Below are 115343 nucleotides of genomic sequence, written 5' to 3'. Positions count from 1 at the left end.
AGTGTAAGAAGTTCATAAGAGAACTGCATAGGTAGTAGCGAACTTATGTGAACGACAACCTCAAAAATGATAAAAGTTAGGACTTACGGTTCTTAAATATGTTATTTAAAAATAAATATAAAACCTTCCAAATAATTGTTTTAAATAATTACGTTTGTTAATATTATAATGGGTGATGAAAAATAGAAGTTACTCGGATATGTATATTAATAATCATAAAAAACAATTAAAGTGAGGTGATAGTAGTGGAAAAAGCTTATAAGTTTAGAATGTATCCAAATAAAAAACAGCAAGAGTTAATTAACAAAACTTTTGGATGTTGTAGATTTGTATATAATAAATATCTTTCTAAAAAAATAGAAGTTTATGAAAACAATAAAGAAACTTTTACTTATAAACAGTGTAGTTCTGATTTGACCAATTTAAAAAAAGAATTAGAGTGGCTTAAAGAACCTGACAAATTTTCACTACAAAATACCTTAAAAGATTTAGAAAACGCATATAAAAAATTCTTTAAAGAAAATGCAGGATTTCCTAAATTTAAATCAAAGAAAACTAATAGATTTTCATATAGAACTAACTTTACAAATGGAAATATTATGTACTGTAGTCAATATATAAAATTACCTAAAATTGGTATGGTTAAAGTAAGAGATAAACAAGTACCTCAAGGGAGAATACTTAATGCTACTATATCCAAAGAACCAAGTGGTAAATATTATGTATCATTATGTTGTACTGATATAGAGATTGAAGCACTTGAAAATACTAATAATAAGATAGGTTTAGATTTAGGAATTAAAGAATTTTGTATCTCAAGTTGTGGACAATTTATAGAAAATCCTAAGTATCTTCAAAAGTCATTAAACAAACTTTCTAAATTACAAAGAAAACTATCGAGAAAAACAATTGGTAGTTTAAATAGAAATAAAGCAAGATTAAAAGTTGCAAGACTTCAAGAACATATAGCTAATCAAAGGAAGGATTTTCTACAAAAACTATCTACTAAATTAATACGAGAGAATGATATTATTTGCATAGAAGATTTACAAGTAAAGAATATGACTAGAAATCGTAAACTATCTCTTTCTATTTCTGATGTGTCATGGTCAGAATTTATTCGTCAATTAGAATACAAGGCTAATTGGTATGGTAGACAAATTGTAAAGGTAGGTAAATTCTTTGCAAGTTCACAAATATGTAATAAATGTGGGTACAAAAACGAGGAAATGAAGAATTTAAATATAAGAGAATGGATTTGTCCTTGTTGTAATGAAACTCATGATAGAGATATAAATGCAAGTATAAATATATTAAAAGAAGGACTAAGACTAATAACAGTTTAAAATAGATAACGTATGTAAGAACCGTAGGAACTACGGGGATAGCCTGTGGAGAGTTTGTAAGACATATTTTAGTATGCAAAATTCTATGAAGCAGGAACCCTGTGACTTTAGTCATGGGAGGTTCAGGTTATTTCAATATTATTAGATTTATAAGTGAAAAATAAGTTTATCGTTTAAAGTCTGACTGATAGTAATCGGTCAGGCTTTTTAATTTGCATAAATTTGGGTAAATATTAATATAGAAGTCTAGCATTTTGTATAAAGTTTGTTAAAGCAAAAAAATAGTTTAACAGGATAAGTTGTCTAAACAAAGAACTTATTATATTAGAGTAGTTTTATATGCAGTTTAGAATCAATAAAATATTAATGAAATGAATTAAGATATACTTTAATAACAATTATTCAATTTGATTTTATGATAAGTTCTATGTAGTTACAAAAAAGTGACCAATTGTGATATGTATATAAAACTGATATATTAATTACATAACACTTAAAATAATTTGTCTTAGGTATACATATAATAAAAATTTTAATTAAGTAAAGTTAGAAGTATACATAATATCTATAAACATACTGCTATAACAATTTACTTAATAATTAAAGAAAAGAGGAGAGTAAAATGTACAATATAGATGACATGATATATGATTGTCCAGTAGAAGCTTTATCAAGTATATTAGGTAAAAAATGGGTAGCTATAATAATATGGGAGATACAAAAGGATAAAAAACGATTTGGAGAGTTACAAAGAGCTATACCAGAATGTAGTAAGAAAATGCTAACTCAACAATTAGATTTTTTAATTGAACAAGAAATTATAGTTAAGAAAAAAAGGCTAGTTAATAACATTGTAGAGTCAACCTATTTTTTAAGTAAGTCAGGATTACTATTACTTCCTGTTATGGAAAAAATGATAATGTGGAGTAATAAAAACTTAAACTGTGATAAATAAATCTTAAAATTTTGTATGAGATTTAGAATGATTCATTTAAATTATGAGTAAAAAGGTATTAAAATTGAATGTTTTTAATCTAATTTTAGCATAGTGATAAAATTTTAATATTGGAAATAAAATAAGGAGGAATTTTAGATTGCAAAATGTAAATTTATTTTTAGTATTTATAGAAGGTATAGTGTCGTTCTTTTCACCATGTATATTGCCAATTTTGCCTATTTATTTGAGTATATTATCAAATAGTAGTGTAGAGAGTTTAAAAGAAGGAAAGACAAATTTTATAAGAAGTTCTCTATTTAAAAATACTATATTCTTTGCTCTTGGAATCTCGACAACATTTTTTATATTAGGTTCATCAGTAAGAGTATTGAGTATGTTCTTTAATGAGAATAAAGACTTAATAATGTTCATTGGTGGGATTATAATTATTATCATGGGCTTATTTTACATGGGAATAATTAAATCTTCAATATTGAATAGAGAAAAAAGATTTAATGTAAAGTTTAAAGAAATGAAAGCAATAACAGCTTTTATATTAGGTTTTACGTTTAGTTTTGGATGGACACCTTGTATTGGTCCAATACTAGCATCTGTATTAGTAATGGTTTCAAGTTCAAGCAATCATCTTAGTGCAAATCTTTTAATAGCAGTATACACTATTGGATTTATTTTGCCATTCATAATTACATCTATGTTTTATAGTAAATTATTTAAAACCATAGACAAGATAAAATCTAACATGGAGATTATTAAAAAAATAGGTGGGCTTATACTTATAGTATCAGGAATATTAATGATGGTAAATGGATTTGGAAGTATAAGCAAACATTTTAATATCCCACAAAATAGTAAAATTGAAAGTAATCAGGAAGATAATAAACAATCAAATTCTAAGGATAAAGAAGACAGTTCTAGTAGTAATGATGGTCAAAAAGACCCTAATGATGGAAATAATGAATCAGGGTCTAAAGATGAAGAGAGAATAAAGTCTATTGATTTTACTCTAACAGACCAATATGGTAAGACACATAAATTAAGTGATTATGAAGGTAAAGTTGTATTTTTGAATTTCTGGGCTACATGGTGTCCTCCATGTAAAGAAGAAATGCCTCACATAGAACAACTATATAAAGACTATAAGAAAAATAATGAAGATGTAGTGATTTTGGGAGTAGCTTCACCTAATTTGGGTAGAGAAGGTTCAAGAGAACATGTGGTTAAATTCTTAAAAGAAGAAGGGTATACCTTCCCAGTTGCACTTGATGAAGATGGAGCATTAGCATATCAATATGGAATTAATGCTTTTCCAACTACATTTATAATTGATAAGGAAGGATATGTAACTCAGTATATTCCAGGAGCTATGGATAAAGAGACTATGGCATCTTTTATTGAGAATCAAAGAAATAAATAGATTAAAATATTTAAATATAAGGACTCAAACAAATTTAAGGTTACAAAAAAGTGCCTAATTGTACTACCTAGATAATCTTGTTATAGTAAAAGTATAAATAACACAAGAAGGGGTTGAAAATTATATGAAAAAAACATTTGATGCAATAATAATAGGATTTGGAAAAGGTGGAAAAACACTAGCAGGAGATTTGGCAAATAAAGGATTAAAAGTAGCTTTAATAGAAAAATCAAATAAGATGTATGGTGGAACATGTATAAATGTGGCATGTATACCAACTAAAAGCTTAGAGAATTCAGCAAACAGTATAAAAACAAAACATATAAGTTCTTGGGATGAAGCTCAAGTTGAATATGAGAAAGCTATAGATAAAAAAGAAACTTTAATTACAAAACTTAGAGAAGCTAACTATAATAAATTAAATTCAAATGAGAATGTAACTATATTCACAGGAATGGGAACTTTTATTGATGAAAATATAGTTCAAGTTAAAACTGAAAACGAAGTTTATGAGTTAGTAGCAGATAAGATATTTATTAATACTGGTTCAAGACCATTTATACCTAATATTAAAGGCGTGGAAAATAAGAATGTAGTATATGATAGTGAGTCTCTTATGAATCTAAGAACTCTACCTAAAAAAATGACAATCATAGGAGCTGGCTTTATAGGTCTAGAGTTTGCTGGTATTTACAGTTCATTTGGAGCAGAAGTTACAATATTAAATTCAAATAATGGTATTTTACCTAATGAAGATGTTGAAGATTCAGAAGAAATAATAAAACTACTTGAAAAGAGAAATGTAAAAATTATAAATAATGCAAAGATAAAAGAGATTAAAGAAGTTTCTAACTTAGCTATAGTAGAGTATGAAATAGAAGGTAAATTACAGGAATTAACAAGCGATATGATACTTGTAGCCACAGGAAGAAAGGCAAATACTGAAGGATTAGGACTAGAAAATGCAGGTATAGAATTAAATGAAAGAGGATTTATTAAAGTATCAGATACTCTTAAGACTAACAAAGATCATATATGGGCTATAGGAGATATAAATGGAGGTCCACAATTTACTTACATTTCACTAGATGACTATCGTATAATTATTAATCAATTATTTGGAGATAAGACTAGAACCAATAGTGATAGAAAAAATATACCAAACTCTATATTTATAAGTCCAGCATTTTCAAGAGTTGGTCTTAATGTTAAACAAGCTAAGGAAAAAGGATATGAAGTATTAGTAGCAAAGATGCCAGTTGAAGCAATTCCAAGAGCTAAGCAAATCGGTAAGACAGATGGGTTTATAAAGATTGTAATAGATAAAAAATCAAATAAGATACTTGGAACTACTATGATATGTGAAGATTCAAGTGAGATTATCCACTTAATTCAATTAGCTATAGATTTAGAAGTAGAGTACTCATATTTAAGAGACCGTGTTTATGCACATCCAACTATGACAGAAGCTCTTAATGATATTTTATCTCCTAATATGATAAAGGAAGTATAACATAAATTTAATATATAAAGCCTAAAATTATCATTATAAATAGATTTTATAAAAGGGATACTATAATAAATTACTAATAGTATCCTTTTTGTATTGTAAAGTTACAAATATACTATAGAATTTATTATTTTGCATTATAAACTGGAATTAAACGGTATAATTTAAGTATTGGATAACTTAAATGGATAATGTAATAGTATCAAAAATATTTTAAAAGAGTAAGTTTATCATACTTAAGATATTAAGGCAATGTTTAAAATAGGGAGGTGAAATCATATGAATAAAGTATCTAAAAGAGGGTTTGATGAGAATGATAAGAGATGGTTTTCAAGTAATGAATTAATAAGACTTACAAAAGCGAAGGAAGAAATAGAATGGTTAATAAATAGGGATTATAAAATAGACCCAGTTGTTACTTTTGTTGGAGATAGGTATCAGTTTTCCATAAGACAAAGAGATGCACTAAAAAGGGCAGTATGCACTGAAGAAAAAAATATAACAAGACAGTCAAAAAAACTTTCTCTAGATAAAATCAAAGAAGGGCTTATAAATATAGATGGTTTTAATTTGATAATAGCTATAGAAGTTGCATTATCTGGTGGAACTTTAGTAATAGGTAGTGATGGTAATATGAGAGACTTAGCAGGGCTTAGGGGGACATATAAGATTATAGATAAAACAGAAGAAGCCTTAAAGTTGATAGGAGACTTTTTTAATAAATACAATGCACAAAAAATTAGATTTTACCTAGATTCTCCAGTTTCTAATTCAGGAAATTTAAAGTATAAGATACTGGAATATGCTAAAATATGGGGAATTGAAGCTGAGGTGGAGCTAGTAAAAAATGCAGATGTCGTATTAGAAAAATTAGATAGAGTAGTTAGTAGTGATGCAGTCATAGTTGATAAATGCATAAGCTATTTTAATGTCACTAGAGGTATAATTGAAGGATATATTAAGGATTGTAATATTGTAAATTTAAATAAATAGATAAATATAAATGAGAAAAGATAAGTTTGTATAGAGCAATATTATCAGTAATACAAGTAAAGTTTGAAAATAGGAGAACGAATACATATCGAATTTCATAAAATGTTGTAAAAAGACATATGAGAGGATGGTATGTGTGAAGTTAACTAAAATAAATATTAAAAAATATAGAGCACCTGTATATAAATATGCTTTAGTAAATGTAAATTTGAGGTCTGCTAAATCTACAAATTCAAGTATTATAACTGTAATACCTCAAGGAGCAAAAATGGAGGTATTAGATGAAGAAGATGAATGGATTAAAGTAGTGTATAATTCTCAAGAAGGGTATGTATATAAGGACTTAGTATCAGTAAGCGAATATACTTGGAGTAACTTAAATTTAAGGGAAGACAAATCTACGACTTCAAATATAATTACAGTAATTCCCGAAAAGTCTAGGGTCGAAGTTTTAGAAGTAGATGGGGATTGGAGTAAAGTTATATATGATGATAAAATAGGATATGTTTTTAATTATTTCTTATCAACTGATGGAAATAAACCTAATGAGTTAGATTATAAATATTTTTATACTGATATGACAAAGTTTGTTAATGAAAATAATATTAAAAGTACGAGTGATTATCTAATTGTGACAGACCTTAGAAATAAATATACTTATATTTTTAAGAAAGATAATGGAAGTTGGGGTCAACTTTACAAGTGGCAATGTACTATAGGGAAGCCTGAAACTCCGACTATAACGGGTATATTTTATATAAGTGGAAGAAAACCTTCTTTTGGAACAGATGAGTATTCAGTTAAGTACGCTACTAGAATTAAAGGTGGATATTATTATCATTCTGTATTATATGATTCAACAGGCAGTTATATAATAGATGGTAGACTTGGTGAAGCTCTTAGTCATGGTTGCATAAGACTAAATACAGAAAATGCAAAATGGATATACGATAATATACCTGATACAACAACTGTTATAATTCATTAATAAAATATTTGGTTTGTTAATTAAGAGCTAGTATTCTTAATTAATAATATTATATGTTAGTATTTGACAAGAATTACGATTTGAACGATGTAATAAGAGAGTGCCAATAATAAAATAAAGGTATTTTGAGGCACTCCCTTATAAATATACATAATTAATTTATGGGGTAGGTTGTTATAATTAAGATATTTTCATAAATAATTCTATAAGCTTATCTTTATCAAAGAAAACAGGATTGGCTCCAGCACATGCATCTTTCATAGAGTTTTCTGCAAGTAACTCAAAATTAGGATTATCAACACCTACATCTTTTAAAGATTTTGGGATTCCTACTTCTTCAGAAAGAGTTTTTATTTTATTTATTACAAAGTCAACACACTCTTTATCTGATTTATTATGTACATCCATTCCAATAGTTTCAGCTATTAAACGGAATTTAGAAGGAGCAGATTTGGCATTTTCTTCTTCAACTATTGGAAGTAGCATAGCGTTACATACTCCATGAGGTAAATCATATAAACCTCCTAATTGATGTGCCATGGCATGTACATTTCCAAGTCCTGCATTACTAAATGCAATTCCATTCAAGAAACAAGCGTAACACATTTGTTCTCTAGCCTCTATGTCATTACCATTCTTAACAGCTCTTGGAAGATATTTAAATATCTGTTTTATAGAATATAAGGCAGTCGAATCTGTAACATCATAAGCTCCATTAGCTACTACAGCTTCTATAGCATGAGTTAACGCATCCATACCAGTTGCTGCTGTTAAATTAGATGGTTTACTAATCATTAATTCAGGGTCGTTTACTGTCATTGTAGCTAATGAATTAGTATCAACCATTATCATTTTTACATGTCTGTCTTCATCAGTTATAACATAGTTTATTGTAACCTCAGCAGATGTACCAGCAGTAGTAGTTATAGCTACAATAGGAAGACATTTTTTAGAAGTTTTGTTGACACCTTCATAATCTCTAATATCTCCTCCATTAGTAGCTAATATAGAAATAGCTTTACCACAGTCTTGTGGAGAACCCCCTCCTATTGTAATAACAAAATCACAATTTTTTGACTTTAATATTTCAAGTCCTTTGTTTACATTAGTTACAGTTGGATTTTGTTTAACTTCATCATAAATAGCAAAATCTACACCTATCTGAGATAGAATATCTGTTACTTTTTTTACAGTACCATTTGAAACTAGAAATTTATCACTAACAACAAATGCTTTTTTAGTTCCCAGTGATTTAATTGAATCTTTAGCTTCATTAAGACATCCTTTTCCAAGTAAATTTATTGGTGGTACATAATAAATGCTCATAACTAAAATCTCCTTTTATTTTAAATTGATTTTTATATAAGAAATATATATCTAATAATCTTTCTTTAGCTTGTTTATCATATAATTATGGCTTAGATTAATACAGATATGTGAGTTCTTATATAAGAACTTAATTCGTAAATACGATTATGATTAGAATTTAACATAGTATTTTTATCATGTCAATAAAAAAATAAAAATTATCATAAAAAAACAAAGCTACTGTAGTTAAATCAGTAGCTTTGTTTTTTATTGTATAAATCAAATAAATATGCCAGTTTAAAATAGAATTTTTAATTATTACAATTTTCAATATGTCGTATCTGTTAAATATTAACTTAATTTATTATAATATCTTCATTGCGTTCTTCCATCATAGATTGAATATTTTTCTGAGCATTTAAAAGTAATTCTTTTATCAGTTCTATTTTTTCTTCATTAGCTCTAAACAGTGGTAATGTTACACTAACAGCAGCTCTTATACATCCATTTTTTCTTATTGGCACAGCAAGACATTTTAGATGTTGCATTGATTCTTCACATTCTGAAGCTATTTGTGTTTTTTTAACTTCAAGAAGTTGCTCATATAAAACATCAAAGTCTGTAATTGATTTTTCTGTAAAGCCTTTTAAACCATCTGGATATAAACTTATTAGTGTTTCCTTATCAAAATCACATAAAAGAGCTTTTCCAAGGCCTGTACAATTAGCAGGTATTTTTTTACCAACATAAGAAATAAGTCTAATTGGTTCTGGAGAATCTACTTTACCAACATAAAGAACTTCATTGTTGTCAAGGATACCAAGCTGGCAAGTTTCAGAACAAGAATTAACTATATTAGTCATTTCTTCAATTACATAATTGAAAATAGTTCTCTTTTCAAAAAATGAAGACCCCAATGTGTAAGAACGTATCCCTATAGAGTATTTGGATGTATTCTTATCAATAGTAATATATTTTCTAGCATTAAGTGTATGAACTATAGGAAAGATGCTACTTTTTGGAGCATTAATAGCATCTGCTATTTCTGTGAGAGTATATCCGTTTTCGGACTCAGCTAATGCTTCTAAAATATCTAATATCCTAGCTGTTGGGCGATGATTATCTGAAGTCATAAATTTCCCCCCTATTTTTATTAATTTAAAGTATTAGAATATGTTGATTTTAGCACACTATGTGATATTTTACAATGTGGAAAATAAATATGTAGATCTGTACATAAATAAGCTCTTGACTCAAAGACTGGTAGATATTTTTTAGAAGGTTCTACATCAATAATTACATTAATTTCCAAAATATACCTAAAGAAAGTTGGTGATATTTAGTTATATAATTTAAGAGAATCTATTTAATAGTTGTATTTTATATAGATATATCAAAATATTGTGAATTATATCTTATAATTTGTCTATTATTCGAATTGTATAAAAAATTTTATAGTTTTGAGCACTATATATTTTTGAGTGCTTTGTATTTTTGCATATAATGAAGCTATTTGATAATACATAGTATATTATCAGATAATTTGAAAAAATTTTGACAAAAATTTATTTTTCTTATTGACTCATAAATAGGAAAATGCTATCATTAATTCAAAGATTCGTAAATAAAAACTTAGTTCTTAAATACGAACTGAAACGGCCGTTAGAATTAAAGCTAAAAACTTAATAAGAGTAATTAAATATCATGTTTTAGGAGGAGTAACTTTATGATAATGGATTTTATTAAAAAAATTCCTGCAGGTATGATGATAGTTCCAATGTTTATAGCAGCTTTCATTAATACATTTTGCCCAGATATTGTGCAAATAGGTTCATTTACAACAGCAGTATTTTCAAGTGTTGGGTCTGCAACTATAATTGGAGTTCAACTGGTGTGCTTAGGAACTCAACTTCAATTTAGAGAAATGCCAAAAGTTTTAAAAAGAGGTGGAATACTTCTGGGTTCCAAATTTGCTATAGGTGCTTTAATAGGTATCCTTATAGGTAAACTATTTGGAATGGATGGAGTACTTGGTCTTACAACATTGGCTGTTATAAGTGCAGTTACAAATAGTAATGGTAGTATATATCTTTCATTGATGACTTCATATGGAGATGAAACAGATTGTGCAACTATGAGTTTACTTACTTTAAATGATGGACCATTTTTTACATTAATAGCTCTTGGGACTTCAGGTCTTGCAAATGTTCCTTTTTTGTCTTTATTGGCTGCAATAGTACCAATACTTGTTGGTATGATAATAGGTAATTTTGATAAAAAAATGAAAGAATTTTTAGAGCCAGGATGTAATTTGCTTGTACCTTTTGTAGGATTTGCACTAGGTAGTAGTATAAACCTTGCAAGCATACTAAAAGGAGGATTATCAGGAGTAATACTTGGATTAATATCTGTGTTTGTAGGAGGTATATTTATAGTATTCTGTGATAAATTTATAGGAAAACGTCCAGGATATGCAGGATGGGCTGTAGCTACAACTGCTGGAAATGCAATTGCTGTACCCGCTGCTGTTGCATTAGTTGACCCATCATGGCAACCATATGTTGCAACAGCAACAACTCAAGTAGCAGCCGCAGTAGTTGTCACTGCAATATTAGTTCCTCTTATAACTAGTTGGTGGGCTAAGAAGTATGGATGTCCTAAGTTTCCAAAACAAAATGAGGATGGGACAATAACAGCTTAATATTACATGAGTTACTATTGAAATAGCAAATTCTTTAATTAGATTTTAGGATATTAATAAAATTATATTATTTACAAAGGAGAGTAAGAATAATGATAAATGCGGTGATAATTGATGAAAAAGATAACGTTGCAGTAGCTATTGAAGCAATAACTAAGAATAGCGAAATTAGTTTTAAATTAAAAGATAAAACAATAAAGACAATTAAAGCATTAGATGATATAACTATTTATCATAAATTGGCTATAAAAGATATGGCTGAAGGTGACAAAGTTACTAAATATGGAGAGCATATAGGAGAAGCAAATCAGGAAATAAAGATTGGTCAACATGTACATATTCATAATGTTAGAAGTGTTAGAGAGGATTTGGACAAACAAGCTATGGGCAATGTATAAAATAATACTTATTTATAAATTTATAGAAGTTAAATTCATTGTCTTTTAGTATTTAATTATTATCAAATAAGATTTTATCTATTTGATTAGTGAGTGTAACAAAAAGTTATAATATATGAAAATTACAGAAGGTATATAGACTATTTTAGGAGGAAATCAGTATGAAATTTTATGGATATAAAAGACCAGATGGAAGAGTTGGTATAAGAAACCACATATTAGTATTACCTACTAGTGTTTGTGCATCAGATACAACTAGAATAATAGCGTCTCAAGTTCAAGGAGCAGTTACTTTTAATAATCAAAATGGATGTTCACAAGTAAATTCAGACCAACAATTGACTATGGATGTTATGGCTGGATATGCAGCAAATCCAAATGTATATGGGGTAATAGTGGTATCTTTAGGATGTGAGAATTGTCAAAATGATTTGGTAGTAGATGCAATAAAAGAGAGAACAAACAAGCCAATAAAAACCCTTGTAATACAGGAAGAACATGGGACTTTGAAAACTATAGAAAAGGCTGTTCGTTATGCTAGAGAAATGGCTCAAGAGGCATCTTTACTTAGAAAAGAAGAATTCCCAATATCTGAGATTATACTAGGAACTGAGTGTGGAGGGTCTGACCCAACAAGTGGATTAGCAGCAAATCCACTAATAGGTGAATTAAGTGATAGACTTGTTGATTTAGGAGCAACATCAATTTTAAGTGAAACTACTGAATTTATAGGAGCAGAGCATATATTAGCTAGAAGAGCAGTAAATGAAGAAGTAAAAGAAAAAATATTACATATAGTGCATAGATATGAAAATTCGTTAAAATTAGTTGGAGAAGAGGTAAGAGAAGGAAATCCATCTCCTGGAAATATAGCTGGTGGCTTGACAAGCTTGGAAGAAAAATCACTAGGTTGTATACATAAAGGTGGTCATAGACCAATAAGTGAAGTGTATGATTATGCTAAACAGATTGATAAAAAAGGTCTTGTTATAATGGATACACCTGGAAATGATGCTTCATCTGTCGCTGGTATGGTTGCAGGAGGAGCTCAAATAGTAGTATTTAGTACAGGTAGAGGAACTCCATCAGGAAATCCAATAGCTCCTGTAATAAAGATAACTGGAAACAAAATAACTTTTGCAAATATGGAAGACAATATGGATTTTGATGCTAGCCCAGTTATATATGGTCCACAAACAATGGAAGAATTAACAGATGATTTATTAAATATGATTGTAGATGTAGCAAATGGAAAACAATCAAAGGCTGAGTCTCTTGGATATACTGAAATGGCAATAGCTAGAGTATGTAACTATGTATAAGATTTAATTAAAAAACGAATACATAGAATTTTAATAAAGGGTGAGATTATGAAGTTTGTCAGTTTTACTGAAGGAAAAAATGAATGTAAAAGAATAGGAGTTTTTTCTAAAGATGAATTATTTATTATAGATATTAATTCCTTAAATCTTAGCAAATCTTTTAAGAACTTAAATGATTTAATTCAAAATATATCTCAAGACGATATCATTAGACTGAAAAGTACTATAAAGGAAGATATATTCCATAATTATGATGTTTTTAAAAGAGAAGAATGTATTATACATGTTCCTATAGAAAAACCTATACACGATATTTTATGTGTGGGAGTGAACTATAAAGACCATCTTGAAGAAACTCAAACTCACTTTGATGATAGTTTTGAAAAACCACAAAAAACAGTCTATTTTACAAAACGTGTTACAAAAGCTATAGGCCCAGAAGATAAGATAGATGGTCATTTTGATATAAATAGTCAATTAGACTATGAAGTTGAACTTGGAGTAGTAATAGGTAAAACAGGTGTTAATATTAAAAAAGAAGAGGTCGAAGATTATATCTTTGGATACACTGTTATAAATGATATTTCTGCTAGAAAGTTACAAAAAGAGCATGTTCAATGGTTTAGAGGAAAGGGATTAGATACATTTACATCTTTAGGGCCATGTATCGTACATAAAAGTGCAATTTCTTTTCCTGTAAAACTTAAGGTATGCAGTAGAGTAAATGGTGAAGAAAGACAAAATTCTAATACAAGGTTATTCATATCAGACATTTCAGACATAGTTTCAGAACTTTCAAAAGGTATGACTTTAGAGGCTGGAGATATTATAGCTACTGGTACACCTTCTGGAGTTGGTATGGGTTTTTCACCTCCTCGATATATGAGTAGTGGAGATGTAATTGAATGTGAGGTTGAAAGTATTGGAATTTTAAGAAATTACATTAAGTAAATGTTTTAATATAGGTAATGTTAAGGCAGAACCTGAATGTATTAAATGAACATATTAAAATAAATTTTAGGAGTTTAAATTATGAAAGCAGAATTTTTGACACCAGTGGTTACAATATTTGATGAAGAAGGAAATTTAGATAAAGAAGGAAATAAGAAAGTCTATGACCATCTTATAGATGGAGGAGTAGATGGCCTAGTTGTAATGGGAAGTACTGGAGAGTTCTTTAATATGTCTATGGATATGCAAAAAGAACTTATAGATTTAGTAATTAATCATGTTAATAAGAGAGTAAAAGTGTTTATAGGTACAAGCCGTATGAGTATAAAAGAGTCTATAGAGCTTTCAAATTATGCACATAATAGTGGAGCAGATGGAGTTATGATAATAAGCCCTTATTATTTCTCTCTTGATGATGACAGTATTGAGTTGTTTTATAGCGAAATAGCTAAAAATACAGAAGCTGAAATATATCTATATAATTATCCAGATAGAACTGGTTATGATTTGAGTCCAGAACTTACATTAAGACTTGTAAGAAAGCATAAAAATATAGTTGGTTATAAGGATACAGTAACTTTGATGGGACACACTAGAGATTTAATAAATACTATGAAAGCAGAGTTTCCAGATTTTAAGATATATAGTGGTTATGATGAAAACTTTATACATAATCTAATGTCTGGAGGAGCAGGTTGTATAGGAGGTCTATCAAATTTAATTCCAGAAGTTTGTTCAAAATGGGCAGAAGCTTATAATAATAGAGATATGGATAAGGTTATAGAAATTCAAAAATATATAAATAAAGCTATGGATTTTTATTTAATAACAAACCCATTTATACCAGCAATGAAAAAAGCAATGAATATTAGAGGCTTACAAGTGAGTGATTACATGACTGCACCTTTTATAAAGCCAAATGAAAATCAAGTATATGAGATTAAAAAATTAATGAATGAATTAAATATATGTTAACTGGTTAATTAGATATATAGTAAAAAACGAAGAGTGTTTTAAACTGATTTTTATAGTCATTTTAAGCACTCTTTTTTTTATATGTTAAATCAACCTTGCAAAGTGGTCAACAATAAACTACAATTATGTTAATAAAAATTAAATAAAATGATACTAGGGTACTTATTAGTTTAATAGGGAAAGTGATGTAAATTCACTACAGCCCCCGCTACTGTATACGGATACGAAATCAAAATCCACTGAGATGTGTAATAGATTTTGGGAAGGATGATAGAGGAAAAGCCGTGAGTCAGGAGACCTGCCCAGTATTACATAGGTTCAGTTTAGGGTGGAAATTGTAATTTATAATAAAATGAAATATCAATTCATTTTTTGTAAAATTGATATATAAACTTCTCCTTTCTAAATTAGGAGAAGTTTTTTATTTTATTAAAAGGTTATAATTATTAAAGATGACTTTAATATAGTTCTAATGAGATATATTTTAAAAGTATATGTTATTAGAATTTTTAACCACTTATAAAAAATAAAATATTGGAGTGAAAGAGATGAAATTTAAAGTAAATGTTTTAAAGCAATTTTTTCTAAGTATTATGATAGTTCTTTTAGTAGGAGGTCTTATAGGATGTAGTAAAAATGATAAAGAGAATGCACAAGTTAGTAGTGGTAAGAAGTTAGAATTAAAATATGCAAGTGGGTTTAGTGTTGAAGACTTAGAGGATGGAATTAAAAAAGTAACTGATGGAGATAAAAGAGAACTAATTTTAATTCCTAAAAAAATTGAAGTTCCTGAAAAGTATAAAAATGCTAATATAGTTAGAACACCTGTAGATAATGTCTTAATAGCATCTACAACACAAGCCTGTTCTCTAAGAACAATAGGTGAGCTAGATAGCATAAAAGCAGTAACAACAGAGGAACAGTATTGGACTATCAAAGAAATTAAAGATTTGATGAAGGACGGAAAGATACATTATGTTGGTTCAAACTTAGCACCAGATTATGAAAAAATAGTAGACTTAAACCCTGATTTAACTATAGTTAGTAGTGGTTTATCAGAAGCTGATACAAAATTTATTGATAAACTAAAAGAATTAGGACTTAACTATGTTGTAGATAATGAATATAAAGAGCAAAATCCATTTGGAAGAATGGAATGGACAAGCTTAATAGCTGCATTTTATGATAAAGAAGATATAGCCACTAGTGAATTAAATAAGACAGTACAAAAGATAGAAGAAGTAAGTAAAAAAATAAAAAACAAAGACAAGCCTAAGGTAGTATGGGCATCTGTATATGAAGGAAATGCTTATGTAGCACCTAAAGATTCATATGTAGATAATATGATAAGAATGGCTGGTGGAATAAATGCATGTGCTTCAATGGATTCAAATGAAGGAAGAGTGAGTATTGAACAACTACATGAAGTTGCAAAGGATGCAGATATATTTGTATACTCATCAAGCTCAGATTATGCACCAAACTTAGAGTCTATAAAATCTAGTGCACCTGTATTGGCTGATTTGAATGTTGTAAAAAATGGTAACTTGTGGGTATTTGCTCCAGATTATTATCAATCAGTAGATAAGACTGATGAATTAATAGTAGATTTAGTTGAGATGTTTCATCCAGGTACTACAGGTGAAAAAATTAAACATTATATAAATTATGATAAATAATATATAATACGACACTAAAAGATGAGTTTTATGGATTTTAGTTAATATAGATTTGTTAAGAGGGGTATATAAATGGATTTTATCAATAAAATGAGAATAAAGAATACTACAATATTTATAGGACTAATTATAGGCATGATACTTACTTTTTTAGTGTGTGTAGCATTTGGCTCTGTAAAAATTGAGTTTAAAGAAATAATAGATGTTGTATTAAGAGGTATGGATAATACAGAACACTATAAAATAATATACAACATAAGGATTCCAAGAGTACTTGCAACTATGGTGGGTGGAGCTTGTTTAGCAGTATCAGGAATTTTACTACAGATATTTTTTAAGAATCCAATAGTTGAACCATATATATTAGGTGTATCTTCAGGTTCTACTTTATCAGTAGCACTTATGATTTTGGGTGGATATACATTAGGATTTGAAAATATAACTTCAATGAGTATATTTGTGGCAGCATTTATAGGAGCTTTGATTGTAATGTCTGTAGTCATTTTATTTGCAAGTAAGGTAAAGAATATAACGACTCTTTTAATAATAGGAATTATGACTGGATATGTATGTAGTGGTATAACTAATGTACTACAATCATTTGCAAATAGTGAAAAATTAAAGGAATTCACTGTTTGGTCTATGGGAAGTTTTTCTGGATTTACCTGGGAAAAAGTAGAGATACTTATATTGATTGGTGTTCTAGGTCTTTTAATGAGTATCTTTATAATAAAACCTCTAAATGCTTTTTTATTAGGAGAAGAATATGCTAAAAGTATTGGTATAAATATAAAATTTTTTAGATTTTTGGTAGTATTTATATCTAGTATACTAGCAGCAATAGTATCAGCATTTGCAGGACCTATAGGATTTATTGGACTTGCAGTACCACAAGTTTCAAAATTGATATTTAAGACATCAGATAATAGAGTGCTAATACCAGTGGTAATTTTTTTAGGAAGTATAGTTACAGCTCTTTGTGATTTAATATCAAGAGTAATTCTGTCGCCAATAGAATTACCAATAAGCACAATAACATCTTTATTAGGAGCACCAATTGTAGTAATGCTATTGATGAAAAGGAAGGACAGGGCTTAGATATGTTGAAAACTAATAATTTAAGTGTAGGATATAATAAAAAAGTAGTTGTGAGTGATATAAATATAGAGGTGAAAAATGGAGAGATATTATGTCTTTTAGGAAGTAATGGAGCTGGAAAAACTACTATATTAAGGTCTTTATCTAAACTTATAACGCCAATAAAAGGGGAGATATATCTAAATGACATAGATGTAAATCATATATCAAGAAAGTCACTATCGAAAAAAATGGCTTTAGTGCTTACAAATAGATTATTAGGTGATTTAATGACTGTACAAGATATAGTTAATATAGGAAGGTATCCATATACAGGATTTTTTGGTAACCTATCCAAAAAAGATTTAATACTGGTAGATGAAGCATTAGAATCTGTAGATGCATTACATTTAAAGAAAAGATATTTTGACGAACTAAGTGATGGAGAAAAACAAAAAGTATTAGTTGCAAGAGCTTTAGTTCAAGAGCCAGAAATAATTATATTGGATGAACCAACAACTCACTTAGATATAAAGCATAGGTTAGAGCTTATAAATATACTAAAAAAATTAAGTAAGGAAAAATCAATTTCAGTAATACTTTCATTGCATGAAATTGATATAGCATTAAAAAGTTGTGATAAAGTTGCTCTTATAAAGAATAATAAAGTCATAGCTTATGGTCAACCTGAAGATGTAGTGGATGAAGATATTATAAATTCACTTTATGAATTGGATGATAAAAATTTTAATAGTCTTTTAGGTTCAGTAGAGATTAGTAATAAATCTAAAAATGAAGTTTTTATAATTGGTGGTGGTGGTAAAGCTACACCAATTTATAGAGCTTTTACTAAAAAAGGTATAGGTCTATATTCTGGAATAATACATGAAAATGATATTGATTATGAAATTGGCAGAACTATGGGCATAAAGATGTTTACAGAAAAGCCATTTGAGCCAATAACTAATGAGAGTTTTGATTTAGCTATTAGAAATTTAAATGATTCTAAGATTATAATAGACACAGGATTTAGCGTAGGAGAAACGAATAAAAAAAATATAGACATTATAAAAGAGGCTTTAAAGTTGGATAAAAAAGTTTATTCATTTAGGAATAGGAATGAGAGCAATAAGTATTATAGTAGTCTTGGTAATGATATAGAATATATAGATAAGGTTTCACAAATTATGGATAGTATCAAGATAGATAATTTACTATAGATTGTAAAATAAAATGTAATTGCAGACTACAAAAAATATAAAAGAGTATCTTAATAGTTTTTAAACATTATTATAGATACTCTTTTTTTATTGTTTATTTATTTTGTGTATGGTGTTATAAAAAAGTATTCCTTTATAAATAACCTATAGCTTCCTCTCTAGTTAGAAAAAAGTGAATTCCTGCAGTTGATTCTTTCCATCTATTTTCATTAAATTCTTCAGCTATAATCGTTTCTCCTACTCTATATATAAAATTTTCATCAGCATATGCACGAGCACTTTTAAAAGATTCTTTGCCATCTATACTTGTAATTGACAGTACTTTTGCTTTATCACATCTACAAGCATTTGATGTAGCAGAAACCCTTTTTGCATCACTTGGAATTAATAATTGTACCATTCTAAAATTAAAACACTTTTTATAGCCTATAAATGCTCCTGTTTCAGGACAGTATAACTTGAAAAAGCGAGTATTTTCATCTGATACTACTCCATCTAAAGTAGCATATTCTAAGTTGGAGTTTTCTAAATTAGCTCCTCTAATATCTGACCTAGATAAATCACAAAATCTAAAATTAGCTCCACTTAGGTCTGCATTTTTTAATATGGAATTTTTTAATGAACAATTTGAAAAATAAGAGTTACTAAAGCTAGAGTTTTCTAAATCTGCTTCTTCTAAGTTTAAATCAATAAGGTCAGACCATGAAAAATCAATATTACTTAAACAGTATCCCTTTAAATTCATATTTTCTAATTTTATTTCTCTTAAATCAGCTCTTTCTCCATCATTGTTGTTTTTAAGCCATAAATAATGTTTTTTAAGTATCTTTTCAAGTTCATATTTAGAAATATCTCTCATAAAAATCACCTTCATGAATTTATTTTTATATATGTAGTAGCAAAATAGTCATATATTTAATTATATAACAATAAATAAAAAACTTCTAAATAATATATAAAATATCATATATAAAATATTTTGTTTTAAATATATTATTAGGCTATTTAGGGATAATTTGCACTTTTAAACATGACATAATAAGTTTGTATTGTTTTATATTTGAGTTGATAAAAATTTATTTAAACAAAAATAATATCAGTGATAATAAAAGTTTAGATATAAAAAAATTTGTGTATATACTATATGTAGTATATAATAGATAAAGCACTGACTATATGTAGTGCTTTTGTTTTTGAAAAATACTTATTATATTCCAATAGTTATAGGTTATTTTGGGGATTTCAACTAATAAATACTAAAAGAAATAATAAGAAAATTGAAAGAAATTATAGCACAAGATTATGTTAAAAGGACGGTAAATAATGAATTGGATAGAGCTTAACAATCAAGTGATAATTAAAAATGAACAAGGTAAGTATCAATTGGAAAAAGACAAGGAAGCCTTAAGTAGTTACATAGAAGAATTTATAAAACCAAAGTTGAAAAAATTTAAAGATTTAGAAGAAAGATTAAAGTACTTAATAGATGAAGGTTATTATTCAGAAGAAGTAATAAATAAGTATAGTATGGATTTTATTAAAAAGGTATATAAGTTTATTGAGAAATATCAGTTTGAATTTCAATCATATATGAGTGCAAACAAGTTTTATCAAAATTACGCATTAAAAAGCAATGATGGAAAAGAAATATTAGAAACATATAATGAGAAAGTATTAATTGTAGCTTTGACATTAGGAAATGGTGATGAAGGTTTGGCTCTAAGCCTTACAGATAAAATAGTAAAACAAGAATTTCAACCAGCTACTCCAACGTTTTTAAATGCTGGAAGAAAAAGAGCTGGAGAGATGGTATCATGCTTTTTATTATCTGTAGAAGATAGTACAGAAGGTATATCATATGCTATATCTTCATCAAATCATTTATCAAAGATTGGTGGAGGCGTTGCACTAAATTTATCCAAACTTAGAGCATCAGGTGAATCAATCAAAGATATAGAAGGGGCAGCTGGAGGAGTTGTTGGTGTAGCAAAAATGTTGGAGCAATCCTTTAGTTATTTCAATCAAATGGGAGCTAGACAAGGTTCTGGAGCAGTTTACCTTACTGTATTCCATCCTGATTTTGAATTATTGATGGATACGAAAAAGATAAATGCTGATGAGAAAATAAGACTTGCTACATTATCACTAGGAGCTATAATACCTGATAAGTTTATGGAATTAGCAGAAAAAAATGAAACTGCATATGCATTTTATCCTCATACTGTGTATAAGAAGTATGGAGTTTATCTTGATGAGATAGAAATGAATGAGTGGTACGAAAAATTGGTTGATGATAAGGATATAAGAAAAAAAGAAATAAATCCTAGACAGATGCTGACTAAAATAGCACAGATGCAACAAGAAAGTGGATATCCATATGTAGTATACATAGACACAGCAAATAAGGAACATACATTAAGAGATGTTGGAATGGTCAAGATGTCTAACTTATGTTGTGAGATATTCCAATATCAGACACCTTCACAAATAGAAGGTTATGGAGGTAAAAATGAGTGGGGACAAGATATAAGTTGTAACCTTGGTTCTTTAAATATAGCTAATGTTATGGACAATAAAACTATAGAAAGTACGGTTGAGACAGCAATAAGAGCATTGTCATTTGTAGCAGATAGCATAGATATAAAACCAGTACCAACAGTTAGTAAGAGTAATAGTAAGTCTCACTCTATAGGATTAGGAGCTATGAATTTACATGGATATTTAGTAAGGGAAAATATCTTATATACTTCAGAGGATGCCATAGATTTTTCTAATGTATTTTTTGCAATGGTTAGATATTACTCAATTAAAGCATCAATGAAAATAGCTATAGAAAAAAATCAAACTTTTGAGGGCTTTAATAAATCAGAATATGCTAAAGGTATAGAAAGTAAAGTACTATCAAAATACTATGAGCAATCTTATTTACCAAAGTCAGATAAGGTAAAGGCATTATTTGAAGGTATCCATATACCAACTAAAGAAGATTGGGCAAGTTTATTAGATGAAGTAAAAGAAAAAGGCATATACAATGCTTATTTGATGGCAATAGCACCAACTCAAAGTATTAGTTATGTGCAAAATGCTACATCAAGTATAATGCCAATTACTGAACCAGTAGAAGTAAGAACATATGGAGATTCTACTACAATATATCCAATGCCATTTTTAACAAATGATAATATGTTATATTATCAATCAGCATACAGGATGGATATGAGAAAAGTAATAGATTTAGTAGCGACAGTTCAAAACCATGTTGACCAAGGTATATCAACAACTCTATTTGTCACAGATGAAAAGACAACTAGAGACATAGCTAGACATTACATATATGCATATAAAAAAGGTCTGAAGAGTTTATATTACACAAGAACAAAGATGACAAGAGACACTCATGAGTGTTTAGTATGTTCAGTATAGGGAGAGAAATATATGACGTTTAATTTACATAAAATACATAATGCAGTTAACTGGAATAGAGAAGAAGATGGATTTACACAGGCTTTTTGGGAACAAAATGTAAAACAATTTTGGCTTCCTGAAGAAATATCTGTTTCTAAGGACATCAAGGTATGGAATGAACTGAGTGATAATGAAAAGGAATTGTATAAAAAAGTATTGGGTGGTTTAACATTATTGGATACAAAACAGGGGAATAATGGAATACCATCTATGATGAGTTTAACAGAAAATCTACAAAGAAAGGCTGTCTTGTCTTTTATGGGGACTATGGAAGAAATACATGCAAAAAGTTATTCTTCTATATTTATGACTTTACTTTCTAATTCAGAAATAGATGAGTTATTTGAATGGATAGAAACAGAACCAACTTTACAAAACAAGGCTGACTTAGTTTTAGCTCAGTATGAAAACACTACAAATCAAAAGGATTTGTACTTATCTATGGTTACAAGTGTATTTTTAGAGAGTTTCCTGTTTTATTCAGGATTCTTTTATCCATTGTATCTATCTGGTCAAGGAAAGATGGTGGCCAGTGGAGAAATAATATCACTTATTCTTAGAGATGAGTCTTTACATGGTAAGTATATAGGATTGCTTGCACAAGAAATATACGATGAATTTGATGAAATTGATAAGAAAAAACTAGAAGAGAAGATGTATTCTATACTTGATAACCTTATGGAGAATGAGATAGAATACACAAATGCTATATATAAAGAAAGTGGGCTTGAAAAAGAGGTAGTAAACTTTTTGAAATATAATGCAAATAGAGCTTTAGAAAATCTAGGCTTTGAGAAGTTATATATTGTAGATGCTATCAATCCAATTGTATTAAATGGTCTTAGTACGGAAACTAAAACACATGATTTCTTTTCAACTAAAGGCAATGGATACCAAAAAGGAGTATATGAGGAATTAGAAGATGAAGATTTTATAATATAAATTTATAAATTGTGACATACTGTTGTCACTTTTATCATGATAATATCAATGTATAAAATATATATGGAGGTATTCTCATGAAATATGAATGGAGAAAAAAAGATAAGGAGTTATATTTACCTAAGAAGAATCCAGTAATAGTTGAAGTACCAGAGCAGAAATTTATTATGTTAAAAGGGAATGGAGACCCAAATGACAAAGAATTTACTGAAGCAATAGGAGTACTTTATTCTTTGGCATATGCAATAAAAACCATGCCTAAGAAGGGAATTGTGCCAGAAGGGTATTTTGATTATACTGTTTTTCCTTTAGAAGCTATATGGGATAAAGGAGAAAAAAGCAAATACTCAGATATACTTATTAAAGAAGACTTGATTTATACTATGATGATACGTCAGCCAGATTTTGTTACACAAGACTTGTTAGATAAAGCTATCGACATAGTAAAAAAGAAGAAACCACATAACCTTCTTGAAAAAGTTAAATTTGGGTTTATTAATGAAGGATTGTGTGTCCAAATGCTTCATGTAGGTTCATATGATAATGAACCAGAAAGTTTTGACATTATGAGTGAATTTTGTAAAAGAAATAATCTTGTAAGAAAATCTAATGTACATCGTGAAATTTATATAAGTGATGCTAGAAAAGTATCTCCTGATTTATTAAAGACGGTTTTACGTTTTGAAGTAAAAAGAGAAATATAAGTGTTATATTGTGGTATTATATTACTTTATTGTTATACTATAATAAAGTAATGAGGTGATTATATGAAAAGTAATAGATTATTTGAAATTATTTATATCCTTTTAGATAAGAAAAAAGTAACTGCAACAGAATTAGCTGAACATTTTGAAGTATCTAGAAGAACTATTTGTAGGGATGTCGAAATACTGTCAACTTCTGGTATTCCAATTTATACTGACAAAGGTAGAAATGGGGGTATAGGTATTTTGGATAATTTTACCTTTGATAAATCTATTTTATCTGAGCAAGAACAGAAAGAAATTCTAGCCTCATTAGAGAGTTTAAATATGCTTAAATATCCAGAGGTTAATTCTATATTATCGAAACTTAAACCTTTATTTTGTAAGTCAGATATAAACTGGATAACTGTTGATTTTTCTCATTGGGGTAGTGATGATGTAGAAAAAGATAAATTTATAAAAATAAAATCAGCTATATTAGATTGTAATATTATAACTTTTGAGTATATAAATACTTATGGAAAGGTAACAAAGCGTTGTGTAGAACCACTTATGCTTTGGTTTAAAGAGAAGTCTTGGTATATCAAAGCTTATTGTCGTCAAAAAAATGATTATAGAATTTTTAAGATTGTAAGGATGAGAAATATATGTGTTTGTGAACAGACATTTATAAGGAGTATACCAATTGAAGTGGGAGAGATAAAAGAAGATAAAAATGAAAGTATTACTTTAAAGTTGAAAATTTCTAAAGATGTAGGTTATAGAGTGTATGATGAATTTGATATTGATAACATATTATGTGATAATGATGGAGATTTCATCGTAACAGTACAGTATCCCAAAAATGATTGGATATATGGATATATACTTTCTTTTGGAAATAAGGTTAAAGTATTGGAACCAATAGATGTTAGAAATAGAATTTTACAAATTATAGATGAAGTTAAAATGAAATATTTATAAAGATTATAAAAAGAGGTTGTCTCAAAATAGAGAGATAAGCCTCTTTTTTATTATTGAAATGATGAAAATATATTTGATTACATACAAAGAAGAGTGCCTCATGAACTAAAAAGTTCATTTTGAGACACCAGCTTTTTTACTTTAGTTGCAATATTCAATTTGATTTCTTATAATATTAAAAAAATTTCTACCTTTATTAGTATTATTATCAAATATTAATACTAATTGCGTACATATCATTATATAATATTTATAGATTATTATATAAGTAGGTTACTAGAAATATATGTATATAATTATTTAAAATAAATTGAATATACTATTTACTATTTTAATTAAAACAGTAAAAAAATGTAGATAAATATTATTTTATTAAGAAAAATTTAATATATTGACAAAATTTAAGTGCTCATTTAAACTAGTAATTGATAATAATATTCAATATTAAATAATAGGAGGAGCTATGAATAAATATCTTCTAATAAATCCAGTGGCAGAAAGAATGTATGGGGAAAAGTTTCACCTTGTCAAAGAAAATTTGATAAAAAAGGGTTACATAATGGCAGAATGTGAGCCACAATTGGAATATGTAAAGAAGCAATACAAAGAGTATATAAAAAAGACTGAAAATACAATGTTAGATTGTAGATGTCCAGAAAGTATAAATCTTTTAAAAAGAAATAATTTGATAGATAGTTTTGAAGTACCTATGATAGAACCAATACTAGTAAGGACTTGTAGGGTTTTATATGATAAATATATCAAAAGTGAAGAGGATATGTTGATAGTAACCTGTCCATGTACACAATTAAGGGACTTTGCAAGTGAAAAGTTTAAAGATAAGAGTAATGCTATATTTTATACATGGAAAGAGTTTGCTGAAAAAGAAGGTATAAAATCGCTTGGAAAGATAGATGAATCTCCAATTCCATTAGGATATTTTAAAGACTCTTTTGAAAAAGTTCTTGAAGTATCGAGTGAAGATGAAATCTTAAGCAAAATACAAAAAATAAGAAATAGTTCTGAAGATAAGTATGATATAGTAGAAATGTTTTATTGTAAAGATGGATGTAATAATGGAGATGGTTTGTAAATGGTCAATAAATTTAATAATAAGTTTTTAAGTCTAATAAAAAGTGTTTTGATATTTTTCATAATTCTTTTACTATGGAAAATTACTAATTATCTTGGTATTTGGAGTGATTATATATTGCCATCACCTGAAAAGGTGTATAGTACATTTTTAAATATGATAAGTGATGGTTCAATATTTATTAATGTATATGCAAGTATGAAAAGAGTTTTGATAGGATTTGCAATAAGTACTGCAATAGGTGTACCTTTAGGGATATTCTTTGGAATTCATAGTGAAGTATATGAATATTTTAAATCACTAATAAATTTTTTAAGAAATACACCTCCACTTGCTTTAATACCAATGCTTATACTATGGTTTGGCATAGGAGAAGAATCGAAAATTATAATTATAGTTTTGGCTTCTTTTTTCCCAATCTTTACAAGCACATTAAAGGGGATTAGGAATTGTGACTCAAAACTGATTGAAGTAGGTAGAGTATTTGAGTTTTCAAAGCTACAAATAATATTTAAAATAATTATACCTAATGCCATTCTTGATATTGCAGTCGGGCTAAAGTTGGCTCTTGGATATAGTTTTAGAGCGATTATTGGGGCAGAACTTGTAGCAGCATCATCAGGTCTTGGTTACTTGATATCTGATGGAAAGGAAATGTCTAGGACAGATGTTGTCATTGTAGGTATAATCGTAATTGGACTTTTAGGAATAATTACAGATTATATATTTTCAATTATTGTGAAAAAGGTAAGTAAGGGAAAGATGGTGGAAGCCTATGAATAATTTAGTATGTGATTCTGGATATATAATCAGAAATCTATCTAAAAGTTATGAAGTTGACAATGAAGAGCATATAGTTCTTAGTAATATTTCTTTAAACATAGATAAAAATCATATAACTGTAATTTTAGGTGAAAGTGGATGTGGAAAGACTACCTTACTTAGGGCAATTGCATCCCTTGAAGATATAAATAGTGGTGAGATTAGATTTGTTAAAGATAATAAAGAGCATAAACCTAATGTAGGATTTGTATTTCAAGAGAGTAGATTGATGCCTTGGTTAAATGTAAGTGAAAATATAGCCTTTCATAATCAAAGAAAAAACACTATTTTAAGTAAAGTATTTGGTAAATTCAAATATCAGAAAAGCATTGATAGTAAAGGTATAAATGATGATTCCATAGATTTAGAAACTAATGATAATTTAAATTACTTGAATAGACCTAATAAGAAAAATTGTATTGATGTAGAAAAATATCTTAAGATGATGAACTTGCAGAAATTTAAAAACTCTTATCCAAATGAGTTATCAGGAGGTATGGCGCAGAGAGTAAGTATAGCTAGAGCTCTTTCTTTCAATCCAGATATGTTGTTTATGGACGAACCTTTTTCGGCATTAGATTATTTTACAAGGATTGATATGCAAAACGAAGTTATAAGAATACATAAATCAACTAATAAAGGTGTAATATTTGTAACTCACGATATCGATGAAGCATTAAAGATAGGCAAAAAAATAGTTGTTTTTACAGATGAAAGAAAAATAAAAGAATTTAATATAGAAGATGATTATGATAGAGATTTAACTTCAGACTATTATATTAAATTAAAAAAAGATATTTTAATGACAATGAAATCAAACAAAGACGTTTAAAGAAATTAATAATATTTTAAGGAGTAAAGTAAATGAAATTAAAAAAACTATTGGTAGGTATAACGATATTAACACTTGCAACAACAGCTTTAGCTGGATGTGCTAAAAAGGATGATGGAGAAAAACTTTCAGAAATAAATTTAACTTATGTAAAATCACCATTAAATGTTCCTTCTATAATTCAAAAACAGGATGATTTATTTGGAAAGGAATTTAAAAAGGATAATATAAAAGTTAATTTCCATGAAATTACTACAGGACCAGAGCAGACACAGGCCTTAGCTGCTGGAGAAATAGATTTTTTACATGCACTAGGTGGTACGTCAGCTTTGATAGCTGCATCTAATGGAGTGGAATTAAAGATATTAAACACTTATAGTAGGTCACCAAAAGGATTTATGATTTTGACTAACGATGGTTTAATAAAATCAGCAGCAGATTTAGCAGGTAAGAAGGTAGCAGGGCCAAAGGGGACTATACTACACCAAGTATTAATTGCAGCTCTTGATAAAGAAGGATTAAGTATGGATGATGTAGAGTTTATTAACATGGGTATCCCAGAAGCATCAGCAGCTCTTGCTGATGGTAGTGTTGATGCTGCATTGATTGCTGGACCAGCAGCCCTTAAAGTTATGAAGTCTGGAAGTAAACTTGTAGCAAATGGTGAAGGTTTAGTAGATGGGATAATAGTAACAGCTGTTAGTACAGATTTTGCAGAGAAACATCCAGAGATAGTTGAAAGATTTATGAAGGTTGAAAAAGAAACTTTAGAATATGTAAATAATAATTTTGATGAAGCTATGGAAAAAGTAGCTAAAGAAGTTGATTTAAGTGTTGAAGAAACTAAAGAGTTATACGCTTGGTATGATTTTAGTTTAGATATAACAGATAAAGACATATCTTCACTTGAAGATACACAAAACTTTTTAATAAAAAATGGATTACAAGAGAAAAAAGTAGATATAAAAGAATTACTATATGCTACTAAGTAGAAATTATGCTAAAATAATATTAAATAGAAACTATAATAAAAGTTTAAGTTACCTTAATTAAGGTAACTTTTTCTATTTTATATTAATAATTATATTTATTTTTAGTAGGTTTAGTTAATGTTAAAATAGATATCGGGAGGAATATATGAGTCATAAAATATATATTGTGGAAGATGATATATCGATAAGTACATTACTTAAGGATTATATTGAGAAATATGGATTTGAAGTGGTTGTTGAAGAAAACTTTGATGATATAATGGTTACATTTGAAAAAATAAAGCCAGATTTAGTGCTATTAGACGTTAATTTACCTAAATTTGATGGTTTTTACTGGTGCAGATGCATTAGGCAACAGTCTAATCTCCCCATAGTTTTTATATCAGCTAGAGATGGGAATGTAGACCAGATTAGAGCTTTAGAAAGTGGAGCAGATGATTATATAACAAAGCCTTTTTATTATGATGTAGTAATGGCAAAGATAAAGAGCCATATAAGAAGAGTATATGGTGAATATTCACCTAAAGTAGATGAAAGAATAGTTGAATTAGATGGATTGAAGTTTTATCCAGAGAGGTTGGAGTTAGAATTAGGTGGAAAGGTTCTAATTATTACTAAGAAAGAAGGGATATTGATTGAATGCCTCATTAGAAAATACCCAAAAGTAGTAAGTAGAGATTATCTGTTAGAAAAGATATGGGACGATATTGAATTTGTAGAAGAAAATACTCTAAATGTAAATGTTAGCAGGATAAGAAAAAGATTTGAGGAATTAGGTATAGATAATGCTGTTCAGACTGTACGAGGATTAGGATATAAATTAAATAAAAATTGGTAGGGAGAAAATATGAAATTATTTTTTAGAGATTGTAAGGGTTATATTTTTATATATTATATAGGAATATTCATGACAATTATTTATTGTAATCTTATGAAATTTATCAATTTGGGAGAGAGTTTATATATTCTTTTATTTAGCTCTTTTATATTATTGTGTTTTTTAATATATAAATACTATAAGCATAGAGAAGTATATACTCTATTCAAAAAAGGCATAAAATCTCTGGATGAATCATTCTTGTATTTAGGAAATTCTTTCTTGGGAAGAAATATATCAGCTATTTTAAAACAACAACATAAATTATATCAATCAATGATACAAGAACATAAAAAAGTACATAGTGAGCATTTAACTTTCATCAATCAATGGATTCACCAGATGAAAACACCAATATCAGTTATAAGTCTTCAACTTCAAGAATATGAGGGAGAAGAAGTAACAGAAAACATAAGAGAAGAACTAGACAGGCTAAATAAAGGTCTAAATATGGCGATGCACTTTGCAAGGGCAGATAATTTCCAAAAAGATTTTGTGGTTGAGAAAGCTAAATTGAACGAAATTGTAGTTGGTATTGTAAATGAAGAAAAGAGGCTATTTATAAAAAATGAGATAATTCCGAAGATAAAAATAGACAAATTTACTTATGTTTATACAGATATAAAATGGATGAAATTTATAATAAACCAGTTGATTACAAATGGTGTGAAATATTCTAAAGGTTATAGTAACTACCTAAATATAAAAGCTGAAGAAAACAATAACTATGTAACACTAAGTATAATAGACGAGGGTGTTGGGATTGTTTCTAAAGATATAAAAAGAGTATTTGACCCGTTTTTTACAGGGGAAAACGGTCGTAAGTTTGGAGAATCTACAGGTATGGGACTTTATCTAGTAAAAAAAGTATGTGATGATTTAGGGCATAAGGTCAGCATAAAATCAGAAGTAGGAAAAGGCACAGAAGTTTCAATAATGTTTAATAAAGATAATATGAATAATTTTCTATAATAAATCTTTAATTGATTATGTTTTTTATTAATTTATATATCATTTGTTGAATGAGATAATTACAGTTAAAAAATCTAATTTTAATAGAGTTTACTTGCAAACCTTACATAGCTGTAAGGTTTGTGTAATGTTTGTAGATAGTTAAATTTTCTAATCTAAATTACAATTAGTATAAGAAATAACATAAAAAATAAATTTTGCAAAAAGGAAAGGATGTTTATTGATGAGTTTAGATATTATTTTCATATTAAAATCAGTTATGATAGCTATAGTAGAGGGGCTTACGGAATTTATCCCAGTTTCATCTACTGGTCATATGATATTGGTTGGTAGCTTGATAGATTTTAAAGGACAATTTGCTGAAATGTTTGAGGTTGTAATACAACTTGGAGCAATATTAGCAGTAGTAGTACTTTATTGGAAGAAAATAAAAGATAGTGTTATAGAATTTTTAAAATTTATATTTACTGGTGGAAAAGAAGGAAAAACTGGCTTTAAATTTGGAATGAATGTAATTATAGCATGTATTCCATTTGCGATTGTGGGGGTTCTATTTTATGACAACATAAAAGCCTTGTTTAATTTACAATCTGTAATTATAGGATTTATAGTTGGTGGGATTTTATTACTAGTGGTAGAGACTTTGTTTAGAAAAAAGAAACATTCTACTGATAATATAGACAAAATCACGTCAATACAAGCATTAAAAGTTGGAGTTTTACAAGTTTTATCTGCATGGCCAGGTATGTCAAGAAGTGCATCTACTATTATGGGTGGATGGATAGCAGGACTTAATTCTCCTATAGCAGCTGAATTTTCTTTCTTTTTAGCTGTGCCAGCTATGGTAGCTTCCTCAGGAAAGGATTTATTTGAATTTGATTATTCAATAATGACACCAACATTGTGGATTGCCTTGATAGTTGGATTTATAGTAGCTTTTATTGTATCAATAGTAGTTATGGAAAAATTTGTGGATTTTCTAAAGAAAAAATCAATGAGAGTATTTGCTATATATAGAATACTTATGGGAATATTGCTTGCTATATTAGCTTTTACAAACATAATTAGTGTATAGATTAAGATATATTTATTATTTACAAAAATTAGCTAACCAATATAAATAATAATTAACAAATAAATATATATGTTATTTCAAAAATTAGATTAGAAAGGATAGTTAATAATGAAAATTTTAACTGTAAATAATTTAAGTAAAGTATATGGCAAGAAAATAATTTTTAATGCATTAAATGATATAAATTTTAGTATAGATGATGGAGAATTTGTAGGAATTATGGGACCATCTGGCAGTGGGAAAACTACTCTTTTAAATATGATTTCTACTATTGATAAACCAACTACAGGAACTATGGAGCTAAAAGGTAAGAATCCACTACTATTAAAAGGTGAAGAACTTGCATTATTTAGAAGAAGAGAGTTAGGTTTTGTATTTCAAGATTTTAATTTATTAGATACCTTAACTATAGGTGAAAATATAGTATTGCCACTGACATTAGATAAGGTTAGTGTAAAAGAACAAAATAATAGATTGGCTGAAGTATCTGGAATTTTAGGGATAAAAGATTTATTAGAAAAAAGAACTTTTGAAGTATCAGGTGGTCAAGCTCAGCGAACTGCTATTGCTAGAGCATTAATAAATAGACCATCAATACTTTTAGCAGATGAACCAACTGGTAATTTAGATTCAAAGTCATCAAAGACTGTTATGGAGTTATTTGAGAATATAAATAGAGAAAATAAGGTTACTACTATGATGGTAACTCATGACCCATTAGCTGCAAGTTATTGTAGTAGGATTTTATTTATAAAAGATGGAGCTATATATAATGAAATATATAAGGGAAGTAGTAGAGAGCAGTTTTATCAAGAGATAATGGATGTACTTACATTATTGGGGGGCGATAATTAATGAACATAAAACAATTTGCCATCAACAATATTTCAAGAAACATTAAAGCTTATGTAGGGTATTTAGCAAGTATTGTTATATCCTCTGCCCTACTATTTTCTTTTATCATGTTTACAAGTCATCCCGATTTAGAGATATCTCAATTTCCCGATTATCTAAAAGAGGGGCTTAAGATGAGTAAAATAATTGCATATTTATTTTTATTCTTCTTTGTATTTTATTCAGTGAGTATATTTCTTAAAAGTAGATATAAAGAATTTGGAATACTTTACATTACAGGTATATCAAAGCAACAGGTAATGAAGTTAATTTTTATAGAAAATATAATAATAAATATAGCATCTTCTGTAATTGGAGTAATAATAGGTTTAGTCTTTTCAAAGATATTTTTAGTGATTATGTCTACCTTTTTAGAATTATCACCATTGCAGTTCTATATACCAATAAATGCAATATTATCTACTTTATTTTACTTCATAATTTTAGCTATATTAACATCAGTATTTGCTTCTTTTATAGTTAAGGAAAATCAAGTATTGAGATTGCTTAAAGGTACAAAAACTCCAAAACCAGAGCCTAAAACATCACTAGTATTTGTTATATTAAGTATTTGTCTGTTTGTAATAGCATATTATAGTGCTGTTACATCAACTGACCAATATACAACATATCTACGCTTAGTTCCAGTTACATCTCTTACTATATTAGCAACCTATTTATTTTTTTCTCAATTTAGTGTTTTTTTTCTAAAAAAGCTAAAATTAAATAAGAGATTTTATAGAAAAAATACGAATATGCTTTGGATTTCAAATTTAATCTACAAAGTAAAGGATAATGCTAGGATATTCTTTTTGATAGCTATAACTTCTGCAGTAGCATTTACTGCTATAGGTACAGTTTATTCATTTTGGAAAGATGTAAAGCGTCAAATTAATTTAATATATCCTAACACAATGTATTATTCAACAATGACTTTGCATAATGATACTAACAAGCCTGATAGTAAAGAAAAAGATAAGGAAAGAATGAGATTTATAGAAAGCAAATTAAAAAAAGAAAATATAGATTATACAAGAATTAATGGAGAATTTAAAACTGTATTTCCTAAGAAAAGCGATTTTAATGTGAGAATTATAAAAGAATCTAAGTATCTCGAAATCACAAAGATTATAGGAGTTAACCCTATAAGTTTTGAAGATAATGAATCTATATCATTGCTTTCATCAAGCTTACCAGGTGATAAGAAAGTTAAAGAAAATGTTGTTATAGGGAATAAAAGTCTAAAGGTGGTAAAACAAGTAGAAGAGTGTGTTATGCCAGCATATTATGACAATATGTATGTGGTAAAAGATAATTTTTATGATAGTATAAAATCAAAATTTATAGTGGATAGATTTACTACATTTGAAGTAGTTGATTCAAGCAAAACTACAGAGATATGTAGGCAATTTGAGAATAAATTTAATGATGAGTCTGGAATGCAACCATATTTATTCTTCTCTAAAGAATTAATGATAGAAAATGGTAAATTAACATATTCTACATTTATGTTTTTGGCAATATTTATAGGTATGATTTTCTTTGTTACTACAAGTAGTTTTTTATATAATAAGTTTTATATGGATTGTCAAGTTGACAAGAAAAAGTATGAGCAGTTAAATAAATTGGGGATGACATATAATGAGATTAAAAAAGCTTCAACTATTGAAATTGGAATTGTATTTTTGTTGCCTTATGTAGTGGCAGTTATACATTCGATATTTGCACTTACTGCACTGAGAAATTCTTTTGATATAGAGGTAGCATCTTCGGCAGTTTTGGTAATGGGAAGCTTATTTTTAGTTCAAATAGTGTATTTCTTAATTGTGAGAAATAATTATTTAAAAGAGATAAGGTTAAATTTAGTTAATTTTTAGGAGAGATTATTAACTAATAAAAAGTATTTAAAATTGATTAATATTACTGGAATTATAAATATTTATTTTTTCAGTAATATTTTTTATTGTATTAATTATTAAGATTATATACTAATATGTCATAATAAGTATCTAAATAGTAAAAAATTCTACTTACATAAAACATAAGGAGGTTATATGTATATATGTGTAGAAATAAACAATATAAGATATTAATTAATATTATTAGGAGGTGTTATTCATTAGTAAATTAGCTAATACAATAAGAATGATGATATTAATTCAAAGTAGAGGAAGAATGAAGTGTAAAGAGCTAGCAGAAGAGTTGGAAGTAAGTGAAAGGCAAATAAAAAGCTATAAGGAATATTTAGAACAAGCAGGTATATTTATAAATTCAACACCTGGGATTTATGGTGGATATGAAATCGATAAATGTAATAGTATCTCACTAATTAAATTATTGGATAGTGAAGTTTCAATTCTAGACATGATAAATTCACAACTAGAGTACAATAATGATATTTACAAAAATGAATTTAATAGTATTGTAGAAAAAATAAAAGCAGTATTAAATACAGGAGAAAAGAGCGATATATATATGGATTATTTCACAGTACAAGCACAACGTAATTGTAATTATGAGTTTGAAAAAAATAAATGTAACGAAATAACTAGAGCGTATACGACAAAACGTAAGCTTTGGATAGAATATTATTCATTGAACTCAGGTAGTAGCGAAAGAATTGTTCATCCATACGGTTTATTTAATTATAAATCAGATACCTATATGGTAGCTTTTTGTGAAAAAAGGCTTAAGTTTATAGATTTTAAATTATGTAGAATTAAAAGTTATAAGGTTTTAGAAGAAAAATATAATGTAGATAAAAGTTTTAATTGGGATGAATATAGTAAAAATAGTATAGGAATTTATAAGGGAGAAGAAATTAATGTTGTTATAAAAATTAGCCATCCATTTTCAATAATTATAAAGGAGAAAGTTTGGGTTAATAATCAACAAATTATAGAGTATGACAATAATTCTATACTATTTAAAGCTAAAATGAGAGGTTATGAAGAGATAAAAAGTTGGATTTTGAGTATGGGAGCTTATGTTGAAGTTATAGAACCTATTAGACTTAGAGATGATATATTGTCAGAAATTGAAAAAATGAAAAAAATTTACTGATTTTTTCAAATAATTTATATTCAGACAGATATACTTCACGGTCTAGTGTTAATATATTAGTTGAGAGAGGTGATATTATGAAAATGAAAATTGAATTTAGTACAGATTGTATACCAATATCTTATAATTCACTTTTTATGAGTATTATAAAAGAAGCGATAAGAAAGTCTAATGAAGATTACTATAAAAATATGTACTATTATAATGAAAAAAATAATAAAAAAACTAAAAACTTCACATTTTCAGTTTATATGAAGGGCTACAGTATGGAAGGTGATAAATTTATTGTAAAAGATAAAATAATCTTAAATATAAGTACTCCAGATTTAGAACTAGGTTTTCGTATATATAGTGGATTAATGAGTTCTAAAAAATATTTGTATAAAGAACATGAACTTACAAGGATTAGAATAGATTTCTTAAGAGAAAAGAAGGTAACAGAAGAAAGAGTATTGTTCAATGCACTATCTCCACTCTGCATAAAATCTAAAGAAGGTAAATTTCTTGATATAAGTGATGAGGGATACATAGAAGAGTTAAATTATATAACCAATGAAGTTATTAAAAACTATAGGGGGAATGGGTTAAAAAGAAAGTTAGAGTTTGAAAATGTAGGTCTTAAAAAGGTAGTAGTGAAAGAAAGTTTAAGAGAATTTAAAAAAATAACAGGTAAAGAATATCAATATGTTAATGGTTACAAAGGTAAATTTATCTTAAAAGGTGATATAGATGATTTAAATCTTATTTACAATTTAGGATTAGGTTTTAGACGTGCTCAAGGATTTGGCGATATAGATATCCTAGAATAGAGGTGATATAGATGAAGTTAAGAGTTTATAGAGGAGATTGGTTCTTCAATATGGGTATAGTTGGATTTTTAAATATAATAAAAAAAGCAGATGTTAAGGAACAAGTGTTTATTATAGAAGACTATATTGAATTTGACAGTTCATTTCTTGAAAATTTTCATAATTATTATTTTGATTACTTCATGGATGAATATGATGTATCAAAAAGGATTAGAAAGAGTGTTGATTACAGTATAAATTTTATTAAATCTAAGCCTGATAAAATCAAAGATGGAATTAAGAAAATTAAAGATAATATAAAACAACAAAATGATAAGGTTAAAAAATTTGATGAAGATAATTCTAACTTAATAAAAGAAAAGCTAGACATTATGTCTAAGATAAAAAGTTATGATGAATTTGATTTATTAGAAACTTTAATTGATGAGATTATTGATATATTTAAAATAAAATCAATAAATGACAGACTTACAGCCAATCTTTATAAATATGTAGTTCAAGATAATTATTTTGGACAAGTTAGTTTTCTTAATGTTGCTAAGGCTAAGTTAGATTTAGATGGATTAAAACAAGTAATGTTTAATGACTATTTAAGACAAATCATATATTTAGGAGAGTTAGAAGATTTATTAGAAGAGAATGACTATGATAAATTAAAAATCTATTTAAATGATAGATTAGATAGTATATCTAAAGATGTAAATGAAAAAAAAGTTAGTAAGTCTAGTATAAATACTATAGAAAAAATCATGAAGGAAATAAACAATAAATTTATAAAGAAAAATAAAAGTATTGAAGATATAAGATTGTATATAGATAGTTTAGAAGTATGTGAAATGTGTGGCTCATATAAAGGGATATTAGATGAATACTCAGAAAGTAATTTTGCCCCACTTGGAGTAAGTACTAATAATGCTAGAAATATGTTTTGGAATCAGGAATATACAACATCAATATGTGATGTTTGTAAGCTTATATTATTCTGTACTCCAGCAGGAGCTACTTATACAAGAAAGAATTATTTGTCTAATGAAGAAAATGAGTTTTATTTATTTGTTAATATGGATACTTCTATAAATGAGCTTTTTGATGGAAATGCAAACTTAAAATCTAAAGATAATAAATCGCTAGTCAATCAAGAAGAAGTTCCATTTAATAATTTTATAAAAAATATAGTAGAAGAAAATAGAGAAAAAAGTGAATGGAAGCTTCATAACACGCTTTTTGTAGAATTTAAAGCAAGTATAGATTCTAAAAAATGTAAAATAAATTATTTTAATATTCCTAATTACTTGGCAAAATTTTTTACGAATAAAAAAATAAATATAAAATTGCAAAACATTCATGATAATAAGCTTAAATCAAATGTTATAGATTTGCTTTTGAAAAATAAAGATTTAAAACACTTAATTAATAATACTTTAAGAAATAAAGTTAGAAATGATATAGAAAATGTCAGCAAATCAAATATATCAGGAATAGATTGTTTTAAAGTAGTTGAAGTAAGAAAACTTATAAGTGACTATAAGAAGGGAGTATATAAAATGGATGATAAAAACTTGGAAGTAATTTATAATGCTGGTCGTGACATAAATGACTATTATGTTGACAAAGATTCAAAGAATAAAATAGGAGGAATAACATATAAACTTTTGAATCTAATTAAAGTTGGAAATAGAAATGATTTCATGCAAACAATTTTAAGAATTTTCTCATCATGTGAAAAAATACCACCAGTAGAAGTCTTAGGGATACTTAGCGAAAAGGATTTAGATTTTGAATCCATAGGATATGCTTTTATAACAGGATTAATATCTTATAAATATAATCCAAAAAAAGAAATAACAGATAAGAAGGAGGAAAAATAAGATGAAAAGAGGATTAACATTTACAGTAATAGCACAGGCTCAAAGTTTAAACTATGGTGAAGGGATAGGTAATATATCAGAATTAAAAAAATTAAGTAGGGCTGATGGAAATATTTATACATTTGCATCTCGTCAATGTCTAAGATATGATATAGTGCGATTAGCTTCAGAGTTATTTAATTGGAATTTACAGGTTGTTGATAAAGGAAAGGGTACTATTCAGTTTAAAGATAATATAAGTATAAGAGAGTCAGAAGAAATGGATTTGTTTGGATATATGAAAACAAATAAAAAAGATGAGAAGGATAAAAAAGGAGGTTCATTGACTAGAGAAGCTACTGTAAGATTGAGTAATGCAATTTCACTTGAACCATATAGAAGTGATATGGACTTTTTAAATAATAAAGGATTAGCAGATAGAATAGGAGAACACCCTAATCTTGCAAACATAGAGCAACATTTAAGTTATTATACATATACAGTGACTATAGATTTATCTAAAATAGGTAAAGATGGAGATATAGAACTTGATAATAAAGATAAGTGTAAGCGAGTAGTAGAATTTTTAGAAATAATAAAAGTATTAAATAGAAACATTAGAGGTAGACAAGAAAATTTATCTCCTCTATTTGTAGTAGGAGGAGTGTATAAAATAGCAAATCCATTCTTTTTAGGTAGAATAAAATTAAAAGGAGATAAAAATGGATTTAAAGTAAATAAGTCAGCAATAGAAGAAGTAGTTCAAGGTACTTTTTTAGGCAAGAATTTAAAAGATTTCACTTATGTGGGAATGGTAGATGGGGTATTTACAAATAAAGAAGAGTTTGAAGAGTTATTTGAAGGTAAATTTTTAAGTGTAGATAAATTTTTTGGACAATTAGTTAAAGAAGTAAAGGAATATTATGAGGTGAATTAATATGAAAGTATTGAAATTAGATTTATTTCAAGAAACTGCATGCTATAAAAAACCATTTGCTATGAAAATTACAGAAACTTATCCACTACCACCATATTCTACAGTAAATGGATTAATTCATAAAATATTAAATGCTACAGAGTATATACCATTTAATATAAGTGTACAAGGAACATATGAAAGTATATTTAATAATTATCAGACAACATATTTTTATAAAAAAGATAGTATTACATCTATGCCAATGAATAGTCATATGTTATTGAATGTAAATTTAATAATTCATATAGGTGGAGATTTCGAATTATTAAAAAAATTATATAATAGTTTATTAAATTGTGGTGAGCATTTATCATTAGGTAGAAAAGAGGATTTAGTAAGAATTAATGATATTAGATTTGTAGAAGTTAACAAATTTGAAGTAAATGCTATGAAAGTAGAAGTAGATGACTATGAAAATTACAAATTATCAAAATATAAGATAAGACGACCTATATATATACCAAAGTTGAGTTTAAAAGATGAGAGATTAAATGGTATAAGTTATAGACTCAATAATTATTATGAAAATAATTCTAAGAAAGATAAAAAAAGAATTTGGAATAAAATTGATAGTTATTATATTGAAAAAGGTAATAAAATAAGACGTGGATATATATTGTTAGATATAGAAGGAGATTTATTATACTTTAATAAACAAAAAGGAGATGAGTCTATTGCTATATGCAAAATCTAATCCAGTAGAAACATTGAGAGAGCATACTAATGAGCTTTTAGAACAAAGAAATCTATTAAAGTATTGTTACAATACAAGTATAAATAAGTTAGATTTTTTAGGCAAAGAAAAATTCTGGGAATGGCTTGATTTTGTTATAGAATTTCATGATGTCGGAAAAGCTTTTTCACCATTTCAAAAACTAATAAGAAGTAGAATGGATATTGAAATAAATGAACCTGAAATAATAACTAATTTGGAGAATAATATAGGGCACAATTTTATTTCTCCTGCATTTATCAATTATGGATATTTGGATATAGAAGATGATTGGGATTTAATGGATGTGCTAAATCAAATTATTGTATATCATCATGAAAGAGATATCTTTATAGATGAAGATTTTAAAGATTTGGTACAAAAAGTATTAGACAAGGATTTAATAAATAAAGTGCATGAATTGCAAAATGAATTTAATATTAGATACCCTATAAAAACTAAAAAACTTAGTAATATATATTTACAAGGCATAGAAAAAAGAATAGATAAAAATCACAAATACTATAATCTATATATTATGTTAAAAGGTATATTACATAGATTAGACCATAGTGCTTCTGCTCATGAGATTGTTGAGTGCAATAGTAACATGAATATAGGTGAATACACAGAAAAACATTTAGTAAAAGAGTTTGGTAGTTTAAGAGAAGTTCAGTCATTTGCTAAATCGAATAGAAACAAGAATATAATACTAATTGCATCTACAGGGATGGGAAAAACAGAAACTGCTTTAATTTGGATAGATAAAGATAAGGCATTTTTCACACTTCCATTAAGAGTAAGTATAAATGCGTTATTTGATAGAGCTAAAAATATAGTTGGAGTAGGAGAATCAAATGATACATTCTTAGGTCTGTTACATTCAACAGCAATAGATTATCTAGAAGAAAGTAATCAGGAAAATTCAAATGAGATTGTAGATTTAGCAAAGTTATTATCTTGTAAACTGACATTTTCCACAATAGACCAAATATTTAAATTTCCTTTTTTGTATAGAGGGTATGAGAAAGTATACTCAACATTAGCATATTCAAAAGTAGTAATAGATGAGATACAAGCATATTCACCAGAAATAGCAGCTGTATTGGTAAAAGGTATAGAAATGATACATAAAATAGGTGGAAGATTTATGATAATGACAGCTACTATGCCAACTATATATATAGATGAACTAAAAAAAAGAGGTGTAATTGATAGTAACTTAGCTGATTTAACATGTAACACAGAAAAAATAAGACATTGTGTGTCTATTGTAGAAAATTCAATAGATGAAAATTTAGAACAAATAATACAAAGTGGAATGAATAAAAAGGTTCTTGTAATAGTAAACACAGTTAAAAGTGCTATAGAAAAATATGAATTAATAGAAGAGATAGTTAAGTCAAAAGGAATAGATGTTAATGTAAATCTTTTACATTCTATGTATATACAAGAAGATAGAGCAAAGCTAGAAAAATATATAAAAGAGTTTGCAGATAGTGATAGTAATGGTATTTGGATTACTACACAATTAGTGGAAGCATCTCTTGATATTGATTTTGATGAACTTCATACAGAAAATTCAACACTTGACAGTCTATTTCAAAGATTTGGGAGATGTTATAGAAGTCGTGAGTATGAAAAAAATAGTCCAAATATATTTATATATATAGAAAAAGCTACAGGAATAGGCAGTATTTATGATAAAGAGATTGTAGAAAAAGGACTTGAGATATTGAAAAACCATATGAATGGAAAAGAATGTTTTAAAATGAAAGAAAAACATAAAGTACAAATGGTTGAAATACTATATTCTAAAGAAAGTTTAAAATGTACAGATTTTGAAAAAAAATTTACTCGTGCTTTAGATATATTAGATACTATAACACCATATAGTTTAGGCTCTAACGAGGCACAAAATATACTTAGAAATATTGAAGGATATACAGTAATACCAGAGGATATATATAGTGAAATTGAAAAAACTTTAATAAAAGATTATGAAGAGTTGGGACAAGAGCTTAAAGATGCATATAGAAATGATGATAGACAATTGATAAATGAAATAAAGTCTAAGAGAAAAAAAGCAAGAAGAGAGATAATTAAAAAAACTGTAAATTTACCAATATATAAAGCTAAACAAAATATAGTAGATATACAGGTGAAAGGTCTGGAAGATTTAAAGATACTTTTATATAAATATGATATACATGAAAATGAGCATACAAAACAGATATTTGGCAAAGGTGTGATTATAGGTAAGGAAATAGACCAATTTATTTGATTTTTATATTAACAATGTGGCTAAAATTTACTAAAGAAGGTGATTTTGTGCCAATAGATTTAGAAGTATTAAAAGTTCAAGGTGTAAAGATAAATTATTACTATGTATGTAAAAGAAAGCTATGGTTATTCTCTAAAGGAATAACTATGGAACAAAATAGTAATAGAGTATTGTCTGGAAAGATAATACATGAAGATTCATATAAAAGAATGAAAAATAAAGAAGTGTTGATTGATGATATCCTGAAATTAGATATAATAAAGGACGAGTATGTAAAAGAAGTGAAAATAAGTTCAAAGATGCAAGAAGCAGATGAAATGCAGTTATACTATTACTTATACTATTTAAAAAATAGTATGGGGATAGAGAAAAAAGGAACTATAAATTATGTTAAGGAAAAGAAACAAGAAGAATTGATATTGACGGAAGAAAAAGAAAGAATTATTGAAAACACACTTATAAATATAAATGAAATAAACATGAAATTATCTCCTCCAAAAATTGAAAAGAAATCTTATTGTACAAAATGTGCTTATTATGAATTTTGTTTCGTGAAGGAGGAGTAAGGATGTATAGAGATTATTACATTATAAGCAATGGGAATATAAAAAGAAAAGAAAATACGATTTACTATTATAATTTAGAAGGTGAGAAAAAAATATTACCAGTAGAACAAGTTGATGATATTCATATATATGGGGAAGTGGATTTAAACACAAAACTTATAAATTATATAAGTCAATATGGAGTTATGCTTCATTTCTATAATTACTATGGATATTATTCAGGTACATATTACCCAAGAAAGAAAAATGTATCAGGATTCAGTTTAGTATCTCAATCGGCTTGCTATTTAGATAAAAATGAAAGACTATACTTAGCAAAATCCTTTGTGGAAAGTGCGTCATATCATATTTTAAGAAATATGAGATATTATAAAGTTGATGAAAGCTTAATTGATACTATAAAAGATGAACTAAATAGTTTGAATGATGTCAAAGAAGTATCAGAACTTATGGGTAAAGAAGGAAGAATAAGAAAAACATACTATAAATCATTTAATCAAATATTGAAAGATGACTTTGAGTTTTATAAGAGAGAAAAAAGACCTCCTAAAGACCCAGTAAATGCTCTTATGTCTTTTGGAAATAGCATAATGTATACAAATGTTTTAAGTGAAATATATAAGACACAGCTTGACCCTACAATAAGTTTTTTACATGAACCATCGACAAAGAGATTTTCCTTAAGCTTAGACATTGCAGAAATTTTCAAGCCAATTATAATTGACACAATAATTTTTAGCTTGATTAATAACAAAAGAATTAATAAGAGTGATTTTGAATATCAGGACAAAATTTGTTATTTAAGTGAAAAAGGAAAGAAGAAATTTTTACAAGAATTTGAAAACAAGATGCAGACAACTATAAAACATAGAAATCTTAATAGAAAAGTTTCATATAGAATGTTTATAAGATTAGAATGTTATAAATTAATTAAACATTTTATCAATGATGAAAAGTATAAAGTTTTAAAGGCATGGTGGTAAGGTATGTTTGTTATTGTTACTTATGATGTTGTTGAAGCAAGGTCATTAAACAGGGTTAGAAAAATACTTAGAAAATATTTGACTTGGACTCAGAATTCTGTTTTTGAAGGAGATATTACTGATGGGAAGTTACATAAATGTATTTCTGAAATAGAAAAGATTATTGATAATAGTGAAGATTCGATTTATGTTTATGAGATAAAAAATCCTAATTCAATTAAAAAGAAATGTTATGGTATTGATAAGTATTCTGATGAAATGTTTATATAGGTTTGCAGTGAGCGATATTTGTGCTAAAATAGGGCTTAACAGTTGGAATGTAAGAGATTGAAGGTATGTGATAATTATTGTCAATTGCACTATTGCTCGCTCACTGCAAATTTTGACGTTTTTATTGAATTATAATTCCTTGAGTGTAGTATTTTCAATCTATTCAGTTATACCGATTTTGGGGTTTTATATTAACTAAGTGGTATGTAAAGAAATACTTCGTTGAATACTTTTCAAAATCATCACTACGTTTTATATTAACTAAGTGGTATGTAAAGTTCACTTATTTAATTTTACTTTTAAGAATAATTTATAGTTTTATATTAACTAAGTGGTATGTAAAGGGGTTAAAGGCAAGAGCCTCACTCGCAGAGGGATAAGTTTTATATTAACTAAGTGGTATGTAAAGCACTAATAGTGCCACTACACTAGAAGAATATGCTAGTTTTATATTAACTAAGTGGTATGTAAAGATGAGATGGTCGAAAAGCTTACTACTGCGGATATAGCCCGTTTTATATTAACTAAGTGGTATGTAAAGTAATATATGACTTATAACTTTAATTTTTAATTTTGCAGTTTTATATTAACTAAGTGGTATGTAAAGGAAAAATAATTCTAAACAATGAATTATAATTTTATTAGTTTTATATTAACTAAGTGGTATGTAAAGGCTTTTTTAATGCTTTTATTTTTTCTTCATAACTTAGTTTTATATTAACTAAGTGGTATGTAAAGAATTATATTTTATATAATACATGAACGATATTACAAAGGTTTTATATTAACTAAGTGGTATGTAAAGATTCCATATGACATAGAAATAGCCAGCAATGCAAAAAGTTTTATATTAACTAAGTGGTATGTAAAGTTTTAAAAGAAGGTGCGAAGATGATTAGAAAAGGAAGTTTTATATTAACTAAGTGGTATGTAAAGATTATCATTAATAATTACATTTACATATCTAACTATGGTTTTATATTAACTAAGTGGTATGTAAAGTATAATGCTAACTGGTACTGGCATGAAGGGGTGAGAGTTTTATATTAACTAAGTGGTATGTAAAGATTTAACAAAAGGTGTGGGGGGTGGGGGTCTTGCAAGTTTTATATTAACTAAGTGGTATGTAAAGAAAAGATATAGATAAGGTTAAAAGGTATTTATATGAAGTTTTATATTAACTAAGTGGTATGTAAAGGGCTTTACAGTATCAACGTAAAATTGAAACAGCTATGTTTTATATTAACTAAGTGGTATGTAAAGGACAACCCTAATGCTCCGATTTATAAAGAATATATTGTTTTATATTAACTAAGTGGTATGTAAAGTACGAAGAAATTGAAAAAGACTTCTAAGGGTACTAAAGTTTTATATTAACTAAGTGGTATGTAAAGCCTAATGACTTACATGAATTATAATAAGATAACGGGTTTTATATTAACTAAGTGGTATGTAAAGTACGCAACTTACGAGGATGAATTGATTACACTATCAGGTTTTATATTAACTAAGTGGTATGTAAAGGTCCCAAATGTACATCATTACCAAAAGTTCTGACTCGTTTTATATTAACTAAGTGGTATGTAAAGCAAAGAAATTATTCGCCTCTGTAACGAGAAATATAAGCGTTTTATATTAACTAAGTGGTATGTAAAGACATTAGATGCTGATTGCTCGACTGGGTATACAACTTGTTTTATATTAACTAAGTGGTATGTAAAGTAGACAAAAATATGAGTTGATAGATATAAATACAGGTGAGTTTTATATTAACTAAGTGGTATGTAAAGTTAGGTTTGAATGTTTAAAGACAAAAGCCAAGTAGAGTTTTATATTAACTAAGTGGTATGTAAAGTTCGGTATGCGTATTCTTTTTCAATTACACTGTTACCGTTTTATATTAACTAAGTGGTATGTAAAGGTAATAACCTCGCCACGTTTTAATTTATCTTGAAAAAGTTTTATATTAACTAAGTGGTATGTAAAGACAAAACTATTTTCAAAGTTTTTAGTCCCATTCCCTGCGTTTTATATTAACTAAGTGGTATGTAAAGAAACAAGTGTAGGGGTGATAAATTTGAGAGATAGAATGTTTTATATTAACTAAGTGGTATGTAAAGAGGGGTAGGTCACCACATGACTTACATGTTTTTGCAGGTTTTATATTAACTAAGTGGTATGTAAAGTCAAGTACAAAAGAATCAAAACTATATCTCTCAAATTGTTTTATATTAACTAAGTGGTATGTAAAGAATTTCTTTTTCTGAAAAATTATCTCTTGAAAATGTTTTATATTAACTAAGTGGTATGTAAAGTAGACACATTAAGAACTATTTTCTCACAAGCATCCTCGTTTTATATTAACTAAGTGATATGTAAAGTGGACTCAGCAAATGTTTTTTAAACCTTTCAAAAGAATTTTGTATTAACTAAATCATATCTAAATGAAGTAAACTTACACTATAAATAAAAATCAACATAAAAATGAGGTGAAATAAAATTTATGATAAGAAAATCAAATGATAAAGATATAAACAAAATCATGGAAATATGGAAAGAAAGCACAATCAAAGCACACAACTTTATAAGTAAAGAATACTGGGAAAATAACTATAACACTGTCAAAAACGAATATATACCTATATCAGATACATTTGTATATGAGGATGGTCAAGAAATAAAAGGATTTATAAGCATAATAGATAAAAGCTTTATAGGAGCTTTATTTATAAATTCAAACTATCAAAACCTAGGTATAGGAGGTAAACTTTTAGACTATGCAACTAAAGAATACAAGAATCTAAATCTAGCAGTATATAAAGACAATAAAAAGGCGGTTGTATTTTACAATAAAAAAGGATTTAATATAGTAAAAGAGCAAATAAATGAAGATTCAGGATTTAAAGAGTACATAGTGGAATATGGTAAATAACGTTAATATATTCGACTAAAATAATAATTAATATATTTATTATTCTAATAGGCATAATTTAAAAAATATTTTTTAGAATTGTGAATTACATGTACTTAAGACATTAATAAACATAATGATAGGGGGAAAAATAATGAATAAAAGAGCATTTATGTATTACACTAGAATAAGAGGATAGCGCACAAATTGTGGCTATTTTACAACAGCTTATAACACATTTTATATAATCTAGAAAAGTTATCTTATGCAAGTAGCCATAATTTCGTGCTATTTAAATTAAATAGTAAATTTAAGGAGATTATGGGAATGAAACAGAATATAAGTAATGTAAATAAAAAAAATACTGGTAAACTAAAAAAGATAGAAACAACTAGATTACTACTTAATGAAAATATAGATGTATTTAAATGTCCACTTTGCAAAGCAAATATGGTTACTGTTGATAAAAATAGTGTCAAATGTGTGAACAAACACTGCTTTGATATATCTAAAAAAGGATATGTTAATTTATTAAATAGTAATACAAAAACTATTTATGATAAAGAACTATTTGAGTCAAGACATGAAATATATAATTCTAAGGTGTATGATTATTTAATAGAAGAAATAAAGTCTATAATCAAAAATTACACTTTAAATAAATATAGTAACTATATATTAGATGCAGGATGTGGCGAAGGATATTTTTTAAATAAATTATCTGAAGATGAAGAGATTAATAATAGATGTAAATTAATTGGAATTGACATAGCTAAAGAAGGGATTTCTATTGCTACAAGAGGAGAAAATGAAATTATGTGGTGTATTTCAGATTTAGCAAATCTGCCACTTCAAGATAGTAAGTTTGATATAATATTAAATATACTTTCTCCTGCAAACTATAAGGAGTTTGCAAGAGTTTTAAGTAATGGTGGAATAGTAGTAAAGATTGTCCCAGAGTCAAATTATTTAAAAGAAATAAGAACAAGTATACAGAAAGACATAAAAAATAGCGATTATAATAATAAAAATATTATAGATGTATTTAAAAAGCATCTTGATTTGATTTATGATAATAGAATTAATTATAAGACTAATATCAATGTATTAAACTTAAGGAATTTAGTTAAAATGACACCTTTGACATCATCATTACATGAAAAAGAACTTTTAAGGTTGTTAGAATCAGATATATCTTATATAACAATCGATTTAAGAGTTATAGTTGGTACTATAAAGAAATAAAAGAATTTTTATAAGAGTTTGATAAACTTTAATTATGATTGTACAATAGAAAATTGCTATGAGACTGGCTTAGTAAAGTCGGGTTTCATAGCAATTTTAATTATTATAAAAATGTTTATTTTATATATTTTAAAAACTTATATAGTATCTAATAAAATATTCTTCTTATTTAAAACGATAAATTGTTAAATCTTAAAGTGTTCTTTTTGAGACATGTTTATTTCAGAGTCGCAATTTCCACAACAATAAGATTTTGAAACATATTTAAATTCTTCGTTATTCTCATCAAACTCCATTTTTTTCTTTGCAAGAATCCCAACTTTAGTTAAATTAGAACCACAATTATTACAGTTTTGGATTTTACATATACTATATAGTTTGTCAGGTGTAATATTTTCTAACAGTTCTTCACAATTACAACATCTAATGGAAGCAATTTCACTAGATATTTCAACAGGTTCAGATTTATCAAAAGAGAATTTATATATTATGTCATTTGATACTTTATAACCTGTATCAAAGATATTAGAATTACAGTTTGGACACAAGTATTTTGGAATGTAGAAATCTTTTTTTTCAAAATTATCACTACTAGTATTACAATCCAAATCATCTAAAGTTGAGTTTTCATCTATAGTATCATCTTTATTTAAACTTAGAAGATAATTATAAATCTTTTTATCTTCATTCTGTTTTGCCGTATCTAAAAGATGACTCATTATATTAGGATATTCTTTATTTTTTGATGGTATATTCAAATCTATATAATTATTCTCAATAGCAAAGTATAATATATTAAAATAATTATACTTAACTGCAAAAAATAATAACATCTCATCAAACACTTTATCAATTACTTTGTCTGAAATGCTTATCCAAAAGTCTGGCGAATCTAAATAAACTTTCTTACTAAGTTCATCTAACTCTTCATCTATGTTATTTAAATTATTTTCATTAATTTCCATATCATCACTTCCTTATTATTTTTATATAAAATAAAATCTCATATAAAAATATATCATATTATAATTTACAAGTATAGACAAAATAGGTTAGTTTCTAAATAAAGTTTTATAAATAACCATTAAAATATAAAGCATTAGTCTAAAGTTTACTTAAAAATAAAATGTAAACCTATAATTTATTTTGAGTTGACAAAAAAACGTCTTTCTTTTATACTAAAACAAAGCTTTAATAGAAGCTTTGTACATGTACATATAAACTAAATTGAATAAGACATATGAAGGGAATTATAAAAATGAAAAATACTAAAGTAAATATTCAAGATTTAACTAAAATGTCAATATGTGTAGCATTGTTATGTATATCATCCTATATATATATACCATTGCCATTTACACCAGCAGGAGTAACCGCACAAACAATAATGATAAATCTAATAGCTTTGATTTTAACACCAAGACAAGCATTTAGCACAGTTGGTGTATATATAATGATAGGTTTGATTGGAATACCAGTATTTGGTGGAGGAGCATCTGGGATTGGAAAATTGTTAAGCCCAACAGGTGGTTTTTATTTTGGATTTTTGTTCGCAGCATTAATTATTAGTCTATTAAAAGGAAAAAATAATGATATTAAAAGATATATACTAATAACAATTTTTATTGGTATGCCTATTATATATTTTATGGGAACAGTATTTATGTGTTATTTTAATCAAATGACAGTAGAAGCAGCACTTTTTGCAGCTGTAGTACCATTTTTAATTGGAGATACAATAAAAGCAGTTATTGCATCTTTTTTAGGTGTTAAATTAAACAATGTATTAAAAAGAAATCTACTGTAAGGAGGGAATAGAATATATGGAAGAAGTTTTTATATTAGGAGGACTTAGAAGTCATATAGGTCTAAAAAATGGAATCTTTCAATTTGTTCAACCAGAATCTTTGGGTGCAAGTGTATTAAAACACCTAATTGAAAAATATGAAATTGATAAAATTGATGAGGTTATATGTGGAAATGCGGTTGGAACAGGTGGCAATATAGCAAGATTAATGACTTTAACAGCAGGAATTTCAAATGAAGTACCTGCTTTTACTGTAGATATGCAGTGTGCCTCTGCTATGATGAGTATAGAGATAGCATTTTCAAAAATTAAATCTGGGCAGTGTGATTTAATTATTGCTGGTGGATTTGAAAGTAGCTCTCTGCAACCAATGCGTACATACCATAAAAATGATAAAAGATATGATATAAATAATTCTAATTATACAGTTGCTCAATTCTCTCCTGATGATAATAGTGAAAATAGTATGCTAGAAGGCGCAGAAAGAGTAGCAAAGTTGTATCAAATTGAGAAAACAGAGTTAGATTTTTGGGTGAAAGAAAGTCATAAAAGAGCAAAGAAGGCTAGAGAAGATAAAGTGCTTGAAGATATTATATATCCTATAGATAATAATACTTATGACGAAGGTATACGTGACAAGATGAGTCAAAGATTATTAGATAGAGTACCATCTATTTTAGGAAAAGGAACTATTATAAATGCAGCAAATTCATGTCTCATTAATGATGGAGCTTCATTTATTGTACTATGTTCTAAAAAATACATAGAAAATACAAAAAAGAAACCTAAAGCAAAGATTGTTAATGCCTGTACAATAGGAACAGATGCAAATTTAAGTCCAACATCTGCTATAAAAGCAATGGAGAAAATTTTAGAAATAGAAAAAATTAATTACCTAGATATATCTGCTATTGAATTTAATGAAGCATTTGCAGTTATAGATGTGCTATTTCAAAGAAAGTATCCAGAATTGATTGATAGATATAATGTATTTGGTGGAGCTTTAGCCTATGGTCATCCATACGGTGCTTCAGGTGCAATTATTGCATTACATCTTTTAAAAGCATTAGAAAAGATTAATGGTAGATATGGAATTTGTTCTATAGCCGCAGCTGGTGGCTTGGGTTCAGCCTTATTGATTGAAAGGGTGTAGATTATGAACTACTATGAACTTCTAAAAATAAAGATAAATAGTAATAAAAATAAAGATTTTTTAATTGTAGATGGAGAAAAACATACTTATGAAAATATGTTAAGTTATAGTGAGAAACTTGGAAAACAAATTTCTGTAGGTGAGAATGTACCTATTTTAATATATTCTAAAAGTATAATGTTTCAGTTAATGAGCTTTTTCGCAATTAATTATTCAAAAAATATACCTATTATTTGTCATTATAATCTTTCTAAAAAAGTATTGAATGACATTATAATAAAAAATAATATTTCAATAATTATATCCGATGAGACTATGGACAACATTAATTTATCTGATGATAATGAAAAAGTAAAGAAAACTAATTTTTCTATATCTAATCCTAAAGTTAATATATATATGTATCAATATAATACTCCTACAAACTATCTAGATAAAGATATATGTATGGGAGTTTTATCTTCAGGTTCTACAAGTGTTCCAAAAGTATTGTATAGAACATATGAGAGTTGGGTTGGATTCTTTCCTACCCAAAATGATATTTTTAATATATCTGAGGAATCAATTTTGTTTATTAATGGGACATTGAGTTTTACAGGAAATCTAAATTCTTTAATATCAGTATTATATGAAGGTGGAAGTGTTGTAATAAATTCGGGTCTAAACTGTAAGTCATGGATAAAAACAATAAAACAATACAATATAACTAACATATACCTCGTACCTACAAAGCTTCAACTCTTGGCTAAACACTTAGAAGAAGCAATACTCAATGTTGTAAGTATTTTCACAGGTTCTCAATTACTGTTTGAAAATACTGCAAAAAGTTTAAAATACTATATGCCAAAATCTGAAATTATTTTATATTATGGAGCAAGTGAATTAAATTACATTACATACTTATGTTATGATGAATTAATTAAGAAACCTTTAAGCGTAGGTAGACCATTTCCAGAAATAGATGTATATGTTACAGATGGAAAGATTTTTGTAAATACAAAATATGCAGTATATAATGCAACAAAACCTTATTCTGTAAATGATGTTGGATATTTTGATGATGATGGATACTTAATCTTTGAAGGAAGAAATGATGATATTGTAAATATTGGAGGATTTAAAGTTAGCTCTACTAAAGTTGAAAATGAGGTGAAAAAAATTCCTCAAATTGAGAACGCAGTTGTATTACCATATTCAGACTCCATAAGAGGAAGTCAAATTGCATTATTTGTAACAATTATAGATAAAATTACAAAAAAAGATTTATTGATTAAAATGAGAAAGAATCTAATAAAAAATGAAATCCCAAGAAAAGTTATCTTTTTAAATTCATTTCCATATACCTCTTCTGAAAAGATAGATAGATTAGCACTATTAAAAATATTATAAGTATAATATTTAGTAATTTTAGTGAACCAATATATTGATAAAAACATATTGTATATAGTAAAGGAGGCTTACAATATGTCAAATCAATACGATATAACTGTTATCGGGGGAGACCTGCGACAAGTGTACATGGTAAAAAAACTAATTAATAAAGGGTATTCTGTAGTCACTTATGGAATATCAAATGAAATCATAAATGGAATCGTTGGAAAAGCAACTTCACTAGCTGAGGCACTATCCAAAAGTTCCATTATTTTATGTCCAATTCCATTTACAAAGAATCAAGTTAACATTGAAAATACTGATGGTTGCCTAGATGCAACTATTGATAACTTGCTAATTAATTTATCTCCTAATCAAATATTGTTTGGAGGTAATATACCAGCTAAAGTTTGTAAATTTTGTGAGCAACACTCTATTCAGATTTATGATTTTATGAAAATGAATGATGTTGCTATTTTAAATGCAGTTGCTACAGCTGAAGGAGCCATAGCAGAAGCTATTAAAAGAAGTATAATTAATATACATCAAAGCAACTGCTTAGTATTAGGTTTTGGAAGATGTGCACAAATACTTGCCAAAAAATTATACTCTTTAGACGCAAATGTATGTGTTGGGGCAAGAAAGAATGATGCAATAAGTACGGCTAATGCATTTGGATATTCTAGTATTTCCTTGAATCAACTTGATGATAAACTTTTACAGTTTGATTATATTTTTAATACTATACCGGAATGTATTTTAACAAAAGAAAGACTGGAAAAAGTATCACAAGAAGTAACTATTATTGATATAGCTTCTTCTCCTGGTGGAGTGGATTACTCTGTTACGAAAGATATAGGTATTAATGCGACTCTTTGTCCTGGGCTTCCTGGTAAATACTCACCAAAGACATCTGGTGAAATTCTTGTTAACGCTATAGAAAATATTATAAATGAAAGAAGGGATTAGAAAATGAGACTTAAAGGACTTACAATTGGAGTAGGATTTACTGGTTCGTTTTGTACTTATGATAAAATATTTATAGAGTTGGAGAATTTGGTTAAAGAAGGAGCAAATGTACACACTATATTTTCAGATGTATCACAAAATATCGATTGTAGATTTGGAAATTCTGAAGAGTTTATGAAAAAAGCATATGAACTTACAGGTAATAAACCTATCGTTACGATTGAAGAGGCAGAGCCATTTGGACCTAAAGGAATTGCTGATATTATAATAATAGCACCTTGTACTGGAAATACTGCTGCAAAATTAGCAAATGGTATTACGGATTCACCAGTATTGATGGCAGCTAAAGGTCATCTTCGTAATGATAAACCACTAGTAATATCAATATCAACGAATGATGCTCTAAGCTTTAATTTCAAAAATATTGGTATTCTCCTTAATTCTAAAAACATATATTTTGTACCTTTTGGCCAAGACAACTGTAAAGCAAAGCCTAATTCTATGATTGCACATACGGAATTAATAGTTCCAACTATAGAACTTGCTTTAGAAAATAAGCAATTACAGCCTGTTATAAAAAGCCCACATCAATAGATTAGTGGTGTAATATATGTATTGTATGTAATATTAATAAAGTCCAGCAATATTATTTGCTGGACTTTATTCTATAATTTATTAAAATATTTACCTAATCTAATTTATAAACTGGAATTTATATTACTTTGCTTCTTTAAATATTAATCTCACTGTACTTGATACAAAACAAGCAGACATAATCAAGATAAATACTGATAGTCCTCTAATAAATAAATTATCTACATAATAAGCTACTACTGCAATACCTACAATCATTAAAATTGTACTTATAATTAAAGATAAAATGCTGATTATTTTTAATTTTTTCATCCGTATTCCTCCTATGAACTTTAAGTTTATTTTTACTGTATTAACTATACCTTATTTCGTATTATATAAGACTTGTGAATTTATATGTTTAATTATACTACATTGAAAAAACTTATCTGTATATATTTTTATTCATAAGAAAAACGCAAAATATTTATGTTAAAATAATAACGTTATCATTAAGTTTTAAGATGAAAATTTCTATAATCTACATAAAAAATAAAGTGATATATAATGAAACTAATGATTCGTAAACTAGAGTATTAGTGGAACAAGTAAGATTATTTTAAATAAAAATAAAATGTTAAAAAAATAACTTGAAAATAGAAAGAGAAGATGTTATACTGTTAATAAATTAACATTTAAGCAAAAAATACTATTCTAGGAGGTTGTCAAAATGTCCAATAAAGAACAGGATATAATAGAAAATATAAAGGGAGATGAGGTTATGTCAATTAATGTAGGTGTTGTAAATAATGTTGAAACTTTAGTTAAAAAATTAGCAAAAATTAGAGAGGCTCAAAAAAAATTTGCCACATATACTCAAGAGCAAGTAGATAAGATTTTTTTAGCAGCATCTTTAGCAGCTAATAAGCAAAGAGTTCCTTTAGCTATAATGGCACAAAAAGAAACTGGTATGGGAATTGCTGAAGATAAAGTCATAAAGAATCATTATGCTTCAGAGTATATATATAATGCATATAAAGAAACAAAAACTTGTGGCGTAATAGAGAAAGACGAGGCATTTGGTATGACTAAAATTGCTGAACCAATAGGTGTTATTGCAGCTGTTGTACCTACAACTAATCCAACTTCTACTGCTATATTTAAAGCACTATTGGCACTTAAAACTAGAAATGGGATAATCTTCTCTCCACATCCAAGAGCAAAGAATTCTACTATAGAAGCTGCAAAAGTAGTTCTTGAGGCGGCTGTTTTAGCTGGAGCACCTGAAGGTATAATTGGATGGATAGACGAACCTTCTTTAGAATTAACTACAACTGTTATGAAAGAGGTAGATTTAACTCTTGCTACAGGAGGACCTGGAATGGTTAAATCAGCATATTCATCTGGAAAGCCAGCTATTGGAGTTGGAGCAGGTAATACACCAGCAATAATTGATGATAGCGCAGACATAAAAACTGCTGTAAACTCAATTCTTGTGTCTAAGACTTTTGACAACGGTATGATATGTGCTTCTGAACAATCAGTTATAGTATTAGAAAATGTATATAATGAAGTTAAAAAAGAATTTAAAGAGCGTGGAGCTTATTTATTAAATAAAGATGAAACAGAGAAAATGGGAAATGTAATTTTGGTAAATGGAGGATTAAACTCTAAAATAGTTGGTCAGACAGCTTGTACAATAGCAAAACTTGCAGGTTTTGAAGTTCCAGAAGATGCTAAAGTTTTAATAGGTGAAGTAGAATCAGTTGAATTAGAAGAGGCTTTTGCTCATGAGAAACTTTCACCAGTACTTGCAATGTACAAAGCAAATGATTTTGATGATGCAGTTAGAAAAGCAGAAAAGTTAGTTGAAGATGGTGGATTTGGGCATACATCTTCATTATATATCGATGATGTAAATCAAAGAGAAAAACTTGATAAATTTACTTCAGCTATGAAAACTTGCAGAATTTTAATTAATACTCCTTCTTCTCAAGGTGGTATAGGTGATTTATATAATTTTAAACTAGCTCCTTCTCTTACTTTAGGATGTGGGTCTTGGGGTGGAAATTCAGTATCTGAAAATGTAGGAGTTAAGCATTTACTTAATATTAAGACAGTAGCTGAGAGGAGAGAAAATATGCTTTGGTTTAGAGCACCAGAAAAAGTTTATTTCAAAAAGGGTTGTTTAGGAGTAGCACTAAAAGAACTTAAGGATGTAATGAATAAAAAGAGAGCTTTTATTGTAACAGATACATTCCTTTACAATAATGGGTATACTAAAGCAGTTACTGACTTATTAGACGAAATGAATATTAAACATACTACATTCTTTGAAGTAGAGCCAGACCCAACTTTGGAATGTGCCAAGATAGGTGCTAAAGCTATGAGCGAATTTAATCCAGACGTAATAATATCTATAGGTGGAGGAAGCGCAATGGATGCAGGGAAAATAATGTGGACATTGTATGAACATCCAGAAGTAGATTTCCAAGACCTAGCTATGAGATTTATGGATATAAGAAAAAGAGTATATACATTCCCTAAAATGGGTGAAAAGGCCAATTTCGTAGCAATACCAACATCAGCAGGGACTGGTTCAGAAGTAACACCATTTGCTGTTATAACTGACCAAGACACAGGGGTAAAATATCCACTAGCTGATTATGAATTAATGCCAAATATGGCCATAGTTGATTCTGATATGATGATGAATATGCCAAAAAGTTTAACTTCTGCTTCTGGTATAGATGCTTTGACTCATGCATTAGAAGCATATGTATCTATGCTTGCAACTGATTATACAAATGGTATAGCACTACAAGCTATTAAGAGTATATTTGAATATCTTCCACGTGCATATGATAATGGAGCAAAAGACCCAGAAGCTAGAGAAAAAATGGCAAATGCTTCTACAATGGCAGGTATGGCTTTTGCAAATGCATTTTTAGGTGTTTGCCACTCTATGGCTCATAAGTTAGGTGCTTTCCATCATGTACCACATGGAGTTGCAAATGCTCTTTTAATAACAGAGGTTATGAAATTTAATTCTTCAGATGCACCAAAGAAAATGGGGGCATTTTCTCAATATAAATACCCAGAAGCTTTAAAGAGATATGCTGAAATAGCTTCATTCTTAGGTTTAAAAGGAAATTCTGATGAAGAGAAATTCCAAAGCTTACTAGTAGCTATTGAAGAATTAAAATGTAAAGTTGGCATTCCTAAAACTATAAAAGAATTTGGTATTGAAGAATCTAAGTTTATGGATTCAATAGATGAAATGGTAATTCAAGCATTTGATGACCAATGTACAGGAGCAAATCCAAGATATCCTCTTATGAATGAAATAAAAAATATGTATTTAAATTCATATTATGGAAGATAAATTATTAAAAAATATATAAAATAAAATCCCTTATACATGAGATAAAATTTTACTGTATAAGGGATTTTTATTTGGAAAAATGAATAGTTTTTATTCTTTAATTCAAAATTCAATTAAATAGTGTTATTATAATAGTTAAAGAATGTTTTATATGATAATTAGATTGGTTTTATATATGGTATTTGGGTATATTTGTATATAACATAAATGATAAATTTATATTAAATAAGGTATGTTAGCTATATAAAGTAGTGACTAATTAGGGGAGGAGAAGAATGACGAAGAGAAATAAGAGTGTTACATTAATTATAATTCTTTTGTTGACATCAGTATTTCTGATAATGGGGTATATCTATATAGAAAATACAAAAAATCTTCTTATATCAGAAGCAGAAGTACATATAAAAGAAGTTGCAATACAAGGTTCTCAATTAGCCCAGAGACAAATTGAAAAAGATTTAGATGTTTTAAATATTTTTTCAAGTTATTATGCTTCGAATCCAAACATATCTAATGAAGAAAAAATAAAAAAGCTTTTGGATGAAATGGAAAATCAAAAATTTTACACCATGGCAATAGTTGATATAAATGGTAATACAGAAAATACTAAGGGTAACAAGTTTTCAGTTAAGGATAAAGAATTCTTCAAAAACTCAATTAAAGGTAAAAATTATGTTTCAAGTCCATATGTTGATGAAGTAAATAAATCTGTAAAAAAGATTACTATATCAGTGCCAATATTAAATAATGATAAAATAGTTGGAGTTTTATATTGTACCTATGATATCAATACTTTAATGAAACTTATAAATGTATCTTTTTATGAAGATAATAGTATATCTTATGTTGTAAAAAATGATGGGAAAGTTATACTTCATCCTCAACAGGACAGACTATCAAAAAATATTTATGAATTATTAAAACAGGATAATGATATTAAAGAGGTAAATGATTTAAATAAAAAATTAGAAGAAAATAAAACAGGTGCAACAATATTAACAATCTCAAGAGAAAGACGATATCTAGGATATGCCACTATGGATAATGGAAATGAAAAAAATAACTATATAAAGGATTGGAACTTGATTTTTTCAGTTCCAGAAAGTGTTATATTCAAGAATTCAGAGCAAATTATTAAGAGAGCTGTATATGCAGTATTATTTATTATATTTGTATTTATTACAATTATTTTCTATATAATGTATATAAAAAAATCTAATGAAAAAGAAATATTAAGTTTGGCTTATGAAGATAAGATTACTCATATAGGAAATCAAAATAAGTTTTATAAGGAGTGTAGTAAATATCTTTTAAATAAACCATCTTTAAACTATATTATAGTATATTTTGATATTAATAATTTTAAGATGATTAATGATACTTTTGGATACGAATTTGGTGACAATCTGTTAATCACAATAGCAAGGGCTTTAAAAGAGGAACTAACAGAAGGCGAAATATATGCAAGACTTTCGAGTGATTATTTTTCAATTTTCTGTGACTATAAAAAGGGAAGAGATAAAATTATAAGAAAACTTGATAATATACGAAATAATATTGAAAGTAATTTAAATACAGTATTTGAAATTTCTCTGTGTGTTGGGATTTACTTTGTAGAAGAAGGAGAAGTAGATATTCAAAAGGCTGTAAATAAGGCAAATATGGCTAGGTCTGTTGCTAAAGGTAAAAATATAAATTATGCTATTTATAATGAGGATGTTAGAAATAAGCTTAGTGAAGAATCAATTATTTTAGATGATATAAAAACAGCCTTAGTAAAAAATCAATTTGAGGTATATTATCAACCTAAGTTTTCACTTGTAAATGGTGAAATGATAGGTAGTGAGGCATTAATACGATGGAATCACCCAGAATATGGATTTATAAGTCCAGCAATATTTATACCTATAGCAGAGAAAAGTCAATTGATTTTAAAAATTGGGAGATTTGTGTTTGAGAGAGTCTGTATAGATTTATCTGACTGGAAAAAACAAGGTAAAAGTATAGTTCCAGTTTCAGTGAATTTATCTAGAGTTGAATTGTACCAACCAGATATCGTAAAATTTATTAATAGTACTATACAAAAATATAATATAAATTCAGATTTAATTGAGCTGGAGATAACAGAAACTGTAGCTATGAATGAATTAAATATTTTGAAGAATGTCTTAAATGAGTTAAGAAAGTATGGATTTTCTATTTCTATGGATGATTTTGGGACAGGATATTCTTCCATTAGTTGTTTAAGAGATATGCCAATTGATGTACTGAAATTAGATAAATCTTTTCTTGATGGTATAGAAAATGATGAGAGAAGTCGTAATATAGCAAAATCTATAGTATCTCTAGCTAAATCCCTAGACTTAATTGTAACTATAGAGGGTGTTGAAAGTAAGGCTCAAGCTGAGCTAATGAAGCAATTCGGATGTGATTTAGTCCAAGGATTCTATTTTGCAAGACCAATGCCAGGTATAAATTTTATAAGTTTATTGCAAGATTGAAATTTAAATTTTATATAAAACACTATTATAGATACTTGAGTTTAGTAAATTCTTGTTAAATAATTAGTGTTTTTTGATTTTTGGTCATATGCAGACTATATAAGGGAAAAGTAATAGTTTTTTACAAAGATTGTATTAAAAATAAATTATTTTGCTAATAAACATTTTATTAACAAAAGAATAGTACTATAATGTATAGATGATAAAAACTTTAATAAAAATTCAGTGTATAGGAGTTGTTTAAGTATGATAGATGTAAGTATTGATAAAAAACTTAAGGAAAGATGGCCTGATGCGAAGTTAGGCTGTATCCAAGCAAAAGTAGCAGTAAATAAGAGCTCAGAAAAATTAATTAACAAGATAAACGAGTTTTGTGACATTTTAAATCAAAGTCTAAAAGTTGAAGACATTACAAAATTGGATAAGATTAAAGATGCAAGAAATGCTTATAAAGAACTTGGTAAAAATCCAAGTAGATATAGAACGTCTTCAGAAGCATTAATTAGAAGAATTATCCAAGGGAAAGGTCTTTACACAATAAATAATATAGTTGAAATAAATAATCTAATATCAATAAAATCGTTGTATCCAGTAGGTACATATAATGTAAGTAAATTACATTCACCAGTATGTTTTACTGTAGGAGACGAAGGTGAACAGTATAAAGGTATTGGAAAAGAATTAATAAATATAGAAAATCTTCCTATATTATCTGATTCACTAGGTAAATTTGGAAGTCCAACTAGTGACTCTGAGAGAGCAATGATAACAGAAGACGCAAATGAAATACTGATTTGTATATTTTCTTTTAGTCAAGAATCTGATATTGAAGAATATTTTGATTATGCTAAGGAATTACTAAAAGAATATGCAGATGGAAAAGATATAGAGACTAAGATAATTAAATAGAATGTATATAACAACGTTATGTTAGATTGGAATATAATGTTTAAGAAATAATTTAAGATAAGTAAACTAATAAATAATTATTTTCTTTTATTTAAAAAAGTAGTTTAAAGTTACAAAAATAGATAGATATCCCCATGATTCCTAAAAGTATGGTAATATATTAATATAGCAGAGCCTATATTTAAGGGATTTTGAAAGGAGGTATTTACAATAACTATTTTACCTAAAAAATAAAATAGTATGATGGAAATAACTCTATATTTAAAAATGTAAATAATACTACAGTAATTTGGGTATATAAAATAAGGCAAACGTGATTTTGTTTAAAAAGCAATAAGGTACATAGGTAATTATAATGTAAGGAAGGATTTAATTATGATTGATGGAAAAGAGGTAAAACAAGAAAGTGGGCAAAAAAATCTAAAAGTTAAGATAGCTATAGTAGTAGGTGTTTTAGTTGTAGCTTATATAGGAATGGCAATCTTTTTTAGAAATCATTTTTACTTTGGAACAACTATTAATGGGGTTAAAGCTTCAGGAAAAACAGTTGAGCAAGTAAATGATTTATTAACATCAAGTACTAGTTCTTATACTTTAAACTTAGAGGAAAGAAACAATAAGAAAGAGCAAATAAAAGCAAAGGATATAGATTTGAAGTTTACACCAGATGATAAAGTTCAAAAGATAAAAGATAGCCAGAGTGCATTTGGATGGATTGGTGGAATATTTAAATCTAAAGAGTATAATAATATGGTAACTCTTTCATATAATAAAGATTTACTAGAAAAAAGATTTAATTCTCTAGCTTGCTTTGATAGTAAAAAAGTTGTAGAACCTAAGAGTGCTTATCCTAAGTATGATAGTATTAAAAATGCTTATGCTATAGTTCCAGAGGTACTTGGAAACAAAGTAAAAAAAGATGATTTTTATAAGTTAGTACAAAAATCAATTAATTCTGGAGATACTTCTATTTCTTTAGAAGAAAATAAGGTATATGAAGCACCAAACAATACAAAGGATTCAGAAAAATTGAAAGAAGCTATTAAGACATTAGATAAGTATGTTGGTGTAGTTGTTACATATGATTTTAGTGACCGTAAGGAAACTTTAGATGGTGTTGAGATTAACAAATGGTTAAAGGTGGATTCAGAAAAGAATTATGAGATAAGCTTTGATAATGCTGCAATGGTTGAATATGCAAGAGGACTAAGCAAAAAATATAGTACTTTTGGAGATTCAAGACCATTTAAGACTGCAACAGGTAAAGAGATTACAATTTCAGGTGGAATTTATGGTTGGTTGATAGACAAAAATAAAGAAGCTAAAGCATTGGTTGATGTTGTAAAAGCTGGTAAAAATGTTACAAGAGAACCTATTTACATACAAAAAGCTGTATCTCGTAATAGAGATGATATTGGAAATACATATGTAGAGATTAGTCTTTCTAACCAACATATGTGGTTCTTTAAAAATGGAGAGATGCTTGTATCAACAGATGTTGTAACAGGTGATTTAGGTAGAGGATTTGCCACACCATCAGGTATATACCCTCTTAACTATAAAGCTAGAAATGTTTCATTAACTGGGCAAGGTTACAGTTCACCTGTAAGCTATTGGCTTCCATTCAATGGAAATATAGGAATTCATGATGCTACTTGGAGAGGCTCTTTTGGTGGAGGTATATATAGATCTTCAGGTTCGCATGGATGTGTAAATACACCTTTTTCTAAAGCAAAGAAGATATATGAAAATATAGAACCAGGTACACCAATTATTTTATATTAAGGAATGTACTACTATAGACATTAAGTGAAGTCATCTTAGTTTTTTTAAGATGGCTTCATTTTTATATAATGATTATCAAAAGGAGGAACATATAATGAATGAAAAGTTAATTAAAATTTTAGAAGCAGCCAGAAAAGATGAGAAATTTAAAATAGAGCTTATAAAAACAAGAGAACAACGTGATGTTATGGATTCATTTTGTAAAGTGGCTACATCTAAAGGTTACAATATAACAGTAGGTGAGCTTTTTTCTATAGGAGAAGAATATACATCAAATCTATTGAAGAGTGTAAATGGTGGAGCAGCATATCCTATTGAAGATTGGAGTGATTGGTACGAGGATTTTTTCATAATGTTGTCGAATATATAAAGTAACTGTATATGTTATCAATTTAAAATTAATATAGCTAGTTCAAATAAAAATATCAGATGTAAGTGTAAATTTTATCAATCTTAAAAAATATTAATTTCTTTCTAAGTAAATATAAAAAATTAGACTAAAAATAAGGTGACAAAAATCGATATAGCCCAATGATTTATAAAACTTAGATGAAATAATGAGAGATATTTCTAAAAATTCAAAAAAAACAATAAGTTTCAGTACTATGAGTGTTGAAAAAACAAATAAAAATATTTTATATGTAACAAATAAAATTATATGTAGAAAAAAATTAAAATAAAAATTTAAAATGTCGATAAAACGTTAATTTTAAAACAGAATAACGCTATTGACAAACTATATCGCTTTAAATTATAATTATTGAAAATAATGATATTTAAAAATCATACTCATGTCATAGTCTAAAAGTAAGTCAAAACAGGATATAAATCTAAGTAAGTACTATTCTAAAATATGTTTTATTAAGAAATAAACGTTGAAAAATATTAATTATTATATAAAAATGCTGTTTATACTTTAACAATGAGGTAGTAATCTAATTAGAATAAAAAAATCTAATTGGTTATATACATAGTAAAAAGGTAAGAGAGGTGATTTGGATGGCTTTTGAAATAATAAAAAGCATTGTTGAGGCAGAGCAGACAGCAGACAGTATCAAAGTTAAAGCTGTTACTGATGCAGAGTCTATCAGAGCTGATGCTGTAAACCAATGTGAAAGCATCTTTGCTGATGTAAAAAAGCAAGCAAAGCTTATGGAAGAAACTCTTATTGAGAAGGCAGTCACCGACAGTAAGGTGGAGGTTGATAAAATCTTAGCTGATGCTAAAAGTGAATGTCTGAAAATTGAAAAAACTGCTAAAGAAAGAAAAAGTAAGGCAATTGAAGCGGTTATTGGAAAGGTAGTGAGATAATATGGCAATAGTTAATATGAACAAAATATCTATTGTTGGCTTAGAAGCTCAAAAAAGCCAGATTTTAAAGCTACTTATGAACCGTGGGTTTGTTCAGATTGATGATAGTGCCTTTCTTACTGAGGAGGAGGAATTAAAAAATTATCTTGTAAAAGATAGTGAAGAATCAGAAGTTATAATGCTAGAACAGAAGATGTCTCATGTAAATCAAGCAATTAACATTGTTTCTTCACTAGTGAAACAAAAGAAAGCCATGTTTGCACCAAAAAGAGAGTTTAACAGAATTGATAGTGAAAAAGAAGAGCAAATTTATGCTGAAGCTTTAGAGTTAAACACTCTACATAAGGAGATAGGTACAATAAGGACTAACATAAATCTATTGAATAACAATAAAAACATGTTAGAACCATGGGTGAACTTTGACATTCCTCTTGAGAATATGGAAACTAAGTATACAAAAACTATACTTGGAACTGTACCTATAAGTGCAAATATTGATGCCTTAAGAGTAAAATTAGAAGATGAAATACCAGAAAGTGTTCTTGGAATTATTAATTCCGATAAATTAATGAACTATGTTTATTTAATTACTTTGAAAGAAACTTTTGATAATGCTTTAGAGGTTCTAAAAGAATTTAATTTTTCAGTAGTTGCATTGCCAAATGAAGAAGGTACACCATCACAAGCTATTAAGAAATATAATGAAATGATAATTAGACAGGAAAACGTTTCTAAAGATAAGACGGAAGAAATTAAAAGCCATGCAGATAGTGTACACATGCTTGAAAATCTATATGATTTTTACACTATAGAGAGAGACCAAAAAAAGATTATAGAGAGGCTTGTCAAAACAAAAACAACATTCTGTCTTAATGGTTGGCTACCAAGTAAAAGAGCAGAAGAACTAATTAAAGAAATTACAGAGAAGTTTGATTGTTGCGTTCAGACAGAGGAAGGAGATAAAGAAGAAGGCTTCCCAATTCTGCTTGAAAACAATAAAATTGTAACACCTTTTGAAAGTGTAACAAACATGTACAGCTGTCCAAGCACAAAAGATATTGACCCAAATACAATTATGACTTTCTTTTATGTTATATTCTTTGGAATGATGCTAAGTGATGCTGCGTATGGGATGATAATTGCACTAGCATGTGGATTTATTGTATACAAATCAAAAATGCAAAAAGGTGAAGGGAATTTAATTAAACTTATTGGTATTTGCGGAGTTTCAACTACTATATGGGGTCTTATATTCGGGGGTATTTTGGGGGATTTAATTCCTATAAAAGCTTTAATCAATCCTTTGGAGGATGTTATGGTACTTATGGGAATGTCATTACTGTTCGGTATTATCCATATATATGTAGGTTTGGGAATTAAAGCATATACATTAATAAGAGATGGAAAGGTAATAGATGCAATTTTTGATATAGGTTTTTGGTATTTATGTATAACAGGGGTATGTCTACTTATAATACCTTTTGTTGCAGGAGATATAGGTGTATTTTCTGAAGTAGGAAAATATTTAGCAATTATAGGTGCTATAGGTCTTGTTCTTACTCAAGGAAGAAGCTTTAAAGGTGTTCCTGTTAAGCTTTTCAAAGGATTTTCAAGTCTTTATGGTATAACAAGTTATTTTGCTGATATATTATCTTATACAAGAATTATGGCACTTTGTCTAACAACAGGAGTTATAGGGCAGGTTATCAATCTTTTAGGGGCTATAGCTGGTCCAATATTTGCAGTTGTAATTGGTGTTGTAGGACACACAATAAACCTTCTTATAAATGCACTTGGTGCATATGTTCATACAAGTAGGTTACAGTATGTAGAATTTTTCAACAAGTTTTATGAAGGCGGAGGAGTTCCTTTTGTTCCGTTTAAGTATAAAACAAAATATACAAGCATTAATAAAAAGGAGATGTAAATATGGAATTTTTAAACGCGTTAGGAAATGGTCAATTTTTGGCAATATCAGGAGCTGCTATAGCAGCATTATTTGCAGGTATGGGTTCTGCTAAGGGTACTTCAATAGCAGGTCAAGCCGCAGCAGGTGTTGTAACAGAAGACCCTAGTAAATTCGGTCAACTTCTAGTTTTACAACTTCTTCCTGGTACACAAGGTCTATATGGATTTATCATAGCTTTCCTTATTTTATCAAAAGCAGGAATTATTGGGGGAGACGCAATACCAACATCAGCTCAAGGTTTACAACTTCTTATGGCAGGACTTCCAATTGGTTTAGTTGGTTTAGTGTCAGGTATTGCACAAGGTAAGGCAGCAGCAGCAGGGGTTGGAATAGTTGCTAAAAGACCTGAAGAACTTGGTAAGGCTATAACATTTGCAGCGATAGTTGAAACATATGCGCTTTTAGGACTACTTGTTTCTTTCTTAGCTTACAATGGAATTGCAGTTGGTTAAATATAGAGTATAATTCATAAGTAAAAAAAATGAAAAGGAGGAAGCACTCCTATGGGTAATGAACAAAAAATGATTGACAGAATTATAGCTGATGCCAAGCAAGAAGCACAAGAAATATTGGATAAAGCTAAGAGTGAGGCAGATTCAAAAATAAATTCAGCTAATGAAAAAGCTGAAAAGGAAATGGCTTCCTATACAAAGCTTGCAGAGGCAGAAGCAGAAAAAGCAGCTTCTAAGGAAATATCAGGAGCTTATATGGAGGCTAAAAAACAAATATTATCAAAAAAACAAGAGATTTTAGAAGAAGTAATCTTAGAAGCTAAAAATAAACTTTTAAATCTTAAAGATAGTGAATATGAAGAGATTATATTAAATATGATTGAAAAATCAAATTGTACAGAAGATTCACAGATAGTGTTATCTAAAAAGGACAAAAAAACATTAAAAGATGTATTATCAAAAAAAGGCATTAAAGTGTCTGATGAAATCAGAGATATTACTGGAGGCTTCATAGTTAAAAAAGGTGACATTGAGTACAATTATTCATTTGAAGCCATAATTGCAGTAGAACATGAAGATATTGAACAAATTGCAGCAGAAATTTTGTTTAATTAAGGAGGGGTTAAAAAATGGCAGAAGAAAAAACTTATCCCTATGCCGTGGCACGAATAAGAGTGCTTGAAAAACAGCTTCTTAACAGACAAATGTTTATTCAAATGGCAGAAGCCAAAAGCCCTGAAGACTCTTTAAGAATTATAGCTGAAGCAGGTTATGTGGATACAGCAAATAATAATATCCATAATTTTGAGAATATTTTGACTCAAGAATTATCAAAGACATATGAAATTCTTAAAGGTCTAGCTCCTGAAGAAAAATTTGTTGATGTATTTCTTTATAAAAATGACTATCACAACTTAAAAGTGCTGATTAAAGAAGAAATTTCTGGTGTAGATGGTGAAAAATATTTGATTGATGGAGGTACAATTCCTCTTGTTAAGCTTAGAGAATCTTTAGCAAATCGTAGTTTTAGTGATTTACCTAAGATAATGGAAGCCGCCATAGTAGAGGCATTTGATGTTTATAGTAAGACACAAAATGGTCAAATGGTTGATATTGCTTTAGATAAAGCGACTTTTTCTAGTATGAGAGAGACTGCTAAAGAAAGTCAAAACAAATTTGTAATAGATTATGTTATGAAAGTTTGTGATTTAACAAATCTAAAAAGTTTTATAAGAGTTAAAAATATGAAGAAAGATTTTCAGATGTTTATGAATGTGTTTGTTTCAGGGGGGTCACTTGATAAGGAAAAATTCTTAGAAGCTTTTTCTTCAGACACTCCAGCATCATGTTTTAAATCTACTTCTTACTCTGATGTCTGTAAAAAAGGTATGGGTAGTGGATTCACTGTCTTTGAAAAACTTTGTGATGACTATCTTATGGAATATGTTAGAGAAGCAAAATTTAAACCTCTTACATTAGAACCATTAATTGCTTATTTATATGCTAAAGAATCAGAGATAAAAACAATAAGAATTATTTTGACTAGTAAGCTTAATAATATAGACGCAGATACTATAAAAGAAAGGCTAAGGGATGCTTATGTATAAGGTAGGAGTAGTTGGAGATAAAGATAGCATCATGGGATTTTTAGCTCTTGGAATAGATATCTTCCCAGCCTATGATAGTGACGAAATTAAAAAAAGTATACATAAGTTGGTTGAAGATGAGTATGCGATAATTTATATTACAGAACAGGCATCATTGCTTGCAAAAGAATCAATAGCAAAATACAAAGACTACCAACTTCCTGCTATTATAGTTATTCCAGGTATTGGAGGAAGTATGGGATTAGGTATGAATGAAGTAAGAGAATCTAGTAAACGTGCTATAGGTGCAGATATATTATTTAAAGAATAAATGGAAGTTGAATAAAAGACAATCTCAAATTTTATTAGTGCTAAAGGTATGTATTGATAAAATATAGGAGGGAGTATTTAAATTTTGATAAAGTATATGATTGCAGGTGAGAGAATATGAAAACAGGCACAATTGTAAAGGTGTCAGGACCGCTTGTTGTAGCGGAGGGCATGAGAGATGCGAATATGTTTGACGTCGTAAGAGTTTCAGATAAACATCTTATAGGCGAGATTATAGAAATGCATGGAGATAAAGCTTCTATACAGGTTTATGAGGAAACTTCTGGTCTAGGGCCAGGGGAAGAAGTAGTTTCTCTTGGAATGCCTATGAGTGTTGAGCTTGGGCCAGGTCTTATTTCAACTATTTATGATGGTATTCAACGTCCACTTGAAAAAATGTATGATATTTCAGGTACTAATATAACTAAAGGTGTTGAAGTATCTTCACTTGATAGAGCAGTTAAGTGGGAATTTAAACCTAAAAAAGCTGTTGGCGATAAAGTTGTATCTGGAGATATAATAGGTGGAGTTCAAGAAACAGCTGTAGTGGAATGTAAAATTATGGTTCCTTATGGAGTTAAAGGTACTATAAAAGAAATATATTCTGGAGAATTTACTGTTGAAGATACAGTTTGTGTTATTACAGATGAAAAAGGTAATGACATACCTGTGACTATGATGCAAAAATGGCCAGTTAGAAAAGAAAGACCATATAGAGAAAAGAAAACACCAGATTCACTTCTTGTTACAGGGCAAAGAGTTATAGATACATTTTTCCCAATTACAAAAGGTGGGGTAGCAGCTATACCAGGACCTTTTGGAAGTGGAAAAACTGTTACACAGCATCAGCTTGCTAAATGGGCAGATGCAGATATAGTTGTATATATAGGATGTGGCGAGCGTGGAAATGAAATGACGGATGTTCTTCTTGAATTTCCTGAATTAAAAGACCCAAGAACAGGTGAGTCACTTATGCAAAGAACTGTGCTTATAGCCAATACATCAGATATGCCAGTTGCTGCACGTGAGGCTTCTATATATACTGGTATTACAATAGCTGAATATTTTAGAGATATGGGATATAGTGTTGCACTTATGGCAGACTCTACATCAAGATGGGCCGAGGCTCTTAGAGAGATGAGTGGTCGTCTAGAGGAGATGCCTGGTGAAGAAGGTTATCCTGCATACCTAGGTTCACGTCTTGCTCAGTTCTATGAGAGAGCTGGAAAGGTAAATTGTCTAGGTATGGATGACAGAGAAGGAACACTTACAGCGATTGGAGCAGTTTCTCCTCCTGGTGGTGATACATCAGAACCTGTCAGCCAAGCAACACTTCGTATAGTAAAAGTATTCTGGGGGCTTGATGCTTCTTTAGCATATAAGCGTCATTTCCCAGCAATCAACTGGTTAACAAGTTATTCACTCTATCAGGAAAAAGTTGATGTATGGGCAGATAAAAATGTAAATGATAATTTCTCAGCTCAAAGAGCTCAAGCTATGAAACTTTTACAAGTTGAATCTGAACTTCAAGAAATAGTTCAATTGGTTGGAGTTGATTCACTTTCAGATGGAGATAGATTGATATTAGAAGTTACTCGTTCTATAAGAGAGGACTTCCTTCATCAAAACTCTTTCCATGAAGTGGATACTTACACATCACTTCATAAGCAATATAGAATGATGGGACTTATACTAAAATTCTATAAGTCAGCACAAGATGCCATCAAGCAAAATGTTACTATAAATGATATTATCAAGCTTTCAGTTCTTGAAAAGATTGGTCGTGCTAAGTATGTAGAAGAAGACAATATAGATGCTACTTACGATTCAATTGAAGATGAAATAGACAATGAGCTTGCAGACCTTATTAAAAAGAGGGGGGCTGAAGAACTATGATAAAGGAATATAAGTCAATACAAGAGGTAGCCGGTCCTCTTATGTTAATAAACGGTGTAGAAGGTGTAAAATTTGATGAACTTGGAGAAATTGAGCTTTCAAATGGAGAGATTCGCCGTTGTAAAGTTCTAGAGGTAAATGAGGATACTGCACTTGTTCAGCTTTTTGAAAGTTCAACAGGTATAAACCTTGCTGAAAGTAAAGTTCGTTTTTTAGGAAAGAGTCTTGACTTTGGAGTTTCACCAGATATATTAGGTCGTGTTTTTAGTGGAATGGGTAAACCTATTGATGGAGGCCCAGAAATTATACCAGATAAAAGACTTGATATAAATGGAGCTCCAATAAATCCAGCGGCACGTGACTATCCGGCTGAATTTATACAGACTGGTGTTTCTGCTATAGATGGGCTTAATACACTAGTTAGAGGTCAAAAACTTCCTATATTCTCAGGTTCTGGTTTGCCACATGCTAATCTTGCAGTTCAAATTGCAAGACAGGCAAAAGTACGTGGGACTGACTCTAAGTTCGCAGTTGTGTTTGCCGCAGTTGGTATAACCTTTGAAGATGCAGATTTCTTTATAAGTGACTTTAAAGCAACTGGTGCAATTGACCGTTCTGTAGTATTTGTAAATCTTGCAAATGACCCAGCTGTAGAGCGTGTATCTACACCTAGAATGGCACTTACAGCAGCGGAATACCTTGCTTTTGAGCAAGACATGCATGTACTCGTTATAATAACAGATATTACAAACTATGCAGAGGCATTACGTGAAGTTTCAGCAGCTAAAAAAGAGGTTCCAGGACGTCGTGGATATCCAGGTTATCTTTATACTGACCTTGCTACAATGTATGAAAGAGCAGGAAAAATGAAAGGGCATGAGGGCTCTATAACTATGATTCCAATACTTACAATGCCTGAGGATGATAAAACACATCCAATTCCTGACCTTACAGGATATATTACAGAAGGACAGATTATACTTAATCGTGAACTTTATAAAAAAGATATACAGCCTCCTATAGATGTTTTACCATCACTTTCTCGTCTAAAAGATAAAGGGATTGGTAAGGGTAAGACTCGTGAGGATCATGCAGATACAATGAACCAGCTTTTTGCAGCTTATTCAAGAGGTAAAGATGCAAAAGAACTTATGGCAATACTTGGTGAATCTGCACTTTCTGAGATTGATTTAATGTATGCAAAGTTTGCAGATGAATTTGAAAAAGAATATGTTTCACAAGGATTTAGAACTGATAGAACTATTGAGCAGACATTAGAAATTGGATGGAAGCTTCTTAGTATGTTACCAAAAAGTGAACTTAAACGTATTCGCGATGAATATTTTGAAAAATATATGCCTAAGGAGTGATATCTGTGGCTAGATTAAATATAAATCCAACACGTATGGAAATGACTAGGCTTAAGAAACTCCTTAAAACTGCTACAAGAGGTCATAAGCTTCTTAAAGATAAACTTGATGAACTTATGAAACAATTTCTTGAGATTGTAAGAGAAAATAAGCGATTACGTGAAGAAGCAGAAAATGCTCTCGATGGTGCTTATAAGAATTTTATAATTGCAAGAGCAGTTATGAGTCAGGAGTATCTAGGTTCAGCGCTTATGATGCCAAAGCAATCTGTTTCCGTAGATGTATCTACGAAAAATATAATGAGTGTTGACGTTCCTGTGTTTGACTTTAAAACTGAAAACAATCAAAGTGATATTTATCCTTATGGTCTTGCTTTTACATCAGGTGAATTGGATTCTGCTATGGAAGCATTTTCAGCTGCTATGGAACCACTTTTAAGACTTGCAGAAAGTGAAAAAAGTGCACAGCTTCTTGCACAAGAGATAGAAAAGACACGTAGACGTGTTAATGCTCTTGAAAATGTAATGATACCAAATTACATTGAGACTATTAAGTATATTGCTATGAAGCTTGAAGAAAATGAGAGAGCAAGTACTACTAGACTTATGAAGGTTAAGGATATGGTGCTTAAAAAAGCACTTGAAGAAAAGAAAAAAAATAATTTGGTTGTGTAATTAAATATCTATAGAAATAAGTCTAACATTCTAATTTATAGAAGTTAGGCTTATTTTTTATGTTTAAATTAAAAATATGGATACTGTAAAAAAGATAGATTGTTTAAAAACATACTATATTTAATTAAAAATAATATATTTAACAAAAATTTCTAAAAATTAACGAACTGTTAATTTACACTTAACTTTATATTAACAAATTAGGTGTATTATATAAATATAAGCAAAAACAACAAAAAACAATTAAAAAAAGAAAAAAGCAGATAAAGGGGGACGATATGAAAGAATTTATATTTACTTGTCTGTGTATTGCAGTAATTACATTTATGACAAGTTGCATATCAACAACACCACAAACTACTCAAGGAAAAGGAAATAATAAACTTACAATATATGCAGCATTAGAGGAAGAACAAATAGCTTACTATATGGAAGGTTTTAGAGAAGAGTATCCCAATATAGATGTAGAGATAGTTATGGATTCTCATGGGGTAATAGCTTCAAAATTATTAACAGAAAAAGATAATCCACAAGCTGATGTTATATGGGGGTTATCAGCAATGAACATGATAGAATTAAAAGAAGATGGGGCACTTGAAGCATATAAGCCTAAAAATTATGACAAGGTTGATAAAAAATTTAAAGATACTGAAGAAGATGTATCTTGGGTAGGAATGAGTGTACCAGAAACTGCAATAGTAGTTAATTATAAAGAGCTTGAGAAATTAGGTATTGATATTCCAAAAAGCTATAAAGATTTGATAAAACCAGAATACAAAGGACTCATAACAATGCCAAATCCAGCATCATCTGGAACAGGATATCTTACAGTATCAGGACTTATTCAAATGATGGGCGAAAAAGATGCTTACGATTATATGGATAAATTACATAAAAATATAGCTACATATACACATTCAGGTTCAAAGCCTGCCAAACTAGCTGGTTCTGGAGAATATCCAATAGGTATTACACTTGGATATAGAGCTACACAACAATTATCTAGCGGTGAACCTATAGAAGTAGTATTTCCAAAAGAAGGTTCAGGTTGGGATTTAGAGGCAAATGCTTTAGTTAAAAAAGATAATATAAAAAAAGAAGCAAAGTTATTTTTAGACTGGGCAATGAGCGATTCAGCTATGGATAGATATGCACACGAAGTAGCAGTTACTTCTATAAAGACAGATAATCCAGTTCCAAAAGGTTATTCTAAACAACCATTTGAACAGCTAATAAAGGAAGTAGATTTAAACTCTGCTGCAAAAAATAGAAGTACAATATTGAAAACTTGGGAATCAAAGTATGGTTCAAAATCTGAAAGCAAGTAAAATTTAATTTTATAATCTAGAAGATGCAATGTTATAAGAAAAAAATTTAAAATAAAAATATAAGTATATAAGGGGAGATAAGATATGAGTTACTTAAAAATAAATAATGTGTTTAAAAATTATGACCAAAAAAGGGTTTTAAATAATATTAGTTTAGATATTGAAGAAGGTGAATTTCTATGTTTACTTGGACCTAGTGGATGCGGTAAAACTACATTACTTAGAATAATAGCAGGTCTTGAAGAAGTAAATAGTGGAGCTATAATTCTTCAAGATAAAGATATTACAAATTTAGAACCATCAAAGAGAGGTTTTGGAATAGTATTTCAATCATATGCTTTATTTCCAAATATGACTGCATATAACAATATAGCTTTTCCACTTAAAGAAAGAAAAGTTTCAAAAGAAAAAATAGATAATAAAGTTAAGGAAGTTCTTGAAATAGTTGGATTAACTCATGAAGCTCATAAATATCCTAAAGCATTATCAGGAGGGCAACAACAGAGAATTGCAATAGCAAGAGCATTAGCACTTGAACCAAAATTTTTACTTTTAGATGAGCCAATGTCTGCATTAGATGCAAAGGTTAGACACAAGCTTAGAATGGATATTAAAAGATTACAAAAAGAACTTAATATAACTACAATAATGGTAACACATGACCAAGAAGAGGCTATAACAATGGCAGATAAAATCGCCATTTTAAATGGAGGAGATATAATGCAGATAGGAACTCCAGAAGAAATATATCAAAATCCTCAAAATTTATTTACAGCTCAATTTATAGGAGATACAAACTGCTTTGATAATGGAGATTCTATATTAACTGTAAGACCAGAATATGTTCAAATAGAGAAATCAACAAAAGAAAATTATCAAGGAATAATATCTAATATAGAGTTTAGAGGAAATCTACTAAGAGTGGAAATAAAAGATAAATTAAATGAAAATTTCATAATAAGTGATGTTTCTATAAAAGAATGGGTTAATTTAAATTTAGTAGAAGGTGACCTTGTAAAAATAAGTATAGATGAAAAATACTATTTAAAGTATCCAAAAGTTAAAGGAGCATAAGTATATGAATAATAATGCTATAAGTTCTAAAAGTATAAATCTTAAATCAAAAATGAATCTAGATATAAAAAAGTGTATGCTCACAGTATTGGTCATGTCTTTAGTAATCTTTTTATTGGCACCTATAATATATCTATTTATGCAGGCATTTTTAGATAAAGATGGAGTCTTTGTTGGATTACAAAACTTCCGAGAATACTTAGCTTCTGAAGCTCTGTTGAATTCACTGAAAAATACAGTATTTGTATCTATTATATCAACTGTAATATCGTTAACACTTGCATTGGTATATGCGTATGCACTAACGAGGACAAAGATTAAATTTAAAGGATTTTTTAAGTCTTTAGCGATGTTTCCTATGTTTGCTCCAACAATGATGCATGCAATAGGTTTAGTATATTTGTTTGGAAATCAGGGGTTAGTCACTAATTTACTTGGAATACATGTTCCAATATATGGAGCAATGGGAATAATATTAGCACAAATTATATATGTATTTCCTCAATCATTTCAAATACTCTATATATCATTAAGTTCAACAGATTACAGATTGTATGAAGCTAGTAACACTATGGGTATAAGTAAGATAAGAGAATTTATTAGCATAACAATTCCCAGTATAAAATACTCTTTAATAAGCTCTGCATTTGTGTCATTTACATTATGCTTTACAGATTTTGGAGCTCCAAAAGTAATTGGAGGGGAGTTTAATGTATTATCAATAGATGTGTATAAGCAAATTATAGGACAACAAAATATGCCAATGGGTGCTACTGTATCAATATTACTTTTAATACCAGCAATAATATCATTTATAGTAACTAAAAAAATTGAAAAAAATCAAAATTCATATATAAACTCAAAGTCAATTCCATATAAAGTTAAATCTAATAAGTTAAGAGATGGTATCTTAGGAGGAATTTTAGGATTTATTGCATTTGGTATAATAGCTGTAATGTTAACTGTAATCTTATCATCATTAATTTCAGTTTGGCCATATGACTTAAGACTTACACTGGAACACTTTTCTATGAAGAATAGTATTGATGGAATTAAACCATTTATAAATTCAATAAAAATGTCGCTATTAACAGCTATTCTTGGCACAAGCTTTGTTTTCTTATTTGCATATCTAAATGAAAAAACAGAAAAAGCTCCATATTTAAAATCATTTGGATATTTTTTAAGTACATTACCTATGGCATTACCAGGGTTGGTTTTAGGTATAGCTTATGTACTATTTTTTAATAAGTTAGAGTTTAATTTTATGGATACAATATACATTAAGAATTTATTCAATGGATTATATGGGACATTACTCATAATGGTTATATGTAATATAGTACATTTCTTTTCAGTAGCATTTATAACTGCCACTACAGCCATTAAGAAAGTAGATAAGGAATTAGATATGGTAGCTAAGTCAATGGGAATAAACAGTGTATCAATTCTTAAGAATGTAACTATACCACTTTGTTTACCAGCAGTTTTAGAAAACTTTATGTATTTTTTCTTAAACTCTATGGTGACAATATCAGCTTTAGTATTTATATACACTGCTAGCTCAAAAGTAGCTGCGATATCAATTGTACAATTGGATGATAAAGGTAGCACTGCACAGGCTGCAGCATTAGCAGTATTAATACTAATTACAAATATATTAGTGAAAGTAATACATGAATTTATAAAAAATCGTTTAGAAAAAAGAAATAATCTCAATTAAATAAATTATTAAAAAAACACAAATTTAAAAAGGGGCTGTCTCAAAATAGAGATAAGCTTCTTTTTCATTGTTGAAATGATGAAAATATATTTGATTTTATACAAAAAAGAGCGCCTCATGAACTAAAAAGTTCATTTTGAAACACTCTCTTTTTAAACTTAAAATCAATCACGCTCTTTCAATTTTCTTTTATTATCATACATTTGAGAATCTGCACGGTGATATGTATCAAACAAAGACACATCTAATTTTTCATCAAATATAGCATATCCAATAGACATTGATAATTTCAATTCGTTAGTCGAGTTTTCTTCAATTATTTTTAAATTGATATTATTTATAATACTATCTATCTCTTCAGAAGATAAATTTTTTAGAATAATTAGATATTCATCTCCACCAACACGATAAACTACATGTTTTGTATCTATAACATCTCGTATAATTTTACTTGCATGCTTAATGTATAAATCTCCTGTTTGATGACCAAATTTATCATTAATTTTTTTTAAGCCATCTAAATCTATTGATATGATAGATATTAGATTCTTTAGGTTTGAATTGTTTAAATTATTCATATCTATTTCAAAAGCATTTCTATTTTTTAAACCTGTTAAGTAATCTGTATTGGCAAAATCAGTATATGTAGGATTAGATATACGCTTAAATAGAACTACTGCAACCAATGCTGATATTAGACAAGTCAATAATGCTATAATTGGTGTAACTATACTTATGAATTTAAATGTATTATATTGATGATTTGCTTCAAATTCAATTCCTATTACCCCAACAACTTTACCAGCGTTATTGTGAATAGGAAAGTATGATATGAATATATATCCCCAAGATGTTGCTTTAATTTTTTTAGGTAGCAATATATTATTATCTAGTGCTTTGTTAAGATCACTCCAAATCTCTTTTTCTATCAAATCACCAGCATTTCTAAAATCACTTCTAGATGAATCCAAGCCATCAACAACATATACTAATGAGTCATCTTTTGTTTTTTTAGCAGTATATAGATACATAACTCCTGTAGTATTTTTTACAGATTCCAATAAGGTTTTAGAACTTTTATAAGAGTCTTTTGATTGGTCTTCTTTAGAATTAATTTCAGTAAACGTATCTTTATCAATATTTTTTTCTACATAATTATAGATACGTCTCGACCTTTCACTTAGAGTATGTATCATATCATGATAAGTCAATACATAATTAAAAAAATATACACATGAAGAAGATATTATTACAATAATTGCAGTAAGTATTGAAACTTGCATATCAACTCTATTAAATTTTTTATTTGTTTTCATAGCTTAAATTTTTGTGAAAAGAGTCTCCCACAATCTCCCATAATTAATATATATAAATTTTACTATAATATATCTATATATTACCAAACTTATATAAAAATTACAATGAATAAACAAGCTTAAAATGTTCAAATATAGGGATTCTTAGAATTATAATATACTCTATAAATAGTATTTAAAATGTGTTAATAGTAATTATATTATAATTGTTTTATTTGTTAATATTTGCTATTATATTGCATACTATATCAATTCTTTTAAATGGCGTTATAATATAATAACCATCTACATAAGGTTCAATTTCTTTTGCTATTTGAGTAGATATATTAATAGCAAGTTCAGTAGACTCTTCTTTTGACGTATTCTTGTACATATCTATAATATTTTGAGAAACAGTAATTCCAGAAATCTCATTATTCATAAAACAAGCATTTCTATAGCTTACAACAGGTATTATTCCTCCCAATATCTTTACAGGAAGTATTTCTTTAGCTTTTTTTAAGTTTAATAAAGCTTGTTCTGTTAAAACTGGTTGGGTTAAAAACATAGTAACTCCATTTTCTATTTTAATCTTAGCATGTTTAAGTTGAGAATCGAAATTTACTGCATTTATATTTAATGCTCCAAATATATTAAAAGGTGTATTAAATGTATTTTCATTCAATGTTTTTATGTAATTTGCTAATATGGAAGAGTTAAAACTAAACATAGCTTTTATTTCATCTCTTTCAGCAGATGGGATAGGGTCTCCAGTTACTACCAGTACATTGTCTATATTTTCGATATTCAATCCTAAAAGTAGAGCTTTAGTGGCATTAATATTTCTATCTCTACATGTCATATGAGGTATAGGAGTAATATCTAATTCTCTCTTTATTTTACAGGCTAATAGACTACTATCAACTCTTGCCCTAGCTATTGGGCAATCAGCAATTGTAATTGCATCAACTCCATAGTCTTTTAATTTTTTAGCACTATTCATAAAAAATTCAATATCTGTATCAACTGGAGGGTCTAATTCAACTGCTATAATTTTTTTGCCTATTTCAAGCTTTTCCAAGAGTTTATTTTTTGATATTGGTTTAACTTTTTCCCTTGGAGAAAGAACTTTTTCTATAGTATTTTCATATATGTATGAAGAATTTATTATATCAACAGTCTTTTTAATAAATTCTGGTGTTGTACCACAGCATCCACCTAATATACGTACTCCTTGATTTAGTATTTCCAACATTTGTTCTGAAAAATAGTCTGAATTATCTTCAAAAAAAATACGGTTATTGATGATAGTAGGATAGCCAGCGTTAGGCATAATAGAAACTATACTGTCATTAATAGCAATTGTCTTTATAAAGTGTAATAAATGATGTGGTCCAGAGATACAATTAAATCCCAATGCATCTATGTCTTTATTTTTTGAAATAGATTCAAATATTTTAATACCACTTTTTCCAAGTCTAGTAAATCCCTCAGGATTAACTGCAAATTCTGTTAATATAAATGAATTTGGTCGTTTTTTCTTTATATAACTTGAGATTTCTGGTAGATATTCGTCACTACTAAATGTTTCAAATATGAAATTTGTTGCACCAATCTCTAAAAATATATCCACTATTTTTTTATAGTCAGATAGTAAGTCTCTATCATTTAAAGCAGGTATTGGGCCTATGTCAGCAAATACAAATACATCTGTATTTTTTGTAGCTTCTAATGCAATTTCATATCCACTTTGGATAATATCTTTGACAGTTTTAAAGTCACATTCCAATAGGATTTCATTGGCAGCAAAGGTATTTGTTTTAATGGCCTTACATCCAGCTCTTATATATTCTCTATGAATAGATAAAATTGTAGATGCGTCATTTATATTAGCCATTTCACAGTTGAAAGCGTTATTCTTTAGTTTAGAATAGTACGTTCCCATAGCACCATCAAAAACTAAAATAGAGTCTTTTATATATTCATTTATGTTCATTGATTCACCTCATAAGAATTTAAAATATTTTAAATATTAGTATATCAACCTCAAAAAAACTTGTCAATGTTTGGAAAATATAGTATAAATTATTCTAATTAAGTACAAGTTTATTATTTATTTAGCTATATATACTTAATTGATGTTAAGATAAGAATTATAATAGGAATTGAGGAAATAATTATATTTATACTTATGAGTATATAGATATTTTATTTATTATAGAGATTTTAATTAAACAAATTAATAAATCTAGCTGTATAAACAAGTAAATTTAAAAATTTATAATATAGAAGAGGTGGGAAATGAAAGATAGACTTGATTTAACAGAAGGAAGAATTACAGAAAAATTACTTAAACTATCACTTCCAATAATGGGGACCTCATTTATACAAATGGGATACAATATGATAGATATGATATGGGTCGGTAAAGCTGGAAGTAGAGCAGTAGCTGCAGTTGGAACGGCTGGTTTTTTCCCATGGCTTGCAATGGCATTTATTATGATTTCAAAAGTGGGTGGAGAGGTAAAAGTAGCACAAAGTATAGGAGAAAATAATATAAGCACTACCAAATCATATATAAAATCAGCAATAGAAATAAATATTATGTTAGCAATAATATATACAATATCTTTAATAGTATTCAATAAACAGCTGATAGGTTTTTTTAAGTTGGGAGATTTAGAAGTTATAACTATGTCTAGACAATATTTGATAATAGTAGCTTTAGGCATGATATTTTATTTCATAAATCCAGTTTTTACTGCAATTTTTAATGGACTTGGAAATAGTAAGACTCCTTTTTGCATTAATACGGTAGGATTAATAACTAATATTATACTTGACCCTATATTAATTTTTGGATGGGGACCTGCTCCAAGGCTTGGAGTAGCAGGAGCTGCTATTGCAACTGTGTTTGCACAGATAGTAGTTACTACATGTTTTTTATGTATAGTAATTAAGAGCAAAGAAGAATATTTTAAAATAAAAATATTTAGAAAAATAGAACTTAGATACTATAAAGTGTTATACAAGTTAGGTTTTCCTGTAGCTATACAGAATGGTATGTTTACAGTATTTTCAATGTTACTAGGAGTAATAGTAGCATCATGGGGTCCTGTAGCAGTTGCAGTTCAAAAAGTAGGTTCACAGATAGAAGCAATATCATGGATGACTGCTGAAGGATTAGCAGTTGCATTAGGTAGTTTTGTTGGACAAAATTATGGTGCTAAAAAGTATTCTAGGATAAATAAAGGTTGTAAAATAGCTATAATTGCATCTTCTATACTTGGGATAATAACCACTTTAGTACTAGTATTTGCAGGAGAAAGTATATTTTCTGTTTTTATAGATGAAAGTGAGGCTATAGAAAAAGGAGCAACTTATCTTAAAATATTAGGCTATTCTCAGTTTTTTATGTGTTTAGAAATAATAACAACAGGAGCTTTTAAAGGATTAGGGCGAACTTATATACCTTCTACTATAGTTACTATATTGACTGGCGCAAGAGTACCATTAGCTTATTTTATATCTAGACCAGAAATATTAGGATTAAACGGTGTATGGTGGAGTATAACCTTATCGAGTATCTTAAAAGGAATATTGATGATAAGTTTATTTATATATTTACTGAAAGTTGGAAAGTTGTATAAGATGTCCAAATAAAATTTAATTTATCCTAAATGTATAGACATTTTCTTTATTTGTATATAAAATTATCTTATTATATAAAAGCTTTAATTGATGAGGAGTGAATTAAATGAAAGAGCCAATTTATAAAGTTATAGAAAATCATGTTAGAGAATTGATAAATTCAGATAGTTTAAAGGAAGGGGATTTAATCCCTTCTGAAAAACAGTTGAGTGAAGAGTTTAATGTAACTAGAATGACTGTAAGGTCTGCATTAAACAATCTAGTGAAAGAAGGGTATATAACAAGACAAAGAGGTGTAGGAAGTATAGTTCTTGCAAATAATATATATGATAATATATCATCTGTGAGTGGTTTTACTAAAGAGATGGAAAGTAAGGGATATAAAGTGTCTAATATATTGGTATCTCTTGAAATAGTTCAGGCAGATGAAGAGTTATCAAGTAGGTTAAATATAAGTCTGGAAGAAAACGTATGGGAAATAAAAAGAGTAAGATTAGCAAATGATACAAGAGTTTCATATATGATTACTTATATGCCAGTTAAGTTATTTCCAAATTTAAATAAGATGCACTGTGAAAATTCTCTTTATAATTTTGTTGAAGAAGTGTGTGGATATAAGATAGCTATGTCAGAGAGAGAAGTACAAGCTGTAATATCAAATGAAGAGTGCATGGTAAATTTGAAGCTGGAAGGACCAGAGCCACTTTTGTATATAAATCAAATCTGTAAGTTACAAAATAGTGAGGTTTTTGAATACTCACACACATATCATCATGGATACACTTTAACTTTGAGTGCTGTTGTCGAATAAAATTTAAATAAAATGAAAAAGTTTTCTTGAAATGTATATACATTTGATATATAATAATATCAAGAATTAAATGTATATACATTTAAAAATAAGATATATACATTGGAATAATAATTAATAAAAGAGCATACTTTAAATGTATAGTTTAAAGACAGTATGACTTAAAAAAATATTTTAATAAATCTAATTTGGAGGGAAAAAAATGATAAAAATAATGTTAGCTTGTTCAGCAGGAATGTCAACTAGTTTGTTAGTTACAAAAATGGAGGATGCTGCTAAGGAAAACGGTATAGAAGCGAAAATATGGGCTATATCAGAAGTAAACTTAAAAAATGAAATAGAAAATTGTGATGTCTTACTTTTAGGACCTCAAGTTAGATATGTATTAGGAAAAGCAACTGAAATGGCAAAACCACATAATATTCCAGTAGAAGTTATAAATATGATGGATTATGGAAGATGTAATGGAAAAGCTGTGTTAGATAGAGCTATAGAATTAAATAGTTCAAAATAAAGTTGTACTGGAGGATGTAAAATGGAAAATTTCATGTCATTTATGGATAAATATATAGTGCCTGTAGCTGCTAAAATAGGAGCTCAAAGGCACTTAGTAGCAGTAAGAGATGCATTTATAGCAATGATACCTATAACTATGGTAGGTGCATTAGGAACATTGATAAACAACTTGCCATTAGAAGCATATAAGAACTTAATGGCAAGTATATTTGGAGAAAACTGGACTACATTTGGAGCTGACCTTTGGTGGGGAGCAATAGGTACGATGGCAGTATTTTTAGTAATAGGTGTTGCCTACTTTTTAGCCAAATCTTATGAAAGTGATGGGTTACAGGCTGGACTTATAGCATTATCTATCTTTTTTATAATGGCTCCACAAATTGGTAAAATAGTTCCAGAAGGTGGAACTACAGCAGTTGAAGGATGGGGAATGATACAACAAACTTACCTAGGGACAGCTGCCTTATTCTCTTCTATATTAATAGGATTATTATCAACTGAAATATTTGTAAGATTATCTAAAGTAAAGAAATTGACTATAAAAATGCCAGACGGAGTTCCACCAGCAGTTTCAAGGTCATTTGCAAAGTTAATACCAGGAATGTTAACTATAATGATATTTACAGTAATAGGAGTATTGATAAAGATACTTTCAAATGGAAGTTTCTTAACAGATATTTTAAATACTTATTTGGGAGCACCACTATCAAATGTAGCTGATAGTCTAGGTTCTACAATGCTTATTGCATTTATAATTCATATACTTTGGACTGTTGGTCTTCATGGTGCAAATATAGCACTTCCTTTTACAGAAACTATACTTATGAAGTTAGGTGGAGAAAATGCCGCTTTAGCTCAAGCAGGAGCAACTGAAGGATACCATGTACTTGCAGGCTCATTCTTTGATGCATTTGTATATTTAGGTGGTTCTGGAATGGTGTTAGGATTAGTTATAGCTTTAATAATAGCAGGAAGAAGACGTAAAGAAATGATAGTATTAGGTGGACCACCAGCAATATTTAACATAGGAGAACCATTGATATTCGGACTTCCAATAGTTTTAAATCCTATATTTATGATTCCATTTGTACTTGCACCAGTAATATGTAGTGCTGTATCATACTTAGCAATAGATTTTGGGTTAGTAGCACCAGTAATTTTACCTAAAATACCTTGGGTAACACCTCCTATACTAGGTGGAGCAATGGCTACTGGTGATTGGACTGGTGGAGCTTTGGCACTATTTAATTTAATAATATCAATATTAATATATATTCCATTTGTAATAGCATCTGAAAAAATGGAGGCTAAGAAACTAAAAAATTAACAACTAGGTAGTTTTATTCGTTTAATAAATGTATATGGTTATATAGAATATGCTAAATTGTAGGTAAGGATGGTATAATAAGATGAAAAATGGACTAAAAATAGTTACAATCGGAGGAGGTTCAAGTTATACTCCTGAGCTTGTAGAAGGTTTTATAAATAGATATGAAGAGCTACCTGTAAAGGAATTGTGGCTTGTAGATATAGAAGATGGAAAAGAAAAATTAGAGATAGTAGGAAATCTAGCTAAAAGAATGGTAAAAAAAGCTGGAATAGATATGAAAATAAATCTTTCCTTGGATAGAAGAGAAGCTCTAAAAGATGCAGATTTCGTGACAACACAACTTAGAGTAGGTCTTTTAGATGCAAGAATTAAAGATGAAACTATTCCTTTATCTCATGGAGTTATGGGACAGGAAACTAATGGTGCTGGAGGGCTATTCAAAGCCCTTCGCACAATACCAATTATATTTGATATAATAAAAGATGTGGAAGAATTATGTCCAAATGCATGGATGGTGAATTTTACAAATCCAACAGGTATAATAACAGAAGCTGTATTAAAATATACTAACTTCAAAAAATATATAGGTTTATGTAATGTTCCAATTCATTTAAAAAATGATGTTGCTAAACTATTTAACGTAGAAAGTGATAGAATAAGTATGGATTTTGCAGGTCTTAATCATATGGTTTATGGTTTAAATGTATTTTTAGATGGAGAAGATGTTACAAAAGAAGCCATAGATAAGTTTGTTAAAGCAGATATAAGTATGCAAAATATAAAGGCTATTGATTTTAATTCGGAATTTGTAAAATCTCTAGGTGCTATACCTTGTCCATACCATAGATATTATTATAAAACTAAAGAAATGCTTGAAGATGAGTTAATAGAGTTTAAAGAAGGAAAAGCCAGAGGTCAAGTAGTTAAAGAATTAGAAGAACAATTATTTGAATTATATAAGGATGAAAAACTAGATATAAAACCACCTCAGCTTGAAAAAAGAGGAGGAGCTTATTATAGCGATGCTGCTTGTAATCTAATAAGTTCTATATATAATGATAAAAAAGACATCCAAGTAGTTAATACATTAAACAATGGTGCCATAAGAGATTTTAAAGACGAGCAAGCTGTGGAAGTTAGTAGCGTAATAACAAAAAATGGTCCAAAGCCATTAAGTATGGGATATTTACCAGATTCTGTACATGGGCTAGTAAGTCAAATTAAGTCATTTGAAGTCTTGGCAGCTAAAGCAGCTGTGTATGGAGATTATGAGTCTGCTCTTTTAGCGCTTTGTATAAACCCATTAATTCCTTCAGATGATTTGGCAAAAACTATATTAGATGAAATGTTAGAAGCTCATAAAGATTATCTTCCTAGATTTAATAGATAATCTATAGAAAGTAGGTTATAGTATGACTAAAATTATAATAAATGCAGATGACTTTGGCTATTGTGAAGCTGTCAATTATGGTATAATATCAGCTCATAATAATGGAATAGTTAAGTCTACTTCTATGATGGCAAATATGCCTGGGGTAGAACATGGAGTGAAATTGCTTAAAGAAAATAAGTCTTTAAATTGTGGCGTTCATATGACTTTAAGTTGTGCTAGACCATTATTATCTGATTTAAAAACTATTGTTGACAAAGATGGTTTTTTTATTAGAAGAATTACAGATGAAATTATTAAAAATATGGATTGTGATGAGATTTATAGAGAACTTTGTGCTCAAATAGATAAAGTAAAAGCGCTTGGAATAGACATATCTCATTTGGATAGTCACCATCACATTCATACTTTAGTAAGTTTAAAACCAGTAATAGAGCAGATTGTAAATAAGTATAATCTTCCAATAAGAGGTGGATTTGAATATAATTTGGAGTATTCAAAAATAGTACCATTAATTGACAGTTTTTATAAGGAAAATGTAAGTGAAGAGTTTTTTATAAAAAATATAGACGAAATAATGAAGTATGATGTAGTGGATATTATGTCTCACCCAGCTTTTTTAGATGATTATATTTTAAATTCCACATCTTATGCGATTGATAGAACAAAAGAGCACAAGATACTTACATCTAAAGGAGTCAAAGAATTTTTAGAAAAGAATGGATTAGTCATATCAAGCTATAGAGATATTTAGGAGGTAGAATATATGGATGAAAAAATGATAGAAATATCTTTTGGAATAATTGGATTTGCAGGGGATGCAAAAGGGTTGGCATTTGAGGCTATAAAAGAAGCAAAGAGCGGGAATATAGATAAAGCCAGAGAATGTATTGAAAAGTCAAAAGAATCAATTCATAAAGCTCATAAATTCCAAACAGAACTAATACAAAATGAAGCTAGTGGTAATAAAACTGATATAAGTGTTATACTTATTCATGCACAAGACCATTTAATGACGTCTATGAATTTTCAGCAATTAGCAGAAGAATTTATAGATGTATATGAAAGATTAGAAAGTAAGTAATTTAAAAGAGTTATCATAAAAAGGTATCTGTAGTAATTTATTATAATTATTACAGATACTCTTTTTATTAAAATAGAATTTAGCAATTTATTACGCTTTTATCCATGTTTTAAAATTTAGATTTCTCATAATTATAAGGTATACTAGTGCCAACAACTACATCTTCAATTTTTTCAATAATAAGCCAATCATCCATATTTCCTTGATGGTCAAAATCAAGATATGTTATTTCTTCTACATTTTCAAATTCTACTAAACATAAACACTTTTTGTGCCAACGAATTTTTTGCTTTTCAGATAAATTTAACTTTGGTTGATTTTCATCAAGAATCTTGGAAATTCCATCTTCTGTTAACTTAGCATAGTTTTCTACTTTTTTGACAGTAGCTTTTGCAGATATGTTTCCAGTTCCTTTTTCCATAAAATAAAGTGACTCATCTTGAAATACTCTGCTATGCGGTATTTTTCTACCAGCAGCACCTCTAATAACCATTGTTTTTGTTCCAGATAAAATTTTATCTAAGACCTTTTCTCCTTTTTTTCCTGCATTATCACAATATACTAAATGTACCATATTTCAAATCCTCCTTACTAAAGACCTTTTTTATAAGTTGTATTTTATCATTGTTTAACTGAAAAGTCATTCTGTCTATATAAAAATCTAAGTTTTAAATTATTGTTTAATACGAGAAAACCTTATCTGTAGTATATATAATTAAGATTAATTAGGAATTTTTATCCTTTTACAAAATAATATTGACTAAAAATAGAAAAATGCTATAATAAATATGTGCTTATGATAATCAATATCATATAATTATAATAAACAAGTAGGAGAAAAAATCATGGAAAAAATAAAATCACTTGCAATATTTATATCTATTATAACTACGCTAGTACTTGTTACAGCATGTTCAGATAAGAATACAGATGATAAAGATAAATCAGATACAAGAGTTGTACAGTCTGTTAAGGGAGATGTTAAGATACCATCAAATCCTAAAAAAATAGTTGATATATCAGGAAGTAGTGAAGAACTATTATTAGCAGGTCATAAACCTGTTGCAACAGCAAACGTAGACTCATATGAAACTGATAAATTACCAAGTTACATAAGAGAAGAACTTAAAGATGTAAAAATAGTTGGACACTCAATGATGGACACTATGGATATGGAAGCTATATTAGAAGTAAATCCTGATTTAATAATAATGAGTCAAAGACAAGAAAAAATATATGACCAATTAAAAGAAATAGCACCTGTAGTAATGATGAAAGATTATGCAAATGACTGGAGAAGTAAGTTAACTGATGTTTCAAAGTTATTTGATAAAGAAGAGGATGCTAAAAACTGGTTACAGAAGTATGATGAAAAAGCTACAAAATTAGGTAAAGAAGTTACAGAGAAAAATGGAGAAAAAACTTATTTACCAGTGTTAGCAAGTTCAGGCCAATTTATGGTATTTAGTGATGGTGGAATAGGAACTTTAATCAATGATGATATGAAACTAGCTAGACCTAAAAACATGCCTAAACAAGATGGAATAACATTACCAATGGTAAGTATGGAAGGTCTAACGGATATAGATGCAGACCATATAGTTGTAATTGCTACAGAATCAGATAAAAAAGATTTAGAAAATAGTGCTATCTGGACTCAAATAAGAGCAGTAAAAGATGGAAATGTAACAATACTTGACGCAGCTCCATTTTTTAGTCAATCATATAATCCAATTGGAAAAGAGTTATTATTAGAATCAGTTAAAAATGAATTAACAAAGTAATTCTTAACTTAGTAGGTGTGAGATAATGATATTCATTTTTCACACCTATTTTTAATAAAGTTTAAAATAAAAAATATTTAATAGATGTTACTATACTAATGATTAAAAGGGAAAAGGGGGTAAGATAATTGACTAAGCTTAGTAAAAAGAATTTAACTTATTTGTTGATACTAGTAAGTATAGTTGCACTTGTACTTGGAATTGTATTATCCATAGCTATTGGGGCAAAAGATATGAATCTATCGACTGTTATAGATAGTTTAATAAAAATGGAAGATGGAATAAATATGAGAATAGTAAAGGATGTTAGACTTCCAAGGGCAATAGCAGCAGCTCTTGTTGGAGGCTTTTTAGCAGTTTCTGGAGCAATAATGCAGGGAATAACAAGAAATCCTATAGCTGAACCTTCTGTTATAGGTATTACACAAGGGGCTACATTTGCAATTGCGATATCACTAGTGCTTCAAAAAAAACTTCCTCAACTTATACATGGAAATTTTAGTGTAATGATGTTTGCATTTATTGGAGCAAGTATAAGTGGATTATTTATATATTTTATAAGCTCCAAGTCAAGAGGAAGAGTTAATAATGTAAAGTTAGCTCTTGCAGGAGTAGCACTTGGAACACTGTTAATTTCTTTAGCATCAGCGATATCTATGTATTTTAATTTATCTCAACAATTGAGTTTCTGGATATCAGGAGGTCTTGTAGGAGTAAATTGGGAAGGTGTAAAGCTGTTATTTATAGCTGGAGGTATTGGATTTATATTAGCTATGGTTATGGCTCCAAGAATAACTATATTAAGCCTTGGAGAAGAAGTAGCAATAGGACTAGGTCAAAAAACTAACACTGTTAGATTCATATGTATAATACTCGTAATATTAATGACTGGGGCATCTGTTTCGGTGTCTGGTAATATTATTTTTATAGGGCTTATAGTTCCTCAAATAGCTAAAGGAATAGTAGGTTCAGATTATAAGTATATAATACCAAGTTCTCTAGTTCTAGGAGCTGTATTGCTTGTATATACAGATATATTAAGTAGGATGATAAATCCTCCATATGAGACACCAGTAGGTTCTATAACAGCACTTATAGGAGTGCCAATATTTATATATCTTGTTAGAAAGGGGGAGAAATAAGTACTATGAAAAATATTATGAAAATAAATTCTAAAGCATTGCTTGTTATATCAATTTTAGTGGTACTTATTTTTATCACTTTTCTGGTGAGTTTAAATATGGGCTCATTTTCTATAGAACCAATGGATGTCATAAAGACTTTTTTAGGTCAAGGTCAGCGTAATCATGAAATTGCTATATTTAAATTGAGATTACCACGAATAGTAATAGCACTTTTGGTTGGTTCAGCATTATCAACAGCGGGAGTAATACTTCAAGGTGTTACAAAGAACGACTTGGCTGACTCTGGTATTTTGGGAATAAATTCAGGTGCTGCACTATTTGTAGTCGTTTACATATACCTTATGAATGGGAATGTTTATGAAGGAATGAGTAATCTAACCGTATTTACAATGCCAATTGTTGCACTTGTAGGAGCTTTATTTGGAGCCTTTCTTATATATTCTCTTGCATGGAAAGGTGGGATAAATTCTTCAAGATTACTACTTATTGGTATAGGCATAAATATAGCTTTCACCTCAATTTTGACGATATTCCAATTGAAATTTACAACACAAGAATTTAATAGAGTTATGGCATGGACATCAGGTAGTATTTGGGGAACTAGTTGGAAATACGTGATAGCTGTACTTCCATTTATAGTAGTTTTTATGGGTATAACTATGTATAAAGCTAAATATATAGATGTTTTAAACTTGGGTGATGAAGTATCTACAAGTCTTGGTGTAGAAGTAGAAAAACAAAGAAGAAGGCTCATAATATATGCAGTAATTTTATCTGGTGTATCTACAGCAGTAGCAGGTAGTATTTCATTTTTAGGTTTAATAGCTCCACATATAGGTAGAAAAATAATAGGACCAAAACATAAAAGATTAATACCAGTATCAGCACTGATAGGAACATTATTACTTTTAGTAGCAGATACTATATCTAGAAATATTCTGGCACCTATAGAAATACCAGTAGGTATAGTGGTTTCTATAATAGGAGTGCCATACTTTATCTATTTAATGTTGGCAAATGATTAGGAAAGGGTGTTGTTATGAACTGTATAAATACTAAAAATTTAAATATATCATATGGAAATACAGATATTGTAAAAAATTTAAATTTAAATATACCAAAAGGAAAAATAACTACTATAATAGGGGCTAATGGTTGTGGAAAATCAACAATACTTAAAACTATAGGAAGAATTATTAGTCCTAAGAGTGGAAGTATATATATAAATGGAAAGGATATTTATAAAAAGAAATCTAAAGAAATAGCAAAAGATATGGCTGTACTTCCACAAAGTCCTCAAGCTCCTAGTGGTCTTACTGTCTCAGAGTTAATTTCTTATGGAAGATTTCCTCATAAGAGTGGATTTGGTAATTCTAGTAAAGAGGACAGAGATATTGTAAATTGGAGTTTAGAAGTTACTGGAATTGCAGATTTTAAAGACAGAAATATAGAAGACTTATCGGGAGGACAAAGACAAAGGGCATGGATAGCTATGGCTTTAGCACAGGAGACTGATATATTACTACTAGATGAGCCTACAACATATTTAGATTTAGCTCATCAGTTAGAAATATTAAAATTATTAGATGAATTAAATAAAAAACAAGGAAGAACTATTGTTATGGTAATACATGAACTTAATAATGCAGCGAGATTTGCTGACTACATGATAGGTATTAAGAAAGGTAAAATAGTTTGTGAAGGTGATGCATATGATGTCATGACGAAAGATAATCTAAAAGAATTATTTAACATTGATGCAGAAATAGCAACAGACCCAAGAACAAATAAACCAATTTGTATAACTTATGACATGGTATAAATGGTGACAACATGGAAAATCAAGAAGCATTAAGACATGAAAAAATATGGATTTTATTACTTAGATATTCGATACCTGCAATAATAGCAATGATGGTAACTTCACTTTATAATGTAGTAGATAGAGCATTTATTGGTTCTATGGAAGGTATTGGTTCCATAGCTATTGCAGGTCTTGGCGTAACTATGCCAGTATTTACACTAATAATAGCTTTTGGAATGCTAATATCAGTAGGTGCTAGCACAAGATTGTCTATTAAGTTAGGTGAAAGAAATAAGGAAGAAGCAGAAAAGATATTAGGTAATGCTTTGACACTATCTATAATTATATCTTTAATAATAACTGTATTAGGGTTAGTTTTTTTAGAAGATATACTTTTTATTTTGGGTGCAAGTAAAGATTCAATCTCTTATGCAAAAGACTATATGAGTGTTATATTGGTTGGAAGTATATTTAATCTAGTTGCATTTTCTCTTAATAATGCGATTAGGGCAGAAGGTAATCCAAAATTAGCAGCAAGAACAATGATTGTAGGTTGTGTATTAAACTTGATATTGGACCCTATATTCATATTTGTGTTTGATTTAGGTATAAAAGGAGCTGCTATAGCAACAGTACTCTGTCAAGTAGTGGTATGTATTTGGGTAACATATTATTTTATAAGAGGGAAGTCCAATTTAAAACTAAAAAAATATAATTTAAAATTAGATAAAGATATAGTGAAAAATGTATTTGCAATAGGTATGACACCTTTTGCTATGGAAGTAGCTATAAGTATAACTCATATATTTACAAATAATTCTTTAAAGGCTTATGGTGGTGATTTAGCTATTGGAGCTATGACAGCACTTACATCTATTTTATTGATGTTTATGATGCCTGTGTTTGGCTTGAATCAAGGTATGCAAACTATAATATCATACAATTATGGTGCAAAGCAATATGAACGTGCAAAGAAAACTTTAATACTATCTATTATAGTGTCAATTGTTATATTGTCCTTTGGATTTTTAGTAGTACAAGTTTTCCCAGAAGTATTTGTAGGTATATTTAATAAAGATTCAGATTTAATGGAGATAGCTGTAAGAGGTATAAATATAAATCTAATTACATTGCCGATAATGGGAATTTCCATTGTAGGTCCTGTGTATTTTCAGTGTATAAGTAAGGTTAAACATTCTATGTTTTTAACTCTTTTGAGACAATTTATTTTATTTATACCATTAATTATTGTGCTTCCAATTAAATTTAATCTAGATGGAGTTTGGTTAGCACAACCAATTGCAGATTTTATTGCTATGATAATTGTGCTGTTATTCTTAAAAAGGGAATTTAAAACGAGAAAAGTATAAGTATATCAAAAAATAAAAGGTCTATCACTTAATAATTTTAATTATTGACTGATAGACCCTTTTATATATTTTAAATTTTATGTTAAAGGATTTTTATCTTGTATATATAGGGGGAGTGTATTTATATAAAGATACTTTATATATTATATTTATCAGATATTAAAATGTAGAAGCAATTCTATAAACACCAAATTCTCTATGACCAAGACTTTCAGCTTTAGTATATTTACCATTACATACTTCTACTATTTCGTTGAATATTTCTTGCCCTATATCTGCTATTTTAGCACCATCTGTTATAATTCTACCTGCATTTATATCTATATTGTCTGGCATTTTGTTGTATGTATCACTATTTCCAGTGATTTTAATAACTGGAGAAATTGGGCTTCCTGTTGGAGTACCTCTACCAGTTGAAAAGATTACAATCTGTGCACCACCTGCTACCATACCAGTAATAGAATCTATATCTTGTCCCGGAGTATCCATAAAATATAGACCTTTTTTATCATGTGGTAAAATATCAGCATATTCAAGAGCACCTTTAAATGGCTTGTTACCTGCTTTATACATACATCCAAGTGATTTTTCTTCGATTGTTGAAAGTCCACCAGCTTTATTACCTGGAGTAGGTTGACCACTACGTAAATCTTCTCCCATAGCAATTGCTCTCTTTTCTACATCACTTACAAATTTAAGAAACTTATCTTTCATTTTTTCATCTTCAAAACGAGTAGCCAGTAAATGTTCTGCACCAATTACTTCTGTAGTTTCACTTAGTATACTGCTTCCACCTTCATCTACAAGAAGATTTGATGCAACCCCTATTGAAGGGTTTGAAGCTATTCCACTTGTTGGGTCAGAACCACCACATTCAAGTGCTAATGTAATTTCGCTCATATCGAATTCAACTCTTACTTCTTTTGATACTTCACGAGACATTTGACCTATTATTTCAGCTCCTTTAGAGACTGTTTTTAAGGTTCCACCACATTCTTGTATAACAACATAATCTACTTTTTTTCCTGTTGTAGCTATCTCAGAAGCTAAGTCTTTTGCTTGTATACCATCACAACCAAGACCAACTACTAAAACTGCCGCAACATTAGGATTTTTCCCAAATCCTATCAATGTTTTTGCTGTAAGTTCTATATCAGAACCAATTTGACAACATCCATGTTGATGAGGGATAGCTATTGCTCCAGGTACAAGTGATGCTATTCTTGTAGCTGTCTCACTTGAACATACAGATGTTGGAATAACTAAAACATGATTACGAATACCAAACTGTCCATTTTCTCTTAAATAACCCATTAATTTCATTTCAATTACCTCCTATTTTTTGTCTCCACGACCACGTGTACTTTCAATATTATGTACATGAACATAGTCACCAGTTTTTATGTCAACTGTTGCGATTCCTATAACTTCACCATATTTATAGACAACATCACCTTTTTTTACATCTTCTGTAGCCATCTTGTGAAAAACAGGGATATCATCATTTACTATGTAAGATTTTCCATCAATTGAAACTTTTTCACCCTTAACTAAAGGTCTAACACATGTAACTAGATTATCTTTTTCATTTGCATGAATAATTGCATTCATCACTTTTACCTCCTTAAATATTAATTTACTTCAATATTTTTATTTGTTTTAAAAATAGCTTTTTTCTTTTTTTCTCTTTTATCTAGAAAAGAAACTAACATTGGACAACATATTGCTGTAACAATGATAGCAGCAGCAACCTGTACTGTTGAAACAGCTGCAATTGTAGCTAGAGTAGGGTCTATAGCAGCTAAAGCTTCAGGAGTACCAGCTGCATTGCCGGCTGTTGTTCCAGTAGCTGCACCCACTGCTGGATGCTCTGTACGTATAAGTTTCATTACAAAGTATCCACCCATACCTGTTATTAGAGTAACTCCTAAGCCAAGTACAACCCCAGGTAATCCAGCAGTTATAATTTGATTAAAGTTTAATGCTGCTCCTAAAGGGAAAGCAAAGAAAGGAATTAATAATGTTGTACCAGGTGCAAGGAATTCTCGTATATCTTCATCGAGATTCCCAAGTATAAATCCAAGTAGTATTGGTATGAGTGCTGCAAATAGTGCAACTATAGGTACATTTGCAAGTCCAGTCACTCCAAAAGCAAGCATTGTGAAAAAAGGACCATCATTTAAAGATAATATAGATATTGCTCCAACATCTGTAGAGTCTCCATATTCACCTGCAAGTGCAGCAAATAGACCTCCATTTGAATTGGTCATGGTAGCCACTATGGCAAGAGGTGTAATACCAATTATGCCTTTAGGCCCTATAAATTTACTGACGATAATACCTAATACTGCACCAATTATAAATTTTGTTGCTGTAAGCACTATTCCTTTAGTCAATGGTTTACCAGCTTGTCTAATGTTAATTTGAGCACCATTACATAGACAGAATAGAGCAAGTATACTCATTGCACCAGTTTTAAATAAGGATGTTGTGAATCCTCCAATTTCTAGAGCTTGTGGACATACTGTATTAAATAGTGCTCCCAATAACAAGGGACATACCATAAGTCCTCCCGGTATCTTTTTCACTGATTTTAAGATGTGCATCTAGTATCACTCCTTTACATTTTTATATAAGTATCTAAAAGCAATTACTATGCCAATATATAGATTTTGTATTTAAAGTTATTTTGATTATTTTTGTTGCTTGTTTGAAATGCTGTAGATTACTTAGAATTAAATGCATAATTGTGTGAAATTTAAAATTGAAAATAATTATTTTATTATATAATCGTATTTTTCAGCAAAATAACGAAACGTTTTATGTATTAAAATTAAACATAAAACGTTTCGTTATATTAAATATGTATTATTTTTAAACATCATTTTCTATTTCTTTTAATTTTCTCCATAGAGTAGAGCGGGTTATTTTTAGAATTTCACAAGTTTTTGTAGTATTTCTATTGTTTTCGTTGTAAATTTTATAGATATATTTTTTTTCTAATGTCTTTAAATCTAAGTTATTACATTCAAAATTATTATTATTTGTATTAGCTATATTATTTGTATTAGCTATATTATTTGTATACTCGCTGTTATATTTTTCTGATAAAATTGAGTCAAATGATTCTACAATAACAGCTCTTTCCATCATTCCCTCCAGTTCTCTTATATTCCCTTCGTATTCTCGTTCAAGAAGTACTTGTTTAATATTTGGAGTGATTATTAAAGGTGTTTTGTTGTATTTGATTGAATATTTATGTATAAAAAATTCTGACAACTCTAAAATATCTTCTTTTCTTTCTTTTAAGGAAGGAAGATATAGTGTTAAGATATTTATTCTAAAATAAAGGTCTTGTCTAAATAAACCATCACGCATCATATTTTTTAAGTCTTTATTAGAAGCACAAATAATTTTTACATCTATAGGGATGACTTTATCACCACCAATTCTCATAACTTGTTTTTCCTGTAATACTCTCAACAGTCGTCCTTGAAGTTCAAGAGGAATTTCACTTATTTCATCGAGAAAGATTGTACCTTCATGTGCTAACTCAAATACGCCTGCTTTACCTTTTTTTCTTGCACCTGTAAATGAACCTTCCTCATAACCAAAAAATTCACTTTCTATTAAAGATGGAGGTATAGCAGCACAATTTACAGCAACAAAAGGTGCCTTTTTACGTTTACTATAGTTGTGTATACTTTGACAAAACAGCTCTTTACCAACACCTGATTCTCCAGTAATAATCATTGGAGTATCATAACAGGCATATTTCTTTGCAATTTCTATGCAATTTTTCGTTTTTTCACTAGCATGTATTATATCGTCAAAAGTGTATTTGGCAGAGAGTCCTTTATTTAATAGACTTCTTCTTATTGTATGTTCAAAAGAACTTATTTCTTTACTATCTTGAAATGTAGAAACAGCTCCTTGAATTTGACCATCAACTATGATTGGAACTCTATTTGTAATGATTTTTGTACTTCCTATATTTTGTATTTCACCAATTTGAGGTTCCATAGTCTCAACTACTTGTGGAAGAACTGTGTTTGGAATAACATCTATAACATTATGATAAAGTGCATTTTCTTTTTTTATACCAAATATTTTTTCAGCACTCTTATTAAATAATGTGATTTTAAAATTTTTATCGACTGTTATTATCCCATCATGTACGAAATCTGTCATAGCTTCTATCTGTAATCTTCTTTTTTGTTCATCTTTAGTTGCATCAAGTATTTGTTCTGCTTGTTGAATAGCTCTAAGTATGTTTTCTTCCCTAGATTCGATTAATATCCCCTTGCAATTGAGTCTTTTAACAATATGTGCAACAGTAGTATCTCCTATATATGTGTTGATACCTTTCTTTCTATATTTTTCTATAGCATCATAAATCTCTTCTTCTTTTTCAATTTCAATCATAGTTATTTTTTTATTCAATATTTCTTCTATAATGTCAAAACCATAGATTACATTATTAAATCCAATTATTCCAAATGGCTCATTAGAGTTTTTTACTTCTTTATAGCTTTCTATGATATCATAAGCATCTACTTTAATTTCAACTACAGGTATGTTGTAAGTAGCTTTTAGCATATTGTAAGTCCCACCTCGGCTTATGATAATTCTGGTCCCATGATTAATACTTTTTTCAGCAAGAGGTATTCCTTCTTTTAGATTACCAAATACAACATCAATATTTGTATACTTGTGTTTTTTAACTATGTGAATTGATTTTTCGTAGGTTCCTTTAGTGGGAGCAATAACGAGTATTTCTTTCATAATGATTCCTCCATATTTCATCAAATAAACTTAAATATTATACTATGACTAAATTTATCAGTTATATTTTAATATTTTACTTTATATTTAATTATAAATAAAGTGTTTTTAAAAAGAACATTATAAAAGACTGTACAAAAATTAGATTTTAGAATTCTAAAGTTCTTTTTTTGTACAGTCTTTTAATATATAATGTCTATTTATCAAATCTATTTACTCTAAACAATTTCATATTTTTATTTTCTTTACCAAGATACAATTCACTTAACATTATACCACCAAGTATTGCAAAGAGTATTCCATTGGCTCCATAACCTAGGCAATACCATAGATTGTGGTTTTTGTTATCTGGACCAATAAAACCTAAATTATCTGAAGTAGAAGCAAAGCAACCACAATATTTATACTCAATCTGTATATCTTTTATATCCTTAAACATACTTTTTAATCTTTGTTCCAAAATGTCATACTTTTCATTAGCTAAAGTTTCATTTTCTATATCATCAAAACTTACATCCTCGCCACCTATAATTAATCGATTATCTTTCGTAGTTCTTAGATAATTATATGGGTCACAGTTATCTCTAATTAGAATATTGTTTTTCCAAGAATCTATGTTTTCAATCGGTTTTGTTGCTATATTGAAAGTATTTGACTTAGTTGCAAAGTTTCTTTTTGTAAATAAACTTGTATTGTACCCTGTAGCTACGATTAGTTTTTTTCCATGAACTTTATAACCATAAGATACTTCAGCAGTTACTTTATCATTTGAAAAGTCTACTTTTTTTACTTCCGTATTTTCATATACTTGCAGACCATTTTTTAGACTTACATCGATTAAATGATGACTATACTTATATGGGTCTAGTTCTCTTCCTCCGTTTTTTGCTATCAACCCTGATTTCAAATCAAAACTAAAAGGGTTTGTAGATTCATCAATATATTCAACATCGAATCCATTTTCTTTTCTTAAATTATATTCTTCTTTTATAGCCTTAACTTCAAGTTTATTAGCAGTATAAAGTAGAGTATCTCTCTTGGCATAATCACACTTATTTCCATAGAGTTCTATAAATTCATCTAACTCTTCAAGTGCTGATACACAAAGGTTGTATGCTTTTAGAGCATCAGTTAAAGTCATAACTTCTGTTAAGTCTATCAAATTGTCATCTAACTCATACTGTAAAAGAGAAGTGGTTACACTAGTGCTTCCATGTGCAATCCTTCCTTTTTCAAGAATGACTGATTTTATATTGTTTTTAGCTAGATAGTAAGCACAAATGCATCCAGTAACACCACCACCAACAATTATAACATCAGTATCAATGTCATCAGTAAGATACGGAAATTGTTTTGGAATTTTGTTTATATTAGTAAAAATAGGTTTTCCTTTTACATATTCTTGATTCATATATTTCACTCCTAAAATTTATTATGTATGAGTGTATTATTTTCTATAGCAAATAATATTATACATTTTAATTATCTAGATATATGGGTATGTATAAATAAAAATGTGATAACATTTTAGTGTAAAACATATGTATAATATATTTATAAGTACTTTACTTTAAGTAATAGTGGTATATGATGTTTTTAATAAGTAAAAGGATTAGATAAAAGTTAATTAAAAATTTAAAGTAGGAGGTAAATTTATGCTTTCAAAAGATATAGCTTCAAAGGTATTAGAAAAGTGTCTAATTACTGGAGGAGACTTCGCTGAGATTTTTGAAGAAGACACTATAAATAATTCTATTAGTTTAATAGATAATAAGGTAGAAAATGCAATAGGTGGAAGAAATTATGGTATAGGAATAAGAATATTTAAAGGATTAAAAAGTATATATGCTTATACAAGTGACAATTCGTTAAATAGTTTGTTGGATGTAGCATATAAAGCTGCTGTTGCTCTAGGTAGATTAGAAGATGGAAAAAGTGTAATACTAAATGACAATATTAAAATAAATAACATACATAATATAAAAATTTATCCAAATTCAATAGGTAATAGAGATAAAGTAAATGTAATGAAGATTGCATATAAGAGTGCAAAAGAGTTTAGTAGTGATATATCACAAGTGAGTGTTAGCTATTCAGATAAAGACCAAAAAATATTAATTGCAAATACTGAAGGAGTATATGTTGAAGATAGAAGAATAAGAACGAGACTTGGAATAAGTTCAGTTGCATCTAAAGGCAATGAAAATCAAACTGGATTTGAAGGTCCTGGAGGTTGCAAAGGATTTGAGATATTTGAAGAGATAGACCCAGAATACTATGCAAGAGAATCGGCTAGAGTAGCACATACTATGTTGCATGCTAAAAATTGTCCAGCAGGTAATATGATGGTGGCGATAGATAATGGATTTGGTGGGGTAATTTTTCATGAAGCATGTGGACATTCTTTGGAAGCTACATCAGTTGCAAAAGGCAACTCTGTATTTGCAGATAAATTAGGTCAACAGATTGCTTCTACAAAGATTACAGCTATAGATGATGGTACAATACCAAATTACTGGGGCTCTATGAATATAGATGATGAAGGAAATCCAGCTCAAAAAAATATACTAATTGAAAATGGAATATTGAAGTCTTATATGATAGATAAGCTGAATGGTAGACGAATGGGAATGAATCCTACAGGAAGTTCTCGTAGACAAAACTATAAATTTGCTCCAACTTCAAGAATGACCAACACTTATATTGCTGCTGGAGAAGATAAACCAGAAGATATTATAAAGTCAATACCAGATGGACTTTATGCTAAAAAAATGGGTGGCGGTTCTGTAAATCCTGTAACAGGAGAGTTTAATTTCGCAGTTTCAGAAGGCTACTTGATAAAAAATGGAGAAATACAAGAGCCAGTTAGAAGTGCTAGTTTAATTGGAAAAGGTAGCGATGTACTTATGAATATAGATATGGTTGGGGACAACTTAAAACAAGCTCAGGGGATGTGTGGTTCATCATCAGGAAGTATACCAACCAATGTAGGTCAACCTATGATAAGGGTAAAAGAAATTACTGTAGGTGGAAGATAGGAGGGATAATTGTGGAACTTAAAAGTTTTAAGGATATATTATTTAAAAAGGCTCTAAGTGAAGGTTTTGAAGAGTGTGAAATATATTATTATACAGGAGAAAATTTAAGTATAAATATATATGAAGGAGAAGTTGAAAAATACAATCTTGATAAGTCTTTCGGTTTATCTTTTAGAGGTAAGGTAAATGGAAAGATAGGTTACTCTTATACTGAAATTTTAGATGATAAAGCTGTTGATATGTTGATAAAAAGTGTAAAAGATGGGTTAAATACCATTGAAAATGAAGATGTACAGTTTATATATGAAGGTGACAAGCACTATAATGATGTAAAGACTTATTCTAAAGAGTTGGAAAATTTAGAAGCAGATAAGTTGATTGATTTAGCTCTAGAAATGGAAAGAGAGACTAAAGCTTATTCAGATAAGGTAGTAAATTTATCTAGATGTACTATATCTTATTCTGTATCAAGCAATGGTATATATAATACTAAAGGTCTTGATTTGAGTAATACAACTAATATGCTTATAGGGTTTGTAGTTCCTATCATAGAAGACAATGGGCAAAAATATGATGGAGTAGGATACAATATAGCAACTTCTATTGGAGAAATAAAGCCTTACGAGATAGCAAAACTTGGTGTTGATAATGCTTTATCTAAAGTAGGTGGTAAGAGTATTCCATCAGGTAAATATAAAACTATACTGTTTAATGAAGCTATGGTATCTTTACTTAGCACATTTTCTGGAATATTTAATGCAGATTCAGCTCAAAAAGGATTATCTTTATTAAAAGACAGAGAAGGAGATATGATAGCATCTCCTATAGTTACAATAGTTGATGACCCACTTTTAGAAAATGGTATGGCATCTACTCCTTTTGACGATGAAGGAGTAGCCACATTTAAAAAAGAAGTCATTTCAAATGGAAAGCTTATAACTTTACTTCATAACTTAAAGACGGCTAATAAGGCAAATGTAAAGACTACAGGAAATGGAATAAAATCTTCGTATTCATCACCTATAGGTATACATCCAACTAACTTTTATATAGAGAAAGGAGATAAATCTCTAGATGAAATTATGAAGGATATAGGTGAAGGATTGATGGTTACTAGTTTTGCAGGTCTTCATTCAGGTGCAAATTCAGTAACAGGAGACTTTTCTTTGGCAGCTAAAGGTTTTTATATTAAAGAAGGGCAAAAAGCATTTCCAGTAGAGCAAATTACAGTAGCAGGAAACTATTTTGACCTATTGAAAAATATTGAAGTTATAGGAGAAGATTTAGAATTTCCAATGAGTAGTATAGGCTCACCTTCAGTTGTTATTAAAGAATTATCAGTAGCAGGTAAAGATGAATAATTAAAAAGTAATTGTATAGGTAAAAAGCCATGTTAATCAAAATTAACATGGCTTTTTACTATGTAATTTAAGTTTTAGTATTTAAATCATAGAGACGGATTTATATGCATACAATTAATATCATATGTTAAATTTAGAGGAGGATATATTATGAGTGATGCACATTACGATATGCACAAGAGAAAGGGATATTCAAGTGATGAACCATACCCAGAAATAAGAGTCTTAGGACCAAATAAGTATTATGCAGAACTACTGATGGATGATTATTCTGGTAGAGCTAGTGAATTTACAAGTGTAACACAGTACTTGTACCATGATTTTGATTCAGATGAAAATTATAAAGAACTTAATGAAATGTGGGTAAATATATCTATAACAGAGATGTTACATATGGAGATATTGGCAAAGACAATAAGATTGTTGGGTGGAAACCCTGTATACAGGGGTTCTACAAGTTCATGTGGTGCATATTGGAATGGCAGTTTTGTATATTATGGAGATTCCATTTGCGACAGACTAAAATCAGATTTACACTTGGAGTATGTAGCTATTGATAATTATTATAGAGATATAAGTATTATAGAAGACCCTTATATAAAAGCTATATTAAATAGAATAATTTTAGACGAAAAAGTTCATGTAGGCTTGTTTAAAAAAGCAATAGAAAAGTACTGCAGATAAACTCGAAAGTTTAGCTATTCATAATTTTATTCATATATATAAAATAGATATCATAAATTTTCTTGAAGGGAGTTGCTATTGATATGTATTATGTATATGTAAATGGTATAAATATAGCAGTGTATGATTTAAATCCGCACGCTAAAAAAACAGTACTTTTTATACATGGTTGGCCATTAGGGCATGAGATATTTGAATATCAAACTAATATACTGCCAAAACTTGGATATAGAACAGTTTCAATTGATTTAAGAGGTTTTGGCAAGTCTGATGCAACATCAGGAGGGTATAATTATAGCCAATTAGCAGATGATATTTATAAGGTGGTGCATGCTCTTGGATTAAGAGATTTTACCCTTGTTGGTTTTTCAATGGGGGGAGCAATTGTACTTAGATATATGAGTCTATTTCATGGGTATGGTGTATCAAAATTGGCATTGTTTGCTGCCGCTGCACCATCATTTGTACAAAGACCTCCAGAGTTTCCATATGGTATGACACGTGAGGATGTTAATAAATTAATAGCTCAGGCATGTACTGATAGACCAGAAATGGTAAGTAATTTTGGAGAAAAAGTATTTGCATCTAATCCATCAGAAAGTTTTAGAAGGTGGTTTGACGACATTGGTTTTAGCGCATCGGGTATTGGCACGATTGGAACAGCTGTATCTTTAAGAGATGAAGAATTGTTTAACGATTTAAAATGTGTAAGAGTGCCAACAGGTATATTCCATGGAAAATTAGACCAAGTATGCCCATATGAGTTTGCAGTTTTTATGAATGAAAAAATAGAAGATTCAACTTTATATACTTTTGAGTATAGTGGTCATGCTATATTCTATGATGAACTCAAACTATTTAATCAGGAATTTTTACAGTTTTTAGAGGAATAGAAATATTTTAGTAGCATTTAAAAATAAGATAATATTATATAAAGTGGTATAGATTAAGTCTTATGCCACTTCATATACTATAGATAAATGGGGTTTTAGAACTATCACTAAGTTCTGAGACCCTATTATTATATGTCATTAAAGTTAACTGCTATGTATGTTATTTAGGAAGAATTCCTCTATAAAGAGAAATTAATTAATCTATAATCAAAAATAAAAATAAATGCTTATCTGAATAAAGAATATGTCTATTTATTTATATGTATACTTTTGTATAGGACTGATATTGCTGCTGATATAAGTATTATACCCATGAAAGCAGGGGAAGCATGACCAAATGATACATAGATTTGACCTCCAATGATAGGTCCAATTATTCTCGCTAAAGATTGAATAGATTGGCTACCTCCTTGAATTCTTCCTTGTTCACTAGAATCAACAGATTTGGATACCATTCCATTGAATGAAGGTCCAAAAATTGAATCACCAAAGCCAAATATAAACATTCCAATAATAAAAAGGGGATAGAATGAGAGTAAAGCTGATGCTGCAATAAAGCAGTAACCTGCAATCTCCGAAACCATTCCTAAAATTACTATTTGTACATCACTAAGCTTTAATAAAAGCTTTGGCATTATAAAGCCTTGTGAAATTATATCTTGTATACCCATAATTGAAAACATAAGCCCAATTAGTGTAGGTCCCCAATTGAAAGTATCTAGTGTAAATTGAGAAAAGACAGCCTGTAAAGAGCCATTGGGTATCCAAAGTAAAAATCCTGAGATAAGTAATCTTTTTAAGTTATTTATGGAAAGTACATTTGTGAGTTGAGTAAAGGGATTCAATCTTACAAAAGTAATCTTCTTAAGTCTATTAGTTTTGTCAAGGCTCTCAGGCATATATAAGAATCCATAGATAAAATTTAATAAAGTAATTGTTGCACCGAAATACATAGGTACAGAATAACCAAATCTTGCAAGTAATCCTCCAATAGTGGGTCCTATAGCAGCACCTGCACCTGCAACTGCACTAACCCACCCAAAGTATTTTGTTCGTTGTCCTATAGGGGTGATATCTGCAAAATATGCGAAGATAGTACTTATACTACCTCCTGTTAGTCCTTCTATTATACGTCCTGCAAATAATACCCATAGAGCTCCTCCTATACCAAAGATTAAGTATCCAATTGCAGAGCCTAGGAAGCATATTAAGAGTAAAGGTCGACGGCCATATCTATCACTTAAGGCCCCAAGTCCAGGAGCAGCAAAAAATACACAGAATGCATAAATGGATGTAAGTAGAGTAACGACTATGGCTTGATTTTGGGGGTTAGTTATATAAGGTTGTACTAAGAATGGAACAACAGGATTTATAATACTGAAGCCTATTCCACAAAGAAACACAGACATAAGACCAGATGTTAAAGCTTTTTTATTTAGGGTTTGTTCTATGCTTCCTCTATTGTTTGATTTAAATTTGAACATTTAAATTCTCCTTTCAAAAGTTGATTTTGATTCCTTGGAAACATATTTATCGTATCATCATTTTGTTTCTTTGTCAACAAAAAATGGCGATAAAAAAGCAACCTGTTCTCATCAGAGTTTGGTTGCTACAGTTTCATTTTATTCATTTAAATTTATTCTGATTTAATATCTATATCAAGTTTTCTAATCTCTGCATCCAAATGCCTGTTATACTTTTCTACAAGGTTAATCATACTGTTAAACTGTTCTTCTGTTACATCTTCAAATACAGTTTTATCTCTTTCTTGAAATTCTCTATGCAGTTCCTCATGAACCTTGTTAATTTCTTTTCCTTGTTTAGTAAGCCTAAAATAGATTTCTTTTTTGTTATCCTGTTTTTGATAACTTTCAATATAGCCTTTTTTCATGAGCTTTTTAGTTATTTTGCTCATAGCTCCTCTAGTCATATAAAAAGATTCTGCAAGTTTTGTTACGTTGGAATCTGTATTTTTTGCAATGTATTCTATACAATGTACCTCAGAAGGTTTATAATCCTTAAGTGCCTCTTCCATCTTAGACTTATTAAGCCAAGCCAGTTTGTTAAATAAGTTCCTAAAGCCTGTTATGACTTGTTCTTCTTTATTCATGAACCGTCCTCCAATTCGTTGATGCATTAACAATATTATATTAAATTTTTGTTACTATTACAACAACGTCAAAATAATCATATTAGAAATTGAAGTATAGATGAAAAAATAGAAGATACACTGTTTTCCTATGGAAAATAATAACAAATGATATAAAATATGCTTTTTAAGATTTAAAACTTTTTTAAAAAGTGCTACAATAGACCAAATTATTAGTTTCTATATTAACTAAACAGGAGGTGATGGTATGAAAAAACATAATATTTTATTTGTATCAACAGATGACAAAATAAATATAGATATCTCAAAACAATTAGAAAATATATTTGGAGAATTTTGTAATATAGATAATTTAGTCTATATGGATAGCATAAATATTGAACTATTAAAGTATGAGCTTATAGTGTGTTCAGATAATGAGATAAAAGAGCATATACACAATAATATAGATAAAAATATACCTATTGTAATAGTACATCGTACAATAAATATTGAAAATATAAACCAGATAATAAGTATAGAAAATGATTCTGAAGTTATGGTTATAGATGATTATAAAGAATCAGCAGATGAAACCGCCAAGATAATTAAAAAATTAGGATTAATTCATATTAATCTAATACCATATTATCCAGGATGTGATAAGTCTAAATGTGAGATTGGAATTATTACAGGAAGTAGAAATAGAGTACCACAGAACTTAAAGCAAATAATAGATATAGGGGCTAAAATAATCGATATAAATACAGTTATAGAAATCTTTACAAAGCTGAATATATCTATAGATAAACTACATATTATTAAAGAAAAATATAATGAAGACACAGTAAGTGGATATAGATACTATACAACCATGAATAAAACTATGAAGAGTTTTTTGGAGATTATCGATGAAGGTATTGCTTCTATTGATAAATTAGGGAAATTTATATATTGCAATAAAGTATTTTCTAATCTAGTTGGAATAGACCAAAATGAGATTATATCTAATAATTTTATGGATTTATTTAGTGATAAAATTATTAAAAAAATATTTTTTCAAGAGGATGAAGTTAGTGATGAAGTAGTAAGCCTAAATAACAAAAAACTCATAATTAATAAAGTAAATGTGTATGAAAATAATGAACGAATAAAAAGTATTATAAGTATTAAAGATATAAGTGCAATTCAGATGCTTGAGGATAAGATTCAAAATAAATTTCAGACAAAGGGATTTGTATCAAAGTACACATTTGAGAATGTTGTAGGTGAGAGTAAAATAATAAAAGAAAAAATTAATATAGCAAGAAAAATAGCATCTACAGATTTTTCTGTGTTGATACTTGGGGAAAATGGAACAGGAAAGGAAATATTTGCCCAGGCAATACACAATGAGTCTCTAAGAAAAGACAAGCCGTTTGTTGCAGTCAATCTATCTTCTTTGTCAGATACACTTATTGAAAGCGAACTTTTTGGGTATGAAGAAGGCAGTTTCACAGGTGCGATAAAAGGCGGAAAAATAGGGATATTTGAAAGAGCACATACAGGAACAATTTTTTTAGATGAGATAGGTGATATCTCTCTAGAGGTACAGCAAAGATTGTTGAGAGTTTTACAAGAAAAAGAAGTTATGAGAATGGGCGGAAGTAAAATTATACCAATAGATGTTAGAATTATAGCTGCTACAAATAAAGATTTGAAGAAAAAAATCAAAGAAGGTTCTTTTAGAGAAGATTTGTATTATAGGATTAATGTATTACATATAGAAATACCAAGGCTTAGGGAGCGTAAGGAAGATATACCCCTTATAAGTAAGTATTTTTTGGATGAAATAAATAGCAATAAATGTTTTACAGAAAAATCAATGCAGGTATTAAAATTGTATGAGTGGCCAGGTAATGTGAGAGAGCTTAAGAATTTGATTTATTATATCGACACTATAGTAGAGGAAGATAGAGTAGACTATGAGCATTTGCCAGAACAATTTAAATTTCAAAATAACAATACTTTAGTTAATGAAAATTTTGATTCAATTATATTGGATTTTAAACAATCAAATTTCTTTAATGAGAGTATTTGTATATTGATGAGTATAGAAACTTGGAATAATAAAAATATATCATTAGGAAGAAATAAATTACAAGAAATCTTAAAAGAAAAAAGTATGACATTAAGTGTAGACCAAATTAGAAAAAGAATAGATAAGTTAAAAAAACATGGATTACTGTCATCTGGAGTAAAAAAACAAGGGAGTTTTATAACTGATGAAGGAAAGAATTTTATATCATATGTAAAATTCAAGGGGGAAATATAGGGGGCTATAAATGTGAAATCCCCTAAAAACTCCCTATAATAATTCTAAATAAGTAAAATTATTTTAAATATTGAGATAATTTTAAAAGTATTAAATTAAAAATAAAAAATATTATTTCTAATAAACAGTAGTAAATCATCACTTTACTACCGTTTTTATTTTTTGAAAGATTTAATATACAATTAAAATTTATATTTTGGCATATCAATTGCTACATAGTGAAAATATAAAAAATTGTAGAATTTGGAGGATATTGTTATGAAGTCAGCTTATAAAGGATATGAAGCTTATAGTTATTTAGAAAAGGGAAAAGATATTTCATATATTGAGATGTGTAAAGGAGATAAGAGAGTAAAAGAGTACCTTATCGAGTTAGATGATGTTCAAGAAGCTAAGGTTAAAAATATAGTAGATAACAAAATATTTATATCACTACATGAACATCCAGTTTTATTTCCAGAACACTTAGAAAGAGATATATTTGAATACAATAGAGAGGGCAAACAAAGATGTGCTTATGAAGCATTATCAAGAGGATATTACGATGCTATATTTGATAATTTAATGGATGGTGTATGTACAATAACATCAAATGCAGGATGGAAGTGGGATGATATATTAATAGATTTAGGTATGAGGTTATGTGATTTAGCACACCAAGATTTTGTTATAAAGTGTGAAAAAGTGGAGGATATATACAGAGCTAAAAGTGAAGGTAAAGTGGCATTAATACCAACACTAGAAGGGGCAGCACCAATAGAGAATGAACTTGATAGAATAGATATACTATATGGATTTGGTATAAGGTTAATGGGTATTACATACAGTGAATCCAATGCACTAGGCTCAGGATTAAAAGAAGAAAAAGATGGCGGTCTTACAAATTTTGGTAGAAAAGCTGTTGAAAGAATGAATAAGATTGGAATGGCAATAGATTGTTCTCATGTTGGAGTACAGACAACACTTGATGTTATAGAGTATAGTAAGGACCCAATAATATTAAGCCATGTTGGGGCAAGAAGTTTATGGGATACAAAGAGACTAACTCCAGACGAAGTGCTAATAGCATGTGCTAAAAAAGGAGGGGTTATAGGTGTAGAAGCAGCACCTCATACGACGATAACTGAGAAAAATAAAGAACATTCAATAGAGTCATTTATGGAGCATTTTGAGTATATTAAAAATTTAGTAGGAATAGACCATGTGGCTTTTGGGCCAGATACAGTATATGGTGACCATGTAAAATTACACTCAGTACTAGCTGCTAGATTTGATATAAAAAAGATAACAGGTACAAAAGAACATCCAAAAGTAGAATACGTAAAAGGTCTTGAGAATCCAACTGAGACTTCAAAAAATATTGTTAGATATCTAGTAAAACATGGTTATAGTGATGAGGAAATAGAAAAGGTACTAGGTGGAAATATACTTAGGGTATTGAAGCAGGTATGGAAATAAGTAAATAGAGTAGAAGTATTAATAAAATTTGAGGATTTATAGGGAGGTTTTATAAATGGATTATTTAAAATTAGCTAATCATCCACTCTTGTGGATAGCAAGTACAGTAGCAGTATCAATAGTAGTAGTACAGTCACTTATATTTGCTATAAAGTCTTGTAAAGTTGGTAAAACAATGGGAATAACAGATAAACAAATAAAGTCAGCTGTCAAAAGTAGTGCTATTTCAGCTATAGGACCTTCAATGACTATATTTGCTGGAATGGTATCACTTATAGTTACTATGGGTGGACCTATAGCATGGATGAGACTATCTTTTATAGGTTCTGTAATTTTTGAATCTATGTCAGCTGGATTTGGTACAGATGCATTAGGTATAACTTTGGGTTCTTCTGAAATGACAAAACTTGCATTTACAAATGCAGTTTGGACTATGATACTGGGTTCTTTAGGATGGATAATATTCACATTACTATTTGGACATAAATTAGATAAGATAACCAATGTTATATCTAGTGGAAAGAAATCATTTATACCAATAATATCTTTAGGAGCTATGCTAGGTTCATTTGCATATCTAAACGCTGATAGGGTGTTGCGTTTTGATAATGGTACAATCGCATGTATAAGTGGGATGGTTATAATGATAATATTATGTATGCTTGAAAAGAAGAAAAATATAAAATGGTTAAGAGAGTGGGGGCTTACAATATCAATGTTCAGCGGAATGATAATAGCTTCAATAATATAAAGGGGGGAGTTTTATGAGTAAAGTAAAATCTATATACAATGAAGAATACTTACCTTTTATGATAAGGTATGGAAGATTGACATTATCTTTGGGTATTATAGCAGCATTGGTACCTGGAATAATTTTGAGTTTTGGATTTGGTCTTATGCCTCCAATATCAGCACTATTGGCAAGTACGATGGCAATTGTTAGTATGAGTGCACCAAACTATATAATAGAACCAGTTTCTTATTCGCCAATTTTAGGTATACCAGGAACTTATATGAGTTTTCTTTCTGGGAATATATCTAATATGAGGCTCCCATGTTCAATAGCAGCTCAAAAAGCAGCAGAAGTTGAATCAGGAACAGAAGAAGGTTCAATAATATCTACAATAGGTATAGCTGTATCTATTTTAGTGAATATAAGTATATTAACGATAGGAGTAATTCTAGGAGGAAGTGTATTATCTAAGATTCCAGCTGAAGTAGTAGAGAAACTAAATTTAATCTTACCAGCTCTATTTGGGTCAGTATTTGGACAAGTATTCTTACAAGATAAAAAATTAGGTTTAGTAGCAATCGTAATATCTGTATTGACTATTATACTATCAAAGCAAGGTATAATACCTCAGTCCTTAGTAGTTCTTATATGTGTATTTGGAACTATATTAATTGCAAGAGCTCTGTATAAAGATAAGCTTAGCGATTAACAATAGTGAAATGATAATAAGTTTTTAAATATAATAATTTACTTTTAAGGTATAAAAAATTACAATGAATATTACTAAAAATGTGGCTTTAGGGAGGGAGTATCTTGATATACGATTTAATCTTAAAAAATGGATTTATAGTAGATGGTACGGGAAATACTGGTTTTTATGGGGATATAGCAATTAAAGACAACTTAATAGTTAAAATAAATTCTGAGATAAATAAAAATACAAATAAAGAAATTGATTGTTGTGGAAAAGTTATAACACCTGGATTTATTGACCCTCATGTTCATGAAGAGATAGTAGCAATACTAGATGGAAAATTTGAAAAATTCCTAAAACAAGGAGTTACAACAACTATAAATGGTAACTGTGGACATTCTATAACACCATATTCTTCTGAAAATATATATGAATATATGTATAAAAACGGCCTATTACTTGAAGAAGAGAAAAAATATCTTATAGATAAAAATAAATATTGGAATAATTTTACAGAATATTGCGACCTTATATCTGAAAGTAGTATTTCTATTAATATGGGATTTTTATTGGGGCATGGTACTATAAGATGGAGTGTTATGGGAGGGTCTAAAGATAGACCTCCTACAGAAAAAGAAAAAAATGAAATTGCAGAGATAATAAATGATGGCATGAAAAGCGGAGCTTTTGGAATATCTACTGGATTGGCATATATACCAAGTAAGTATGCTGATATCGATGAACTGGTTGATATTGCAAAGTTAATTAAAGAACAGGATGGTATATATACATCTCATATTAGAGATTACATAGGAAGATATAATGCAGTAAAAGAAACTATAGAGGTAGGTCAAAAAAGTGGTGCTAGAGTCCAAGTATCGCATTTAAGTCCAGTTGAAGTAGAAGCCTTTGATGAGATATTAAAAGCAAGATACAATGGTGTTGATATAATGGTTGATACAGTGCCAAGAAGTTCTGGGCATTGCATGAAGAAAAAAAGAGTGATTCAATTTATTATGGCAATATCATCTAGTCTATTTGAATTAGGTATAGATGGAGTAATGGATGCTCTTAGAAATGAAGAGGGAAGAGCGCTTATATTAAAAGAGGCATTTATACTTGGAGATAGAGGGAGTATAATACTCCTAAACACTAAGGATATTGACATGGAAAAGAAATCAATACGTGAAATAGCCATACAAAAAGGTATGGATGAGGACAAGTTATTACTCGATTTACTTTTATATGGAGATGAAGAGCTTATCTTTTGTTTAGGGGGAATGTATAGAGCTGATTTTCCGGATAAATTGCATGATGATAAAATAATTGATAACCCATTTGTTATGGTTGGTTCAGATTGTTTGTTTAGTGTAGGTGGGGATATGTCATGGTTTGAACTACAAAGAAGAGGAGCTTTTCCAATTTTCTTCAATATGTACAGAAAATCAGGTGTAAGACTAGAAGAAATTGTAAGAAGAGTAACCTCATTACCAGCTAGGCAGTTTAAAATAAAAAATAGAGGTATTCTTGAAGAAGGAAAAATAGCTGATATAGCTGTTATTGATATGGAGAACTATAGTTATCCTAGGTCAGAAAATATTGATTTTTCAAATCCACAATTATTAGCTACAGGTGTTGAATATGTAATTGTAAATGGAAAAATTGCATTGGAAGATGGGAAGGTTACTGGTAATCAATATGGTGAAGTATTAAAAAAATAAATTCTTGAAAATAATAGAAATCTAAAAATTAAATAAATACCAAACAAGTAAAGACGAAATTTGAAATTTATTTAAATAAAAATCATGTTTCGTTTTTACTTATAGTAATAAAATTTAATTTATTTTAATAAAAGTGAAGATGCATATAAAAAATATTTCTATTCTGTAGTGAAAAAATTAATATTTTTAAACATTAAATTATGTAGAAAAATTGGATAAATAAAAAATTATATCGTTTTGGGAAAAATACTTTATAAACAAAAAATGATAAAATTATAACGAAAATATGGAAGTTATATTAAAAAAATAATTATATATTTCATGACTTAAAAATCATAGAAATAATTCAAATTATGTTATATATATTAAAATGATATAAAATAAAATTATGATTTTAAATATATACGTTTGTTGGTTGTGAGTATATGTAAAATATAGTATTTATCACAGTATTACAGTTGTCTGATAAAGAAAATTTCTAACTGCTTAAGAAGAGCTTTTCTACCTATTAGTTAACATAATTTACTTATACAAAATATGATAAATGTAATATAGATAAGTATTATATATTATGGTTATCGTAGAAATATAACATGTAAAATAACTTTAGATTAAGCTATAATTCTTTATATATATCTTATAAAGCTAAGTAAAAATGATAAAAAAATAACATATATTTAAGCATTAAAGAATTTTAATTCTGACTTTGTTCTACAAAATAAGTATTATTTTTATTTTAAGAAATATAAATAAAGTTGAAATTAAATTGTCAGAATAATCTTGACAGTATAAAATCATGACTGTATAATACAATTAAAAATCGGATTAATTACCTAGTTTACAAAAAATAAAAATAATGCTAAAAGCAAACGTTTTATTTTTTTAGTAAGTAATCCTCCGCCACTCCTTAAATTAGAGCTTTTCTAATTTCAAAATGTATAACTAAAACTTCATAATTTAACTGTGCAATATTTATTAGGCTCTAACTTTTAAGGTTACTAATAATTTATTACATAGCTCCATACATTTGGCGGCAATGGCGGGAGCGATAAGGGGTAAGATATGGAAAATTACAAGTATGGATTTAACGACAAGCCAAAGTTTCTAACAGCAATACCGCTTAGTATGCAACATGTTTTTTCTGCTTTTGCGGGTACTATGTCTGGTGCTATTTTAGTAGCTGTTGGCATGGGTCTCTCACTAAGTGAGACTGCATTTTTGATTCAATGTTCGATGTTGATTGCAGGAGTGAGCACCATACTGCAATCTATGGGGATTGGGCCAGTAGGGTCACGGTTGCCAATTGTTACTGGTGGTAGTTTCACCTTTGTAGCACCATTAATTGCCTTAGGTACAAATAATGATGTTGGTATTGCTGGAGCTTTTGGGGCAGTACTTGTAGGAAGTGTAGTTTTAACTTTAGTAGGACCATATGCAGTAAAATATTTGCATAAATATTTTACACCTACGGTTACAGGAAGTGTCGTTTTAGCAGTTGGGTTATCACTTATGAGTTCTTCGTTTGACTATGCAGTATCATTTGATGTTCATAGCCCAGATGTAGTTGCTAATTTTTCTTTAGCTGTATTTACATTGCTGTTGACACTCATTTTAAATCAATTCGGAAAAGGTTTTCTAAAGGTAGCATCCATAATAATTTCAATAGTGATAGGGTATGTAGTAGCAGTGATATTTGGTATGGTTGATTTTTCTAGTATGGCACAAGCAAATTGGTTTGCAATGCCAAAGCCTGTATTTTGGGGGCTGGAGTTCAACTTAGGGGCTATTATGACCATATGTACGATTCATATTGTTACAGTTATGGAAATAATAGGAGATACGACAGGCGTTGTCAGCTCTGTTGAGAATCGATTACCTACACAAACAGAATTGATGAGAGCAGTAAGAGCAGATGGAGTTGGAAGTTGTTTTGCAGCTTTGTTCAATGGACTTCCAGTTATATCAGGTAGCCCAAACATAGGAATAATTTGTATGACAGGTGTTGCAAGTAGGTACATAGTAGCACTTGGAGGAGTAATGTTAGGTATTTTAGCATTTTTCCCAAAGTTTGCACAAATATTAGCTTTAACACCAGACCCAGTTATTGGGGGAACATTAGTTATGATGTTTGGAACAATTGCATCATCAGGTATTAAAGTTATTGGAATGGGTAAAATGACAAATCGCAATATAACAATTTTAGCAGTTTCATTAGGTATTGGTATGGGTGGTTATTTTAATCAAGCTGCATTAGCATTTTTACCAAGTATAGTAGTCACTTTAATGACTGGTATATCTGGAACAGCTTTATTGTCTTTAATACTAAATATCATATTACCTAAAGAAAAAGAAGATGTAGTTGAAAGTGAAGTAAGTTGTAAAGCTTAGAGAACGTAATTCTAAAGGATATCCAAGAAGGAGCGCCTTGCTTCTATTTTTTTTACCAAAAATAGGATTGAACTTTGAAGGAAACCTAATAGCTTATAATACAATCTGAAAGGATATCCAAGAAGGAGCGCCTTGCTTCTATTTTTTTTACCCAAAAACCTTAAAAATTTGAATAATCAAAAGATATGATACTCATTTTAATAAAAGTATAATCTGAAAGGATATCCAAGAGGAGCGCCTTGCTCCTCTTTTTTTAGCCATAATTAGAGGGCTTTGTGTGAAAAAGAGTTGAAAAAAGGGCTTAAATAATATAGACAAAGTAATTAAAATCTCAATTTTGTAGAGATATACATAATTAAATTCTGTAGATGGAAGGTGAAGATTATGGAGGTTATTGAACTCGATATAAATGGCAGAGTCAGAGAGGTAGCCATAGAAAATAAGTGGACTTTACTTTATGTCTTAAGAGAAAAATTTAATCTAACTGGAAGTAAATGTGGATGTAGTACAGGTGATTGTGGAGCTTGTAAAATAATTTTAGATGGAGAAGCAGTGAATTCATGTCTGATTTTAGCAAAAAACGCAGTGGGTAAGAAAATCCTGACAATTGAAGGGTTATCAGATGGAGTCAGTATACATCCAATCCAACAAGCATTTATTGATTGTGGAGCTGTACAATGTGGGTATTGTACTCCAGGT

The 115343-nt window shown here is 28.7% G+C and carries 98 protein-coding genes, 1 CRISPR repeat array and 1 riboswitch (1 of these 100 cut by a window edge); of the genes, 83 read left to right on the top strand and 15 right to left on the bottom strand.

Annotated elements, in window-relative coordinates; translation table 11 throughout:
* Positions 1–236 precede the first annotated feature (236 nt).
* The 6 genes from tnpB (at position 237) to ACTG45_RS16430 (ending at position 7209) form a co-directional block, all read left to right on the top strand.
* Positions 237–1346 (top strand): IS200/IS605 family element RNA-guided endonuclease TnpB, encoded by a 1110-nt coding sequence (tnpB, locus tag ACTG45_RS16455; protein WP_479919406.1) that lies wholly within the window; start codon positions 237–239, stop codon positions 1344–1346.
* Between the two features lie 622 nt (positions 1347–1968).
* Complete coding sequence (locus tag ACTG45_RS16450; protein WP_223152662.1) at positions 1969–2301, top strand: winged helix-turn-helix transcriptional regulator; 333 nt, start codon at positions 1969–1971, stop codon at positions 2299–2301.
* Between the two features lie 139 nt (positions 2302–2440).
* On the top strand, positions 2441–3718 hold the full coding sequence (locus ACTG45_RS16445; protein WP_021385947.1) for a cytochrome c biogenesis protein/redoxin: 1278 nt from the start codon (positions 2441–2443) through the stop codon (positions 3716–3718).
* A gap of 124 nt (positions 3719–3842) precedes the next feature.
* Positions 3843–5231 (top strand): dihydrolipoyl dehydrogenase family protein, encoded by a 1389-nt coding sequence (locus ACTG45_RS16440; protein ID WP_479919405.1) that lies wholly within the window; start codon positions 3843–3845, stop codon positions 5229–5231.
* Between the two features lie 276 nt (positions 5232–5507).
* Entirely contained in the window at positions 5508–6221 is a 714-nt protein-coding gene (locus ACTG45_RS16435; RefSeq protein WP_479919404.1) for a DUF434 domain-containing protein, read from the top strand.
* A 136-nt stretch (positions 6222–6357) separates the two neighbouring features.
* Positions 6358–7209 carry a L,D-transpeptidase family protein gene (locus tag ACTG45_RS16430; RefSeq protein WP_479919403.1) on the top strand — a complete coding sequence of 284 codons (852 nt, stop codon included), beginning with the start codon at positions 6358–6360 and terminating at the stop codon, positions 7207–7209.
* Positions 7210–7389: 180 nt separating this feature from the next.
* Here ACTG45_RS16430 and ACTG45_RS16425 read toward each other — a convergent pair whose 3' ends face one another.
* Positions 7390–8535 (bottom strand): iron-containing alcohol dehydrogenase, encoded by a 1146-nt coding sequence (locus ACTG45_RS16425; protein ID WP_479919402.1) that lies wholly within the window; start codon positions 8533–8535, stop codon positions 7390–7392.
* Between the two features lie 338 nt (positions 8536–8873).
* A complete protein-coding gene (locus tag ACTG45_RS16420) occupies positions 8874–9650 on the bottom strand; it encodes an IclR family transcriptional regulator (protein ID WP_021385900.1) in 777 nt (258 codons plus the stop codon).
* Between the two features lie 593 nt (positions 9651–10243).
* Between ACTG45_RS16420 and ACTG45_RS16415 the strand changes: the two genes are divergently transcribed.
* The 8 genes from ACTG45_RS16415 (at position 10244) to ACTG45_RS16380 (ending at position 18840) form a co-directional block, all read left to right on the top strand.
* Positions 10244–11218 carry a 2-keto-3-deoxygluconate permease gene (locus tag ACTG45_RS16415; RefSeq protein WP_479919401.1) on the top strand — a complete coding sequence of 325 codons (975 nt, stop codon included), beginning with the start codon at positions 10244–10246 and terminating at the stop codon, positions 11216–11218.
* A 92-nt stretch (positions 11219–11310) separates the two neighbouring features.
* Positions 11311–11616, top strand: a complete 306-nt coding sequence (locus tag ACTG45_RS16410) for a UxaA family hydrolase (protein ID WP_021385903.1) — start codon at positions 11311–11313, stop codon at positions 11614–11616.
* Between the two features lie 161 nt (positions 11617–11777).
* Positions 11778–12938 (top strand): UxaA family hydrolase, encoded by a 1161-nt coding sequence (locus ACTG45_RS16405; protein ID WP_021385940.1) that lies wholly within the window; start codon positions 11778–11780, stop codon positions 12936–12938.
* Positions 12939–12986: 48 nt separating this feature from the next.
* Positions 12987–13889: a fumarylacetoacetate hydrolase family protein gene (locus ACTG45_RS16400; protein WP_021385904.1), complete on the top strand. Its 903-nt coding sequence runs from the start codon at positions 12987–12989 to the stop codon at positions 13887–13889.
* A gap of 81 nt (positions 13890–13970) precedes the next feature.
* Positions 13971–14864 carry a dihydrodipicolinate synthase family protein gene (locus ACTG45_RS16395; RefSeq protein WP_021385868.1) on the top strand — a complete coding sequence of 298 codons (894 nt, stop codon included), beginning with the start codon at positions 13971–13973 and terminating at the stop codon, positions 14862–14864.
* Between the two features lie 138 nt (positions 14865–15002).
* Positions 15003–15184, top strand: a riboswitch (cobalamin riboswitch).
* Positions 15185–15412: 228 nt separating this feature from the next.
* On the top strand, positions 15413–16543 hold the full coding sequence (locus ACTG45_RS16390; protein WP_479919400.1) for an ABC transporter substrate-binding protein: 1131 nt from the start codon (positions 15413–15415) through the stop codon (positions 16541–16543).
* 72 nt (positions 16544–16615) lie between these two features.
* Positions 16616–17641 carry a FecCD family ABC transporter permease gene (locus ACTG45_RS16385; RefSeq protein WP_021385863.1) on the top strand — a complete coding sequence of 342 codons (1026 nt, stop codon included), beginning with the start codon at positions 16616–16618 and terminating at the stop codon, positions 17639–17641.
* A gap of 2 nt (positions 17642–17643) precedes the next feature.
* Complete coding sequence (locus tag ACTG45_RS16380; protein ID WP_479919399.1) at positions 17644–18840, top strand: ABC transporter ATP-binding protein; 1197 nt, start codon at positions 17644–17646, stop codon at positions 18838–18840.
* 133 nt (positions 18841–18973) lie between these two features.
* Here ACTG45_RS16380 and ACTG45_RS16375 read toward each other — a convergent pair whose 3' ends face one another.
* Positions 18974–19699, bottom strand: a complete 726-nt coding sequence (locus ACTG45_RS16375; protein WP_021385907.1) for a pentapeptide repeat-containing protein — start codon at positions 19697–19699, stop codon at positions 18974–18976.
* Between the two features lie 464 nt (positions 19700–20163).
* Between ACTG45_RS16375 and nrdE the strand changes: the two genes are divergently transcribed.
* From nrdE to ACTG45_RS16255, 24 genes are all read left to right on the top strand, one after another.
* Positions 20164–22263 carry a class 1b ribonucleoside-diphosphate reductase subunit alpha gene (gene nrdE, locus ACTG45_RS16370; protein ID WP_479919398.1) on the top strand — a complete coding sequence of 700 codons (2100 nt, stop codon included), beginning with the start codon at positions 20164–20166 and terminating at the stop codon, positions 22261–22263.
* A 12-nt stretch (positions 22264–22275) separates the two neighbouring features.
* Complete coding sequence (gene nrdF / locus ACTG45_RS16365; RefSeq protein WP_479919397.1) at positions 22276–23247, top strand: class 1b ribonucleoside-diphosphate reductase subunit beta; 972 nt, start codon at positions 22276–22278, stop codon at positions 23245–23247.
* A 77-nt stretch (positions 23248–23324) separates the two neighbouring features.
* Entirely contained in the window at positions 23325–23951 is a 627-nt protein-coding gene (locus ACTG45_RS16360; protein ID WP_479919396.1) for a GyrI-like domain-containing protein, read from the top strand.
* Positions 23952–24014: 63 nt separating this feature from the next.
* Complete coding sequence (locus ACTG45_RS16355) at positions 24015–24914, top strand: helix-turn-helix transcriptional regulator (protein ID WP_479919395.1); 900 nt, start codon at positions 24015–24017, stop codon at positions 24912–24914.
* 463 nt (positions 24915–25377) lie between these two features.
* Positions 25378–26007, top strand: a complete 630-nt coding sequence (locus ACTG45_RS16350; RefSeq protein ID WP_021385847.1) for a hypothetical protein — start codon at positions 25378–25380, stop codon at positions 26005–26007.
* The gene (locus ACTG45_RS16345) at positions 26008–26790 is read left to right on the top strand and encodes an ABC transporter permease (protein ID WP_021385879.1); all 783 of its coding nucleotides are present in this window, start codon (positions 26008–26010) and stop codon (positions 26788–26790) included.
* Positions 26783–27661 carry an ABC transporter ATP-binding protein gene (locus tag ACTG45_RS16340; RefSeq protein WP_479919394.1) on the top strand — a complete coding sequence of 293 codons (879 nt, stop codon included), beginning with the start codon at positions 26783–26785 and terminating at the stop codon, positions 27659–27661. The genes ACTG45_RS16345 and ACTG45_RS16340 overlap by 8 nt, the downstream gene beginning before the upstream one ends.
* A gap of 32 nt (positions 27662–27693) precedes the next feature.
* Positions 27694–28653, top strand: a complete 960-nt coding sequence (locus ACTG45_RS16335; protein WP_479919393.1) for an ABC transporter substrate-binding protein — start codon at positions 27694–27696, stop codon at positions 28651–28653.
* Between the two features lie 145 nt (positions 28654–28798).
* Complete coding sequence (locus tag ACTG45_RS16330) at positions 28799–29491, top strand: response regulator (RefSeq protein WP_479919392.1); 693 nt, start codon at positions 28799–28801, stop codon at positions 29489–29491.
* Positions 29492–29731: 240 nt separating this feature from the next.
* A complete protein-coding gene (locus ACTG45_RS16325) occupies positions 29732–30502 on the top strand; it encodes a HAMP domain-containing histidine kinase (protein WP_407811477.1) in 771 nt (256 codons plus the stop codon).
* Between the two features lie 223 nt (positions 30503–30725).
* Positions 30726–31577: an undecaprenyl-diphosphate phosphatase gene (locus tag ACTG45_RS16320; protein ID WP_479919391.1), complete on the top strand. Its 852-nt coding sequence runs from the start codon at positions 30726–30728 to the stop codon at positions 31575–31577.
* Between the two features lie 108 nt (positions 31578–31685).
* On the top strand, positions 31686–32432 hold the full coding sequence (locus tag ACTG45_RS16315; RefSeq protein WP_054271510.1) for an ABC transporter ATP-binding protein: 747 nt from the start codon (positions 31686–31688) through the stop codon (positions 32430–32432).
* On the top strand, positions 32432–34348 hold the full coding sequence (locus ACTG45_RS16310) for an FtsX-like permease family protein (RefSeq protein WP_479919390.1): 1917 nt from the start codon (positions 32432–32434) through the stop codon (positions 34346–34348). Before ACTG45_RS16315 ends, ACTG45_RS16310 begins: the two co-directional genes overlap by 1 nt.
* Before the next feature lie 268 nt (positions 34349–34616).
* Positions 34617–35534: a helix-turn-helix transcriptional regulator gene (locus ACTG45_RS16305; RefSeq protein ID WP_479920301.1), complete on the top strand. Its 918-nt coding sequence runs from the start codon at positions 34617–34619 to the stop codon at positions 35532–35534.
* 77 nt (positions 35535–35611) lie between these two features.
* Positions 35612–36343, top strand: a complete 732-nt coding sequence (gene cas6, locus ACTG45_RS16300; protein WP_479919389.1) for a CRISPR-associated endoribonuclease Cas6 — start codon at positions 35612–35614, stop codon at positions 36341–36343.
* A gap of 11 nt (positions 36344–36354) precedes the next feature.
* Entirely contained in the window at positions 36355–38211 is a 1857-nt protein-coding gene (cas8a1, locus tag ACTG45_RS16295; RefSeq protein WP_021385884.1) for a type I-B CRISPR-associated protein Cas8b1/Cst1, read from the top strand.
* A gap of 1 nt (position 38212) precedes the next feature.
* Positions 38213–39127, top strand: a complete 915-nt coding sequence (cas7i, locus tag ACTG45_RS16290; protein WP_021385873.1) for a type I-B CRISPR-associated protein Cas7/Cst2/DevR — start codon at positions 38213–38215, stop codon at positions 39125–39127.
* Position 39128: 1 nt separating this feature from the next.
* Complete coding sequence (gene cas5b, locus ACTG45_RS16285; protein ID WP_021385852.1) at positions 39129–39863, top strand: type I-B CRISPR-associated protein Cas5b; 735 nt, start codon at positions 39129–39131, stop codon at positions 39861–39863.
* Entirely contained in the window at positions 39844–42165 is a 2322-nt protein-coding gene (locus tag ACTG45_RS16280) for a CRISPR-associated helicase/endonuclease Cas3 (protein WP_021385911.1), read from the top strand. The genes cas5b and ACTG45_RS16280 overlap by 20 nt, the downstream gene beginning before the upstream one ends.
* 47 nt (positions 42166–42212) lie before the next feature.
* Positions 42213–42731, top strand: coding sequence for a CRISPR-associated protein Cas4 (gene cas4, locus ACTG45_RS16275; protein ID WP_044213913.1), 519 nt, complete (start codon positions 42213–42215; stop codon positions 42729–42731).
* Between the two features lie 2 nt (positions 42732–42733).
* Positions 42734–43714 carry a type I-B CRISPR-associated endonuclease Cas1b gene (gene cas1b / locus ACTG45_RS16270; protein ID WP_021385853.1) on the top strand — a complete coding sequence of 327 codons (981 nt, stop codon included), beginning with the start codon at positions 42734–42736 and terminating at the stop codon, positions 43712–43714.
* Between the two features lie 3 nt (positions 43715–43717).
* Positions 43718–43984, top strand: coding sequence for a CRISPR-associated endonuclease Cas2 (gene cas2 / locus ACTG45_RS16265; RefSeq protein WP_021385887.1), 267 nt, complete (start codon positions 43718–43720; stop codon positions 43982–43984).
* A gap of 183 nt (positions 43985–44167) precedes the next feature.
* Positions 44168–46365: direct repeats of the CRISPR family, unit length 29 nt; unit sequence GTTTTATATTAACTAAGTGGTATGTAAAG.
* 122 nt (positions 46366–46487) lie between these two features.
* Positions 46488–46916 (top strand): N-acetyltransferase, encoded by a 429-nt coding sequence (locus ACTG45_RS16260; RefSeq protein WP_021385890.1) that lies wholly within the window; start codon positions 46488–46490, stop codon positions 46914–46916.
* A 306-nt stretch (positions 46917–47222) separates the two neighbouring features.
* Positions 47223–48140, top strand: a complete 918-nt coding sequence (locus tag ACTG45_RS16255) for a putative RNA methyltransferase (RefSeq protein ID WP_021385883.1) — start codon at positions 47223–47225, stop codon at positions 48138–48140.
* A gap of 185 nt (positions 48141–48325) precedes the next feature.
* On the opposite strand, the gene ACTG45_RS16250 is transcribed toward ACTG45_RS16255, so the two are convergent.
* Positions 48326–49105 (bottom strand): hypothetical protein, encoded by a 780-nt coding sequence (locus tag ACTG45_RS16250; protein ID WP_021385941.1) that lies wholly within the window; start codon positions 49103–49105, stop codon positions 48326–48328.
* A gap of 293 nt (positions 49106–49398) precedes the next feature.
* Here ACTG45_RS16250 and ACTG45_RS16245 point away from each other — a divergent pair, with 293 nt between their 5' ends.
* The 5 genes from ACTG45_RS16245 to ACTG45_RS16225 all read left to right on the top strand — a co-directional run bounded on the left by ACTG45_RS16245 (position 49399) and on the right by ACTG45_RS16225 (position 54034).
* Positions 49399–49947, top strand: a complete 549-nt coding sequence (locus ACTG45_RS16245) for a biotin transporter BioY (RefSeq protein ID WP_021385914.1) — start codon at positions 49399–49401, stop codon at positions 49945–49947.
* Positions 49948–49963: 16 nt separating this feature from the next.
* Positions 49964–51100: a thiolase family protein gene (locus tag ACTG45_RS16240; protein WP_021385823.1), complete on the top strand. Its 1137-nt coding sequence runs from the start codon at positions 49964–49966 to the stop codon at positions 51098–51100.
* Between the two features lie 3 nt (positions 51101–51103).
* On the top strand, positions 51104–52489 hold the full coding sequence (locus ACTG45_RS16235) for an AMP-binding protein (RefSeq protein ID WP_021385897.1): 1386 nt from the start codon (positions 51104–51106) through the stop codon (positions 52487–52489).
* A gap of 75 nt (positions 52490–52564) precedes the next feature.
* A complete protein-coding gene (gene dpsA / locus ACTG45_RS16230; RefSeq protein WP_021385876.1) occupies positions 52565–53440 on the top strand; it encodes a dipicolinate synthase subunit DpsA in 876 nt (291 codons plus the stop codon).
* A gap of 3 nt (positions 53441–53443) precedes the next feature.
* Positions 53444–54034, top strand: a complete 591-nt coding sequence (locus ACTG45_RS16225) for a dipicolinate synthase subunit B (RefSeq protein WP_021385926.1) — start codon at positions 53444–53446, stop codon at positions 54032–54034.
* A gap of 123 nt (positions 54035–54157) precedes the next feature.
* Here ACTG45_RS16225 and ACTG45_RS16220 read toward each other — a convergent pair whose 3' ends face one another.
* Positions 54158–54346: a hypothetical protein gene (locus tag ACTG45_RS16220; RefSeq protein WP_021385931.1), complete on the bottom strand. Its 189-nt coding sequence runs from the start codon at positions 54344–54346 to the stop codon at positions 54158–54160.
* A gap of 397 nt (positions 54347–54743) precedes the next feature.
* Between ACTG45_RS16220 and adhE the strand changes: the two genes are divergently transcribed.
* The 17 genes from adhE to ACTG45_RS16135 all read left to right on the top strand — a co-directional run bounded on the left by adhE (position 54744) and on the right by ACTG45_RS16135 (position 76306).
* Positions 54744–57398: a bifunctional acetaldehyde-CoA/alcohol dehydrogenase gene (gene adhE, locus ACTG45_RS16215; RefSeq protein ID WP_479917439.1), complete on the top strand. Its 2655-nt coding sequence runs from the start codon at positions 54744–54746 to the stop codon at positions 57396–57398.
* Positions 57399–57673: 275 nt separating this feature from the next.
* A complete protein-coding gene (locus tag ACTG45_RS16210; protein WP_479919388.1) occupies positions 57674–59899 on the top strand; it encodes a bifunctional diguanylate cyclase/phosphodiesterase in 2226 nt (741 codons plus the stop codon).
* A 246-nt stretch (positions 59900–60145) separates the two neighbouring features.
* Entirely contained in the window at positions 60146–60808 is a 663-nt protein-coding gene (locus ACTG45_RS16205; protein WP_021385878.1) for a B3/B4 domain-containing protein, read from the top strand.
* A gap of 375 nt (positions 60809–61183) precedes the next feature.
* Positions 61184–62593 carry a L,D-transpeptidase family protein gene (locus ACTG45_RS16200; protein WP_479917437.1) on the top strand — a complete coding sequence of 470 codons (1410 nt, stop codon included), beginning with the start codon at positions 61184–61186 and terminating at the stop codon, positions 62591–62593.
* A gap of 94 nt (positions 62594–62687) precedes the next feature.
* The gene (locus tag ACTG45_RS16195; protein ID WP_021385846.1) at positions 62688–62963 is read left to right on the top strand and encodes a hypothetical protein; all 276 of its coding nucleotides are present in this window, start codon (positions 62688–62690) and stop codon (positions 62961–62963) included.
* A 629-nt stretch (positions 62964–63592) separates the two neighbouring features.
* The gene (locus ACTG45_RS16190) at positions 63593–63904 is read left to right on the top strand and encodes a hypothetical protein (RefSeq protein ID WP_021385841.1); all 312 of its coding nucleotides are present in this window, start codon (positions 63593–63595) and stop codon (positions 63902–63904) included.
* A 1-nt stretch (position 63905) separates the two neighbouring features.
* On the top strand, positions 63906–65831 hold the full coding sequence (locus ACTG45_RS16185) for a V-type ATP synthase subunit I (RefSeq protein WP_479917436.1): 1926 nt from the start codon (positions 63906–63908) through the stop codon (positions 65829–65831).
* A 2-nt stretch (positions 65832–65833) separates the two neighbouring features.
* Entirely contained in the window at positions 65834–66325 is a 492-nt protein-coding gene (locus ACTG45_RS16180; protein ID WP_021385913.1) for a V-type ATP synthase subunit K, read from the top strand.
* 51 nt (positions 66326–66376) lie between these two features.
* Entirely contained in the window at positions 66377–66940 is a 564-nt protein-coding gene (locus tag ACTG45_RS16175; RefSeq protein WP_021385844.1) for a V-type ATP synthase subunit E, read from the top strand.
* A gap of 14 nt (positions 66941–66954) precedes the next feature.
* Positions 66955–67932 (top strand): V-type ATP synthase subunit C, encoded by a 978-nt coding sequence (locus ACTG45_RS16170; protein WP_021385854.1) that lies wholly within the window; start codon positions 66955–66957, stop codon positions 67930–67932.
* Positions 67925–68242, top strand: a complete 318-nt coding sequence (locus tag ACTG45_RS16165; RefSeq protein ID WP_009893746.1) for a V-type ATP synthase subunit F — start codon at positions 67925–67927, stop codon at positions 68240–68242. Before ACTG45_RS16170 ends, ACTG45_RS16165 begins: the two co-directional genes overlap by 8 nt.
* A gap of 116 nt (positions 68243–68358) precedes the next feature.
* Positions 68359–70137: a V-type ATP synthase subunit A gene (locus tag ACTG45_RS16160; RefSeq protein ID WP_021385858.1), complete on the top strand. Its 1779-nt coding sequence runs from the start codon at positions 68359–68361 to the stop codon at positions 70135–70137.
* Positions 70134–71507 carry a V-type ATP synthase subunit B gene (locus ACTG45_RS16155; protein ID WP_021385896.1) on the top strand — a complete coding sequence of 458 codons (1374 nt, stop codon included), beginning with the start codon at positions 70134–70136 and terminating at the stop codon, positions 71505–71507. The genes ACTG45_RS16160 and ACTG45_RS16155 overlap by 4 nt, the downstream gene beginning before the upstream one ends.
* Before the next feature lie 5 nt (positions 71508–71512).
* Complete coding sequence (locus ACTG45_RS16150; protein ID WP_021385831.1) at positions 71513–72181, top strand: V-type ATP synthase subunit D; 669 nt, start codon at positions 71513–71515, stop codon at positions 72179–72181.
* A gap of 278 nt (positions 72182–72459) precedes the next feature.
* On the top strand, positions 72460–73509 hold the full coding sequence (locus tag ACTG45_RS16145; RefSeq protein ID WP_479919387.1) for a putative 2-aminoethylphosphonate ABC transporter substrate-binding protein: 1050 nt from the start codon (positions 72460–72462) through the stop codon (positions 73507–73509).
* An 84-nt stretch (positions 73510–73593) separates the two neighbouring features.
* On the top strand, positions 73594–74583 hold the full coding sequence (locus ACTG45_RS16140) for an ATP-binding cassette domain-containing protein (RefSeq protein WP_169465205.1): 990 nt from the start codon (positions 73594–73596) through the stop codon (positions 74581–74583).
* A 4-nt stretch (positions 74584–74587) separates the two neighbouring features.
* A complete protein-coding gene (locus ACTG45_RS16135) occupies positions 74588–76306 on the top strand; it encodes a putative 2-aminoethylphosphonate ABC transporter permease subunit (protein WP_021385827.1) in 1719 nt (572 codons plus the stop codon).
* A gap of 164 nt (positions 76307–76470) precedes the next feature.
* Here the strand turns inward: ACTG45_RS16135 and ACTG45_RS16130 are convergent, their stop codons facing one another.
* Both ACTG45_RS16130 and ACTG45_RS16125 read right to left on the bottom strand, forming a co-directional pair.
* The gene (locus ACTG45_RS16130) at positions 76471–77622 is read right to left on the bottom strand and encodes a GGDEF domain-containing protein (RefSeq protein WP_021385822.1); all 1152 of its coding nucleotides are present in this window, start codon (positions 77620–77622) and stop codon (positions 76471–76473) included.
* A gap of 211 nt (positions 77623–77833) precedes the next feature.
* Positions 77834–79597 (bottom strand): bifunctional homocysteine S-methyltransferase/methylenetetrahydrofolate reductase, encoded by a 1764-nt coding sequence (locus tag ACTG45_RS16125; RefSeq protein WP_479919386.1) that lies wholly within the window; start codon positions 79595–79597, stop codon positions 77834–77836.
* 305 nt (positions 79598–79902) lie between these two features.
* On the opposite strand from ACTG45_RS16125, the gene ACTG45_RS16120 reads away from it, so the two are divergent.
* From ACTG45_RS16120 to ACTG45_RS16090, 7 genes are all read left to right on the top strand, one after another.
* A complete protein-coding gene (locus tag ACTG45_RS16120; protein ID WP_021385898.1) occupies positions 79903–81264 on the top strand; it encodes an MATE family efflux transporter in 1362 nt (453 codons plus the stop codon).
* Positions 81265–81358: 94 nt separating this feature from the next.
* The gene (locus ACTG45_RS16115) at positions 81359–82063 is read left to right on the top strand and encodes a GntR family transcriptional regulator (RefSeq protein WP_021385834.1); all 705 of its coding nucleotides are present in this window, start codon (positions 81359–81361) and stop codon (positions 82061–82063) included.
* A 202-nt stretch (positions 82064–82265) separates the two neighbouring features.
* Entirely contained in the window at positions 82266–82577 is a 312-nt protein-coding gene (locus ACTG45_RS16110; protein ID WP_479917433.1) for a PTS sugar transporter subunit IIB, read from the top strand.
* Positions 82578–82598: 21 nt separating this feature from the next.
* Positions 82599–83906 carry a PTS sugar transporter subunit IIC gene (locus ACTG45_RS16105; protein WP_021385843.1) on the top strand — a complete coding sequence of 436 codons (1308 nt, stop codon included), beginning with the start codon at positions 82599–82601 and terminating at the stop codon, positions 83904–83906.
* Between the two features lie 82 nt (positions 83907–83988).
* Positions 83989–85299, top strand: coding sequence for a 6-phospho-beta-glucosidase (locus ACTG45_RS16100; protein WP_021385835.1), 1311 nt, complete (start codon positions 83989–83991; stop codon positions 85297–85299).
* Positions 85300–85321: 22 nt separating this feature from the next.
* Positions 85322–86053, top strand: a complete 732-nt coding sequence (gene chbG / locus ACTG45_RS16095) for a chitin disaccharide deacetylase (RefSeq protein WP_479919385.1) — start codon at positions 85322–85324, stop codon at positions 86051–86053.
* A 12-nt stretch (positions 86054–86065) separates the two neighbouring features.
* Positions 86066–86383, top strand: coding sequence for a PTS lactose/cellobiose transporter subunit IIA (locus ACTG45_RS16090; RefSeq protein WP_479917431.1), 318 nt, complete (start codon positions 86066–86068; stop codon positions 86381–86383).
* Between the two features lie 109 nt (positions 86384–86492).
* Here ACTG45_RS16090 and ACTG45_RS16085 read toward each other — a convergent pair whose 3' ends face one another.
* Positions 86493–86957 carry a hypothetical protein gene (locus ACTG45_RS16085; RefSeq protein ID WP_479919384.1) on the bottom strand — a complete coding sequence of 155 codons (465 nt, stop codon included), beginning with the start codon at positions 86955–86957 and terminating at the stop codon, positions 86493–86495.
* Positions 86958–87228: 271 nt separating this feature from the next.
* Between ACTG45_RS16085 and ACTG45_RS16080 the strand changes: the two genes are divergently transcribed.
* The 5 genes from ACTG45_RS16080 to ACTG45_RS16060 all read left to right on the top strand — a co-directional run bounded on the left by ACTG45_RS16080 (position 87229) and on the right by ACTG45_RS16060 (position 92486).
* Positions 87229–88167, top strand: coding sequence for an ABC transporter substrate-binding protein (locus ACTG45_RS16080; protein ID WP_479919383.1), 939 nt, complete (start codon positions 87229–87231; stop codon positions 88165–88167).
* Between the two features lie 128 nt (positions 88168–88295).
* Positions 88296–89309, top strand: coding sequence for a FecCD family ABC transporter permease (locus ACTG45_RS16075; RefSeq protein WP_479917428.1), 1014 nt, complete (start codon positions 88296–88298; stop codon positions 89307–89309).
* A 5-nt stretch (positions 89310–89314) separates the two neighbouring features.
* Complete coding sequence (locus ACTG45_RS16070; protein ID WP_479919382.1) at positions 89315–90337, top strand: FecCD family ABC transporter permease; 1023 nt, start codon at positions 89315–89317, stop codon at positions 90335–90337.
* A 14-nt stretch (positions 90338–90351) separates the two neighbouring features.
* A complete protein-coding gene (locus ACTG45_RS16065) occupies positions 90352–91134 on the top strand; it encodes an ABC transporter ATP-binding protein (protein ID WP_479919381.1) in 783 nt (260 codons plus the stop codon).
* An 11-nt stretch (positions 91135–91145) separates the two neighbouring features.
* Entirely contained in the window at positions 91146–92486 is a 1341-nt protein-coding gene (locus tag ACTG45_RS16060) for an MATE family efflux transporter (RefSeq protein ID WP_479919380.1), read from the top strand.
* 159 nt (positions 92487–92645) lie between these two features.
* On the opposite strand, the gene ACTG45_RS16055 is transcribed toward ACTG45_RS16060, so the two are convergent.
* The 5 genes from ACTG45_RS16055 to ACTG45_RS16035 all read right to left on the bottom strand — a co-directional run bounded on the left by ACTG45_RS16055 (position 92646) and on the right by ACTG45_RS16035 (position 98682).
* Positions 92646–93809, bottom strand: coding sequence for a UxaA family hydrolase (locus tag ACTG45_RS16055; RefSeq protein WP_479919379.1), 1164 nt, complete (start codon positions 93807–93809; stop codon positions 92646–92648).
* Positions 93810–93821: 12 nt separating this feature from the next.
* The gene (locus ACTG45_RS16050) at positions 93822–94097 is read right to left on the bottom strand and encodes a UxaA family hydrolase (RefSeq protein WP_021385946.1); all 276 of its coding nucleotides are present in this window, start codon (positions 94095–94097) and stop codon (positions 93822–93824) included.
* Between the two features lie 20 nt (positions 94098–94117).
* The gene (locus ACTG45_RS16045; protein ID WP_479919378.1) at positions 94118–95050 is read right to left on the bottom strand and encodes a 2-keto-3-deoxygluconate permease; all 933 of its coding nucleotides are present in this window, start codon (positions 95048–95050) and stop codon (positions 94118–94120) included.
* A gap of 310 nt (positions 95051–95360) precedes the next feature.
* Positions 95361–97292 (bottom strand): sigma 54-interacting transcriptional regulator, encoded by a 1932-nt coding sequence (locus ACTG45_RS16040; RefSeq protein WP_479919377.1) that lies wholly within the window; start codon positions 97290–97292, stop codon positions 95361–95363.
* 175 nt (positions 97293–97467) lie between these two features.
* Positions 97468–98682 (bottom strand): NAD(P)/FAD-dependent oxidoreductase, encoded by a 1215-nt coding sequence (locus tag ACTG45_RS16035; protein ID WP_479919376.1) that lies wholly within the window; start codon positions 98680–98682, stop codon positions 97468–97470.
* A gap of 244 nt (positions 98683–98926) precedes the next feature.
* Here ACTG45_RS16035 and ACTG45_RS16030 point away from each other — a divergent pair, with 244 nt between their 5' ends.
* The 4 genes from ACTG45_RS16030 (at position 98927) to ACTG45_RS16015 (ending at position 103247) form a co-directional block, all read left to right on the top strand.
* Positions 98927–100309 carry a TldD/PmbA family protein gene (locus ACTG45_RS16030; protein WP_479919375.1) on the top strand — a complete coding sequence of 461 codons (1383 nt, stop codon included), beginning with the start codon at positions 98927–98929 and terminating at the stop codon, positions 100307–100309.
* A gap of 11 nt (positions 100310–100320) precedes the next feature.
* Entirely contained in the window at positions 100321–101670 is a 1350-nt protein-coding gene (locus ACTG45_RS16025; protein ID WP_479919374.1) for a TldD/PmbA family protein, read from the top strand.
* Between the two features lie 150 nt (positions 101671–101820).
* On the top strand, positions 101821–102354 hold the full coding sequence (locus ACTG45_RS16020; protein ID WP_021385885.1) for a ferritin-like domain-containing protein: 534 nt from the start codon (positions 101821–101823) through the stop codon (positions 102352–102354).
* 83 nt (positions 102355–102437) lie between these two features.
* Positions 102438–103247 (top strand): alpha/beta fold hydrolase, encoded by an 810-nt coding sequence (locus tag ACTG45_RS16015; RefSeq protein ID WP_021385929.1) that lies wholly within the window; start codon positions 102438–102440, stop codon positions 103245–103247.
* A 248-nt stretch (positions 103248–103495) separates the two neighbouring features.
* Here ACTG45_RS16015 and ACTG45_RS16010 read toward each other — a convergent pair whose 3' ends face one another.
* Both ACTG45_RS16010 and ACTG45_RS16005 read right to left on the bottom strand, forming a co-directional pair.
* Positions 103496–104731: an MFS transporter gene (locus ACTG45_RS16010; RefSeq protein WP_479919373.1), complete on the bottom strand. Its 1236-nt coding sequence runs from the start codon at positions 104729–104731 to the stop codon at positions 103496–103498.
* Positions 104732–104883: 152 nt separating this feature from the next.
* Entirely contained in the window at positions 104884–105357 is a 474-nt protein-coding gene (locus ACTG45_RS16005) for a MarR family transcriptional regulator (RefSeq protein WP_021385842.1), read from the bottom strand.
* Positions 105358–105604: 247 nt separating this feature from the next.
* Here ACTG45_RS16005 and ACTG45_RS16000 point away from each other — a divergent pair, with 247 nt between their 5' ends.
* The 7 genes from ACTG45_RS16000 to ACTG45_RS15970 all read left to right on the top strand — a co-directional run.
* Entirely contained in the window at positions 105605–107650 is a 2046-nt protein-coding gene (locus ACTG45_RS16000) for a sigma-54 interaction domain-containing protein (protein WP_021385845.1), read from the top strand.
* Positions 107651–107908: 258 nt separating this feature from the next.
* Complete coding sequence (locus ACTG45_RS15995; RefSeq protein ID WP_479917420.1) at positions 107909–109108, top strand: dipeptidase; 1200 nt, start codon at positions 107909–107911, stop codon at positions 109106–109108.
* Positions 109109–109163: 55 nt separating this feature from the next.
* Entirely contained in the window at positions 109164–109859 is a 696-nt protein-coding gene (locus ACTG45_RS15990) for a DUF5058 family protein (protein WP_021385864.1), read from the top strand.
* 13 nt (positions 109860–109872) lie between these two features.
* Positions 109873–110550 carry a hypothetical protein gene (locus ACTG45_RS15985; protein ID WP_021385833.1) on the top strand — a complete coding sequence of 226 codons (678 nt, stop codon included), beginning with the start codon at positions 109873–109875 and terminating at the stop codon, positions 110548–110550.
* 104 nt (positions 110551–110654) lie between these two features.
* Positions 110655–112256: an N-acyl-D-amino-acid deacylase family protein gene (locus ACTG45_RS15980; RefSeq protein ID WP_479919372.1), complete on the top strand. Its 1602-nt coding sequence runs from the start codon at positions 110655–110657 to the stop codon at positions 112254–112256.
* A 1062-nt stretch (positions 112257–113318) separates the two neighbouring features.
* The gene (locus ACTG45_RS15975) at positions 113319–114644 is read left to right on the top strand and encodes a solute carrier family 23 protein (protein WP_044213891.1); all 1326 of its coding nucleotides are present in this window, start codon (positions 113319–113321) and stop codon (positions 114642–114644) included.
* 384 nt (positions 114645–115028) lie between these two features.
* Positions 115029–115343 carry the 5' portion of a (2Fe-2S)-binding protein gene (locus tag ACTG45_RS15970; protein WP_021385912.1) on the top strand. It continues 165 nt past the right edge of the window, so 315 of the gene's 480 nt are visible here — the first part of the coding sequence; its start codon is at positions 115029–115031; its stop codon lies off the right edge, out of view.

Source organism: Clostridioides sp. LIBA-7602 (genome assembly GCF_056688945.1).
Note: the sequence above shows the minus strand (reverse complement) of the source record. Positions and strands in the feature narration are given on the sequence as shown.

Bases quoted from the DNA above. Each gene is read 5' to 3' on its own strand.
- ACTG45_RS16450 (WP_223152662.1), top strand. From the start codon at position 1,969: ATGTACAATATAGATGACATGATATATGATTGTCCAGTAGAAGCTTTA.
- ACTG45_RS16440 (WP_479919405.1), top strand. From the start codon at position 3,843: ATGAAAAAAACATTTGATGCAATAATAATAGGATTTGGAAAAGGTGGA.
- ACTG45_RS16435 (WP_479919404.1), top strand. From the start codon at position 5,508: ATGAATAAAGTATCTAAAAGAGGGTTTGATGAGAATGATAAGAGATGG.
- ACTG45_RS16425 (WP_479919402.1), bottom strand. From the start codon at position 8,535: ATGAGCATTTATTATGTACCACCAATAAATTTACTTGGAAAAGGATGT.
- ACTG45_RS16420 (WP_021385900.1), bottom strand. From the start codon at position 9,650: ATGACTTCAGATAATCATCGCCCAACAGCTAGGATATTAGATATTTTA.
- ACTG45_RS16415 (WP_479919401.1), top strand. From the start codon at position 10,244: ATGATAATGGATTTTATTAAAAAAATTCCTGCAGGTATGATGATAGTT.
- ACTG45_RS16410 (WP_021385903.1), top strand. From the start codon at position 11,311: ATGATAAATGCGGTGATAATTGATGAAAAAGATAACGTTGCAGTAGCT.
- ACTG45_RS16405 (WP_021385940.1), top strand. From the start codon at position 11,778: ATGAAATTTTATGGATATAAAAGACCAGATGGAAGAGTTGGTATAAGA.
- ACTG45_RS16400 (WP_021385904.1), top strand. From the start codon at position 12,987: ATGAAGTTTGTCAGTTTTACTGAAGGAAAAAATGAATGTAAAAGAATA.
- ACTG45_RS16395 (WP_021385868.1), top strand. From the start codon at position 13,971: ATGAAAGCAGAATTTTTGACACCAGTGGTTACAATATTTGATGAAGAA.
- ACTG45_RS16390 (WP_479919400.1), top strand. From the start codon at position 15,413: ATGAAATTTAAAGTAAATGTTTTAAAGCAATTTTTTCTAAGTATTATG.
- ACTG45_RS16385 (WP_021385863.1), top strand. From the start codon at position 16,616: ATGGATTTTATCAATAAAATGAGAATAAAGAATACTACAATATTTATA.
- ACTG45_RS16380 (WP_479919399.1), top strand. From the start codon at position 17,644: ATGTTGAAAACTAATAATTTAAGTGTAGGATATAATAAAAAAGTAGTT.
- ACTG45_RS16375 (WP_021385907.1), bottom strand. From the start codon at position 19,699: ATGAGAGATATTTCTAAATATGAACTTGAAAAGATACTTAAAAAACAT.
- nrdE (WP_479919398.1), top strand. From the start codon at position 20,164: ATGAATTGGATAGAGCTTAACAATCAAGTGATAATTAAAAATGAACAA.
- nrdF (WP_479919397.1), top strand. From the start codon at position 22,276: ATGACGTTTAATTTACATAAAATACATAATGCAGTTAACTGGAATAGA.
- ACTG45_RS16360 (WP_479919396.1), top strand. From the start codon at position 23,325: ATGAAATATGAATGGAGAAAAAAAGATAAGGAGTTATATTTACCTAAG.
- ACTG45_RS16355 (WP_479919395.1), top strand. From the start codon at position 24,015: ATGAAAAGTAATAGATTATTTGAAATTATTTATATCCTTTTAGATAAG.
- ACTG45_RS16350 (WP_021385847.1), top strand. From the start codon at position 25,378: ATGAATAAATATCTTCTAATAAATCCAGTGGCAGAAAGAATGTATGGG.
- ACTG45_RS16345 (WP_021385879.1), top strand. From the start codon at position 26,008: ATGGTCAATAAATTTAATAATAAGTTTTTAAGTCTAATAAAAAGTGTT.
- ACTG45_RS16340 (WP_479919394.1), top strand. From the start codon at position 26,783: ATGAATAATTTAGTATGTGATTCTGGATATATAATCAGAAATCTATCT.
- ACTG45_RS16335 (WP_479919393.1), top strand. From the start codon at position 27,694: ATGAAATTAAAAAAACTATTGGTAGGTATAACGATATTAACACTTGCA.
- ACTG45_RS16330 (WP_479919392.1), top strand. From the start codon at position 28,799: ATGAGTCATAAAATATATATTGTGGAAGATGATATATCGATAAGTACA.
- ACTG45_RS16320 (WP_479919391.1), top strand. From the start codon at position 30,726: ATGAGTTTAGATATTATTTTCATATTAAAATCAGTTATGATAGCTATA.
- ACTG45_RS16315 (WP_054271510.1), top strand. From the start codon at position 31,686: ATGAAAATTTTAACTGTAAATAATTTAAGTAAAGTATATGGCAAGAAA.
- ACTG45_RS16310 (WP_479919390.1), top strand. From the start codon at position 32,432: ATGAACATAAAACAATTTGCCATCAACAATATTTCAAGAAACATTAAA.
- ACTG45_RS16305 (WP_479920301.1), top strand. From the start codon at position 34,617: ATGATGATATTAATTCAAAGTAGAGGAAGAATGAAGTGTAAAGAGCTA.
- cas6 (WP_479919389.1), top strand. From the start codon at position 35,612: ATGAAAATGAAAATTGAATTTAGTACAGATTGTATACCAATATCTTAT.
- cas8a1 (WP_021385884.1), top strand. From the start codon at position 36,355: ATGAAGTTAAGAGTTTATAGAGGAGATTGGTTCTTCAATATGGGTATA.
- cas7i (WP_021385873.1), top strand. From the start codon at position 38,213: ATGAAAAGAGGATTAACATTTACAGTAATAGCACAGGCTCAAAGTTTA.
- cas5b (WP_021385852.1), top strand. From the start codon at position 39,129: ATGAAAGTATTGAAATTAGATTTATTTCAAGAAACTGCATGCTATAAA.
- cas1b (WP_021385853.1), top strand. From the start codon at position 42,734: ATGTATAGAGATTATTACATTATAAGCAATGGGAATATAAAAAGAAAA.
- cas2 (WP_021385887.1), top strand. From the start codon at position 43,718: ATGTTTGTTATTGTTACTTATGATGTTGTTGAAGCAAGGTCATTAAAC.
- ACTG45_RS16260 (WP_021385890.1), top strand. From the start codon at position 46,488: ATGATAAGAAAATCAAATGATAAAGATATAAACAAAATCATGGAAATA.
- ACTG45_RS16255 (WP_021385883.1), top strand. From the start codon at position 47,223: ATGAAACAGAATATAAGTAATGTAAATAAAAAAAATACTGGTAAACTA.
- ACTG45_RS16250 (WP_021385941.1), bottom strand. From the start codon at position 49,105: ATGGAAATTAATGAAAATAATTTAAATAACATAGATGAAGAGTTAGAT.
- ACTG45_RS16245 (WP_021385914.1), top strand. From the start codon at position 49,399: ATGAAAAATACTAAAGTAAATATTCAAGATTTAACTAAAATGTCAATA.
- ACTG45_RS16240 (WP_021385823.1), top strand. From the start codon at position 49,964: ATGGAAGAAGTTTTTATATTAGGAGGACTTAGAAGTCATATAGGTCTA.
- ACTG45_RS16235 (WP_021385897.1), top strand. From the start codon at position 51,104: ATGAACTACTATGAACTTCTAAAAATAAAGATAAATAGTAATAAAAAT.
- dpsA (WP_021385876.1), top strand. From the start codon at position 52,565: ATGTCAAATCAATACGATATAACTGTTATCGGGGGAGACCTGCGACAA.
- ACTG45_RS16225 (WP_021385926.1), top strand. From the start codon at position 53,444: ATGAGACTTAAAGGACTTACAATTGGAGTAGGATTTACTGGTTCGTTT.
- ACTG45_RS16220 (WP_021385931.1), bottom strand. From the start codon at position 54,346: ATGAAAAAATTAAAAATAATCAGCATTTTATCTTTAATTATAAGTACA.
- adhE (WP_479917439.1), top strand. From the start codon at position 54,744: ATGTCCAATAAAGAACAGGATATAATAGAAAATATAAAGGGAGATGAG.
- ACTG45_RS16210 (WP_479919388.1), top strand. From the start codon at position 57,674: ATGACGAAGAGAAATAAGAGTGTTACATTAATTATAATTCTTTTGTTG.
- ACTG45_RS16205 (WP_021385878.1), top strand. From the start codon at position 60,146: ATGATAGATGTAAGTATTGATAAAAAACTTAAGGAAAGATGGCCTGAT.
- ACTG45_RS16200 (WP_479917437.1), top strand. From the start codon at position 61,184: ATGATTGATGGAAAAGAGGTAAAACAAGAAAGTGGGCAAAAAAATCTA.
- ACTG45_RS16195 (WP_021385846.1), top strand. From the start codon at position 62,688: ATGAATGAAAAGTTAATTAAAATTTTAGAAGCAGCCAGAAAAGATGAG.
- ACTG45_RS16190 (WP_021385841.1), top strand. From the start codon at position 63,593: ATGGCTTTTGAAATAATAAAAAGCATTGTTGAGGCAGAGCAGACAGCA.
- ACTG45_RS16185 (WP_479917436.1), top strand. From the start codon at position 63,906: ATGGCAATAGTTAATATGAACAAAATATCTATTGTTGGCTTAGAAGCT.
- ACTG45_RS16180 (WP_021385913.1), top strand. From the start codon at position 65,834: ATGGAATTTTTAAACGCGTTAGGAAATGGTCAATTTTTGGCAATATCA.
- ACTG45_RS16175 (WP_021385844.1), top strand. From the start codon at position 66,377: ATGGGTAATGAACAAAAAATGATTGACAGAATTATAGCTGATGCCAAG.
- ACTG45_RS16170 (WP_021385854.1), top strand. From the start codon at position 66,955: ATGGCAGAAGAAAAAACTTATCCCTATGCCGTGGCACGAATAAGAGTG.
- ACTG45_RS16165 (WP_009893746.1), top strand. From the start codon at position 67,925: ATGTATAAGGTAGGAGTAGTTGGAGATAAAGATAGCATCATGGGATTT.
- ACTG45_RS16160 (WP_021385858.1), top strand. From the start codon at position 68,359: ATGAAAACAGGCACAATTGTAAAGGTGTCAGGACCGCTTGTTGTAGCG.
- ACTG45_RS16155 (WP_021385896.1), top strand. From the start codon at position 70,134: ATGATAAAGGAATATAAGTCAATACAAGAGGTAGCCGGTCCTCTTATG.
- ACTG45_RS16145 (WP_479919387.1), top strand. From the start codon at position 72,460: ATGAAAGAATTTATATTTACTTGTCTGTGTATTGCAGTAATTACATTT.
- ACTG45_RS16140 (WP_169465205.1), top strand. From the start codon at position 73,594: ATGAGTTACTTAAAAATAAATAATGTGTTTAAAAATTATGACCAAAAA.
- ACTG45_RS16135 (WP_021385827.1), top strand. From the start codon at position 74,588: ATGAATAATAATGCTATAAGTTCTAAAAGTATAAATCTTAAATCAAAA.
- ACTG45_RS16130 (WP_021385822.1), bottom strand. From the start codon at position 77,622: ATGAAAACAAATAAAAAATTTAATAGAGTTGATATGCAAGTTTCAATA.
- ACTG45_RS16125 (WP_479919386.1), bottom strand. From the start codon at position 79,597: ATGAACATAAATGAATATATAAAAGACTCTATTTTAGTTTTTGATGGT.
- ACTG45_RS16120 (WP_021385898.1), top strand. From the start codon at position 79,903: ATGAAAGATAGACTTGATTTAACAGAAGGAAGAATTACAGAAAAATTA.
- ACTG45_RS16115 (WP_021385834.1), top strand. From the start codon at position 81,359: ATGAAAGAGCCAATTTATAAAGTTATAGAAAATCATGTTAGAGAATTG.
- ACTG45_RS16110 (WP_479917433.1), top strand. From the start codon at position 82,266: ATGATAAAAATAATGTTAGCTTGTTCAGCAGGAATGTCAACTAGTTTG.
- ACTG45_RS16105 (WP_021385843.1), top strand. From the start codon at position 82,599: ATGGAAAATTTCATGTCATTTATGGATAAATATATAGTGCCTGTAGCT.
- ACTG45_RS16100 (WP_021385835.1), top strand. From the start codon at position 83,989: ATGAAAAATGGACTAAAAATAGTTACAATCGGAGGAGGTTCAAGTTAT.
- chbG (WP_479919385.1), top strand. From the start codon at position 85,322: ATGACTAAAATTATAATAAATGCAGATGACTTTGGCTATTGTGAAGCT.
- ACTG45_RS16090 (WP_479917431.1), top strand. From the start codon at position 86,066: ATGGATGAAAAAATGATAGAAATATCTTTTGGAATAATTGGATTTGCA.
- ACTG45_RS16085 (WP_479919384.1), bottom strand. From the start codon at position 86,957: ATGGTACATTTAGTATATTGTGATAATGCAGGAAAAAAAGGAGAAAAG.
- ACTG45_RS16080 (WP_479919383.1), top strand. From the start codon at position 87,229: ATGGAAAAAATAAAATCACTTGCAATATTTATATCTATTATAACTACG.
- ACTG45_RS16070 (WP_479919382.1), top strand. From the start codon at position 89,315: ATGAAAAATATTATGAAAATAAATTCTAAAGCATTGCTTGTTATATCA.
- ACTG45_RS16065 (WP_479919381.1), top strand. From the start codon at position 90,352: ATGAACTGTATAAATACTAAAAATTTAAATATATCATATGGAAATACA.
- ACTG45_RS16060 (WP_479919380.1), top strand. From the start codon at position 91,146: ATGGAAAATCAAGAAGCATTAAGACATGAAAAAATATGGATTTTATTA.
- ACTG45_RS16055 (WP_479919379.1), bottom strand. From the start codon at position 93,809: ATGAAATTAATGGGTTATTTAAGAGAAAATGGACAGTTTGGTATTCGT.
- ACTG45_RS16050 (WP_021385946.1), bottom strand. From the start codon at position 94,097: ATGAATGCAATTATTCATGCAAATGAAAAAGATAATCTAGTTACATGT.
- ACTG45_RS16045 (WP_479919378.1), bottom strand. From the start codon at position 95,050: ATGGTATGTCCCTTGTTATTGGGAGCACTATTTAATACAGTATGTCCA.
- ACTG45_RS16040 (WP_479919377.1), bottom strand. From the start codon at position 97,292: ATGAAATATGGAGGAATCATTATGAAAGAAATACTCGTTATTGCTCCC.
- ACTG45_RS16035 (WP_479919376.1), bottom strand. From the start codon at position 98,682: ATGAATCAAGAATATGTAAAAGGAAAACCTATTTTTACTAATATAAAC.
- ACTG45_RS16030 (WP_479919375.1), top strand. From the start codon at position 98,927: ATGCTTTCAAAAGATATAGCTTCAAAGGTATTAGAAAAGTGTCTAATT.
- ACTG45_RS16020 (WP_021385885.1), top strand. From the start codon at position 101,821: ATGAGTGATGCACATTACGATATGCACAAGAGAAAGGGATATTCAAGT.
- ACTG45_RS16015 (WP_021385929.1), top strand. From the start codon at position 102,438: ATGTATTATGTATATGTAAATGGTATAAATATAGCAGTGTATGATTTA.
- ACTG45_RS16010 (WP_479919373.1), bottom strand. From the start codon at position 104,731: ATGTTCAAATTTAAATCAAACAATAGAGGAAGCATAGAACAAACCCTA.
- ACTG45_RS16005 (WP_021385842.1), bottom strand. From the start codon at position 105,357: ATGAATAAAGAAGAACAAGTCATAACAGGCTTTAGGAACTTATTTAAC.
- ACTG45_RS16000 (WP_021385845.1), top strand. From the start codon at position 105,605: ATGAAAAAACATAATATTTTATTTGTATCAACAGATGACAAAATAAAT.
- ACTG45_RS15995 (WP_479917420.1), top strand. From the start codon at position 107,909: ATGAAGTCAGCTTATAAAGGATATGAAGCTTATAGTTATTTAGAAAAG.
- ACTG45_RS15990 (WP_021385864.1), top strand. From the start codon at position 109,164: ATGGATTATTTAAAATTAGCTAATCATCCACTCTTGTGGATAGCAAGT.
- ACTG45_RS15985 (WP_021385833.1), top strand. From the start codon at position 109,873: ATGAGTAAAGTAAAATCTATATACAATGAAGAATACTTACCTTTTATG.
- ACTG45_RS15975 (WP_044213891.1), top strand. From the start codon at position 113,319: ATGGAAAATTACAAGTATGGATTTAACGACAAGCCAAAGTTTCTAACA.